The organism is Maritimibacter sp. (genome assembly GCF_016774595.1).
GTDB lineage: Bacteria > Pseudomonadota > Alphaproteobacteria > Rhodobacterales > Rhodobacteraceae > Maritimibacter > Maritimibacter alkaliphilus.
The window spans coordinates 771,883-887,225 of record NZ_JACBWT010000002.1; the positions used below are offsets into that span (position 1 = coordinate 771,883).

The following is a 115,343-nucleotide window of genomic DNA, read 5'->3' on the forward strand; positions in this document are numbered from 1 at the left end:
GAGAATAGCGGCGATGGACACCCGTATCCGGGCGCTCGAGGCGTATCTCGTCGCCTCGGCCCGTGCCGGGGACACCCGCGCGCTGTCGCGGCTGGTCGAGCTGCGCGGTGGGCGGCTCATGGCCCATGCCGTGCGGCTTCTGGGCGACCGGGAAGTTGCGCGCGACGTGGTGCAGGAGGCGTGGGTGGAAATCCTGCGAGGGCTTCGCAGCCTGCGCGACGACCACGCGTTCCTGCCTTGGGCGCTCAGGATCGTGACCCGCCGTGTCGCGCGTGAGATCCGGCGGCGCCAGCGGGGCCGGGCGCTGGAGGCGGCGGTGGCGTCGGAAACCGATCTGTCGGTGGACGAGGCCGGACCCGTCGCGTCGGACGCGGCCAAGGTGCGGGCGGCGATTGCCGCGCTCACCCGCGATCAGGCGGCGACCGTCGCGCTATTCTACCTTGAAGACCTGTCGGTGGGCGAGGTCGCCACGGCACTCGACGTGCCCGTGGGGACCGTGAAGACCCGCCTCATGCATGCGCGGCGCAAGCTGCGCGATCTCTTGGAAGGAGACGATGATGAACAAGATTGATCGGATGATCGAAGAGGCGCTTTCCGAAGAGGATCGCGCGATTGCCGAGGCGACGGCGGAACGCGGCTGGTTCGCGCTCGCCCTCGGCACGTTCCGGGGCAAGCTGGGCTGGATCACATGGGTCGTGATGATCGTTCAGACCACGATGTTCGGCTTCGCGGTCTGGTGCGGCTTTCGCTTCTACGGCGCGACCGATGTGCTGACGGCGGTGAAATGGGGCATCACGGCCGCGGTGCTGGCCCTCATGGCGACCGTTCTGAAACTCAGCCTGATGCCGCAGATTCAGGCGGATCGCATCCTGCGCGAACTGCGCCGGGTCGAGCTGATGATCGCCAAACGGGATACGGGCCAGTGACCCAGACCATCGCCTTGATCGCCGGGCCGTATCTGATCGTCACCGCGATCGGCTTCCTCGTGTCGCGAGGGTTTTATGAACGCATGGTGCTCGGCAATGCCAAGGCCGACCCGGTGCTTCTGAACCTCTCCGGTGCCGTGCATTTCGTCGTCGGGATGGTGATCCTGGTCAATCACTGGCAGTGGAACGGCCTTGGCGCGATCCTCGTGTCGCTGCTCGGTGTTGCCGCCGTGGCCAAGGGGGCATCGCTGATCGCCGTTCCGGAGCTGACGCTCAAGACCCCAAAAACGGTGGGGCCGACCCTGACGATGAGCGCGATCGGCTTCGCCCTGTGGGGTGCCGCGCTGTTATGGGTCGCCGTCGCGACATGAAAACCCCCGATCCGTCAGACGGGTCGGGGGCGTGCACTCTAAAGCAAAAGGGTCCTGAAATGAGTGTCGAAACACTTAAGTGATCCGACACCTCTCAGTATTACACGATTCTTACCATTCGGTCAAGAAATGAGCAACCTTACGTCCGGTTGGCCCGGGGTCGCGAAATAAAATGACCGGCGCATGAGGCCATGCGCCGGTCGGTGGCGTCGGAATGACGCCCGTGAGTGGTCTTGGTCTTACGAACCCGAAGCGGCGCGCAGGCTCGACGTGGAGTCGATGACCGTGGCGGTTTCGCTGTCGAATTCTTCCATCGCTTCAAGATCGGCTTCGGTGTAGCCGGTGATCATGAATTCGGTCACTTCACCTTCGTCCGAGGTTTCGTTCACCGCGAGGTGCTCGAGGTCGATGGCGACGTCATGTTCGCCGATGCCCAGGAACCCACCGATACCGATGACAGCCCAGACCTTGTTGTCGAGCATGTAGAAGTTGTCGACTTCGCCGACGTCGTTGCCGTCCTGCGACACGACGTTCACGCCGATGAGCGAGGAAATCTCGACATCAGCAGCGGCTTCGAGGTCGGAGTCCATGGCGCTGGCATCGGCCGACATTTCGCCGTCGATTTCGCCATCGACTTCGGCTTCGGCGTCAGCCGCCATTTCTTCCATCTCGTCGCCGGCTTCTTCGGCGGCGTTCTCGGCGTCGGCGGCCAGCTCTTCGGCGCCTTGCTCGATGTCCTCAGCGGTGTTCTCGGCCGCATCGGCCACGTCTTCCGCCGTGTTTTCGATCGCTTCGCCGGTCTCTTCAGCGGCGGTCTCGATGTCCGATTCCAGCTCGGTCTCGGTGTCCATCTCGGCGTCGGCGGTCATGTCGTCACCGGTCGCCTCCATGTCAGTGGAGGTCGAGGTGTCGGAGTTCATGGTCGTGCCTTCGGTCGCCACGTCACCGGTCACTTCGGTGTCGGTCGAAACGTCCTGCGCAAAGGCCGAGCCGGCCACGAGGACGAGCGCGGCAGCAGACGTCATCAGGGTCTTGTTCAGCGGTTTCATATTCAAATCTCCTAGTTGTCGTGGCGCGCTCACGCGCCTTGTCACTCCAATGCGATGGTTACGAGATTTGTTCCGGCCTGAAAAAGATTTGCGATTAGTCACTTAGAAATCGAATTTTTTCAAATGGTTGTGAGTTTGTCGCGAGCAACGGCGGGGTGCCGCGGGAGAGGGCACAGACGAAAAAAGGCCGACGCGCGAAGCGTCGGCCTGAAGGTGAGACCCCGCAGAACGCGGGGCGCTCGGGGAGAGGGTCAGTCCGGCTTGCGGTTCGCGATCAGCTCGTCCACCACCGAAGGATCGGCCAGCGTCGAGGTGTCGCCAAGCGCGCCGTAATCGTTCTCGGCGATCTTGCGCAGGATGCGGCGCATGATCTTGCCGGAGCGGGTTTTCGGCAGGCCCGGCGCCCACTGGATGTAATCCGGCGAGGCGATGGGGCCGATCTCGGTCCGGACCCAGTTGCGCAGCTCGGTCTTGAGATCGTCGGTGTATTCCTCGCCTTCCATCAGGGTGACATAGCAGTAGATGCCTTGCCCCTTGATCTCGTGCGGGAAGCCGACGACGGCGGCCTCGGCCACCTTGGCATGGGCGACGAGGGCGCTTTCGACCTCGGCGGTGCCCATCCGGTGACCGGAGACGTTGATGACGTCATCCACCCGGCCCGTGATCCAATAGTCGCCATCGGCGTCGCGGCGGCAGCCGTCACCGGCGAAGTAATATCCCTTGTAGTCCGAGAAATAGGTTTTCACGAACCGCTCGTGGTCGCCGTAGACCGTGCGCATCTGGCCCGGCCAGCTATCGGCGATGCACAGCACGCCCTCGCAGGGGGACTCGGCGATCTCGGTCCCGGCCTGCGGGTCGAGCACCACGGGCTGCACCCCGAAGAACGGCTTCATCGCCGCACCCGGTTTGGTCGCATGGGCGCCGGGCAGGGGGGTCATCATGTGGCCCCCGGTTTCGGTCTGCCACCACGTATCGACGATGGGGCAGTTCCCTTTGCCGACAACGTCGTTGTACCAGTTCCAGGCTTCCGGGTTGATCGGCTCGCCTACGGTGCCCAGCACCTTGAGGTCGGACAGGTCGTATTTCGTCACCCACTCGGTCCCCTGACCCATGAGCGCACGGATCGCGGTCGGGGCGGTGTAGAACTGGTTCACCTTGTGCTTTTCGCAGACGGCCCAGAACCGGCCCGCATCCGGGTAGGTCGGCACGCCTTCGAACATCAGCGTCGTCGCGCCGTTGGCGAGCGGGCCATAGACGATGTAGCTGTGGCCCGTGACCCAGCCTACGTCCGCCGTGCACCAGTAGATGTCGCCGTCGTGGTAGTCGAACGTCACCTCGTGCGTGAGCGCGGCATAAAGCAGGTAGCCACCGGTCGTGTGGACGACGCCCTTGGGCGCGCCGGTCGAGCCGGAGGTGTAAAGGATGAACAGCGGATCTTCGGCGTTCATCGGCTCCGGCGGGCAATCGGCCGAGGCGTTCGCCATCAGCGCGTTGTAGGAGTGATCCAGTCCGTCCTTGAGGCCGACGTCGGCGCCCGTGCGCTCGACCACGAGGGTCTGGACCTCGCCGCAATGTTCGCGCGCCTTGTCGACATTCGCCTTGAGCGGCGTGGCGCGGCCCCCGCGCGGGGCCTGATCGGCGGTCACGATGAGCTTGGCGTCGCAGCCGGACACGCGGGCGGCCAGCGCCTCGGGCGAGAAGCCCGCGAAGACGATGGAATGGATCGCACCGATGCGCGCGCAGGCCAGCATGGCATAGGCGGCTTCGGGGATCATCGGCATGTAAAGCACGACCCGGTCGCCCTTGCCGACGCCCAGCGACTTGTAGACGTTGGCGAGCTTGTTCACCTGCTCGGACAACTCGTTGTAGGTGATGTGCTTGTCGACGTTCGGATCGTCGCTTTCCCAGATGATCGCGGTCTGGTCGCCGCGGGTGGCGAGGTGCCGGTCGACGCAGTTCGCCGCCACGTTGATCTCGCCGTCCTCGAACCACTTGATCGAGACATTGTGGTAATCGAACGAGGTGTTCTTGATCTTGGTCGGCGTCTTGATCCAGTCGAGCCGCTTCATGTGCTCGCCCCAGAAAGCGTCGGGGTCGTTCACCGATGCGGCATACATTTCGTCATACTTCGCCGCATCGACATTGGCGTTCTTTACGAAGTCATCGGATGGGGCGTAGGTCTTGTCGGACATGGTCGGTCCTCCTCCTGCCGGTCGTGTTCTTGGAACGGGCGCCCGTAACAGGCGCCCGTGATCTGGCGGGTGCGAAGCGCCCCTCCCGGCGCGTCGCGGGTCCGGCTCAGATGGCCAGGTATTCGTGACGCAGAGCTTCGTTGTCGAGCACCTCTTTCGCGGTGCCGTCGAAGACCACGGTGCCGGTGTCGAGGATCACGGCACGGTCGGCGAGTTCCAGCGCCCGGACCGCGTTCTGTTCCACCAGCACGGTCGTGATGCCCTGCGCCTTGATGACATTCAAGGTCTTCTCGATCTCGTCGACGATGACGGGGGCGAGACCTTCGTAGGGCTCGTCAAGCAGCAGAAGTTTGATATCGCGCACCAGCGCCCGGGCGATGGCGAGCATCTGCTGTTCGCCCCCCGAAAGCGTTGTGCCTTCCTGCTTGCGGCGTTCGCCGAGGCGCGGGAACAGTTCGTAGACGCGTTCCAGCGACCAGCCGATCGGCGGTGCGATCTGGGCCAGTTGCAGGTTCTCTTCCACCGTCAGACCCTGAATGATGCGACGATCTTCAGGGACGAGGGCAAGGCCGTTCTGCGCCGCCTCATGGCTTTTCATCTGGTGCAGCGGCTTGTGGTCGAGCCAGATTTCACCTTGCGTGACCATCGGGCTGCCCGTGCGCGCCAGCGCCCGCAGCGTCGAGGTCTTGCCGGCGCCGTTGCGGCCCAGAAGGGCGAGGATTTCGCCCTCGTGGACGTTGAAGGTCACGCCTTGGACGATGTAGCTCTCGCCATAATAGGCGTGGATGTCCCAGCAGGAAAAGAAGGCCGGGGCCGTGCTGGCGTGGTTGGCGTTGTTCGAATGATCCACGGGTTCGCGGCGCTTGGCCTCTCCGACGACTTGTTCGTTCATGTCCTTCATCCCCCTTACGCGGCCTCACCGAGATAGGCTTCTTTCACCTTCGGATGGCCCTTGATGTTCTCGGGCGTATCCTCGACCAGCGGCGTGCCTTGGGCCAGCACCGTGATCCGTTCGGCGAGCGAGAAGACGACGTGCATGTCGTGCTCGATGATCGCCATGGTGATGTCCCGTTTTTCCTTGATCTCCTTGAGGAGGTCGATGGTGTTGTTGGTGTCGGCGCGCGCCATGCCCGCTGTCGGTTCGTCGAGCAGCAGAAGCCGGGGTTCCTGCGCCAGACACATCGCCATCTCGAGCCGCCGCTTGTCGCCGCGCGACATCGAGGCCGCGTGCATGTGCCGCTTGTCGATCATGTTCACGTCGGTGAGCATCTGCTCGGCCTGTTCGACGATATCGCGCTCATGCGCCACGGTTTCGAACGGGTGCATGCGGAATGCGCCGTCACGCTTGGCGAAGCACGAGATCATGACGTTCTCCATCACGGTCAGGTCGCCGAAGATCTCGGGCGTCTGGAACACGCGGGAAATGCCCATCTGGTTGATCTGGTGCGGCTTGAGTCCCAGCACCGACTGGCCGTTGAACATGACCGATCCGGTGTCGGGGATCAGCTTGCCCACGAAGCAGTTGAGCAGGGTGGACTTGCCCGCGCCGTTCGGCCCGATGATGGCGTGCACCGTGTTTTCCTGAACCGACAGGTTCACGTCCGAGAGGGCTTGCAGACCGCCGAAGCGTTTGCCCACGTTCTTGACTTCAAGGATACCCATGGGAGTTTCTCCTTATTCCGCGGGCTGCGTCTGGGCTTCCGCACCGTCGCCCTTGGAGCGACGGTTGCGGACGGCCTTGGCGATGCGCTGGCCACCTTCGACAAGGCCACCGGGCAGGAAGATGACGACGAGCATGAAGAGCAGGCCGAGCGTCAGGTGCCAGGATTTGCCGACGAAGAAGTGGCTGAGGCCGATGAGGAAATCTTCGATCCCGTCCGGCATCCACGCGAACCACTGGTGCAGCATGTTGTCGTTGATTTTCGAGAAGATGTTCTCGAAGTATTTGATGAAGCCTGCGCCGAGGATCGGACCCATCAGGGTGCCGGCCCCGCCGAGGATGGTCATCAGCACGACTTCGCCGCTGGCGGTCCACTGCATCCGCTCGGCGCCCGCAAGCGGGTCCATCGAGGCCATGAGCGCACCGGCGAGCCCGGCATACATGCCCGAGATCACGAAAGCGGCAAGGGTGTAGGGGCGCGAGTTGAGGCCGGTGTAGTTCAGGCGCGTCTGGTTCGTCTTGATCGCGCGCAGCATCAGGCCGAAGGGCGACCGGAAGATGCGGAGCGACAGGTAGAAGACCAGGATCGCGACGATGGCGCAGAAGTAGTAGCCGTTGTTGAAGGTGAACTCCCACCCGCCGACATTGAGCTTCGCGCTTTCGTTCATGACGATGCCGAAGAAGTGCGGCGAGGTCGGGCTGTTCTCGCCCATCAGGACCTGCGGATCGTTGGTATAGACCTGAAGGCCGGTTTCACCGTTGGTCAGCGGCGTCAGCACCGAGTAGGCGAGGTTGTAGCTCATCTGCGCGAAAGCGAGCGTGAGGATCGAGAAGTAGATCCCCGAGCGGCGCAGCGACACGTAGCCGATGAGCAGGGCGAAGAGGGCCGAGACGATGACCGCCAGCAGGATGCCGGGGACCACGTTGTAGCCCAGAAGCTTGTACATCCACACGACCGAGTAGGAGCCGACACCCAGAAAGGCCGCGTGGCCGAACGAAAGGTAGCCGGTGAGGCCGAAGAGGATGTTGAAGCCGATGGCGAAGATGCCGAAGATCGCGAACCGCTGCATCAGGTCTGGATAGCCCGCGTTGAACGTGGCCATGCCGGAGCCTTCGGGAAACGGCTGGAGCAGGATCGGCGTGACCAGCGTCAGGAAGACGACGATCAGCAGGAAGGTGGTGTCTCGTTGTGACAGACCGAGCATTTTCATGGTCTTATTCCTCCATCACGCCGGCACGGCCCATGAGGCCCCGCGGACGGGTGAGCAGAATGATGATTGCGACGAGGTAGATGATGACCTGGTCGATGCCGGGAATGAGCGACTTGATCTCGTTCATCGAAGCGAAGCTTTGCAGGACACCCAGCAGGAACCCCGCGGCGACGGCGCCGGGCAAGCTGCCCATGCCGCCGACGACGACCACGACGAAGGAGAGCACGAGGAAGTCCATCCCCATGTGATAGTTCGGTGCCAGAATGGGCGTGTACATCACGCCCGCCATGCCCGCGACCGCGGCGGCGAGGCCGAACATCAGCGTGAAGCGTTTGTCGATGTTGATGCCCAGAAGCCCCACCGTCTCGCGGTCGGCCATACCGGCCCGAACGACCATCCCGAAGGTGGTGAACTGGAGGAACGAGAACACCGCGCCGATCACGATGGCGGCGAAGAGGAAGTAGACCAGACGCCAGTAGGGATAGATGATGACGTTGGGGTCGAAGCCGAGCAACACGCCGAAATCCATCGACCCGGAGAAGGCATCCGGTGCCCCGGTCTGGATCGGGTTGGCGCCGAAGAAGTACTTGATGAGCTCCTGTAGCACGATGGCAAGGCCGAAGGTCACGAGGATCTGGTCGGCATGTGGGCGCTTGTAGAAGTGCTTGATGAGGCCGCGTTCCATGACGAAGCCGACGAGCAGCATGACGGGAATGGCGAAGATGATGGCCAGCGGCACGGACCAGTCGATCAGCCAGTCACCGACATCGGCGCCGAACCAAGCCTCGACGTAGGGAACCTCGACCTTGAGCGGGTTGCCCAGGAAGTCCTTTTTCGTCGGGTCGATCTGTTCGAACGACAGGTTGAAGATCCGCTGAAGCGTGACGGCGACGAAGGCGCCGATCATGAATAGGGCACCGTGGGCGAAGTTCACGACGCCGAGCGTGCCGAAGATGAGCGTGAGCCCGAGGGCGATCAGCGCATAGGCCGAGCCCTTGTCGAGCCCGTTCAGAATTTGAAGAATGATGGCGTCCATTGTCCCCACCGGTGCTGCATAAGGGTGTGTGAAACGAACGCGGCGCGGGTCTTGCCGCCCACTGCCTGCGCATGAGTGTAGGGCGGGGATGTCCCCGCCCTACGAAGGGTCTGACGATTACGCGCCGTCGTTGCACTCGCCGAGCGAGGCTTCGTCGCCACCGAACATCGGGTGGTTCGGCTCGTACATGACCTGATCGACCGGCGTGACTTCCACGATTTCGAGGGTGTCGTACTCGGTGGTCGGGTTCTCGGCGCCTTTCATGACCAGCACGTCCTTGAAGCACTGGTGATCTTCGGCGCGGTAGAGCGTCGGGCCGTTGCCCATGCCGTCGAATTCGAAACCTTCGAGGGCTTCGGCCACGGCGCAGGGGTTGAACGAACCGGCACGGGTCACGGCGTCGGCATAGAGCAGCGTCTGCACGTAGCAGGTGTGCGCCGAACCCGACGGCGGACGGCCGTACTTTTCGCCGAACGACTTGACGAAGGCCTGCGTGCCCGCGTCGGTCAGCTGCCAGTTCCAGTTCATCGAACCGTACACGCCCTTGATGTTCTCGCCGGCACCGGCGGCCATCAGTTCGGAGTAGAGCGGAACGACGATCTCGAAGTTCTTGCCGTTGGCTTGCGCGTCGCGCAGGCCGAACTGGATCGACTGGGTGAGCGAGTTCACCATGTCTCCGCCGTAGTGGTTCAGGATGAGCACGTCTGCGCCCGAATTCAGAACCGGCGTGATGTAGGACGAGAAGTCGCCCGCGCCGACCGGCGTCATCACGTTGTTGACGGTTTCCCAACCCAGCGCCTCGGTGGCGTTCTGGATCGACTCCTGCTGGGTCCAGCCCCAGGTGTAGTCGGCGGTCAGGTGATAGGCGCGACGGTCGGTACCGTAGGCGTTCTTCAGCACCGGGGCCAGAGCGGCGCCCGACATGTAGGCGTTGAAGAAATGACGGAAACCGTTGGCCTTGCGGTCCTTGCCGGTGGTGTCGTTGGAGTGGGTCAGACCCGCCATGAAGATGATGCCGGCTTCCTGGCAGAGGCCCTGAACGGCCACGGCCACGCCCGAGGACGAACCGCCGTTGATCATCACGACGCCGTCTTTTTCGATCATCGACTTGGCCGAGGCGCGCGCGGCGTCCGACTTGGTCTGGGTGTCGCCGGTCACGAAGGCCGCTTTCTTGCCCAAGATGCCGGTCCCGTCGAGCGCCTTCGACGAGAAGGTGTTCAGCATCCCGCCGTCGCCTTCGCCGTTGATGTGCTGGATGGCGAGTTCCTGCGCGCGCAGCTCGTCGAGGCCTTCTTCTGCGTAGGGGCCGGTCTGCGGCACGTTGAAGCCGAAGGTCACGGTGTCACCGGTCGGCTCGTTGGTGAACGCCATCGCGCCGGAGGTGAAGATCGTCGGCATCGCAAGGCCGGCGCCGGTCACGGCACCCGTCTTGAGAAGCCCACGACGGGTGAAGTTCGATTTGGACATGAATATCCTCCCGTTTGGAAATGACGACATGGCCTCCCCGCACATGCCGTGTGCCTTTTTACAGGCTGTGGGCATTATGACGTTGGGTCAGAAAATTCCGCAACAAATGCTTCAGATGTAACAATTTTTTTGTAAACAAATGAACTGATACAATGGTATACCTGTAAACAAATTTTCGCGCAGGTGCAGAAAGCATCGGAAAACCAAGGAAAATTTCATGCCTCAGTCCCGCCTGACCGGAAGCCGGATCCGCGAGCGTCGGCTGGCGCTGGGCACGCGTCAGGCCGACTTGGCCCGCGCCGTGGGGGTGTCGCCCGCATACCTCAATCTGATCGAACACAATCGCCGCAGAATCGGCGGCAAGTTATTGGTCGATCTCGCGCGCGAGCTGAACACCGAGCCCGCGCAACTGTCCGAAGGCGCGGGGCAGGCGCTGGTCAACGCCCTGCGCGATGCCGCCGCCCGGTTCGAGAACGTCACCCCCGAACTCGACCGGGTCGAGGAGTTCGCGGGCCGGTTCTCGGGCTGGTCGGCGCTCGTCGCGACGCAGGCGCGCCGGATCGAGGATCTCGAACGGGTGGTCGAGACGCTGTCGGACCGGCTGACCCACGATCCGCACCTTGCGGCCTCGCTCCACGAAGTGCTGTCCACGGTGACCGCGATCCGGTCGACCGCCGCGATCCTCGCCGAGACCGAGGACATCGACCCGGACTGGCAGTCGCGGTTCCTGCGCAATATGCGCGAAGAGGCGCAGCGCCTGTCATCGTCGGCCGAAGGGCTGGTGACCTATCTTGAGGCGGGTGCGGATACCCGCGAGATGCAGGTCTCGGCGGTCGACGACCTTGCCGCCTATGTGGGCGAGGCGGGCTATCATTTCCCCGAGCTTGAAAAGCCCGCCGTGGGCGAGGGCGAGATCGGGCTCATGCTCGAAAAGGCCGGGCCGCTCAGGGACAAGGGCGCGCGCGACCTCGCCCACCGGATGCTGGTGCGCTATCTGGCCGATGCCCGCGCCATGCCGTTGAGCGCGTTTCGAACTTCGCTCGCCAATACGGGCGAAGACCCGGCGCGGGTCGCGGACGGCTTCGGGGTGGGGCTGGACGCGGTGCTGCGGCGCATGGCCAGCCTGCCGACGGCCGATGACGAACCGGGGCGGGGCCTCGTGGTCTGCGATGGATCGGGAACGGTCACGCTGCGCAAGCCGCTGGAGGGTTTTCCGCTGCCGCGTTTCGGTGCGGCCTGTCCCCTGTGGCCGCTCTATCAGGCGCTGGCCCGCCCGGCGCAGCCCATCGCGCGGGTGGTCGAGATGCCGGGCACCGACCCGAAGCTGTTTCTGTGTCGCGCCCTCTCGGTTCCCCGCCCGGCGGCGACCTTCGACGCGCCGCCCATTCACGAGGCGACGATGCTCATCGAACCCGTCGAGCATACCTCCGGCCCGGTGCTCAGGGTCGGCGCGTCCTGCCGGATCTGCCCGCGCGAGACCTGTTCGGCGCGGCGCGAACCGTCGATCCTGGGCAAGCAGAGCTAGCCGGTCTCGGCTGTCCCCGCCGCTCGTGCGCACGGGTTCGGGCGGCACCATGCGGTCGCCACCGGCCCAAGCCCCTGTTCTGCTTTGACTTTGCACCACCCTGAGGCGATAAACGAGAAACGCGGGCTCAGGGGGAGGGCCCATCGGGGGAGTTTATGGCGAAACAAGTTCTGCTGATCGAGGACGAGCCGAACATCATCGAAGCGATCTCATTCATCCTCAGCCGTGATGGCTGGTCCGTCTCGACCCATGCCAACGGCGAGACGGCGATGGATGCGGTGCGACGGCACACGCCGGATGCGCTGGTGCTCGACGTGATGCTGCCGGGCCGCTCCGGATACGAGATTTTGCAGGATCTGCGGGCCGACCCCGAGATGGGCACGCTGCCCGTGCTGATGCTGACCGCTCGCGGCCAGAAGAAGGACCGGGAATTGGCCGACAAACTCGGCGCGACGCGGTTCATGACCAAGCCGTTCTCCAACGCCGAGGTCCTGACCGTCCTGCGCGAGATGACCGGCGGGGCGTGAGGCGCGGATGACGCGACGCCCCACAACCTTCCTTGCCCGTGACACCTACCGCCGTCGCCGCCTGATCGACGCGCTTCGCGTGCTTCCGGTGCTCGGGCTGCTTCTGTTCCTCGTGCCGCTTCTTGGCTCCGGCACGTCCGAGCGGTCGACGGCCTATGCCGGGATGTATCTGTTCGCCGCGTGGCTGGTGCTTATCATCGGGGCGTCCTTGCTGGTGCGTGCGGTGGCGCGCTCGCCCGGTGGCGTCGCCTCGGACCCGCTCGAGCCGGGATCGGTCGAGGACGAGGACTGAGCATGGTCGGCTTCAACCTGCTGATCGCCGTCAGTCTGGCCTATGTCGGTTTCCTGTTCCTCGTCGCGTTCTGGGGCGACCGGCAGGCCCGGACCGGGCGCGGCGGCTGGCTGCGCGCGCCGATCATCTACACCCTGTCGCTGTCGATCTATTGCACGGCCTGGACGTTCTATGGTGCGGTCGGCTACGCCGCACGGTCGGGGCTGGAGTTCGTGACCATCTATCTCGGCCCCACCATCGTCATGGTCGGCTGGTGGTGGGTGCTGCGCAAGCTGGTCCGCATCGGGCGCGCGCAACGCATCACCTCGGTCGCGGACCTCATATCCTCGCGCTACGGCAAGTCGAACCTTCTGGGCGTGATCGTCACGCTGCTCGCCGTGATCGGCACGACGCCCTATATCGCGCTTCAGCTTCAGTCGGTGGTCCTGTCCTATTCGGTCTTCGCCCAGCAAGGCGGGGATGCGGCGGCGGATCCCGAGGCCACCGCGCTTTGGGTCGCCGTCGGCCTTGCCGCCTTTACCGTGCTTTTCGGCACCCGGAACCTCGACGCGAACGAGCGGCATCACGGCGTGGTCACCGCCATCGCGGTCGAGGCGGTCGTGAAGCTAGTGGCCCTGCTGGCGGTCGGCATCTTCGTGGTCTGGGGCGTGACCGGCGGCCCCGGCGCGATCGCCGAGACGATCCACGCCTCACCCATCGCCACGTGGGAACTGGACGGGCCGCGCTGGGCCACGATGATCTTCCTGTCCGCCGCCGCGTTCTTGACCCTGCCGCGCATGTTTCAGGTTCTGGTCGTCGAGAACGTGGACGAAAAGCAGCTCGCCACCGCAAGCTGGGCGTTTCCGCTGTATATGTTCCTGATGAGCCTGTTCGTGGTTCCGATCGCGGTCGTGGGTCTGAGCGTCCTGCCGGCCGGCGCGAACCCGGACCTTTTCGTTCTGACGGTGCCCCTGCATTTCGATCAGGGCGGGCTGGCGATGCTCACCTTCCTCGGCGGGTTTTCGTCCGCGACCTCCATGGTCATCGTGGCGGCCATCGCGCTGTCCACCATGGTGTCGAACCACATCGTCATGCCGATCTGGCTGTCGGCCCGCATGGGCGGGGCGGCGATGTCGGGGGATGTGCGCCATGTCGTGCTGGTGTCGCGCCGTCTGTCCATCGCCGCCGTTCTCGGCCTTGGCTGGTTCTATTACCATCTGTCGGGCGGGGGCGAGGCGCTTGCGGCCATCGGCCTGATCTCGTTCGCGGGCGTGGCGCAGGTGCTTCCGTCGCTGATCGGCGGGCTGTTCTGGCGCGGGGCGACCCGTGTGGGCGCCGCCGTCGGCCTGATCCTCGGCTTCACGATCTGGGCCTACGCGCTTTTCCTGCCGTCCTTCGGCGAGGGCGTGATGACCGCGCGCTTCATGGCCGAGGGGCCTTGGGGCATCGACTGGCTGCGCCCGCAGGCGTTCTTCGGCATCGAGGGGATGGACCCGGTCGTCCATGCGATCTTCTGGTCGATGGCGCTCAACACCGGCGCGTTCATCGCCGGGTCGCTGGTGTCGTTTCCGCGCCCGATGGAGCGGCTTCAAGGCGCCCAGTTCGTCAATGTGTTCGAACACAGCCGCACGGCTCAGGGCTGGTCGCGCGGCAATGCCGAGGCCGAGGATCTTCTGGTCATGGCGCAACGGATCATGGGCGCGAGCGAGGCGCAGAACCTGTTCCATGCCGAAAGCGCGCGGCAGGGCAAGGAAGGCTATCTGCCCGATACCACACCCGATTTCCTGCGCATCCTCGAACGGGAACTGTCTGGCTCGGTCGGGGCCGCCACGGCACATGCGATGGTCGGGCAGATCGTCGGCGGTGCCTCGGTCTCGGTCGACGACCTGATGGCCGTGGCCGATGAGACGCAGCAGATTCTGGAATATTCCTCGCAGCTCGAAGCCAAGTCGGAAGAACTGGTCCGCACCGCTCGCCAGTTGCAAGAAGCGAACGAGAAGCTGACGGCCCTGTCGATCCAGAAGGACGCGTTTCTGAGCCAGATCAGCCACGAACTGCGCACGCCCATGACCTCGATCCGGGCTTTTTCTGAGATACTGAAGGAAGGCGGGATGGAGGATGCGGATACCCGAAAATATTCCGGCATCATTCAGGACGAGGCGATCCGCCTGACACGGCTGTTGGACGATCTTCTGGACCTGTCGGTGCTTGAGGCCGGGCAAGTGACGCTGAACATGCAACCGGGCAACCTGCAGGCCGTGCTGGACCGGGCGGTTTCCGCGGGCGCGACCGGGCGGGATGGCCGCACGCTCGACATCCGGCGGACCCCGGCGCGCGAGGATGTGACGATCGAGACGGACACGGACCGGCTGAGTCAGGTCTTCATCAATCTGATCGCGAATGCGCGCAAATACTGCGATGCGGCCAACCCGCGCCTGACCATATCGGTCGCGCAGAACGCCAAGCGGGTCGAGGTGGATTTCATCGACAATGGAACCGGTATTCCCGCCGAGAGCCAATCCATGATCTTCGAGAAATTCTCGCGCCTGTCGGATCAGCAAAAGGCAGGCGGGGCCGGTCTGGGCCTTGCGATCTGTCGTGAGATCATGTCGAAGCTCGGCGGATCGGTCACATACCTGCCGGGGCAGGGCGGTGCTGCCTTTCGCGTGACCCTGCCGCGTTAACCTTCACCCTTTGTCAACCTTGTGCTGCGAGTGTCGGGGACGGACACCTTTGCCCGTGGCACAGGATATGAACACAGACGAACGCCCCAGCGCGATGCAGCGCAAGGCGGGGGCGGGACGACCGCCGCCCGAGATCGGCGCGCCCACGGCGGCGCGTATTCTGCGCACGGCCATCATGCAGGCGGGCGAGGATGTGGCGGGCCTGTCCATCGTCGCGGGCCAGCCCGAGGAGACGCGCACGACCCTTGCCCCGATCGTCGAGGGGATCGGGGAACACGCGCTCATGACGCTGATCGAAGGGCCCGAGGGCCGCTATGGCCTGATCCTCGTCGATCCGGACACGCTTGCGGCATTGATCGAGATACAGACCACGGGCCGGGTCGTTCCGCGTCCCGCGACCGCACGACCGCCGACCCGGACGGACGCCATCATGTGCGCGGATTTCATCGACCGCGTGCTGGAACTGCTCGAAGACCGGACGGCAGAGGCGGATATCGACATCGCGCCGGCGCTGGGCGGGTTTCGCTACGCGCTCGCCCTGTCCGAAGCGCGGTCCATACCGATGACGCTGGACGACGTGCCCTACCGGCGGTTCCACGTCTCGCTCGATCTCGGGCGCGGGGCGAAGCAGGGCACGCTCGATGTGATCCTGCCGTTCAATGCGGCCCCGTCCGGTGCAACTGCGGCGACGAACGCCGACCCGGCGGGGTTCACGCAGGCTCTGGCCGAAGTGGTCGGTGAGGCGGAAGTGCTGCTGCGCGGCACGCTTCACCGTTTGCAGATGCCGCTGGCCGAGGTGGCGGGGCTTTCCGTGGGCAGCGTCATCCCCATCCCGCGCGAGGCGCTGGGGCAAGTCGCGATCGAGGATATCGACGGTCGCACCGTGAAACACGGGCGGCTGGGCATGTCGGGCGGCCATCGCGCGATCCGCATCGGCGCAGTCGCCGAGACGGAACCGCAGATGGACGCGCCCGCGCGCCCTGCAAAACCCGCCGCCCTGCCGCCCGTCGACCCCATGCCGGACCTGCCGGATAGTGGCGATGTGCCGGATCTGGGGGATGTCGCGGATCTTAGCGCGCTCGGTGACACTGGCGATCTGCTGGATCTGCCTGATCTGCCGGACTTGCCCGATTTGCCGGACCTTGCGGTCCTGCCCGATCTGCCCGACTTGTCCAATTCCGACAACCCGCTCGACCTTTCCTGACCGTCTGGCAATCCCGTCTTGACCAAGATCAAGGCGGCGGGACAAACTTGGGCTATTGATGCTCCTGTTTATAGGGGAGACACCATGCCCGACGTCGCGAAATACCGCCCAATACTCGAAGCCCGCCTCGCGGAACTCGACACGCGCCTGCACGAGATCGATGATGAACTCGACAGCCACCAGTCGAAGGACTGGGAAGACCTGGCGACGGAACGGGAAGAGGACGAGGTGCTCGAGCAGATGGGGCAATCCGGTCAGGCCGAGATTGCCCAGATCAAGGCCGCACTGACCCGTATGGACGAAGGCGAATACGGTTATTGCGTGCAATGCGGGGCCGAAATCGCCGAAGCGCGTCTCGACCTCGTGCCACAGGCGCCGCTCTGCGCGACCTGCGCGTCCAAGACAGGCTGACGCAACTATTTTGCTGCTTGGTTCAGAGGAAGGAACCGGGAGGATACTATGAAGGACGAATTGATGAACACGGCCCGCACGCTGATGGACGACATCGCGGCGGACCCGGTGAACTGGCGTATGTGGGAGGACCGCCTGCGCCAGACCATCGCGATGCATGCCGAATACGGGCTTGAGCTTCCGGCACAGCTTCGGGTCTATGCCGATTGGCTGCGGCAGGACGATGACGAGGACCTGTTCGAGAACATGCCGGTCTGACGGCGGGCTTCGGATTACGAAAAATTTGCATTGGAACCGCCTGCGGCCTAGTTTGCTGTAACAATTAGGCAAATCGGAGCGGTAGCGCCGCATGGACGCGGGACCGTCAGGGGCAGAGAAGGTCAGGTGGGAACGACGCGAAGGCGTCGCGGTTCTCACTGTCGCCAATCCCCCGGTCAACGCGCTCGTCCAGCCGGTGCGCGCGGCCCTGTTCGAAAGCCTCGAACGCGCCGAAGCTGACCCCGACGTTTCCGCCATTCTGATCCAGGCCGAAGGGCGCACCTTCCCCGCTGGCGCCGATGTGCGCGAGTTCTCGGTCGCGGCCGGGGAGCCGACGCTGGCCGACCTGTGTCGCAGGATCGAGGACTGCACGAAGCCCGTGGTCGCGGCGATCCACGGCACGGCACTTGGCGGTGGGCTGGAACTGGCGCTGGCCTGTCATTACCGCATGGCGCTCCACGACGCGCGGTTCGGATTTCCCGAGGTGTCGCTGGGGCTCGTCCCCAATGCCGGTGGCACCCAGCGTTTACCCCGGCTGGTCGGGGCGCGGGTGGCGCTCGACCTTCTGACCACCGGCAAGCCCATCGACGCGAACCGTGCTCTTGCCGCCGGGCTCGTCGACAAGATCGTCCAGAAAAACCTCGACAAGGCCGCCTTCGGGTCGGCCCGCAACTTCGCCGAAAGCGGCGTCCCACCGCGCCCGACCCGCGACCGCACCGAAGGGTTCGGGCAGGCCAGACCCTATCTCGAAGCCGTCGCCTCCCGGCGGTCCGCGATGCAGGGCGGTGCGGGCGAGGCCGGGATCAGGGCCGTTGAACTGGTCGAGGCCGCGCTTCTTGTCCCGTTCGACGCCGGGCTGGAGATGGAACACGCGGCCTATGACGACCTCGTGAATTCCGATGCGGCACGGGGTCTGCGCCACGCTTTCCTCGCCGAACGCCGGGCCGGGCGGTTTCCGTCACTGGCCGGGGTGGCGGCGCAACGGGTGTCGTCCGTGGGGGTGGTGGGCGCAGGAGCGCTGGCCCGCGACGTGGCGATGGCCGCCCTCAAGGCCGGGGTGCCGGTGACCGTCGCGCTGGAGGACGACACCGCGATCACGCGGGTCCGGGGCCGGATCGAACGCGCCTTCGGCGATGCGGTCGAGGCGGGAACGCTCAGTGGCCGGGACCGCGACGACCGGCTCAGGCGGTTGAACACGGCGGACGACTACGGCGCCCTCGACGACATGGACGTGATTATCGAGGCATTGGCCGAGGACAGCGTGCGAAAGACGCAGGCGCTGGGCCAACTGTCGCAGATCGCCGCGAGCCATACGATCTTCGCCAGTTCGACCGCGGAATGCGATATCGAAACCCTCGCAGGCGCGTCAGGGCGCCCGGATCGGTTCGCCGCGATGCATTTCATCGCGCCCGCCGATGCCAACCGGCTTGTCGAAATCGCACCGGCGCGGGGCACCCGGCCCGAGGCGCTGATGACCCTGATCCGGCTGGCCCGCGCGATGGGCAAGGGGCCGGTGCTGACGGGCGCGCGGCAGGGGCTGGTCTACAACCGGATGCGTCAGGCCTATTATGCGGCGGCGGCTATGGTGGTCGAACAGGGCGCCTTGCCCGCCGAGGTCGATCTTGCCATGCGCGGCTACGGGATGCCGCTTGGCCCGTTTCAGGCACAGGACGTCGCCGGGATCGAAGCGGTCTGGGGCCTGAACCTCGATGCCTGCCCGTCGGAACTTCCCGCGCGGATGATCGAACAGGCCTGGTATGGCCAGCGCACCGGACAGGGGTTTTACGACTACCGGGGCGAGGACGGGGTGGGGCGACCCTCGACTGACGTGACCAACATGATCCGGGCATTGCGCGATTATCGCGGGATCAGGCCACAGGTGTTCGAGAAAGAGGACATTCGACGCCGCTGCCTTTTCGCGATGGCGAACGAAGGGGCGCGGCTCGTCGCGGCGCGGGTCGTGGACCGGCCCTCGGATATCGACGCGGTGATGCTGCTGGGGCTGGGGTTTCCCCGCGAAAAGGGTGGCCCGATGCTGGCCGCCGACCTCGCCACGCCGCTCGAGGTGCGCAAGGACTTGTCGGACTGGGCGTCCGAGAACCCGTTCTGGGCGCCGGTCCCGCTGTGGGACGAGCTTGTGAAGCACGGGCGCCGGTTCGAGACGATCGGAAAGGCCTGAGGCCGGTTCAGGCGAGGATGACGCCGACCACGACGAGGATCAGCCCGAAGGCCGACAGCATCAGCGAGCCGAAGTTCAGGATCATCGCGCGGCGCACGGTTTCGCGCAGCGCCTCGTCTTCCTGCCCGGAGCGTTTCGCCTTGAGCACGCGCAGGGCGCTGAGGATCAGGCCGACAAGGCCCACGGCGGAGATGACCGCCCCGATGATAATGAGAAGTTCCATGTGCTGCCTCTAGCGTGGGCAAGGCGCTGCCGCAAGCGAGAAGGGGTCTTGATGGGCGGTGGCGTTGCGACTAGCAAGAGGGTCCACCAGACCGAGCGAGGACAGCATGATGGACGTGATGGACGAGACCGAAGGCACCCCGAGCAGCTACCGCGTGACGGCGGACGAGTTGCGTCAGTTCATCGAGCGGTTCGAGCGTCTGGAAATGGAGAAAAAGGACATCGCCGACCAGCAGAAAGAGGTGATGGCTGAGGCCAAGGCCCGTGGCTACGACACCAAGGTCATGCGCAAGGTGATCGCGCTGCGCAAGCGCGAGCCCGACGACATCGCCGAGGAAGAGGCGGTTCTCGACATGTACAAGCAGGCGCTGGGCATGAGCTGATCCGCGATCCGGTCGGTCGGCGCGATGCGCCGGGCGACCGATCAGGCGGTGATGAAATTCACGCCGGGAATCCGCGCGATTTCCAGCATGTCGTCTTCGTAGGAAGCCGAAAGCTCCTCCACCAGTTCCGCGGTCCAACCCGGCAGATTGATCTCTTGCTCGACCGCGTCTTCGATCGCGTATTTGTCGAGAAAGGCGGCGAGCACCCGGCGGCGCTGAATCTCGTTGGTCGGCTGGTTCTCGGCCATGTAGGCGCGCAGGCGCTTGACCCCTTCGCGCTCCATGATCTGCGCGATGATGTCCAATCCCCCCTTGAACAGCACGCGCATGTCGATGGCGGTGATTTCGTGCATGACCTCGGGCCAGATCAGGGGCGTATCCTCGTTGCACCAGACGGTGATCTGACAATCCGGGTTCTCTTCGCGGATGTCCTTGATGATGTCGGACCAGACCATGCCCATCGGGTTCAGCTTCGACATGACCTCGCCCCGGTCGATGTCGGTGTATTTCGTCAGAAAGGCCGGAACGAAGGTCGCGGGGTCGCGCACGGCAAGGAAGAACTCGACCCTGTGGTCGGGAAAAAGGTTGTGGAGCACCCGCGCCTTTTCGGCCGCCGCCGGATAGAGCATTCCGTCCTCGAGCGCGCGGCGCGGGCCGCTGATGAAATTGTCGAAGGAAAACACCAGCCGATCCGGGTCCGTGCCGTCGAGGATCTGCTCGAGCACCATGTCCTGCGTTTCGAGCGACGCGGGCTTGCCGGCGAGCTTGACCGCCACATCGGCCAAAAGCTTGCGGTAGCGTGACGGACCGGGAACGGCCACGCCCTGTTCGGTGAAGATCTGGTTGTTCTTGACCAGCGATTTGACGAGTTGATCTTCGTCAGTGCAATGGGCACCGATGTGGAATGCAATCTGCATGAGTGGTTCGGGCCGTCCTTTCGGTAGTGGGCCAATTTATAGCGGGAATTCTGGACAGTTAAACCGGAAATGGGATATGCGGACCGGGCGATGGTTGAGCGAAATGGTCAAGTTCTGACGCGCCCGAAAGGCCTGCGAATGCCCAGCCGGTGGTCGGTGGGGGCCGTGCTGATCGGGCTGCTTGTCGTCGGCCCGATCCTTGCGGTGGTCTGGATGGCGTTCAACCCGGCCGAGAACGTCTGGCCGCATCTCATCTCGACGACGCTTCCACGCTACTTCACCAACACCGTGATCCTCGCCCTGTCGGTCGCGTTCCTGTCCGCCGCGGTGGGCACCGGGGCCGCGTGGCTGATCGTCATGTACCGGTTTCCGGGGAGCCGTTGGCTGGAGTGGCTGCTGCTCTTCCCTCTGGCGATCCCCGCCTATGTCGGGGCCTATGCGCTTGTCGATTTCCTCGAATACTCCGGCCCGGTGCAGACCGCGTTGCGCGGACTGTTCGGGTGGGAGAACGCGCAGGCCTATTGGTTCCCCGAAATCCGCTCGATCGGCGCGGCGATCATCGTGCTGACCGCCGCCCTGTCGCCCTATGTCTACCTTCTGACCCGAACCGGGCTGCGCGAGCAATCGGGCGGGGTGTACGAGGTGGCGCGGGCGCTGGGGTCTGGCCCCTTCGGGCGCTTCTGGCGCGTCGGGCTTCCGCTGGTGCGCCCCGCGATTGCCGCCGGGTCCGCCATCGTGATGATGGAGACGGTCTCGGATTTCGGCACCGTCGATTTCTTTGCGGTGCAGACCCTGACCACGGGCATCTTCACCACCTGGCTGGAGATGGGGAACGCGGGCGGGGCCGCCCAGATCGCCATGGTCATTCTGGGTCTCGTCCTCGTGCTGGTCGCCATCGAAAAGGTCAGCCGGTCGAAAAGCCGGTTCTACCGTCTCGAACGCCAGCAACGCCCCGTCGATCCGGTCGCCTTGACCGGCTGGCAGGGGTGGCTTGCCACCCTGTTCTGCCTCGTCCCCTTCGCGGTCGGCTTCATCCTGCCTGTCGGCGTGCTCTTGTGGCACGCGGCGCACAATGCCGAGGAATGGCTGTCCGCCGGGCTGTTCCGCGCCCTTGGGCATACGGTGGCGGTCGGCGGCAGCGCGGCTGTGGTGACGGTCACGCTTGCGCTGTTTCTGGTCTATGGCGTTCGCCTGACCGGGTCGAAGCTGCCGCGCATGGTCATGCCAGTCTCGACAATCGGCTACGCCGCGCCGGGCGCGGTTCTGGCGGTCGGTATCCTCATCCCTCTGGCCGCGCTCGACAACACGGTCGCCGACGCGGTCTATGGCCTGACCGGGTTCGATCCGGGCCTGCTTTTGACCGGCACGGCCTTTGCCATGGTCTTCGCCTACTGTGTCCGGTTCTTCGCCATCGCCCAGAATGCGGCGGATGCCGCGATGGGGCGGGTGTCGCCATCGCTGCCGATGGCCGCACGCTCGCTGGGCCGGTCGGCGGGCGGGGCACTGCGCGAGGTCTATGTGCCCCTGATGCGCGGCTCGGTTGGGACCGCGCTTCTGCTCGTCTTCGTGGACTGCGTGAAGGAGTTGCCGGCGACGCTTCTTCTGCGTCCGTTCAACTACAACACGCTCGCTACGCGGGTCTATGAAAAGGCCTCGCTGGAACAGATCGGGCAGGCGGCGCCCGCGGCGATCCTCGTCATTCTCGTGGGGCTCGTGGCAGTCGGTTTCATGGCACGCGCGAACCGCTGATCGCGGATTGACAGCACGGCGGGGCGGCCCTATCTGCGCGTCCGATGCGCCAGCGAGCGCAGCGTGACGCCCGCCGCGTGGCCGACCGGCAGATGAGCGGGCCCCTTGGACGAAAACCGATGGCAGGAATGCTGTTTCCCTCGGGCGACCCCGCCGCCGACCGGCGCGCGAGCTATGCCGAGACGATGGCCCATCTGGGCGATATGGACGCGGCGATCGACGTGCTGTCCGGCGCCCTTGAGATCGCGCCGGGATGGGCGGCGGGCTGGTTCCGGCTGGGCGAATTTCACGACCTTGTCGGAGACGGCGACGCCGCCGTGACGGCATGGGGCCGGGCCATGACGCTCGATCCGACCGACCCGTTCGGGGCGGGCCTGAAACGCGATCTGGCGCGCGCGGTTCCGCTGGTCGACACCATGCCGCCAGCCTTCGTGGAACTGCTGTTCGACCAATATGCGCCGCGTTTCGAGACGTCGCTGGTCGAAAAGCTGGACTATCGCGGGCCGGACGAGATCATGTCGGCGCTTTCCGTCGCGGGTCCGGACCGGGTCGAACGGGCGCTCGACTTGGGCTGCGGGACCGGGCTTATGGGCGAGCGACTTCGGGGGATCAGCGGTTGGCTCGAGGGCTGCGACCTGTCGGCCCGGATGCTGGCCGAGGCGGAGGCCAAGGGCATTTACGACCGGCTCGAAAAGCGCGACATCGGCGCCTTGGACCTTGGCGGTGCGCCGTTCGAGCTGATCGTGGCCGCCGATGTCTTTGCCTATCTCGGCGCGCTCGAACGGGTGGTCGGCTGGTGTGCGGGGATGCTGGCACCGGGCGGGCGGCTGGCGTTCACCGTCGAGAAGGCCGACAAGGGCGTCGTCCTGCGCGAAAGCCGCCGCTTCGCCCATGGTCCCGACTACATCGCCCGCCTGCTTGCCGATGCCGGTTTCGCCCATGTGACCGTCAAGGATTGCGTCGTCCGTCTGGACCGGGGCGCGCCCATCGCCTCGCTCTGCGTCGTCGCCACGGGGTTGGAGGCGAGCCGCAACGCGGGCGAAGAGGATCGCGCGTCGCTCCCGGCCTGAGCGACCGGGCGGTGCGGGCTTGCGCCCGCGCAGCTTTTGCGCCGCCCCGGCAAGGCCGGGTCGACGCGGTGGGGGAGGCCAGCCTCCCCCAGCCGGCCTTGCCGGGGCAAGTCCGGCCCCCCTCCGAGGTTTCTTGAAACGAAGAAGGACGCGGGTCAGGCGTGGAGCGCGCGGATCGCCGTCGACAGATCGACGGTGCCGATCAGCTTGCCGGTCTCGTCGGTGACGCCGACGGTGCGGTCCGGGGCTTCGTTGATGACCGGCATCGCTTCGTCCAGCACCATGTCGCCGTCGACGGTCGGCCCGTCGAACCCGTTCGGGGCGGCCGTGGCGAGACCGTAGAGGCGGATCACCTTGGCGCGGTTGATGTCCTTGGTGAAGTCCGCGATGTAGTCGTCCGCCGGCTTCAGCACGATCTCCTGCGCGTCGCCCTCCTGAATGAGCGCGCCGTCGCGCAGGATGGCGATGTTTTCGCCGAGGCGCAGCGCCTCGTCGAGATCGTGGGTGATGAAGATGATGGTCTTGTGAAGCTCGTCCTGAAGCTCGAGCAGGATCGACTGCATGTCGAAGCGGATGAGCGGGTCGAGGGCCGAGAAGGCTTCGTCCATCAGGAGGATTTCCGCATCGGTGGCCAGCGCGCGGGCGAGACCCACGCGCTGCTGCATCCCGCCCGACAGCTGGCCCGGATAGTGGCGTTCGTAACCCGACAGGCCCACGCGGTCGATCCAGTGCTGGGCGCGTTTCTTCGCCTCGCTCTCGTCCACGCCCTGAATGGTCAGGCCGTATTGCACGTTCTCTTCGACCAGCCGGTGGGGTAGGAGGCCGAATTTCTGGAACACCATCGACATCTTGAACCGTCTGAGGTCGCGAAGCTGGTCGTCGGACATCTTCATCACGTCCTCGCCGTCGACGAGGATTTCGCCCGCCGTCGGTTCGATCAGGCGGTTGACGTGACGGATCAGGGTCGACTTGCCGGACCCCGACAGGCCCATGATGACCTGAATGCGCTTCTCCGGGATGTCGAGCGACACGTCCTGAATGCCCAGCACGTGATTGTGCTTGTCCAGAAGCTCGGGCTTGCCCATGCCGTCCTTGACCAGCGGCAGCACCTTTTTCGGGTTGTTGCCGAAGATCTTGTAGAGGTTCCGGATCTGAACCTTGATGTTTTCCTCAGTCATTGCCGCGTCCCGTCCGATAGGCCTGAAGCCGTTTGCCGTAGGTCTGCGAGACCCGGTCGAAGATGATCGCCAGCGCCACGATGGCGAGACCGTTCATGAGGCCGAGCGCGAGATACTGGTTCGAAATGGCGCGCAGCACCGGGACGCCGAGCCCCTGCACCCCGATCATCGAGGCGATGACGACCATCGACAGCGCCATCATGATGGTCTGGTTCACGCCGGCGAAGATGTTGGGCAGCGCCAGCGGCACCTGAACGCCGAACAGTTTCTGCCGGGGCGAGGCGCCGAAAGCATCGGCGGCTTCCATCACGTCGGCATCGACCAGGCGGATGCCGAGGTTCGTCAGGCGCACGATCGGCGGGATCGCGTAGATGCACACGGCGATGAGGCCCGGCACCTTGCCGATGCCCAGAAGCATGACGACCGGGATGAGATAGACGAAGGAGGGGATGGTCTGCATCACGTCGAGGATCGGTGTGATGATCGACTGCATCCGGTCCGAGCGCGACATCAGGATACCGATGGGAATACCGATGGCGATGCACAGGATCGTGGCGACCGAGATGATCGCGAGGGTGGACATCGTATCCTCCCACATCCCGAAGACACCGATCAGAACGAAGGCGACGACCGAGCCGATCGTGATCTTCCAGTCCCGTGCGCCAAGCCAGGCCAGCCCGCCGATGACGAGCAGGATGATGGGCCATGGCGTCGCCTGAAGCAGATCCTCGAACCAGACGAGGAATTTCAGAAGCGGATTGAAGAACGCTTCGAGTGCCTCACCCGTGGCGCGCGTGAATTCGCGGAAGTTGCCGTCGATCCACCGGCGCATGGCCGACAGGTCGGCCCGCCCGAGCGACGGGAATTCTGTCAGAAATTCCATCCCTGTTCCCCTTCTGAGGTCATTGTTCTTGAATTGAAAAAGGGCCCGCGTCCGGCGCGGGCCCTTTTCCTGTCACGTCGCGATCAAAGCGCGTCCTTGACCTTGGCGGCCACGTCTTCGCCGACCCACTGGGTCCAGATGTCTTCGTGGGTCATCAGGAATTCGAACGCGGCGTCTTCGCCGGTCGCCTGATTTTCGTTCATGAACACGAGCATGGCGTTCATCACGTCACCCGGGAACACGCGGGCTTTGAAGTAGTCGGCCGCGACGCCGCCCTTTTCCATGAAGTCGTCGGTCACGACCGTCTCGACCTCGGACACCGTCCATGCGGTCGGCTGCGGGTCCTGACAATCCTGCTCGGCCAGCGCGATGCAGCCGTCCCAGTTTTCGCGACCGGCGAACTCGGCCTCGAACGGCAGCATGACCATGTTGTACTTGCCGATCATCGAGGTGGGCGACCAGTAGTATCCGAACCACGGCTCGCCCCGGTCGGCGGCTTTCGCCATCGACCCGTCGAGGCCCGCAGCCGAACCCGGATCGACCAGCACCCAGCCTTTTTCTTCCATGTCGAAGGCGCGGAAGAGGTTCGCGTTCACGAGCTGACAGCCCCAGCCCGCCGGGCAACCCACGAAGGCGCCTTTGCTTTCGTCTTCCGCGTAGGGGAAGAGGTCGGGGCGTTCGAGCAGTTTCTCGACCGTGTCGAGTTCCGGGTGCTCTTCGGCGAATGCGGGCGTCACCCACCAGCCTTCGCCAAGGCCGGTGATCGGGCCGTCGTTCAGCGCGACGAGCGAGCCTTCTTCCTTGGCGGCCGACAGCGGATCGCGCACGGCGTTGATCCAGAGTTCCGGTGCCACGTCGGGCTCGGCCTTTTCGCTCATCGAGGCGAAGGTCGTGGTGGTCGCGCCCGGGATGAGCGAGACGTCGCAGCCATATTGAACCGCCCCGGGTTTCCCGGAGGCTGATTACTCCGTCTCACGCGACGTTATCGAACTCGTTTTGCTGTTCATAGAACTTCTCCTCGGCCTCTGCTGGCGGGATGTTTCCGATGGGTTGCAGCAGGCGTCGGTTGTTGAACCAATCGACCCATTTCAGGGTTTCCCATTCGACGGCATCAGCGCTTTTCCACGGTCCCAACCGGTGAATGACTTCCGCCTTGAACAGCCCAATGATCGTCTCGGCCAGGGCGTTGTCATAGCTGTCACCCACACTGCCGACCGAGGGTTCGATCCCGGCTTCAGCCAAGCGCTCGGTATAGCGGATCGACACATACTGGCTACCGCGGTCACTGTGATGGATCAGATCGCCGCTTGGACGCCGCTCGTAAAGCGCCTGCTCCAGTGCATCCAGCACGAACTGGGTTTGCGGGGACCTTGACGCCCGCCAGCCGACGATCCGATTGGCGAAGGTGTCGATCACGAAGGCCACATAGACGAAGCCTTGCCAGGTCGAGACGTAAGTGAAGTCACTGACCCAGAGTGTGTTCGGCGCCGGTGCCCGGAACTGTCGGTTCACCTTGTCGCGCGGGCATGGCAACGCCTTGTCCGGTCGCGTCGTTTTCTGGGCCTTGCCGCGAACAACGCCCTGTATGCCAAGCTGCCGCATCAGCCGTTCTACCGTGCAGCGGGCCACGTCGAAGCCTTCTCGGCGCATCTGAAGCCAGACCTTGCGCACCCCGTAGACCTTGAAGTTCTGATCCCAGACGCGTTGCACCTCTTGCCGTAAGGCGGCATCCCGCTTGGCGCGATCCGACGCCCGATCCGGGTTTCGGGCAATGGCCAGATGCTCGTAGAAGGTCGAGGGGGCGATCGGCAGAACACGGCAGATCGGCTCGACCCCATACTCGGCCCGATGATCTTCGATGAAACCGATCATCGTTTCAGTGGGCGGTCGAGCTCCGCCTGGGCAAAATACGCGCTGGCCTTCTTAAGGATTTCGTTGGCCTGCCGAAGCTCCCGAACCTCGCGTTCCAGATCCTTGATCCGGGCCCGCTCCTCAGATGTCACGCCATCCCGGTGACCAGCGTCGGTTTCTTCCTGCTGAACCCAACGCTTCAACGTATCCCGGCCGCAACCGATTTTCGGTGCAATGGCCTTGATCGCCGCCGACTGGCTGTCGTAGCTGCCTTGATTGTCGAATACCATCCGCACGGCCCTTGCTCGTGTCTCAGGTGAATAGCGGTTCGCTCTGTTGTCTTTTTCCATGGCTCCAATCCTTCCTTGATCTGGAGCCTCCGGAAAACCCGGAGCGGTTCATATCCTTCTTCGAGGATGATCGCGTCGACATTGGCCATGAGTTCGGCCGAGGCCCAGTCCATTTCCGCAATCGACACGTCTCCGCATTCCTGCGCGAAGGCGGCCGAGCCGAAGCAGACCGAAAGGCCGAGCGCGCCCAGCACGCCGAGTGTTTTCTTAGTCATGAGGGTCTCCCTGTGAAATCGTTCGTTTGGGTGTCTCTTCCCGTCCCAAAAGCGACATCATCTTCTCTTCATGTCGCAAACAGAGCATAGGCCTTTAGTATTGTAAACAGCCCGTACACTGGCCTGTTTGCGCTATCCGGTCATTTGGGCACAGGCTGGGCAAATTTTCAAAGGAAACGTGAGGTATCGGCAAGAGCACGGACTTGATTGCGCGCCGCACTCGGTCTAAATCGCGCAAGGCGCCCCTATAGCTCAGCTGGTAGAGCAACTGATTTGTAATCAGTGGGTCGGGAGTTCGAGTCTCTCTGGGGGCACCAATTTTTTCTCATAAGTTTTTGAAAAAAGCGGGTTATTGACTTTGGCGCTCCTGGAATCCCCCTGTCAGTCCCCCTACAAGTCCGCGCTGTCGCCTGGTTTTGGGTCCATCTTGAGTAACGCGAAGGCGAATTGATCGGCGAAACCCAGCACCGCTTCATCGGTCAATTCCCAGACCCACGCCGACAATCGTTCGTAGGTTTTGCGGTGAATCCCTTTCGGGCGTCCGCGCGGCACTCCCTCCAGGCCCAAGTCCCAGCCCAGCCGCGCTCTGATTTTGTCGAACTTCCGCGCGGCTCGGTCGTAGCTCTTCGCTGAAAAGGGTAGCTCATCACGCGTCCAGCGCCGACCGTCCAGCGCCCGGTCGTCTGTCACAGTGTTCTATGTGTTCCAGTGCCAGTGTCGTCCGCTACCGAACCCGCCCATCGCTCACCTCCGGTTTTGCCGAAATCATAAGCCAGTTTTGACTACGATCCATCGTGGAAAGTCAGCTTTCGACCCGAAGAAATCTTTCGGGACGCGTTTACGGCAAATGGAAGCCTTTGCTCTGAAGTCGTTCGACCACCAACCTTGCGCCGGATGCGTTGAAATGGCCGTAGTCCCACGTAAGCGGGTAACCGGACGGAGAGAACAAAGTGCAATTGTCGTCAGGGCATACAGCTTCGATCACCGAGTAATACTCCACAGGAATATCGGACAGACTCCGGGCCATGTGCTCGTCAATTTTCTTGATTTCCGACCACCGTGACATGAAGTCCTGAATGTCGGAACTCCGCCGTGGCAGATAACTGGCCAAAAGCAGCTCAGGAAGCGGATGGTCATATTCAACGGTTTGCCCCAAAACGACCAATCGATCCGCGTAAGCTCCTAGTGCGGCAACCGTCGGCTCAAGGTTCTCATATTGACCATTGCGCCATCTGGCGGACAGCACGATTGCATCGAACCGATGGTCGGGAAGCACGTCGCGAAAGAATGCGTCATACATTTCAACGCAGTTCTTGCGCCCGACGGACGCAACAATCGGACGACAACCCGACCTTATGAGGGTGCTTACTTTGACTGCCGGGAACGCATCCTTGATCGCCCAAACCAGATGATCTGCATGGCTATCGCCCATGACCAAGACGTGTTCTTCGTTTTTGGAAAACCGGGCGCACTCCGCATCGCTCTCGATCACCTCCTTAAAGTCACAAAAGACCGATTGGTCGTCTGCTTCTTCTCGATCCAGTTTCTTGGACAGCTCTCTTCCGGCCTCTGAAATCCGGGCTGGCGCTCCATCGGACAGGACGAAGCCGAGCGGGATTAAGGCCACCACACACACCACCCCTGCCGATGTGACCAGAACCTTCGAATTTCCGGTGCTTTTCCGTCGGAAAGGCTGTTCGACAAATCGCCAGCTCAATTGAGCCATTGCCCACGCGAACAGAAACAGAAAAATGCTTTGAACCAACGATAAGCTGGCGCTTTGGCTCCATGTCAGGAGCAACACCAAAGGCGGCCAGTGCCAAAGGTAAAGGGAGTAGGAGATTTTACCAAAGTAACGTAGCGGGCGAATGCTCAGGAGGTCCGCGACATACGTTCTCCGGTCCGAAGGCCAGATCAGAAGGGCCGCTCCGACGGTCGGCAGTAGCGCCGAAAAGCCCGGATAAGAGGCGTCCGGTTCTATGAGGAGGATGGCGGCAAGAATGAAGAGAAGCCCGGCAGCCTTCAATACGCCAGGCCATCTATGACCGTGAAGGCTGGGCAAGAACACGAGAAGCCCGCCCGTCGCCAATTGCCAAGCCCGTGTGGGAAGCATGAAAAACGCGAAGGTTTCGTAATCTCCGGTAAGAATGCGGATGCTGCCAAAGCTCAGAGCAATGAACAATCCAATGACCAAGAGCGCGGGCTTTCCCCACAGGCCCCAGATGCGATGAAGCAAAAGCAGCGCCATCGGCCATAGAAGATAAAACTGCTCCTCGACGCCGAGTGACCAAGTGTGAAGTAGTGGCTCACTATGGGCTTCGCGCGAAAAGTATCCTGACGTTAGCCAAAAGTAGACGTTCGACACGCCGAAAAGGGCAGAGATGGCTTGCTTGCCAAGTAAGACAAGAGCCGGGGGCGATAGAAGGACAAGGCCGCCTGCCACGGTGAAAAGCACGACCGCGACCAGAGCGGGTATGATGCGACGCGCCCTTCGGGCGTAGAAGGCTGAGAAATGGAACTGACCGGCAACGATCTCGCGTGCGATTATGCGGGTTATCAGGAAACCACTGATTACGAAGAAGATATCGACGCCAACAAATCCCGCAGTTCGACCGTTGCTGTAGTGAAAAAGGATTACGGCAAATACCGCCAGAGCGCGAAGGCCTTCGACGTCAGGCCGGAAACTGGTATCGAGCTTTGGAGGCGCCATTGCACGGTTTCCTTTCATTACCAATCATCGCGCCGGGAGCCTTTTGGCTGGCCTGATCGAGTATCAATACGCGATAGTGGGTCACTGGCCGAATACAACGCCCTATGCAAGTTCCTGCGCTGGCCGATGGTCTCGGATTTCGGCGCATGTCTGCATGGACCGAGTGGGGTCTGAGCACCCGCCTGAGGAGCGTATAGATATGCCCAAGAGCGCCTTTGCCTTCTAGGTCGCTCTTAAATCGACCTCTAGCCCCAGCGCCGCCGCGTGACGCATGACGATGGAAAGACGATTCATCGCCTTCCGCGTGGTGTCGGCCTTGTCGTGCCGGGTGGGCGAAACGATGTCGCGAAGGTCACGTTGGTCGATATTGGAAACCGGCATTTTGCCCAGCTTGGACAGAACGTGGAGTTCGAGCGGGCTGAAACACCGGCCCGCTTCCCCGTCGCGTTTCAATTCGGCCTTGCGGCTTTCGAATGCGTCGCGGGCAACGTCCGACTGTTGCCGCTTATGTTCCTTGTTAGCGTCCTTGCCGCTTCGACCATCGCACCGATGCCGACACAGGCCCCGCGCCAAAACACTAGGGCCAATCCGCGAAGCCAGACGCGCGGCTTTCGGCGTTGCCGGCCTGTGCGAGCGCCTGTTTGCGGAAGGCGCCCGGCGTTTCTCCGGTCATCGACTTGAAGACGTGGTTGAACTGGCTGGACGACGAAAAGCCGAGCATGACGGCGATGCGTTCGGCGGACAGCGCGGTGCGTTGGAGCAGGACGCGCGCTTCGTGGATGGAGCGTTCGCGGATCAGGCGGGCAGGGGGTTTGCCGACGGTCCGGACGCACAGGTCGTGAAGCCTGTCGTAGGTGATCCCCATCGCCTCGGCATAGTGCTGTGCGCTCCACCGGGCGCGGAAATGCGCCTCGACCAGATTTCGGAAGCGGTTGATGTCGCCGATGCCTTGGCGACGCGCGCTCTGGGGTGTCACGTCGCGGTCGACGCTGCGCCAGAACAGAACGAGCAGAAGCCGGATATAGGCCGAGACGGCGATTTCGCTGCCGAACTGGGGCGTCGTCGCCTCGGCGGTGATGCGCCCGAACAGCGCGTCGAGCCGTTGGCCGAGGGAATCCGATCGCTCGAACGTGGCGACGAGGTGCTGGGCCGCGAACATGCGCAGGTCCGGCCCCTCGGCGGCGAGGCCGATGGCGTCCTCGAAGATCGGGGTGCCGAAGAACAGGTAATACCCGGCCCCGCCCGCGCCGATCCTGAGACGGGTGTGTTCGTCCAGCGGCCCCCACCGCATCGCCGGGCCGGACATCTCGAATTCGCCGTCCTGCGTTTCGGCGACGGCCTGCCCGCTGTCGAGGTAGAAGACGAACCAGTCGTGCTGCGCGGCGGTCGACCGGGCGGCGACGACCCGTTCCTGAAGCCCGCATTCGATATGCCCCGCGCGGAACCGTGAGAGCGGCGAATCGAACATGGGCGTCTCCAAAATCTGCGTTTCGGACCCATCTTACCCATTTTTTGATAATTCATGCCCATTTTTCAGCATTATTTTTCTCCGAAAGCTCGGTCATGCTGTCCGTCACGGTCACGGCGGGGAACGCTGCCGGACCCAGGGAGGAATATGTTCGAAGCCAAGCTTCATATCCGCAGCGCGGGTGTCGACGCACGTGACGGCGCCGTTTTCGAGCGGCTGTCGCCGGTCAGCGGCAACCCGGTCACGCGCGCCGTGGCCGCCGGGCCGCGCGATGCGCAGGACGCCGCGAACGCCGCCGCCGCCGCCTTTCCGATCTGGCACGCGATGCCGAACGACGAAAAGCGCGCGCTCATGGGCCGCGCGAGGGATGCGCTGATCGCCCATACCGAGGAATTCGTCGAAATCGCGCGGGAAGAGCTGGGTTCCACCCCCGACTGGATCCGCTTCAACGTCGCGATCGCGGCGGATGTGTTCAACGAGGCGATGGCGATCCCCGACCTCGTGACCGGGTTCGAAGAGGTGTCGGAGCGGGATGGCGTGCGGTCCACCACGATCCGCGAGCCGGTGGGCGTCGTGCTGGCCATCGCCCCGTGGAACGCGCCGGTGACGCTGGCGGTGCGGGCGATCGTCTGGCCGCTCGCCTGCGGCAATACGGTGGTGTTCAAGGGCAGCGAGCTTTGCCCCATGCTGCATTCGCGGATCGTCGATGTGCTGTGCGAGGCCGGGTTGCCCGAAGGGGCGCTGACCTCGGTGATCCACGCGCCGGAAATGGCGGAAACCGTGGTCGATGCGCTTGCCGCGCATCCGGCGGTGCGGCGCATCAACTTCACCGGCTCCTCACGGGTCGGTCGCCGGGTGGCCGAGATCGGGGCGCGCTACCTCAAGCCCTGCCTGCTCGAACTGTCCGGCAAAGCCTCACTCATCGTGCTGGAAGATGCCGATATCGAGGCGGCGGCGCTGGCGGCGACCTACGGCGCCTATTTCAACCAGGGCCAGATCTGCATGACGACCGAGCGGGTCGTGGTGGTGGACGAGGTGGCCGACCGCTTCCTTGCTGCGATGGAGGCGCAATGTGCCGACCTGCTCGCGCGGCGCAACGGGGCCAAGGTGGGCGATCTCATCAGCGCGGATGCGGCGCGTCGGGTTGGTCGGCTGATCGACGATGCGCTGGCGCGTGGTGCCACGCTTGTCGTCGGGGGCGAGGTGTCGGGTGCCTATGTGCAGCCCACCCTGCTCGACCGGGTGACGCCCGAGATGCAGATCTATTCCGAAGAAAGCTTCGGACCCATCGCCGCGATCGTCCGGGTCGAGGACGAAGCCGAAGCGGTCTCGGTCGCGAACGACACGCAATATGGCCTCGTCGCTTCGGTCTTCACCGCCGACGAGGCGCGCGGACGCGCCATCGCGCGGCGGCTTGAAACCGGGGTCTGCCATATCAACGGGCCCACGGTCTACGACGACCCGTCCAAACCATACGGCGGCGTCAAGACATCCGGCTATGGCCGCTTCGGCGGGACCACGGCCATTCAGGAATTCACCGAGCTCCGGTGGATCACCGTCCAGGAGCCAAGATCCGATTACCCGTTCTGGACGTAATCAAAACGCGCGGGATGCGCGAACTCAGGGAGGAGACACATGAAACGGAGAACTTTCTTCAAGGTGACGACGACGCTGGCCGCGACGCTGATGGCCGGTGCCGCATTCGCACAGGACAACATCATCGTGGGCGCGGTCGCGCCCAAAACCGGTCCGCTGGCCGGGGGTGCCGCCGTGACCCATTGGCCGAACATCAAGCTCTGGGTCGACGAGGTGAACGCGCGCGGCGGCCTGAACGTGGGTGGCGAACAGCGCATGCTGGAAGTCATCGAATATGACGACCAGACCAACCCGGCCGAAACGATCAAGGCGGTGCAGCGTCTCGCGACGCAGGACAATGCCGACATCATCCTCGCGCCCTATTCCACCGGCCTGAACATCGCCGCTGCGCCGATCTTCGACCGTCTGGGCTTCCCGCAGATCACCTCGTCGGCGGCGACCGACCAGATCGGTGAGCTGTCGGGCCAGTTCAACGACATGTTCTTCCTGCTCGGTCGCTCCACCGACCTCGCCGAGGACGCGGTCGAAGTGCTGTCCGATCTGCGCGAAGCCGGCGAGATCGGCAACCGCGTGGCGATGGTCAACGTGGCCGACGCCTTCGGGATCGAGCTGATGGCGGTCGCCAAGCCGGCGGTCGAGGCTGCGGGGTTCGAACTGGTCTATGAGACCTCGTATCCGCTGGGCACGCAGGATCTGTCGCCGATCATGAAGGCGGTCAAGGGCGCGGACCCGGATGCCTTCGTCGCATGGTCCTATCCGCCCGACACCTTCGGGCTGACGGAACAGGCGATGATCGAAGAGCTTGACGTCAAGGCGTTCTACACCGCCGTCGCAACCGCTTTCCCCGCATTCGCCGGACGCTTCGGCGCCGCGGCCGAGGGGGTCATGGGGATCGGTGGCGTCAACACCGCTTCGCCGGAGTTCATGGACTATGCCGCGCGTCACGAGGCCGCGACCGGGGCCAAGCCGGACTACTGGGCGTCGGGCATGATGTATGCCTCGCTCCAGATTCTCGAAGAAGCGATCGAAACCACCGGCACGCTCGACATGGCCGAGGTGACACAGTTCATCAAGGACAACGCGTTCGAGACCGTGATGGGCACCATCGACTTCGACGATCAGAACTCCAACACCGCCTACTGGACCGTCGGTCAGTGGCAGGGCGGCGAGTTCAAGGGGATCAAGGAAACGGGCCGCGATGGCGCCGTCGAGCCGATCCTCAAGACCGGCTGGGAATAACCACTCACGACATTGGCGGGTCCGGCGCGTGCCGGTCCCGCCACTCTATTCGGAGACGTCATGGACATCCTCATCACGGGTCTCATCCTCGGCGGCACCTATGCGCTCATCGCGCTGGGGCTGAACCTGCAATACGGTGTGTCGCGCATCATGAACCTCGCCAATGGCGAGATGCTCGTGATCGGCGCCTTCGCCGCCTTCACTCTGTTCACCGTGGGTCAGGTCAGCCCGCTCTTGACCATCTTTCTGGTCGCGCCGCTGGCATATGTGCTGAATTGGCTGATCTATCGCATCATGCTGCGCCCATTGGTGAAACGCGCCAAGAACCGCGGGATGCTGGAGGTCGATGCGATCCTCACCACCTTCGGTCTGTCCTTCGTGATGGTCGGCATCATGATCTGGGCCTTCGGGGGCGACTATTTCAGCTATTCCTATCTGGCGCGGCCCATCACCGTGTTCGGTGACAACTACGGCTTGAACCGCGTGGTGGCCTTCGTCTGTGCCGCGATCCTGTGTGCGGCCCTGTTTCTCTGGCTCAACGTCTCGCGCGCCGGGATGGCCATTCGCGCCGTCGCTGTGTCGCCCGAGAACGCGCGGCTAGTGGGCATCGACGTGCCCAAGCTGTCGGCCCGCGCCTTTGCGCTGGGCGGCGCGGTGACCGCCGTGGGGGGAGCCGTGATCTCGACCTTCCTGACGCTCGATGCCTCGACCGGCGTGATGTTCACCATGAAGGCGCTCATCATCGTCATCATGGGCGGGGTGGGCGACGTGCGCGGCACGATCCTTGCCGCGCTCGTGCTGGGCGTGGGCGAAACCTTCGTCGCCTCCGTCATCGACCCCGGCCTGACGCTCGTCGCGGCCTATGCGCTCTTCATCCTGATCCTGCTGTTCCGCCCGCAGGGCTTCTTCGGAAGGAAACCGACATGAAGACGCAGGATTGGAAAAACCTCGGCTGGGGTGCCGCGCTTCTGATCGTCGCCGCGCTCCTGCCGCTCACGAACGACGGCTACCTCATCTCGCTCGGCGTCTCGATCGCGATGTATACGGTGCTGGCGACAAGCTGGGCGCTGTTCTCGGGCCCGACCCACTACATCTCGCTCGCCACCGCCGCGTTCTTCGGGATCGGCACCTATGTCATGGGCTCGGGGATCGAATACATTAACTATTGGCTGCTCCTGCCCATCGCCGGGCTGATCGGCGGCGTGATCGCCGCGCTCGTCGGCCTCGCCACCCTACGCCTGTCCGGTGTCTACTTCGTGATCTTCACGCTGGGGCTGGCCGAAATGACGCGCCAGGCGGTGACGTGGTATCAGAACCAGACCGGACACAAGGGCACATATGTCCTGACCGAACTCACCGATCCCGACATCTACTGGCAGCTTCTGGGCCTCGCCGCGCTCGTGTTCCTGCTCGGCTGGGCCATCGGCCGCTCAAAGCTCGGCTTCGCGCTGCGCATTATCGGGGATGACGAAGATGTGGCGCGGCATGTGGGGATCAACACGGCGCTCTCGAAAATCGCGCTCTTCGTCGTCTCCGGGGCCACGGCGGCCATCGTCGGCGCCATGATCGCGCCGCGCTATATCTACATCGAACCCGCCACCGCCTTTACGCCTATGCTCTCGTTCCAAGTCGTCATCATGGCGCTTCTGGGCGGCACCGGGCGGCTCTGGGGTCCGCTCGTCGGCGTCATCCCCTTCACGCTGTTGTGGGAGGCGATCTCGTCCTCTTTCCCGAACCAGACGACGCTGCTTCTGGGCCTCAGCTTCCTCGCCATCGTCTATCTGCTGCCTGGCGGTTTCGTCGGCCTCTACGACCGGCTCAGGGGCCGCGCGAAAAAGCGGAGTGCGATGGCATGATGGCGAATACGGTCATATCGCTCAGAGGCGCGACCAAGCAATTCGGCGGGCTGGTCGCGGTCGACAACGTCAGCTTCGACGTGCGCGAGCATGAGGTGCTGGGGCTGATCGGCCCGAACGGGTCGGGCAAGTCCACCACGCTCAACCTCATCTCCGGCGCGCTGCCCGCGACGGATGGCGAGATCAGCTTGCGTGGCGGCACCATCACCGGGCTGCCCGCCCGTCAGATCGCGCGCAAGGGCGTGTCGCGGACGTTCCAACTCGTGCGGCTCCTGCCGTCGATGAACGTGCTCGAAAACGTCATGGCGGGCGGCGTCTTCGGCCACCGCCGCCGCTGGGGCCAATCGGCGGAGCGTCACGCGATGCAGGTGCTCGAAAAGATCGGCATGGCGGACAAGGCCAAAGCCCACGTGGGTCAGCTCACCTATATCGACACCAAACGGGTCGAACTGGCCCGCGCGCTGTCGGGCGAGCCCGAGGTGCTGCTCCTCGACGAATGGCTCGCGGGGCTGAACCCGACCGAACTCACCGAAGGCATCGACCTGATCCACCGGCTGCGCGACGAGGGGCGCACGATCATCCTTGTCGAACACGTCATGGATGCGATCCGCTCGCTCTGCGACAACTGCGTGGTCATGTCCTCGGGCAAGAAAATCGCGGAAGGGACGACGGACGACGTGCTGTCGGACCCCGAAGTCATCCGCGCCTATCTGGGGGACGACGATGCTTGAGGTGAAGGGACTTTCCGCCGCCTACGGCCAGCACCCGGCGCTGAACAAGGCATCCGTGCGCGTCGGCAAGGGCGAGATCGTCGTGATCCTCGGCGCGAACGGCGCGGGGAAATCGACGCTTTTGAAGGCGATCAGCGGTATCTGCGAGGGCAAGGTCACGGGATCGGTCCGCATGAACGGCCACGAACTCGTCGGTATGAAGCCCGACCGGATCGTCGAAGAGGGTATCGCACTGGTGCCGGAAGGGCGCGGCATTTTCGGCGATCTGACGGTCGAAGAAAACCTCACGCTCGGAGCCTATTCCGAACGGGCCAAGGATGCCGAGCGCACGAACCTCGACCGGGTCTATGCGCTGTTTCCCAAGCTTCTGGAGCGGCGCAGACAGGTCGCGCGCACCATGTCGGGCGGCGAGCAGCAAATGGTCGCCATCGGCCGCGCGATGATGTCGAACCCGGCTATTCTGACACTGGACGAACCCTCGCTCGGCCTGTCGCCGCTCTTGTCGAAGGAACTGTTCCAGAGCCTTCGGGCAGTGCGTGACACGGGGATCGGGATTTTGCTCGTCGAGCAGAACGCCAAGGCATCCCTCGCCATCGCGGATCGGGGATACCTGCTCGAAAACACCGAGATTATTCATGAGGACGCGGCGGCGAGCCTTGCCAAAGATCCGGCGGTGCAAAAGGCCTATCTGGGCGGTGCGGCGGCCAAGGGCGGGGCGGGCAAGGCCAAGCCCCAGGCCAACGCCATGCCTGCGCCAAGCGCACCGCGCCCCGCGAAAGGCCCGTCGCCCTCGGACATCGCGGCTCAGGCGATGAGTGGTCTGGCCCCGGCGCGGCCCGCCAAGCCCGCGCCCGCGCCGGAACCCGCCCCGCGCCCGGCACCGCCACCGGCCCCGCCGGTCGCCAGACCCGCGCCACGGCCCGCGCCCGCCGCGACGCCCACGCCCACAGGCATCGACACGGCCAGCATCGTCGCCAAGGCGGCGCGCCAGTCGTCGCGAAAGGGCGGCGCGACCGCGCTTCCGCCGCGCCCCGCACCGATGCCGGAGCCTCCGAAACCCGCCAGCGCAAGCCAACCGACCCGGCCCATGCCGGACCTCGGCCATCACAGCGACCGGCTTCGCGAAGTGCTCACCGAAATCGAAACCGCCGCCCAACGGGCCCGCGACCGTTCGCGCACCCGCACCCGCGGCAAACCCTAAGGGAGAGGAGGCATCATGCTCGACAGTCCCAACACCGCGCCCAACATCAAGGGCATGTATATCGACGGCCAGTGGACGCCCGCGTCCCGCACCTTCGACGACCTGAACCCGTCCGACAATTCGCTTTACGCCCGCATCCCCGACGGCTCGCCCGAGGATACGCGGCGCGCCATCGCGGCGGCCAAGGCGGCGTTCCCGGCGTGGTCCGGCCTCGCCTTCCACGAACGCGCGCACTACCTGCTCAAGATCGCCGAGGTCTGGGACAAGCGTCAGGGCGACTTCATCAACGCCGCGGTGCAAGAGGGCGGCGGCTGGTTCGGCAAGGGCGTGTTCGAAGCGGGATACGTGGCCGAAGTTTTCCGCTCGGCATCGGCACTGTGCTACCAGAATATTGGCGAGGTGCTCCCGTCCGAGCATCACAAGTTCATGATGGCCACCCGCTTCCCGCTCGGCGTCGTCAGCGTCATTTCCCCGTGGAACATGCCCGGCATCCTGACCGCCCGTGGCTTCGCCGCCGCGCTGGCGGTGGGCAACACCGTGGTCCTGAAACCGTCCGAGGATACGCCATACGCCGGTGGATTGTATTTCGCTGAGATCCTTGACGAAGCGGGCATCCCGCCGGGGGTGTTCAACGTCGTCACCTGTAGCCGCGACAGCGTGGGCGCCGTGGGCGACGAGATGATCGAGAACCCGATCGTGAAAGCCGTGTCCTTCACCGGCTCGACCGCGGTGGGCCGCCACATCGCGGCCAAATGCGGGGCGCATCTGAAAAAGGCCTGCGTCGAACTGGGCGGCAAGGATTCCATGATTATCATGGACGACGCCGACCTCGACCACGCCGCCAAGGCCGCCAATTTCGGCTCGTTCATGCATCAGGGTCAGGTCTGCATGTCGACCGAGAAAATTCTGGTGCAGGAGGGGGTCTACGACGACTTCATGCGCCAATTCCTCGCCCGTGCCGCCAAGCTGAAGACGGGACACACCAAGGACAAAGACAACGTGATCGGCCCGCTGGTGAACACGCGGCAGGCGCTGCGGGTGAAAGCCCTGATCGACGATGCCGTGGCCAAGGGCGCGACCGTCGAACTGGGCGGCAATGCGTGGGACAACTTCGTCGAACCCACGGTGCTGACCAACGTCAACACCGACATGGACATCTGGCATGACGAAACCTTCGGCCCCGTCGTCATCGTCGCCCCCTTCCGTACGGAAGCCGAGGCGATCGCGCTGAACAACGACACCGAATACGGGCTGACGGCGGCGATCATGACGCGGGACGAGGCCAAGGCCCTGCGCATGGCCGAGCATATCGAAACCGGCATCTGTCACGTGAACTGCCAGAACATCAACGACGAGCCGCATGTGCCCTTCGGCGGCACCAAGGCTTCGGGCGTTGGTCGCTACGGCGGGCGCTGGTCGCTCGACGCGTTCACCGAGTTGCGCTGGATCACCCTCGACCGCGGCGGGCGTCATTTCCCGCCGGTCTTCTGAGAAAGGATACGCCATGACTGCGATTGGATGGATCATCCTCCTCGTCATCGTCGCCGCCATTCTGATCGCGCTGGCCGCGTGGTTCTATGAACGGGCGACGAACGAGATCAGCCTTGTGAAAACCGGGGTCGGGGGGCGCAAGGTCGTCATCGACGGCGGCACGCTGGCGATCCCGTATTTTCACGAAATCAACCGCGTGAACATGCAGACGATCCGCATGGATGTGGTGCGGCGCGGCAACTCCGCGCTTATCACCAAGGATCGGATGCGGGTCGATGTGGGGGCCGAGTTCTATGCCTCGGTCGTGCCCGAACCCGAAGCCATCGCGCGCGCGGCGCAGACCCTTGGGCGGCGCACGTTCCAGCCCGACGAGTTGAAGGCGCTGATCGACGGCATGATGATCGACGCGCTGCGCACGGTCGCGGCGCAGATGACGATGGACGAGCTGCATGAAAACCGCGCCGAGTTCGTGCGCGAGGTGCGCGATATTCTGGGCGAAACGCTCGGGCGCTACGGGTTGCAACTCGACAGCGTGTCGCTGACGGATTTCGACCAGACGCCGTTCAACACGCTGGACGAAACCAACGCCTTCAACGCGGTCGGGATGCGCAAGCTGGCAGAGGTGATCGCCAAGTCGAAACGCGAACGCGCCCAGATCGAGGGCGACAGCGAGGTCGAAGTGCGGCGCACCGCGATGGAAGCTTCGCGCCGGAAGCTCGAGATCGACCTGGAAGAACGCCGGGCTGAAATCGCGCAGGCGCAGGAGGTCGAAACCCTGATGGCCGCGCAACTGGCCGAGGTGGCGAGCCGCAAGGCCGATGCCGAACGCTCGGCCGCCCACGCGCGCATTCGGATGGAGCAGGAAATCCAGTCCGCGGACATCGCGCGGGAACTGGCGATCCGCGAGGCCGAGATCGCCCAGGAGCGTGCGCTTCAGATCGCCGAACAAGAGCGGCAGATCCAGATCTCCGCCAAGTCGCAGGAGGAAAGCCGCGCCCGTGCCGAGGCCGATACGGCCCGCGCCGAGGCGGTGAAGGCCGAAGAAGCGATTCAGACCGCGCGACAGATGGCCGAGGCCGAGCGGCGCAAGGCCGTCGCGCTTCTGGCGGCCCAGCAGGACGCCGAGACGGCTGCGACCCGCGCCCGCATCGCGGCGGAAAGCGACAAGGCCACCGCCAAGGACCGGACCGAGGCCAAGCGCGAGGAAGCCGAAGCGATGAAGCTTCTGAAACTCGCCGAAGTCGAAGCCGAAGCCGCGCGGATCAAAGCCCAGAACGCCCGCTCCGACGCGCTCGCCGCGCTGGAGATGGAGAAGATGCGCCTCGACGCCATGCCGGGCATCGTGAGCCAGATGGTGAAGCCCGCCGAAAAGATCGACAGCATCACCATCCACAACGTCAACGGCCTTGGCGCGCGCGGGCAGGGTGGCGGCGAGCGCACCGAACCCGGCTCGCCCGTCTCGCAGATCGTGGATTCCATCCTCGACCTCGCGGTGTCGGCCCCGGCGATGAACCGGCTGGGCGAGGTGATCGGCGGCCATGTCGCCAGCAAGGACGACACCGGCAAGGGGAACTAGGAAAGGGTCGGGGGAGTGGGCTGCGAAAGCCTGCTCCCCCGCTTCATAGCTACATCCATGTCTTGAGGGCGCAGTGCAACTGGCGGACGAGCAAAGCCGCCTTGTCCACGCCGAGACGTCGCCCTAACGCCCCTGATAGACGGGCTTGCGCCGTTCCATGAAAGCACGCGGCCCTTCGCGGGCGTCTTCGGTGGCCATCACGCGATCCATCGCGCGGGTTTCCAACGTGTAGCCCTCCGCCAAGGGCCTTCCGATGGCTTCCGTCACCACCTGCTTGATCGCTTCGACCGCGACCGGGCCGTTCGCGGCGATCCGGTGCGCGATGTCCAACGCGGCGGGCAGCACCTCGGCGACGGTAACGACCCGGTTCACCAGCCCGAACGCCGCCATTTTCGCGACCGGCACCGTGTCGCCGGTCAGGAGCATCTCCATCGCCAGCGGTTGCGGCAATTGCCGCGTGAACCGGGCGAGCGCCCCGGCAAAGGGAATAAGCGCGTGCTTGGCTTCGGGCAGACCGAACACCGCGTGGTCGGCGGCGATGCGAATGTCGGTGCCGAGCATCAATTCGAAGCCGCCCGCCAGACAATGCCCGTTGATCGCCGCGATGACGGGTTTGGGAAACGTCTCGCCCTTCAGACTCGCCCGGAACACGAGCGAACGGTCGGCGATGATCCGGTCGTCCCATTCGGTTTCGGGCGCACGCGCCCCCGACAGCAAGGGCAACGACAGCTCGAGGTCGCCACCGGAGCAGAAAGTCTTGTCGCCCGCTCCGGTCAGAACGACCACGCGAACGGCATCGTCTTTCGCCAGTGCATCGAACAGGTCGGCCAGCCGGCAGATCAACTCGGGCGACAGGGCGTTGTGCCGCTCAGGCCGGTTCAGCGTGGCGACGGCGACCCCGTTTTCGATCTCACAGGTCAGAACGCTCATGCGCCGGTGACCGTGAAACTGATCGGCATCCCTTCAAGCGCGGCGCGCATATCGTCCAGCCGCGCGGCGGGGACGGTGACGCGGGTGTCCAGCTTGTCGCCCACCTCGATCTCAGGGGTCAGGCCCAGCTTCTCGCCCGCGCTGGCGATGGCCCAGCGGATCGCCTCGGCGCGGAGCGTGGGCTTGAAGATCTTGCCGACCGGGGTCAGCGGCATGGCATCCACCGTGCCGATCCGTTTGGGCAGCGCCACCGGGTCTTCGATCCGATCTTTCAGGAAGGCAATCAACTCGCCCTCGCCGGGGGTCCAGCCGCCACGGGTCATGACGAAGGCGACGGGCAACTCGCCCGCGTAGGAATCCGGCATCCCGACGGCGGCGGCGGCTTCGACCTTCGGGTGGGCCAGAAGCGCGTCTTCGATCATCTGCGGGTCGATGTTGTGCGCGCCCCGGATGATAACGTCCTTCTTGCGGCCCGTGATGAAAAGCCGCCCTTCGGCGTCGAGTGTCCCGAGGTCGCCGGACACCAGCCAGCCGCCGTCCAGAAACGTGCCGGCGTTCCGGCTTTTCTCGGAATACCCATCCGCCACGTTCGGGCCGCGCACGGCGATGATCCCGGTCTCGCCGGGTGGGAGGATCTTGTCCGGGTCCGCCTCGCCATCGGTTTCACCAAAGATCGCAACCTCGGAGAAGGGCAGGCGCAGACCGCAGGATTGCGGTGTGCGGGGGCCGTGCACGGGCTCGACCGCGATGGCGCCCGCGCTTTCGGTCATGCCAAGGATATTGCGCACCGGCACGCCCAGCGTCGCCTCGGCCGCATCCGCGAGTTCCGTGGGCAGGGGCGATCCACCTGCAAGGAACCAGCGCAGGGACGAAATGTCAGCGTCCACCGGCTGCCCTTTGACCGCGCCCAGCAGCGTCGGAACCAGCCCCAGAACGGTGATGCGGTAGCGTTCGACCTGCTGCCAGATCCGGCCCATGAACGCGGTGTTGCGCATCCCCAGGCGGCCCGGAACGATCAACGTTCCGCCCGCCGACAGCGTGGACAGGCCGTAGACGAACGCTCCGGCGACGTGGAACAGCGGATAGCCGTTCACCACCACGTCATCGGGGCCCAGATCGTGCATCAGCACGCAGGAGCGGGCGACATGCGCCTCGTTCAACCTGAGGTGCTGCACCATCTTCGGCGCGCCAGTCGTGCCGCCGGTGTGGTAATAGGCGGCAAGGCTACGCTCGTCCCCGTGAACCTCGATCGGCTCGCCGGGTTCCGCGATCAGGTTTTCGAACACCCCGTCCGCGCCGGGCGAGGGGGCGTCCGCATCGCAGGCGAGGATCGGCAGGTCGATCCCTTCGGCACGCAGAGCGGGGACGAGCGTGGACCAGTATTCAAGCTCGTCGTTCACGCCCATGACCACCACGCAGGCGGCGTTTGCAGCGCGGATCAGGGCGGCGACGTGATCCGGTTTCAGCATCGGATTGATCGGGCCGGCGCGCCCCGCGATCTGCGCGCCCCAGAGCGCGATCTGACCGCTGATGCTGTGCTGCGTCAGGATCGCGACCGACCGATCCGGCGTGACGCCCAGCCCGCGAAACACCCGCGCCGCCGCCATGATCCGATCCGCGAATTCGCGGTAGGTCAGGGCGGTATCGCGCGCCGGGTCCGAGGCGTCGTTCACATAGCGGATCGCGACGGCGTCGGGCCGTTCCTCGGCCTGCGCGCGGATCATGTCCCACGGCGTGCGCAGGGGATAGACCGCGTCGAACCCGCGCGCCTCGAGCGCCTTGATGTCGTCCAGCGTCGCGATCATGACGCACCTCCGAAATTTGCCCTCAGGGTCTTGTCGACGCGCGCAAGCAGGTCGAGGAGAGTCGCCTTTTCCGCGGGCGTCAGATCTGCGGTGACCATCGTCTCGTGCGCCGTCACCTCGTCCTCCAGCCGGGCGAGGTTCTCGGCCCCGGCCTTCGTCAGGAACACCCGGCGCACGCGTTTGTCGGTCGTCGCCTTCTTGCGCTCCACCCAGCCTTCGCGGGTCAGCGTTTCAAGGATCGGGACCAGCGACGAGCGGTCCAGATAAATCGCCTCGGCCAGCCGCGTCTGGGGGATGCCGGGGTTCGCCTCGACGATCTTGAGCAGCCCGAAGTAGCGCGGGGCCGACCCGTGGCTCGACATCTGCTGTTCGAAGCTTTTGTAGGATGCGATCTGGAGCAGACGGATCTGGTAGGACACCGAGTTTTGCAGCATCCCCGGCACGGTCAGCTCGGCCACGTCTCGCATCAGCGTCTCGGGCATCAGTTCATGCTCCCCGGCAGGAACAGCACCAGCGCCGGAAAGGCGATGAGCAACAAAAGGCGCAGGACGTCGACTGTGACGAAGGGCAGGACGCCCTTGAAGATCGTTGGCAGGCTCACCCGGCTGGCGATGGAATTGATGACGTAGACGTTCATTCCCACGGGCGGCGTAATCAGCCCCAGTTCCACCGTCATCACCACGATCACGCCGAACCAGACCGGATCGAAGCCAAGCTGGGTGATGACAGGGAAGACGATGGGGACCATCAGGATAATCATCGCCATCGCGTCCAGAAAACAGCCCATCACGAGGAACAGGAGCAGGATCAGGAACAGGGTGCCGTAGCGCCCGCCGCCGATGTCGACGAGGAACTGGGTGAACTCCTGCGGGACGCGGGTGATGGCAAGGAAGTAGCCGAAAAGCGTCGCCCCGATCAGGACCACGTAGATCGCGACCGAGGTGCGCAGCGCCTCGACCAGACTGTCGAGAAGAGTGGCCCAGGTCAGCCGGCGGCGCACGAAACCGATGATCGCGGTCAGGAGTGCCCCCGCAGCGGCGGCCTCGGTCGCGGTGACGATGCCGAAATAGATCGACAGGATCACGGCAATGAACAAAAGGCCCACGGCCCAGACACCGCGGAGTGACGCCATCGCCTCGGCAATCGTGAACGGTTCGGCGGCGGGCAGGGTGCGACCATACCAGAACCGCACGGTGAGCATGTACATGAGAACGGCCAAGAGGCCCGGCACAATCCCGGCGATGAACAACGTGCCGATGTCGGTCTCGGTGATGAAGCCGTAGATCGCCAGCACCACGGACGGCGGGATCAGGATGCCCAGCGTGCCGCCCGCGGCGATGATGCCCGTCGCCGCCTCGTCGCCATAGCCTGCGCGTTTCATCTCGGGATAGGCGATCTTGGTCATGGTGGCGGCGGTGGCGACGGACGAGCCGCAGATCGCGGCGAAACCGCCGCAGGCCCCGACCGAGGCGAGGCCGAGCCCGCCGCGAAACCCGCCCAGCCATGCGCGGCCCGCACGGAAGAGCTCCGACGACATACCGGAATTGGTGGCGAGCACGCCCATCAGAACGAAGAACGGGATGAGCGTCAGGTTGAAATCGGTGATGGTCGAAATCGGGGATTGCGCCAGCAGGTTCAGCGCGGGCTTCATGTCGATCACGACGGCGAAGCCGCCGATGCCGACGATCCCCATCGCGATCCCGATGGGAACACGCAGCGCCATGAGGGCGAAGAGGACGACGAAACCGCCGCCTGCGATCAATTCGTTGCTCATGGTTTCTGATCCTCGAGAAGCTGCTCGTCGATCCCGTCGAATTCCCCAAGGTCCGTGCCTTGGCGACCGATCAGCCAGAGCCGGACTAGCGTGGTGAACAATGCGGCCATGAGGCCGACCCAGATGGCGAGGAAGAAGGGCCAGTGCGGCAGGCGCAGGTCCATCGTCGCGTCGCCGCCATTCATGGCCGACATCACGCGGCCCCAGATCTTCCAGCACAGAAGCGCGGTAAAGGCGGCCAGCACGGCCCATGCGAAGCCGTTGATCCAGCGGCGCGTGCTGCGCCCGACCGCCTGGGCAAGCAGATCGACCTTGATATGCGTGCCGTGAAAGCCAAGGCTCGCCATCCCCCAGCCGATCGCGACACCCAGAAGCAGACGCGACACGTCGAAGGCGTCGGGCAGGGGGCGCGCGAAGCCGTAGCGACCGATGGCCGAGGCGACGATCAGGATCGTGACGAGGCCGAGCAGGGCCCCCGCGATCCGCTCTATGAACAGGATGGCCCGACTGAGGCCGCGGGCGGCGCTGGTGGAATCTGTCTGCATGATGACCTGCAAGGTTCGGGCGCGCGAGGATACCCCGCGCGCCCGGTTTCGCCTTAGTAGTCGGCGCCCATTTCGACCAGCTTGGCCTTGTAGGCTTCGAGGATCGCGTCGGCGTCATGGCCACGGTCGGCCACGGCGGCCTTCCACTCGTCGATGAGCGGCGCGGCGGCTTCACGCCATGCGGCCACCTCTTCCTCGGTCGGCGTGTTGAAGGTCTGGTTTTCGTCCGCCATCAGCTTTTCCTTGGCGGCCATGTCGTCGTCGTACCAGCCCTGCGCGACCTTGCCCGACCATTCCGGGGTGCAATGGTCGTCGATCACGGCCTTGTTCTCGTCCGACAGCGAATTGTAGCTGTCGAGGTTCATGATCAGAACCTGCGCCGACAGGTAGAACGGCATGTCGAGGTGCACGGGCACTTCTTCGGTCAAGTTGAAGTCGTACATCGACCCCCACGGGAAGGTCACGGCCTCGGCCGCGCCTTTCGACAGGGCTTCACGCACTTCCGGGGCGGGCACCTGCACGGGGCCACCGCCAAGCAGCGACACGAAGCGCGCCATCGTGGCATGGGCCGGGCGTACGTTCTTGCCCGAAACGCCCTCGGGGCTGGTCACGTCGACCTGCGTGTGGAGCGCTCCGGGGGCGTGCGGGTGAACGAAGCAGACTTTGACGTCGCCCATTTCCTGCTCGGCCCCGTTGGCGGCATACCATTCGTGGATCGCCATCGCGCCCTTGACGCTGTCGTCGGCCATGAACGGCACTTCGGTCAGCGCGTAGATCGGGAAACGGCCCGCGGTGTAGCCGGGGTTGACGTAGGACAGATCGACGATGCCGTCCTTGGCCATGTCATAGTGATCGGGGGCGCGGCCAAGCTGCTGGGCCGGGTAGATGTCGATCTGGATGCGACCGTCCGAGGCCTCCATCACGGATTCGGCCCAAGGGTTGATCCCCTTTGTCGCCGGCGAGATGGTGGGTGGCACCCAGTGCGACAGGCGCAGCGTAACCTCCTGCGCGGTCAGGGTGGCCGGGGCCATAACGGTCAGGATCGCGCCAAGCGCGACGTAAGTCTTTTTCATGATATCCTCCCTACGAGTCCGGATTCTCGGATCTCAAGAATGATGGATATCAAACAAACTCCAAAAATCAACAGGAATTGCGCGGGCTACCCGTCGAGGCGCGTTCAGAAATGCGCCTTGGGTTCGTCCGGTTTTCCGGCGGCGAGGGCCAGCAGCCCGCCCACCAGCGCAAAGCCGATCGGGAACATGGTGAAGACGCCGAAGCCGAAGGCGTAATACATGAGCCCGCCCGCGACGATCAGCAGGATGCCGCCCCACAGCGCGCGCACCTTGGCCATCGCACCGCCCGCGATGGCAAGCAGCGGGGCCACGAAGCTGGACATACGCAGGAATTCCTCGTTCTGAACGAAACCGAAGGCCTCGCCGATCTCGACATTGGCGCGCACGACCTCGGTGTAGCCGTAGTTGAAAAACCCCACCACCATGGCGATCAAACCGCCGATAATCCCCAGCATCAGGGCTGCGTTGCGCATCGTGCCTGCCTCTTTCGTTCTGTTCGATGGGCTATGAGATAGGGATTGCCTGCGGGCGGTATCAAGGTTTGGCGCGCGCGGTCACTCGGCGGCCAGCGGGTCGGCGCGGCTGTCCTTGACGGTCAGCGCCCGCGTCCCGGCTTTGCCCGCCCGCCGTTTCCAGTCGGCCGCCCAGGCGAGAAGGACCAGCGCCACGGTGCCCGCGGGGATGTAGAGCCACGGGATCAGCGCGTTGTCCGGCTGCCACGCGATCAGGGTCTGGCCGACATAGGACAGAAGCGCGCCGGCGGAAAAGATCAGTAGGCCCTGACGGCCCATGACCCGTAGCGGTTCCCCCCAGCGTTGCGCGGTGAGTGTCGTGACCACGGGCAGGCAGGACACCACGTAGACCAGCGCGAGCGCATGGGTCATGCGCAGGAACGGCAGATATGTCTTGTCGTGGGACGTGATGTGGAACGGAAATCCCTGACCGGCGAGCCATGCCATCCCCCGGTTCATCGCAGGCCCGAACTCCGGCACGTAGCGCCAGGCGAGCACGAGGGCGAGCCAGCCCGCCGCGACCCAGAACAGCGCGCGGTTCACCGGCACGAACCGTTCGCCCCGGCGGAACGCGATGCCGGTCAGCAACCCGACGACGAAGATGAGCTGCCACGCGAAAGGGTTGAAGAACCAGCCGCCTGCGTTCGGATAGGCCGGAAGGTTCCAGCGCCACAGCCCCGTGGCGAACCACAGTAGAACCGAGCCGATCAACAGCAGGCGCGGCGCACGCTGGCCGATCAGGATCGCGAAGGGCGCGGCCAGCAGCAGCACCGAATAGGCCGGCAGAATGTTCATATAGCCGATCTGATGTCCCAGCGTGACTATGCCGATGATCGCCTGCGCCGTGTTCTGGAACACCTGCTTGAGGTTGTTCTTGGTCAGAAGCTCGACCAGCCCCAGCGCCTCGGCCCCCAACGCGAAGATCGCGATCCCGGCCACGGTGAGGAAGATATGCGACAGGTAGAGCACCCAGGACCGCTTCCACATCGGCGCGATCGCGGGCCACAGCCCGGTGTCGCGCCACGTGGCGAAGCGTCCCGAATAGGCGATCCCGGCGGCGATGCCGGAGATGATGAAAAAGCTTTCGGCGGCGTCCGAGAACCCCCAATTGCGGATCGTCGCCCAGTGCTCATAGGGATTGCCGGGCACGTGATCGACGAAGATCATCCACAGCAGAAGGCCACGGAAGAAGTCGATCCGGCTGTCGCGCGGGCGGCGCATCTGGGTCTCAGGCCGGGACATGCCGCCCCTCCGGTTCTGCCTGTGTCACCGGGGCTTTCCGATCTTCGATGCCGGCCCGCCAGCGCGCGTGGATGGCGCGGTAGTCGGCGACGACACGCGGCACCTTCCGTTCTTCCGGCACGCCGAAATGCAGCCCGCCCACGGGTTGCGACGACCACGAGATCAGGACCGGGGCCGCGATCATCGGCAGCGTGACGGGGAGGAGCCAGAGCATGAGCGTCGGCGCGAAGGATGCCGTGGCGAGAAGGGCGGCAAGCCCCGTGACCTCGATCCACGCGGACGACCGCAGCGCCTGTCCGAGCGTCAGTGCGCCCTCGCCGCGCGCATGCGACGGCCAGCCGCCATCCTGCCCGGTCGCGACCTGAAGCACCGCGCGGGTCTGGAACATGAGCATGATCGGGGCGAGGAGGGAGGTCAGAAGGATCTCGAACAGAACCGACCCCGTCGCCCGCGCCGCACCGCCGAACCCACGTGCGCGGCCCGTCGCGATGGATTTCACAAGGATCGCCACCTTCGGCATGATGAGCAGCCCGACGATACCAAGCACCAGCGCGGTGATTTCGCGTGTGCGGTCGGACGGGAACACCGGGAACAGCTGATAGGGGTCTGGGAAATAGTCCGGCTCGGGCGCGAACACGGTTCCCGCGACGGTCGAGATCAGAAACAGCGCCCAGAGCACCGAGACGAGATAGGCGAAGATGCCTTGCAGGAACACGTAGCGGCTCCACCCCGCCAGACCGGGGGCGGCGAGCAGGCGGATGTGTTGCAGGTTGCCCTGACACCAGCGCCGGTCGCGCTTGGCATAGGCCAGCACGTTTTCAGGGCCTTCCTCGTATGACCCTTCGATCCGGCTGTCGGCCTTCACCTTCCATCCGCCACGGGCCAGCAGCGCGGCTTCGACGTAATCATGGGACAGAATGTGACCGCCGAAGGGGGGCTTTCCCGTCAGTTCGGGCAGACCGCAGGAGGCCGCGAAAGCCGAGACGCGGACAATCGCGTTATGGCCCCAGTACGGCCCGGTCGCGCCCTGCATCCGTTCCAGCCCGCGCGTGAAGACCGGGCCGTGGAAGGCGGACGCGAATTGCATGGCGCGGCCGAAGAAACTTTGCGCCCCCACGATGCGCGGCAGGGTCTGGAGCAGGCCAAGACCCGGGTCCGCTTCCATCCGTGCGATCATCTCGCGCAGCGCCGCGCCCGACATCAGGCTGTCGGCATCCAGCGTCACGGCATAGTCATAAGCCCCGCCGGAACGCCGGATGAAATCTTCGACGTTGCCCGCCTTGCGGCCCCGGTTGTCGCTTCGGTTGCGGTAGAAGATGCGGCCCGCCCCCTGCGTTTCCGCGATCAACATGCGAAACGCCGCCTGCTCGGCGGCCTGTCCGTCCTGCGAGCGGGTATCGGACAGGATCACGATATCCAGATCGAGCGCCGCATCGCGGATCGACCCGTCCATGGCGGCGATCCGTGCGAAGGTGGAGACCGGGTCTTCGTTGCAGATCGGGACGAGCACGGCGGTGCGCGGCGTCGTGGTGAGCGCGGGCGCCGCCTGCGCCTTGCGCGGCCATAAGCCCATCAGCGCCAGCGCCGCGCCCCAGGCCAGCCATCCGGTCGTGACGAGGATCAAACCGCTGCGGATCGCGTCCCAAATCTGGAACCCGTCCTGCAACGCCGCATCCGTCACCAGCACCGTCGCGGACACGGCCGCGAGCACCGTAAAGCCAAGGGCCATGGCGCGCAGCCGGACCGTTGTCGGGTCCGGCGGGAGATGGGTTCGGGGTGTCATGGGAAAACGTCGTTCAGATGCGCTGGCGCGGAAGGATCATCCTGAAGATCTGACCTATATCCAGTCGCACCGCGGGGGTTTCAAGAACCTGCGGGGGCATGTCGAGCGGGGCTTCGGGCGGCGCCCAGCCCTCTGGCTCGTCCGAAATCATCGCCCGGACCGGCCCGTCGTTTTCCCACACGTCTTTCATTCGCTCACCCATTGGTACAGCCATGTCTCGCTCAAGATCCGCCCGTAGCCCGTGAGGACCGCCTGCAACTCCATCGAGCCGTCGCCCGGCACCGCCTCGATCACCAGACGCCACAGGTCGGTGCCCTCGACCGGAGACAGGATCGCCTGCGAAAGCTCGCCGCGCAGAACCGTCACTTTCGGCTCAATGTCCGCATCGCGGGGAAGTTCCGCCAAAAGCCCGCCGTCGAAGTCGATGACGAACTTTTTGCGGTCCGTGGTGCCTTTGACGCCCGCAACGCCGCCTTTTCCGACACGGGTGCGCAAAACGCGGGCACGCTCGGAAGCGCGGTCGCCCCGGGGCGCCAGACCCCAGTGCAGGCGATAGCTGAACTCGAATGCGTCGCCCTGACGTGCCGGACCATCCGGCACCCAATAGGCGACGATGTTGTCGTTCCCTTCGAGATCCGAGGGAATCTCGAGCAGCCGGACCGACCCGCGGCCCCAGTCGCCGAGCGGCTCGACGATCAGCGAAGGGCGGCGCTCGTAATGCGCCTGTGCGTCCAGATATTGATCGAAATCCCGCTCGCGTTGGATCAGTCCGAACGAAGCCGGGTCTTGTGCGGCCAGATAGGAGTTGCCAAGGCGCGACGGGTTCACCAGCGGGCGCAGGTAAGTGTCGCCCGCGCGGGTGTTCAGGATCAGGTGGTCACTGTCGTGAACGGCGGGCCGGAAGTCGTCGAAGGCACCGGGATCGGCCCCGCCGAACAGGAACATCGAGGTCAGCGGCGCGACGCCAAGCTGCTGCACGTTCTCACGCATGAAAAGCCGCGCGGTCACGTCCACCGTCGTCGTCTCGCCCGGCGTCAGGACGAAGCGATAGGCCCCCGTGACGGATTTCGACCGAAGCGCCGCGTAGAGCGTGACCGACGCGTCACCTTCTGCGGCTTTTTCCAGCCAGAACTCGGTGAAACGCGGAAACTCCTCGCCGTCCGGCATTCCGGTGTTCACGGCCAGACCACGCGCGGACAGGCCATAGACGTTGCCCCGCCCCAGCGCACGGAAATAGCTCGCGCCCAGAAAGGCCGCGAGTTCGTCGTAGTGATCCGCGCGGTTGAGCGGCGTCATCAGCCGGAACCCCGCGACGCCCGCCATCTCGAAATTGTTGGGGATCTCGGTCTTCACGTCCGAATAGTCGAAATCGGCGGTCGTGAAGCGCATCGGCACGGCCTGACCGTCCGTGACCTCGTACAGGTGGACGGGTTCGTTGAAGAGCCAGCCGAGATGGAAGGCATTCAGGTGGAAGGGCGCGTTCTCGGTCTCGGTCCACCGCGTCCGGTCACGCCGGAAGCGCACCCGCTGGTAGTCGTCGTAGTCGAACTCGGTCAGGAACCCGGTGATCTGTTCCGGGGCCTGCGGCGCGCCGGTCGCGGCCGTCTGCATCCGTTCCGACAGCCAGTCGAAGCTGAAGGGCGTGGTGGGTGATGCCTCTGGCGCCGCTTCGGCGGCATCCTGAGCAAGGCTCCGCAAGGGCCATGCCATCGGTGCGAGGGCGGCGGTCGACAGCAGTCCGGTCAAGACCTGGCGGCGTGTGCTGCGGGCGCGAAGGCCGCGAATCGCCTGGGTCAATTCTCACTCCACAACTTCCTGAGTTAGCGTAGGAAATTCTAATGCCGCAGTGCGGAACGCAAGGGGCATTTTGTGGAGGGTGGCGAGAGTTGGCGAGTTTTTGATCGCAATTCGGCGGAGGTCTGCCTGTTTGCTGGGCAAAGGGTGCGGCGCGTGACAGCAAGGGCCCGCGCCGCCACCGTGGTCAGTTGAGCCGGTGGCCTGTTTCCGGTTCGAAATACGACACTTTGGCGAGGTCGAAGGCGAAGGTGTGCACGTTGCCCGCCGCCGCCTCGGTCTCGGAATGCATCCGCGCCGTCACGGGTTTGCCGCCCAGATGCGTCATCACATAGGTGTCGGCCCCGGCAGGTTCGACGATATCGACGCGGCAGTCGGCCTGTTGCACCGTCTCGCCATGGCGGAACCCCGGCTCGGCGATGTCCTCGGGCCTCAGCCCCACGATCACGTCTGCAGGCAGGTCTTTTGCGCGCGGGTCGTTCAGCACGATCGGTTCGCCTTCGCGCCGCGCGATCTCGATGGTGGTGCCGCCCCCGTTGGTGCGCGCCTTGGCCGGGATCAGGTTCATGGCGGGCGAACCCATGAAATCCGCGACGAAGAGGTTGGCGGGCCGGTTGTAGATCTCGGACGGCGAGCCGATCTGCTGGATCACCCCGGCTTTCATCACGACGATCTTGGTGGCGAGCGTCATCGCCTCGATCTGGTCGTGGGTCACATAGACCATCGACGCGCCGAGGTTCTGGTGCAGCGACTTGATCTCGGTCCGCATCTCGACCCGCAGCTTTGCGTCGAGGTTCGACAGCGGCTCGTCGAAGAGGAACAGCTTCGGGTCGCGCACCAGTGCACGGCCCATGGCGACACGCTGACGCTGCCCGCCCGACAACTGGCCGGGGCGGCGGTTCAGAAGCGGTTCGATCTGCAACTGACGGGCCACATCGGCGAGCTTGCGGTCCTGCGTCGCCTGATCCACGCCGCGCACCTTCATCCCGAAGGTGATGTTCTTGGCGACGCTCATCGTCGGGTAGAGCGCGTAGGACTGGAACACCATGGCGATGTCGCGGTCCTTGGGGCTGACATTGGTCATGTCGTCCCCGCCGATGGCGATGGACCCGCCGGAAATCGGCTCCAGCCCCGCGATGCAGTTCAGAAGCGTGGACTTGCCGCAGCCGGAGGGGCCGACGAGAACAAGGAAATCGCCCGGCTCGATCGCCACGTTGATGTCCTTGAGGATCTCTACCGAGCCGTAGTTCTTGTAGAGATTGCGGATGTCGAGAATGGGTGCCATTGGGTCAGCCTTTCACGGAACCGGCGGTCAGACCGCGGATGAAGTATTTGCCTGCGACGACATAGACGAGAAGGGTGGGGAGCGCGGCGATGATCGCAGCGGCCATGTCCACGTTGTATTCCTTCACGCCCGTCGTCGAATTGACGATGTTGTTGAGCGCCACGGTCACGGGCTGGGTGCCCGCCTGACTGAACGAGACCCCGAAGAGGAAGTCGTTCCAGATCTGGGTGAACTGCCAGATGATGCTGACCACGATGATGGGCAGGCTGAGGGGCAGGAAGATCGACCAGAAAATGCGCAGGAACGTGGCCCCGTCCACCTTGGCGGCCTTCACCAGCTCCTGCGGGATCGTGACGTAGTAGTTGCGGAAAAACAGCGTCGTGAAGCCGATGCCATAGATCACGTGGACGAAGATCAGCCCCGGGATCGTTCCGGCGATGCCCATCATGCCGAGCAGGCGCGCCATGGGCAGCAGAACCACCTGGAACGGGATGAAGCAGCCGAACAGCATCAGGGCGAAGATGATGTTGGCCCCCTTGAACCGCCATTGCGCGATGACATAGCCGTTCACGGCCCCGAGCAGGGTCGAGATGACGACACCGGGCACCGCGATCAGCACCGAGTTCCAGAAGTAGGGGCGCACGCCCTCGCACTGGATGCCGGTGCAGGCCTCGGACCAGGCCGTGCGCCACGCGTCGAAAGTGATTTCGCGGGGCAGGGCGACGAGGTCGCCGGTGCGGATCTCTTCGAGGCTCTTCAAGGACGTGGTGACCATCACGAAGAGCGGCAGCAGGTAGTAGACCGCGAACAGCGCGAGGATGATGTAGAGCCCCCAGCGCAGGGCGGTCTTGCCAAGCGCACTTTGCCTGCGGGCGGGAGAGAAAGTCGCATCAGTCATGCTTCGTCACCCTCAGTTCCGAGTAGAGGTAGGGCACGATGATCGCGAAGACGACGAGCATCATGATCATGGCCGAACTTGCCGCCTGACCGATGTCTCCGCGTGAGAACGCCATGGCATACATATACGTCGCGGGCAGGTCGGTGGCATAACCCGGTCCGCCGCCCGTAAGCGCGATGACGAGGTCGAAGCTCTTGATCGCCAAGTGGGCGAGCACGATGAAGGCCGACAGGAAGATCGGAGCCATCGAGGGAATGATGATCGCGGTATAGACGCGCCATGTCGGAATGCCGTCGACCTGCGCGGCCCGGATGATCTCGGTATCGACCGATCTGAGACCGGCGAGGAACAGCGCCATGACGAAGCCGGAGGATTGCCATATGGCCGCGAGTATGATCGCGTAGATCGCCCTGTCCGGGTTCACCAGCCAGTCGAAGGTGAAATTCTCGAACCCCCAGCCCTGCACCATGTTCTGCACGCCCAGACCGGGGTTCAGGATCCATTTCCACGCGGTCCCGGTCACGATCATCGAAAGCGCCATCGGGTAGAGATAGATCGTGCGGATCGCGCCTTCGGTGCGGATGTTCTGGTCCAGAAGGATCGCGAGGATCAGGCCCAGAACCATCGAGATGCCGATGTAGAGGCCCCCGAAGATGTAAAGATTGGTGATCGCCGTGTCCCAGCGCGGCGAGTCGAACAGGCGCTCATACTGGATGAAGCCTTCGATCTCGTATTTCGGCAGGAGACGCGAGCGGGTGAGCGACACCCAGGCGGTCCAGCCGATGAAGCCATAGACGAAGATCAGGACGGCGATGAAACTGGGCGCCAGCACGATCTTGGGCAAATGGGATTCGAACCACTTGGCCATGTATTCCTCCCCCTGAATGAACCCGCCCCCGAAGGGGACGGGTCCGGTGTTCGGGTGATGTCAGATCACATCGAGTTCGCGACGGCGTCGGCGAGCATCTGCACCGCTTCATCCGACGACATGTCGGAGTTGAAGTGGGCCGTCACCACGTCGGTGATCGCACCTGCCTGCGCGCCGCGCAGCGCCATGCCATGCGCGTAGCTGGGCAGGAGCGAACCGCTTTCGGACGAAGCCGCCATATCCTCGGACGAGGTCACGGCGCAGCTGTCGAACTCGTCCAGCGACACGTCGGTGCGGGCCGGGATCGAACCTTTGTTGAGGTTGAACACCTTCTGGAAGTTCTGACCGACGATCAGCTCGGCCAGAAGCTCCTGACCTGCGCGCTTGTCGTCGCCGTCCACTTCGAACATCGCGAAGCTGTCGACGTTGTAGAGGAAGCCGTCACCGGGGGTGGAGGCGCAGAGGAAGTCTTCGCCCGGCACTTTACCGGCGGCGAGGAATTCGCCCTTGGCCCAGTCACCCATGATCTGGAACGCGGCTTCGCCGTTCATGACCATCGCCGTGGCGAGGTTCCAGTCGCGGCCCGAGAAGTTGTCGTCGACATAGCCGCGCAGGGTGCGCATCTGGTCGAAGACCGCCTTCATCGTGTCCGAGGTCAGCGCCTCGGTGTCGAGGTCGACCAGCGCGGACTGGAAGAACTCCGGCCCGCCAAGGCCGAGCACGACGGTTTCGAACACGGTCGCGTCCTGCCATGCCTGACCGCCATGGGCGAGCGGGGTGATGCCCGCGGCCTGAAGCGTCTCGGCGGCGGCGTTGAATTCTTCCCAGGTCGTCGGCATTTCGATGCCGTTGGCTTCGAGCACTTCGGCGTTGGCCCAGATCCAGTCCACGCGGTGAACGTTCACGGGGGCCGCGCACCAGGTGCCTTCGCATTTCATGTGGTTGGCGATCGAGGCGGGCAGCACGTCGGCCCAACCCTGTGCCTCGGCGACGCTCGAAATATCGGCCAGCACGCCTTCTTCGTACCACTCCTGAATCGCCGGGCCCTTGAGCTGGACGGCGGTCGGCGCGTTGCCGGCGAGCACGCGGGCGCGCAGAGCGGTCATGGCGGCGTCGCCACCGCCGCCCGCGACGGGCATGTCGGTCCACGTCCCGCCGTTCTCGGCGAATTCTTCCTGAAGAACGGCGACCGATTTGGCCTCGCCGCCCGAGGTCCACCAATGCAGGACTTCGGCCTGCGGTTCGGCTTGGGCCATGCCCGCGACGGACAGGGCGACGGCAGAGACGGCCGCGAATGCGGTGTATTTCATCTTGAGTTCCTCCCAGATATCGCTGCCCTCCATGACAGCGCTATCATGTATCCTGCGCTCGGCGCCGTGCCCCGATCAAGGGGCCGTTCCGACACCCGATGTTGATTTCGGCGCGGTTTGTTACAGGCTGTTACGCGGGCGTTGCATTTGGTGCAGGCTGGCCGGAAAGATCGCCGGGGAGGAGGACGCACGGTGACGATACCCAGACTTCTCGTCGTGGACGACGACGCCGACATGCGCGGGATGATGACCGAGTTTCTGCACAAACACGGTTTCATCGCCCACGGCGCGAATTCGCGCGAGGACATCAAGGCCGCGCTCGCAGCGGGGCGGGTCGACATGATCCTGCTCGACGTGATGCTGGGCGACGAGAACGGGGTCGAGATCTGCCGCGATCTCAGGCGGGACGAAGACGTGCCGATCATCCTCGTCTCGGCGCTCTCGGCGGACCATCAGCGCATGGCAGGGTATGAGGTCGGGGCCGACGACTATATCGCCAAACCTTTCAACCCGGATCTTCTGATCGCACGGGTCAAGGCGGTGCTGGCCCGCACCCGTCGCGCGGCCTCGCTGTCGCATCGGCGGCGGACCAAGGTGTTTCGTTTCGCGGGCTGGACCTATGACGCCAAGCGCGACGAGGTCATCTCACCCGATGGGTATCAGGTGTCGCTGTCGCGGCGCGAACATGCGCTGCTTCAGGCTCTGCTCGCCAATCCGTTCATCCCGCTGACCCGGGCCGAGATCGCGGCGACACTGGACGTGACCGGCGAGGGCGGGCACGAGGACGAGGCATCGGGGCGGGCCATCGACATGCTCGTGGGTCGCCTCAGGTCCAAGATCGAGGATGATCCCAAGGCCCCCGTCATGTTGCGCACGGAACGGGGGGTGGGCTATGTGCTGGCCGTGGACGTGACGGCGGAAGACGCGTGAGCCTGATCCGGCCCAGCCTGCGCAACGGGGCGGTCGCGATGGTCTTTGCCGCCTTCGCGATCGGGCTGGTCGCCGCCTGGATGTGGTCCACATCGAACCGGAACTGGACCGGATACCTCGACCGGGCGCGCGTGACCGGCGTGCTGCTTTACGACACGCTGACCGACGGGCTGCCGCCACCGAACGGTCTGAGCCTCGAACGCCTCGCGCCGGACGATGCCGCCCGCGCCGACGCGGGTGACTTTTCCGCCCTCAGTTTCGCCCCCCGCCCGACACGGGTGTCGCTCGCCTCGATCCTGCCGGACACCACCGAGGATGCCGGGAGGGCCGGACTGAGCCTTGCGGTCCTGTCGCGCGACGTGCGCTATCAGGTCAGCGACATCACCAAGTCCGAGGGCCAGAGGTCCGCCGAAACACTCGGGCTGCTGGTCCGCCTAGTCGCACGCTATTGCAGTGACGCGGTGATCCTCGCGCGCGCCGGGGCAGGGCCTTGGGTCGCCGTATCCGGCGACGGGCTTTGGACCTGCGACGCCGCCCCGACCGACCTGCGCCTTCCGTCCGTGTTACTGTCGGCCGTGACGCTGGCGATCCTGTTCACGGTTTCGGTCAACACGGCGGGGCAGTTCACCGCCTTCGCGGACCTGCTGAAAGGACGCCGAAGGATCGGCGAGCGTGACCTTTACGAGATCGAGGGGCCGCAGGAACTGCGCGAGATCGTGACCTCGGTGAACGCCTATCTCGACGCCGAGCGAAAGCAGTTGGAGAACCGGGCGGTTGTTCTGTCGGGCGTCAGCCATGACCTTGGCTCGCCCGCCACGCGCCTGAGACTGCGTGCGGCGCTGATCGAGGACGAGGCGTTGCGCGGGAAATTCGAAACCGACATCGACCGCATGACCGGGATGATCGAAAGCGTGCTCACCTACACCCGCGCCGAAATGGATGCCGAGGATGCGCGCCAGTTGTCGCTTCTGTCGCTGGTCGAGGCGACCGTGGCGGATTTTCAGGATGTCGGCCATCCCGTGACCTTCGAGATGGAGGAACCGACGGCCGCCGCAGCCCGGTCCCTGTTCACCGGCAAGCAGGGGCGGGGGGCGCTGACCGAACGCCAGCGCGTTCTCGTTACAGGGCGTCCCATCGCGCTTGCCCGTGCGCTGTCCAACTTGATCGACAATGCGCTGAAATACGGGCGCCGGGCCCATGTCTCGCTCGCCGTCGCGTCGGATCGCGTCGTTCTGACGGTCGAGGACGAGGGCAGCGATATGTCGGTCCCGGATGTCGAGGCGGCCGTGGCCCCGTTCAAGCGCGGCACGAACACCGAGACGATTTCGGGCTTCGGCATGGGGCTGACCATCGTCGCGACCGTCGCGGAACAGCACGGCGGTCGGCTGTTCTTCGAGCGCGGAGACCGCGGTCTGCGCGCACGGTTCGAGATTCTGCGCGCTTAGGTGGCTTGGCGATACCGAACCAGTTCTTGCAAACGGGTGGGACCGTCCTGCCTTTCGCTTGTAATAATCGAACATTCTCGGGAACAGGAACGACTTCGCAGGCTCATTCCGAAATCCCAGTCCCACGCGACGGCTCTCGCCGCAAAAACCGCCGAAGCTGGGGATTCCACATCACGTTCTGCTGAATCCCGTTCGGCAGGCTTGGCGCATGGCGCAAGTCCCGTAAAATGGCTGCGATAACAACGATTCACCCAAAGAGGGGATCGGGGAGGTCGGAGCATGGGACAGTCGCATTCGATCTGCGCGCACGAGGGGTCGGCGCTTGCCTCGCATTTCCCGAAGAAGCAATTTTCGCGACCGCGATATGAATGGAGTTTTTATGTTTGACCAGATCACCCGGCGCGCATGTGGGGCTGCGGCGGGTTGCTTGATCGCTTTGGTGGCGCACGCTGCCGTCGCCGAAGGGATGACCGAAGCCGATGCCGCGACGCTTGCCGCCCAATGGGAGACCTACAATCAGGACTCGGTTGGGTCGGTCATCGAAATGGCACCGATGCGGACTGCACAGGAAACTGTCGCGGCGGATGGGACCACCTATCGCCTGACCTCGCTGCATCCCGGTGTGAACCGTTGGTATCTTCTGGAAATTCAGGCCGAAGGTGCGGGCGCGCAACGGTTTCATTTCGAGAACGCGGATGCGCAGACCTGGACCCTGACGCTGACCGACGGCGATCAACCCGAACTCAGCATCGCCGGCCTTGGCAGTCAGGACAGTTGCACGCCGTGGACGGGCGAGCCTTCGGCGCTGGCGACAGCGGCGGGGAGCGGGCTGCCCTATGCGCCGCTCTGCGGGCAGAAAATCTACCTGCGCAACAAGGTGTCGGGCAGCCGCACCAACCGCGAGGCCGTGTCGGATTTCCTGCGCGAAAACGTGGTGTTCGGCGACAAGCTGGTGAACCTCATCAAGGGCACCTTCTTCGAGGACGCGTTTCTCGAGAACGCCGAGACGGTCGAGGATGGCGATGCGGGCGATGCCGTCGCCGCGCTGGGCACGGCGGCGCTGGACCGTCAGCCGGTCATGCGCCCCAACATGTCGATCGAGGTCGAGGGTGCCGAGGGCGGAATGGAGGCCGGGGCATGGTACGCGGTCGAGGGCAACGAGGGCGTCTATTCCAGCGTGATGAAGCCCGCCTATATCGCCAACAGCATTCTGTCCGAACGCAACGGCGCCAACTGGCTCGACGGGGTCGAACAGAACGCCGACGTCTACCTCGTCGCCTTCGATCTTGGGAAATTCGAGGTCGGGTATGAATTGGGCACCGATCACCCGGGCCTTGGCTGGTCCTCCCGCCCGTCGCGGTCGGGCAGCGACTGGCAACTGGCGGGCCCCGACGGATTCAACCGCCCCGACCCGCTGGTGCGCAACGGGATGCTGTCGCCGTCGCTGACCAGCCGCGCGGTCGCGGCCTTCGCCGGGGGTTTCAAACGCGATCACGGCGCCTACCGCTTTTCCGACTACGCGACCTTCAACCGGGGGCACCATTACGGCTTTCTGTCGAACGGCGTGACCTTCAGCCGGCTGATCCCGAACCTCGCCACGCTCTATGTGACGCTCGACGGCGAAGTGGGCATGAAGACATGGACCGAGGCCGACAACGAAATGGTCCCGAACCTGATCTATGCCCGCCAGAACGGCGTGGCCGTCGTGGACCGCGACCCCGAAACGGGGCAGGCGGTGCCGGGCGATCGGGTGAGTTCCTGGGGCGGCGGCAACTGGTCCGGCTCGGCGGATGCGCAACTGCGCACCCTGCGGTCGGGCACCTGCCTCAAGACCGCAGGCGGGCGTCAGTTTCTGCTCTACGCTTATTTCTCGTCGGTGACGCCCTCGGCGATGGCGCGGGTGTTTCAGGCCTATGACTGCGACTATGCGATGCTTCTCGACATGAACTCGCCGGAGCTCACCTACCTCGCGGTCTACAAGCAGAATGCCAATGGTGACGGGCTCGAACCGATGCACCTGAACCGTTACATGGCCGAAAGCGATCCCTGGGGCGACAACGGTCGCATTCCGCGGTTCGTCGGCTTCGCGGACAACCGGGATTTCTTCTACATACTGCGAAAGGAATAGGAAGATGCGGAAAGCGATTGCGGCGCTGGGACTGGCTCTGACGGTATTTGCGGGCGGTGCCGGGAGCGCCGCGACGTTGGCCGAGAACAACGAGGCGATGTATCGCCTCATGATGGAAAAGCGCGGTGTGACGGCCGCGCAGATCTCGCGCATCCGCCAGATTTTCAATTCCACGGGCCGGACCGGGCAGGGCAATCCGGCGGTCACGCGCCACCCGATGACGCCACAACAGGCCGCCGCCAAGGTGCCGGGCGACCCGTATCAGTATTACCGCAACGCGCAATTCGAACGGATCTGCGGGCGCAAATACATGGCACCGCTTTACGATCCCGCCACGCAACGCCCGGAAGATGCGACGGTCTGCGTCGATATGTTCGAATACCCGAACGTCCCGATGGCCTACCCGGTGACATGGATTTCGGCCCGCAACGCCGCGCTGACCTGCGCTGCGGAGGGCAAACGCATGGGTGACGCCCATGAGTGGGAGGGGGCCGCGGCCGGTGCGCTCCTGGAGCCCGATTACCGCTTCGACCTCGGGTCACACGGTGCGATGCGGTCCTGGCACAACGCGAAATGGGGTCAGTCGAAGAACTGGACCTATGGGCCGCAATGGCGGCGGGGAATCTGCGCGCAGGCCTCGTCCAAGACGCCCGGATGCAACGGCGGCAGTTGGTCGGGCTGCGGGTCGAACACCTATCCGGTCGGCAGCTTTCCGAACTGCAAATCAGCGCTGGGCGTCTATGACCTCGAAGGAAACGCGGCCGAGCACATGAACCTGCCGCTCAACCCGAGCCAGATGGCGAGTCGTGGATCGCAGACGCTGGGCGTGACCGAGATGAAGGGAAGCTGGTTCATCTGGGACAGCGTGCGCGCGCATGAGGAATGGGCGCGTTGGCGCGCGCCGTTCTGGCACGGCACGCAGGTCATGTCGAACGGCAGCCACTCCAACTACCACCTCGGGTTCCGGTGCTTCCGCGATATTCGCTGATCGGGCGTCATCAAACGGAGCGAGCTTCGCTCGCGCAAGGGGAGCCCGTCGCCTGCGGCGCCGGGCGATAGGGGGCGCTGCCCCCCGCCGCTGCGCGGCGTCCCCCGAGGTTTTTTGAAACAGAGAAGAGGGACGGGGCTGGCGGCCCCGAACGAAGAAGGCCGCGCTGGTGTGGCGCGGCCTTCGTACGTTTTGGTGTCTCGCGTCAGCGCGAGGCGACGCGGATCACCGGGCCCGGCATCGGGCCGTCGCTGTTCAGCAGATAGGCATAGCGGCCCGAAGACAGCAGGTCTTCGAGGTCGACCGCGCGCCCGTTCAGATAAGCGGTGCGGCTGACCAGACGAATGCCGTGGCTGTAGTCGGCATAGCTCGCCCCGTGGACCGTCGACACCGGCTGGATCGGGTTCCCGTTCGAGCGGTGCCAGCCGTAGATGGCGACGCGCCCCGGGTTCGAGGCCATGCGGTTGGCCATGACCACGTCTTTCTTGTGGCCCGAGATCAGGCCCATCCGGCCGCCGCGCTGGGCCTCGATGGTCTGATTGTGCTGCACGAAATAGGACGTCGACGACATCTGCGGCCCGGCTTGCATCGGCTTGGGGCTGAGTTTGACCGACGCCTGTGCGTAGATCGCATCGACCATGCGCGAGGTGGGCAGCATCATGCCGAAGCGTCCGGCGATCGAAGCGGCCGCGGGCAGGCCCAGCGGCACGCGGACGAAATCGCGGTCGGAACCGAGCGCGAGGTAGTCGGGCGTCACGCAGACCACGATCTCGGCCGAGGCCCCGCGCGAGTCCTTGCCGCGAATGACGACCGGACGCAGGTCTTGCAGGAAGCTCGGCATGTTGCCGCGCGCAAGCTCGTTGATGATGGCGTTGTCGCGGTTGCCGCCGCTGCCGTTGCCGACGGCGGCCATGAAGGCACTTCCGGTCGGTGCGCCCGCACGGCGGTTCGGCATGTTGCGGGCGTGGTTGCGGCCGCAGCCGTTGCCGGAGACGCGCGACGAGGCGACGAAGGACGGATCGGGTTCCGGCGTCGGTTCCTGCGCCTGCTGGCGGGTCGGCGCAAAGGCCGTGCGCAGCGCATCGGGCAGCGCCCGGGGGCGCGGCGACGACGGCACGGCGAGGACCGAGGTCGAGTTCATCGTGGAGGTGGTGAAACCGTCGAGGTCGTTGTCGGCACCGGCCACCTGAATGACCTCGGCCACGGGCGCCTCCGGTGCCGCCACCGGCGCGAAGCCTTCGGGGCGCAGGCGCGGGCGGATCGAAGCGGTCACGGCAAGGTCGGACGGGTCGACCAGCATCGCGGCATCGGCAAGATCGGTCGCCGGGGCAGCCGGAACCGGATCGGGCACTTCGGCCGAGGCGACTATGCGGTCGGCCGGCACGGGCTGTTCGGTGGCGTCCTCGGTCATCGCGACTTCCCGCTCAGGCTGGACGAGCGACGACCCGGCGCGGGTGTCCGCATCGGTTTCGCTCAACCGGGCGAGGTCTTGCGGCGACGGCGCGGCGGCCTCGGCTTCCGGTGCGGGAAGTTTGGGCGCTTCGGTCGCTTCGGTAAAGCCCGCAAGTTCGACCTGCGGTTTTTCCGGTGCGGTCCCCTCGTCGAGGCGAAGCCCGCTCAGAACCCGCTGGGTCTGGGAGGCGAGGTCGCTGTCGGCGACCTGCGGCGCGGAGGCGGCCGGCTCGGTCACGACGAAAGCCGAGACATAGGACGGATAAAGGGTATGGACAGCGAACAGGCTGCCCCAGGCGGAGACGACCAGGCCAGCAAGAACCCCCAAGGCGGCGAGCGCGTGGACGGGTTGAGGACGCATGCGTACAGGCGCGGTGTCTTTAACATCGTGTGTGTGTCGGATCATGGTCCGCGCTCGTACTGTCCCATCGTTAAGATGACAATAAAGCGGGTTCCGCCGATGTGGGAGATTTTTGCCGACTGGGCGGAATCTTGCCTCGATGAGTGGCTGATAAGCAAATCACGGCACCGAACTGCGACAGGCCGTCGCAGCTTGGGCCGCATTTCCGGTCGATCGCGCCTAGGCCAGCACGCCGACGGCGAACAGAACGGCGCAAATCGCCACGAGATAGCGACTCGCCCGGTCTGTCAGGGCGAACACCACGGGATCTTCATTCACGAGGCCCCGGTGGGCGAGAAGAACGATTCGGCTGATCCAGAACAGGAGCACCAGACCGACACCCCAGAGGGCCATCGGCTCAGCATACTGCGCGCGCACTTCGGCGGTGTCGAGATAGAGCGCCAGCACCAGCACGGCGATGAAACCCGATGCGGTGGCGATCATCGCGATGATCGGGCGATCCTCGACCGTATAGGCGCGACCTGCGGCGGCCTTGGCGGCCCCGCGTGCGTCAAGCTCGACGAGTTCCGCCAGACGTTTCACGGCGGCGAGCGAGAGGAACAGGAAGATCGAGAAAGACAGGAGCCAGACCGACGGATTGATATCGGTCGCGGCGGCGCCCGCCACGATCCGCACGGTATAAAGCATCGCGAGCACGACGATATCGAGCGCGAGCATCCCCTTCAGCTTCATCGAATAGGCCGTGGTCAGCACGAAATAGCCCGCAAGAACGATGGTCAGCGCCGGGGTCACGAGAACCGCGATGCCGAAGCCCGTGACGAGAAGCGCGATCAGCATCGGCGCGCCGAACCTGACGGGAAGCCGCCCCGAGGCGAAAGGCCGATTGCATTTGGTCCGGTGCTTCCGGTCCGCCTCGAGGTCGGCAAGGTCGTTCAGCACATAGACCGCCGACGCGACGAAACCGAAAGCGAGGAAGGCGAGCAGGGCGCTCAGAAGCGTGTCCGGCGCAAAGGCATGGGCGGCCATGAGCGGCAGAAAAACGAGGATGTTCTTGACCCACTGATGCATCCGCATTTGGCGAAGGATTTCGCGCAAGAGCGTGCTGGCGCGCTCTCGCGGCACGTCGCTTGCGGGCGCGTGGCCGGTCTGGGTCCGGTCGAAGGCCTCCAGATGCGACGCAACGGGGCCCGCGAGTTCCGGCATTCCGGCGTCGGCCAGAACGACCTCGCGCCCCTCCGCGCGCGCCGCCTTGCAGCCCGCGATCACGTCGGGGTCGTAGGGCAGGCGCTTGGGGTTTGGGTAACGGCGGTGCTTGCGCAGATGCAGGCTGCGGATGTCGCGCGACACATTCCACCAGAACACCTCGGCCCCCAGATTGCCCCGCAACAGGTCGCGGTCGAGGTCCACGATGAACGGTTCGGTCGACGGGCGGAGTTCTTTCTGCATGGTGCCGTGGCTTGTCTTGAATCGCTCATTCGACTGTGGCCAAGCCGTTTTAAGGTGACAATCTCATAACGAGCGGACACCCTGACCGGGGGCGTGGTGTAGACTTGGTGTCACGGTCCGGTTAGCAATTTAGTGTCATTTCATAGGGGATTGTCGTCTTGAAAGGTTTCGCAGTCATCGTCGCCGCAACGCTGACCATTCCGGGAGTCGGTTATTCGCAGGACACGCCGAACGGGTCGGACGAAAAGACCCCGTCGGTTAAGGTCGGCGACACGACGGCGGAGATGACAGGCGGTGTGGCCGCCGAGGGGGATGACGCGCCCTCTGCGAGCGGGGCGAACACGGCCAAGGATCGCGATGGCGAAGGTCCGGCGGCGCCGACGCTCGGCGGACCGCAGGTTCAGAAAACGGACGCGGCACCGGACCGTCCGTCGGGCATCTTGAACGGGGTCGAGCCGCGTCGGGCCGACAAGGATGGTGCCGACGTCGTGGCCTCACCCGATGTGGACGGCGAGACGGAAGCGGGCGATGCCGATATCACGGTGACGGGTGGCGAGGAGGCGGTCACGCAATCCGCTGACGATGCAGAAACCGACGTGGAGGCCGCCACGGACATGACGCCCGACGCCGCGCCGCAGGCCGAGGCCCCGGAGCAACCGGACACCGAGGCCGAGGCGAGCGTGGAGGACGAGGCTCCCGAAAACCCGGCGACCGAGAGCGCGGAAGAAGTCGCGGAGGCCCCCGAAGATCCGGCGACAGAGAGCGCCGAAGAGGTCGCGGAGGAACCCGAAGCGGTGCCCGAACCGGACCCCTACGACATCGCCGCGCAGGAGTGCATCGACATCGCGGGCCCCGCGAATGCAGGTGTTCCTGCCGCTGCGGTCGATGCCGCATCGCAAAAGGAGACGTTGGCACGGGCGGCAGAGGCCTGCCTGATGGCGGCCGAAGCGGAAGACGCCGATCCAGAAGTTCTGTTCCACGCCGCATCCATCGCACAGGCGCGCGGGCAGGCGGGGGCGACCTTCGACCTGCTCACCCGGTCCGCCGAGGCCGGGCTGGGCGCCGCCGAAACCCGGCTGGGGGACTATTTCCTGTTCGGCGTCGGCCCCGAAGGTCAGGACATCGCCAAGGCGGTCGGACATTATCAGGCCGCCACCGAGCGGGGCGACGCCGCTGGCATGACGACGCTGGCCCTTCTGTATCAGGTGGCGCGCGGGGTTCCGCGCGACCCGGCGCGCATGGTCGAACTGATGACCATGGCCGCCGACAAAGGCTATCATTTCGCGCAATACCGGCTCGCCCAGACATACCTGAACGGTGACGGCATTCCGGGACGGGCCGACGCGGCGCTGGGCATTCCGGACACGACGCGGTCGGTCAGGTATTACACGATGGCGGCGGATGCCGGGAACCTTTCGGCGGCGCTCGAACTCTCGTCGCTCTATGCCGATCCCAACTCCGGGTTGCCCGACGACCCGGAGGAGCAGGTGCGCCTGACCCGAATGGTGTCCCAGACCGGCCATCCGCCCGCAATCGCGATGATGGGCGTGTTCTATGAAACCGGGCGCGGCGTCGCCTATGACCCGGCGATTGCCGCCGGGCTTTATGTGCGGGCGATGGAAAGCGGCAAGCTGGACTTCGGTGACCTGCGCAAGGGCGCACCCGGCACTTGGGACCGCGACACCGCACTGGAATTCCAGAAAATCCTTCAGGCGCGCGGCCTTTACGATGGCGCACTCGACGCGATCGTGGGGGGCGGAACGGCGGCGGCGGCACGCAAACTGGCAGGGAACTGAGCGGCAGACGCCCGGACCGGGCCATATGTGGTAGCCGCCTTTGCGCGGCCCGCTACATTATGCCCTGGGCGCTACATCCTGCTATCCCTTTCTAAACAATCGCATATCTCGAGTAAATTTTGAGGGAATCACTTTTTGGGGTTACCCTTGGGTCAGGTCCCGGACCTTTTAGAACGCTACTTTATTTCAGCATGCCGTTTCAGGGGGGAAATCGCATGGGCAAGTCCAATAGTAATTCCAAGAAAAACGACAAATCCAACCGGCGCGACGACGACCACCATCAGTCCCGAAACGGCCGCGACGACCACGACGCACGGGGGCGCGGGTCCGACCACGACAGGCGCGGACCGGAGATCGAGATCGGCACGCGGCACGATGACGTCATCGACAAATCGGACGCCTCGCGCGGGCAGGTCATCGTGGGCCGTCAAGGTGACGACGACCTGACCGGATCGGACTTCCGGGACATAATCAACGGAAACCGCGGCGACGACCGGGTCGAAGGCGGCGGCGGCAACGACTTCATGAACGGCGGCTCGGGCACCGATACCGCCGTCTTCTCAGGCTCGATCCTCGACTACACGATCAGCTCGAACTGGTGGTGCAATGTCATCACCGTGCGCGGGCCGGACGGCTGCGACACGCTCGTCGGGTTCGAGATTCTGGAATTCGACGATTACACCTTCGAGATCGGGGGGGAGAACCCGCCGCTCGTGGTGTTCGATGACGCGAGCGCGCCCGAAAACGGGACGACCACGCTTTCGGTCTCGGTCTACGACATCGGCGGAACCGGCGCGACGATCCTGTCGGCGAGCCTGTCCGACACGGACGGCCAGCCGGGAACCGGCACCGTCACGGTCGGGGCCGGAACCCCCATCACGACCTCGGGCGGCATGGACGCCCAAAGCTATGACCTGACCTTCGATCCGGGCACGGCCTTCGACTACCTGTCCGCCGGGGAAAGCGTCGTGGAGCAGATCACGCTGGTCATCGACGATGGAAGCGGGGGGACGACGACGATCACCTCGGACCTCACCATTGAAGGGCTGAACGACGGAATTTCGATCACCTCCGGTCCGCAAGCCGCCACCGTGACGGAGATCGCCGACGGTGCGCCGGGCGAGGGGACCGCGACGCTGAACGCCGCCGGGTCCATCGACTTTACCGATGTCGATCTCAACGACACCCACGCTGTTTCGGTCGTGCCGGGCGCGTCGGGCTATCTGGGGGCCTTCGCGATCCTCCTTGCGGATTCCACGGGGTCCGGGGCCGGTTCGGTCGGGTGGAGCTTCGATGTCGCCGATGCCGCGCTCGACGGGCTCGCCATGGGCGAGACGCTGGTGCAGACCTACGCGGTGACGCTGGACGACGGGCAGGGCGCGATCGCGACCGATACCGTGACGATCACGCTCGTCGGTGAAAACGACGCGCCCACGCTGGATGCGGGCACTGCCGAAGCCTTCGAAGGGGGCGGGCCGGTCGATGTGGACCTTGCCGCGCTGGCGGATGACGTGGACAGCGACGACGACGCGACGACGCTGACCTACCTGCTGGGGGCCTTCGCCGGGCCGGGCAGCGTTTCGCTGGTCGGTTCGACGCTGACCTTCGATCCGGGCAGCGACTTCAACGCGCTCGCCAACGGGGAAGAGGCCGAGGTCGATGTCGAGGTGATCGTGGTGGATACCCACGGCACCAGTACCAGCGCGACCGTCACCGTCACCGTGATCGGCACGAACGAGGCGCCGACGGCATTTGCCGACACGGCCAGCACCGATGAAGACGACGCCGTGCTGGTGTCGGTGCTCGACAACGACAGCGACCCGGATTCGGGCGACACCCTGAGCGTGATCGCCGTGTCGGTCACCTCGGGCGGGGGAACGGCCGGCATCGTCGGCGATCAGGTCGAATGGACGCCGGGGGGTGACTACAATGACCTTACGGTCGGTGAAACGGCCACGGTGGAGCTGTCCTACACCATCGCGGATCAGGCGGGTGAAACCTCGACCGCGACCGTCACGATCACCGTCTTGGGCACCAACGACGGCCCCGTCGCGGTGGACGACGCGGCCTCGCCAACGCCGATCCTCGAAGACACCGTGGATGTGTCGTTCAGCCTGATCGCCAATGACAGCGACCCGGATGGCGACCCGCTGTCGATCCTCGGCATCGACGACACGGGAACGCTGGGCGACGTGAGCGTGGATGCCAACGGGACGGATGTCACCGTCGGGATCGCGGGCAACTTCGACTTCCTCGCGGTGGGCGCGACCTACATCGACAGTTTCGACTACACGGTGACGGATGGAAACGGGGGGACCGATACGGCCACCGCGACCGTCACGGTCGAAGGCGAGAACGATGGGCCGGTCGCCAATGACGACAACCGCACGTTGGGAGAATCCGGCTCGATCTCGGTTGCGGTGCTCGACAACGATACCGACGTCGATCTGGGCGATACCCTGTCGGTCATCGGCGGCGTCAAATACACGCCGGGCGGCACCGGCGATATCGTGGGCGATCAGATCACCTTCGATACCTTGGGCGACTTCGAATACCTCGGCGCGGGCGAAAGCGTCGACGTGCTGATCGGCTACGTGATGGAGGACAACCACGGTGCCAGCGACAACGCGCTGGTCACGATCACGGTCCTTGGCGAGAATGACGGTCCGACGGCGAATGACGACACCGCGACCGTCAACGAAGACGACCTTGTCGCCACCGCGATCAACCTGACCGGAAACGATACCGACGTCGATCTCAGCGACGATATCGAGGTTCTGTCCATCGACACCACCGGCACGTCGGGCATCGTCATTTCGACCGGCGATGGCGATACCTTCACCTATGACCCCTCGGGAAAGTTCGAGGCCTTGGGTGCGGGCGAAAGCGCGGTAGACACCTTCACCTACACGGTGACCGACGGAAATGGCGGGCAGGATAGCGCCACAGTCTCGGTCACGGTGATGGGTCAGAACGACGGACCCTCGGCCGTGAGCGACAACTACGCCGGCGCTGCGGTGGTCGAGGCCGGCTACGCCGATCCGGTCGGACAGGACAGTGCCGCGGGCAATGTCCTTGCCAACGACAGCGACGTGGATGCGAATGACTTGCTCGCCGTTGTGCAGGTGTCGTCCGGAACCGGAGAACCGGGGTCGGACATGCCGGTCACGACCTTCGTGCAACTCGTTCTGGGCCGCTACGGCCTTCTCGCCATCGGGCCGGACGGTGATTGGACCTATACGCTCGACAATACGGATTCCGATACCGAAGCCTTGGTTTCCGGCGAAATTGCGCAGGAAACCTTCACTTATACGATATCGGATGGGAACGGCGGCACGGATACCGCCACGCTGACCATCGACATCAACGGGGCCGATGATAATCAGGCGCCCGTCGCGAATGACGACGTCTATTCGACGGACGAGGATTCCCCGGTCGGTATCCCCCTCAGCCTCCTGTCGAACGACAGCGACGCGGACGGGGATGTGCCGTTCGTCTATTCGATCAACGGAACGGTGCTGACGGGCCCGACGACGATCAACACGACACATGGCGTCGTATCCTTCAACGGGACGTTCTTCAGTTACACCTCGGACCTGAATTACTCGGGGCCCGACAGTTTCACCTATGAAATCTCCGACGGAATTGCGGTGTCCAACACGGCCACGGTCGATATCGACATCGTTCCTGTCGCGGATGACCCGGTGGTGGTGCCTCAACCGCTCGCCATCGGGACCGAGGATACCGCGGGGCTCCTCGGCCTCGTTGCGGATCTGTTCGACACCGACGGGTCCGAGACGCTTCAGCTGCGCTTCAGCGGTATGCCGGCGGGCTCGGTGTTCAACATCGGATATGCGGATGGCCCGGAATGGGTGATCGAGGGCGCGGACCTAGCTTCCTTGCCCGGCCTCACCTTCACGCCGCCGCCGGATGCCTTCGGCCTTATCCAGTTCCAGGTGGATGCGATTGCGACCGAAACGGCGAACGGCGATCAGGCGACGACCACCCGGCTCATCTCGGTCGATGTGGCGCCGGTGAACGACGCTCCGGTGGCCTTCGACGACGCCTTCACGGTCGCCGAGGGCGCGGCGCTGGTCGGTGCGACGCTGTTCACTCCGTTCTCGTCCGCCCCGCCGCAGGATTACGACATCGATAGTGCGGGCATTTCCGTGATTTCAGTCGCCGGTGGCGCATTCTCCGGTGAAACGACGCTGCTCTCGGGCTTTGGCAACCTGACCATCCGGGCCGACGGCACGCTCGACCTCGACACCGCAGGGTTCATCGGGGCCGAACAACTGGGTGTGGGCGAGACCGGGACGATCACCTTCGACTACACGATCACCGATGGCGACGGCGGAACCGATATCGCGACCGCGACAGTGACCATCGTGGGGGCGAATGACGGCCCGGTGGCCGAGGACGACCTGTTCAACGGCGATCAGATCGGTGCGACGGGCAACGTGTTCGATGACAACGGGTCCGGGGCCGACAGCGATGTCGACGCCAACGACGTGCTGACGGTCGTCGCCGTGAACGGGGTCGACACGCAGGTGGGGCAGGAGCTTATCCTGCTGTCCGGCCAAACGGTGCAGGTGAATGCGGACGGCACGTTCGCGTTCAGCTCCAACGGGTTCTTCGACGGGCTGGGCGTCGGGGAAAGCTACACCGCGCCGATCCTGACCTACACCGTGTCGGACGGACAGGGCGCGACCGATACCGCGACGATCTCGATCTCGATCGCGGGGCAGAACGACGGGCCTGTCGCCGTGGACGACGCGTTCGTCAGGCCGGAGAACGGCGCCTACACCGCGGACCTGTTCCGGCTCGGCCAGATCAGCCCGGTGCAGGACTACGACCCCGACATCACTGACAGCTTCACGTTGACGGAACTGAACGGCTCGGCGGCACCGTCGATCACGCTCGCCTCGGGGGCAGAGGTCACGGTCGTCGACGCGACCACGGGCGACGTGTTCTACAACCCGCTGGCGGCCTTCGATTACCTCGGGGTGGGCGAGACCGCGACCGACAGCTTCACCTACACGATCGAGGATGAGAACGGGGCAACCGACACCGCCACCGTATCCGTGCAGATCGTGGGGGCGAACGACGACCCGGATGCGGTGAACGACAGCTTCACGGCGCTGGACACCGGCGCGGACGAAGACACGCCGATCACTTTCGCGGCGGCGGACCTTCTGGGCAACGACAGCGACATCGACGGCGATACGCTTGAGATCGTCGCGGTGTCGCCGACCGGAACCGCAGGCGGCACGCTCGCGCTGAACCCGGACGGGTCGGTGGATTACAGCCCCGCCGCCGCGATGCAGGGTCTTGCCGCGGGCGATATCCTTGTCGAAACCTTCACCTACACTGTGAGCGACGGAAACGGGGGAAGCGACAGCGCGACCGTTTCGTTCGAGATCGCGGGCGTCAACGATGCGCCGGAGATGGCCGATCAGTCGGAGACGACCGATTACGAAGTCGCGCTGAACGCCACCCTCAGCGGCTTTGACATCGACGGTGACAGCCTGACCTATGCGCTCGTGCCGGGTGAAGGGCCGGACAACGGCACCATCGTGGTCAATCCCGACGGCAGCTACGTCTACACCCCGAACAGCGGTTTCTCGGGGTCGGATTCATTCCAGGCGCTCGTGTCTGACGGAACGGCCTCCGACACCGCGACGATAACGGTGGACGTTGGGCCATATACCACGACGGGCGGGCAGACCGCCGAGGTCGAAGTGTTCGACACCGGGCAGATTTCCGTCGACCTGTCGTCGCTTTCCGGGTCGCCCAACGTGAACGTCATGTTCGTGATGGACAGTTCCGGCAGCGTCGGCAGCAGCGGATGGGAACTGACGAAAGACGCCGTCTCGGGTCTGATGACCGAGTTGGACACGCAATTCACCGGTACGGGCGTGAATTTGGATTTCGCGGTCATCAACTTCTCGAATACCGTCCGGCGCGAGATCGAGTTCACCGACACCTTCCCGGTTTCGACCATGACGGCGCTTGTGGATACGCTGTCGTGGATCAGCAGCACCACCGCCACGGGCGATGCCATGCTGGCTGCGGCAAGCATGTTCTACGACCAGACGGCCAGCTCGGATAACAACTTCATCTACCTCATCACCGACGGTGTGCCGTATCCACTGGCCGCGCAGGAGACGCGGATCGATCAGGCGGACACGGCCTTGCGGGCCTACGGCGTCACGACCGAGGTCGTGGCGGTCGGCAACTTCCAGACGGGCAACGTGGAGCAGTTGGACACGGACGGGACCATCCTTGCCGTCTCGTCCTTCTCCGATTTGCTCGACAGCGTCGGCAATTCCGCTCTGTTCCAGCTCGAGGTTTCGGACGCGACGGTGTCGTTGGTCGCGGATGCGACGGATCACGGGCAACTGGCCGGACTGCCGGACTTCTCGACGACCGCCGAAGGGCTGGCGATCAGTCTTGCCGAGATTTCCGGCATCGCCGAGCTACTGGGCAGGTCGAACACGTTCACCACGTCGGTAACCGTGGACCTCGACCCGACGACGACGGGCGACGAGATCGTGCTCACCACGATCAAGACGCTCGGCGTCAAGGCCGAGAGCGTCAATCAGGCCGGAACCTCCGAAGCCGACCTGATCTTCGGGTCCGACGAGGGCGACACCCTTGGTGGTGCGGCTGGCGACGACATCCTGATGGGCTTCGACGGGGACGACATCATCTTTGGTGGTGCCGGCAACGACATCGCCACCGGGGGCCTGGGTGCCGACCAGTTCGTCTTCGATGCGGAGCCGGGGACCGAGACCGACGTGGACACCATCCGCGACTTCGAGCTTGGGGTCGACGGTCTCGACCTGCTTGGCGGATTGACCATCGCGAGCGTGGCCGACGTCGATGCCGACGGCGACAGCACGGTGGACGATACGCTGGTGACGCTGTCGAACGGCGCGCAGGTGCAACTGATCGACGTCAGCGGCATCGTGTCGTCGGGCGATCTGCTCTGGTGACCTTTGGCGTCAGGCCAAAAAAAAGGGCCCCGCGGGGCCCTTTTTCTTTCGGTCGGTGCGAATGCGCTCAGACGATCGTCGCTTCGGTCTTGGAGCGCAGTTCGTCCTCGGTCACGTCCGGGGCGAGTTCCACGATCTTCAGACCGCCCTCGACCACGTCCAGCACGCCCAGATCGGTGATGATCCGGTCGACGACGCCCGTGCCGGTGAGCGGCAGGGTGCATGACTTGAGCAGCTTCGTCTCGCCCGCCTTGTTGGTGTGATCCATCACGACGACGACCTTTTCGACACCGGCGACAAGGTCCATCGCGCCGCCCATGCCCTTGACCAGCTTGCCGGGGATCATCCAGTTCGCGAGGTCGCCGTTCTCGGCCACTTCCATCGCGCCGAGGATCGCGGCGGCGATCTTGCCGCCCCGGATCATGCCGAAAGACATGGCGCTGTCGAAATAGGACGTGCGGTTGAGTTCGGTGATCGTCTGCTTGCCCGCGTTGATGAGGTCCGGGTCTTCCTCGCCCTCGTAAGGGAAGGGGCCCATGCCGAGCATCCCGTTTTCCGACTGAAGCGTGATGTCCTTGTCGCCCACGTAGTTGGCCACGAGGGTCGGAATGCCGATCCCGAGGTTCACGTACATCCCGTCTTCGAGTTCCTGCGCGGCCCGTTCGGCCATCTGGTTACGATCCCAAGGCATTATGCGTCCTCCCGGCTGCGCGTGGTGACTTTTTCGATCCGTTTCTCGTGCTCGCCCTGAATGATGCGGTGCACATAGATGCCGGGCAGGTGGATGTGGTCGGGGTCGAGCGCGCCGCGCTCCACGATCTCTTCCACCTCGACCACGCAGACCTTGCCGCACATGGCCGCCGGCGGGTTGAAGTTGCGGGCGGTTTTGCGGAAGACGAGGTTTCCGGTGTCGTCGGCCTTCCACGCTTTCACGATGGACAAATCCGCGAAGATGCCTTCTTCGAGGATGTAGTGCTCGCCGTTAAACACCTTGACCTCTTTGCCCTCACCGATCTGGGTGCCGTAGCCGGTCTTGGTGTAGAACCCCGGAATGCCGGAACCGCCGGCGCGCATCCGTTCGGCCAGCGTGCCCTGCGGGTTGAATTCGAGCTCCAGCTCCCCCGCCAGATACTGCCGCATGAATTCCGCGTTCTCGCCGACATAGGACGACATCATCTTCTTGATCTGGCGGGTGTCGAGCAGCTTGCCCAGCCCGAACCCGTCGACGCCCGCGTTGTTCGAGGCGACCGTCAGGTTCTTCACGCCACTTTCGACCACGGCGTCGATCAGAAGCTCGGGGATGCCGCAAAGGCCGAAGCCCCCGGCGGCGATCAGCATGTCGTCACGCAACAGGCCATCGAGCGCGGCCTTTGCGTTGGGGTACACTTTTTGCATATCCGTTCTTTCTCTTTCGTGAAAACGATGGACCCTGCGGCTGGCCCGATGGTCTCTCCTCCCCCGGCGACCGTCCGCCAAACTCGGCGGGACACTACCGGGGGGGCACATCGGGTTCAAGTTCCTGACCCTACGTAAAAATACGAATGCTGCGGGTGCAAGAGCGAGTTTCGACAAACCAGACGGGTGAACCGCGCCGGTTTGCAACCCGCAACTCGACCCGGCTGGCGAAAATGTCATGGAAATCCGTTTGGTTTCCGGGCCATGACCCCCTATTTCTTGAGGAAACGAAAAAAGAATACATACCGCCAACGGGGACGACGGATGGGAGACGGGAGCAATCTGCTTGTAATCATTGCGCTATTGCCATTTATCGGCGCGCTGGTTCCAGGCTGGATGATCCGGGCAGGCAGAAACGCCTGCGCAACATTTACAGCAGTGCCGACGGTGCTCGCGCTGGTCATGCTGGGCATTCTGGCGCCGGACGTGATGCGGGGCGAGGTCATACAGGCGCGGTTCGAATGGCTGCCGCAGCTTGGCTTGTCGGCGTCCTTCTTCCTCGACGGGCTGGGTCTGCTCTTTGCGGGCATGATCCTTGGTGTCGGGCTGCTCATCATCCTGTATGCGCGGTTTTACCTGTCCGGCGACGACCCGATGGGGCAGTTCTACACCTATCTGCTGCTCTTTCAGGGCGCGATGCTGGGCATCGTCTTGTCGGACAACATCCTGCTATTGCTGGTGTTCTGGGAGCTGACGTCGCTGTCGTCCTTCCTACTCATCGGCTATTGGAAGCACCTGCCCGAAGGGCGTCAGGGCGCGCGGATGGCGCTGGCGGTCACCGGATCGGGCGGGCTGGCCATGATCGGCGGCATGCTGATCCTCGGCAATATCGTGGGCAGCTACGACCTGACCGACATCCTTGCCTCCGGTGACCTCATCAAGTCGTCGGAGTGGTATCTGCCCGCGCTGATCCTCATCCTGCTGGGCGCCTTCACCAAGTCGGCGCAGTTCCCGTTCCATTTCTGGCTTCCGCACGCGATGGCGGCACCGACGCCGGTGTCGGCCTATCTCCACTCGGCCACGATGGTGAAGGCGGGCGTGTTTCTCATGGCGCGGATGTGGCCCGCGCTCGCGGGCACCGAGGCGTGGTTCTACATCGTCGCGACCGTGGGTCTGATCACCATGGTTCTGGGCGCGGTCATCGCGCTGTTCAAGGACGATCTGAAGGCGCTTCTGGCGTTCTCGACGGTCTCGCACCTTGGCCTGTTGACCATGCTTCTGGGCTTCGGCACGACCGCCGCCGCCGTCGCCGCGGTCTTTCACATTATCAACCACCTGACCTTCAAGGCCGCGCTCTTCATGACCGCCGGGATCGTGGATCACGAGGCGCATACGCGGGACATCAAGCGGCTCGGTGGGTTGGCGAAGCTCATGCCCATTACCGCGACGATTGGAACAATCGCGGCACTGTCGATGGCGGGGATTCCGCTCTTCAACGGGTTCCTGTCGAAAGAGATGATGCTGGAAGAAGCGTCGCATACGTACTGGTTTGAAAATCCGTGGGTCGTGCCCGCGCTCGCCACGCTCGGCGCGCTGTTCTCGGTCGCCTATTCGCTGCGCTTCATCTTCCACACCTTCGGCGGGCCGGTGCGCGACGACTATCCGCACACACCGCATGATCCGCCCTTCGGCATGTATGCGGCCCCTGCGCTGCTTGTCGTGCTGGTGGTCGCCATCGGCGTGATGCCGTTCCTCGCCGACAACCTCGTCGCGGTCGCGGCCTCGGCGGTGGCGGGAGAGGCGCTGCATCCGCATCTGAAAATCTGGCATGGCGTGACCCCGGCACTGTTCATGTCGCTCGCCGCCATCGCCGGCGGGATCGTTCTGCTGCTCATCCACCGTCCGCTCGACCGGGTGTGGATCGCGGCACCGCGCCCCGAGGCCAAGGCGATCTTCGACAAGCTGCTGGCGCTTCTGGTCGGCGCGACGCGCTGGATCGCCGAGGTGACGCACAATCGGTCGATCACCCGTTACCTCGCCATTTTCACCGTCGCCTCGGTCGCACTGGGCTACGCCGCGTGGACCGGGGGCGGCATGTCCGCGCCCAGCCGCGAGATGTTGCCGGTTCCGCCGCTCGTGGGTCTTGGGTTCGTCCTGCTGATCGTCGGCGCCGCCTCGGTCGTGCTGTTCCATCGCAACCGCTTCCGCGCCCTCGTGGTTCTGTCGATCATCGGGCTGATGGTGTCGGCAGGCTTCGTCTATCTCTCGGCCCCCGACCTCGCGCTCACGCAGATCTCGGTCGAGACCGTGACCATCATGCTGCTGTTGCTGGCGCTGCATTTCATTCCGAAAGAGACGCCAATGGAAACGCGCGTCGGCAAGAAGATCGCCGACGGGGTCGTCGCGCTTGTCGCGGGCACGGGTGTCGGTGCGCTGGCCTATGCCTTCATGCGCCGCGACGTCGATACGATCTCGGGCTTCCACCTCGACAATTCCTATGCGGGCGGTGGCGGCAACAACGTGGTCAACGTGATCCTCGTAGATTTCCGTGGTTACGATACCTACGGCGAGATCATCGTGCTGGGGATCGCCGGTCTCATCATCTACGCGCTGATGCAGGCGCTCTTGGGTGGCCCCGCCGGGCGCAAGCTGCGCAACACGGACTTCACGCGCGATCTGTCGCGGGACCGCCACCCGCTGATGATGGTGGTCGCGACCCGTGTCATGATGCCCATCGCCGTCATGGTCGGCATCTACATCTTCCTGCGCGGCCACAACTATCCGGGGGGCGGGTTCGTCGCCGGTCTGGTCATCGCGATTGCGCTGCTCATGCAATACATGGCCTCGGGCTTTGCCTGGACGCAGTCGCGCCAGCGTATTCAATATCACGCGATGATCGGCTTCGGCGTGGTCATCGCGGGGCTGACGGGGGCCGGGTCGTGGTTGGCCGGAAAACCGTTCCTGACCTCGGCTTTCGGATATTTCGAGTTCCCGCCCATCGAGGAATTCGAGCTCGCGACCGCCGCGCTCTTCGACCTCGGCGTGTTCCTGACCGTGCTGGGTGCGGTGATGCTGATGCTGTTCAGCCTTAGCCGGATCGCGCGCTATGCCGGGCAGTCCGTGAACCTCGAACCGATGGACTACGATCCTGCCGACAGGGTGAAACCGCTCGAAGGGGGGAAAGAGTGACATGGAACTGATCGTCGCGACCTCTGTGGGTGCCATGACCGCTGCCGGGGTCTACCTGATCCTGCGCCTGCGCGCTTTTCCCGTGATCCTCGGGCTGGCGCTGCTGTCCTACGCCGTGAATGTGTTCATCTTCGCCTCGGGGCGGCTTTCGGTGAACCTGCCGCCGATCCTGAAATACGGCGACGCCTCCTATACCGATCCGCTGCCGCAGGCGCTGGTGCTGACCGCCATCGTGATTTCCTTCGGCATGACCGCCGTTCTCGTGATGATCGCCATTGGCGCATTTCTCGAGACCGGGACGGACAAGGTCGATATCGAGCGCGGAGACGAGGATGAGGAGGAGCCGGTGAAATGACCCACTGGATCATCGCCCCCGTCATCCTGCCTGCGCTGCTGGCGCCGATCATCGGCTATGTCATGCGTTACGACATCCTGATCGCGCGGATCGCGTCGATCGTGGGGACCATCGGCCTTGTCGCCATTGCCGCCGGACTGTTCGCAAGCGCCGCGCCGGGCGAAACCTTCGTCTACCGGCTGGGCAATTGGCCCGCGCCCTTCGGGATCGTGCTCGTGCTCGACCGGCTGTCGGCCCTTATGGTGCTGCTCACCTCGGTCCTCGCGCTCATCGTGCTCGTCCACGCGGTCGCGACGAACTGGGATCAGAAGGGGCTGCATTTCCATGCGTTGTTCCAGTTTCAGCTCATGGGTATCTCGGGCGCCTTCCTGACCGGGGACGTCTTCAACCTGTTCGTGTTCTTCGAGGTGCTTCTCATCGCCTCCTACGGTCTGATGATCCATTCGGGCGGGCGTGAGAGGATGCGGGCCGGCCTGCAATACGTCATCATGAACCTTGCCGGGTCCACGCTGTTCCTGTTCGCGCTGGGCACGCTTTACGCGTCCACCGGTACGCTGAACATTGCCGATCTCGCCGTGCGCCTGCGCGAAATTCCGGTCGAGGATGCGGCCATCGTGCGCGTCGCCGCGATGCTCCTGATGATCGTGTTCGCGGTCAAGGCGGCGCTGTTTCCGGTGCAGTTCTGGTTGCCGGGAACCTATGCCAACGCGCCTGCGCCGGTGGCGGCGCTGTTCGCGATCATGACTAAGGTGGGGGCCTATGCCATCATCCGCGTCCACACGATCGTCTTCGGGCCCGACATTCCGGCGACGGGCGATATGGCCGGGTTGTGGCTGTTCGCGGCCGCCATCGTGACCGTGGGGATCGGGGCCTTCGGCGTGCTCGGTGCGCGCCGGTTGATGCCGCTGATCGCGTTTTCGGTTCTGGGGTCGATGGGCACCCTGATGCTCGCCATTTCCGCCTTCACCCCCGGCGCGACGACGGCGGCGCTTTATTACCTCGTACATTCGACATTCGCCGCCGCCGCGCTGTTCCTCATCGCCGATCTCGTGGTGACGCGCCGCCCCGGCGACACGCTGACAACGCTTCCCGCCACGGTTCAGAACGGCCTGTTCGCCGCGCTCTTCTTCGGAGCGGCCATCGGCATGGCGGGGATGCCGCCGTTGTCGGGGTTCCTCGGCAAGCTCTTCGTCCTCGACAACCTGCGCGACCCTGCCGAAATCGGCTGGGCCTGGACCGCGATCCTCGTCGGCTCGCTCTTCACGATCGTCGGCTTCGCGCGAGCCGGATCGGCGCTGTTCTGGAAATCGACCGCCTTCGTCCTGCCGGAGAACGTGATTTCCGACGACGAGGAAAAGGAAGAGGTTCCGATCACCCGCGACCCGGCCAAGGCTTGGGAAGTCGCCCCGACCATGGCGGCCATCGGCATGTTGGCGGCGCTGTCGATTTTCGCCGGCCCCGCCGCGCGGTATTTCGAACTGACGGCGGATCAGCTGTTCGACCGCAACGCCTATGTGTCGGCGGTCCTTGAAAACCCCGATGGGCTGAAGCCCTATCCCGACGATCATCACGGCGAGGAAGATGCGGCCTACGACGAAGACGCCGCGGAGCACGATGACGACGGGTCTGCGAAAGACGGGGGGCACTGATCCATGCTGAGACGCCTGATCCCCCACCCGATTGTCAGTATCCTGCTTCTGATCGTCTGGATCCTGCTCGTGAACAAGGTCACGGTCGGCAACATCGTGCTGGGCGCGTTCCTCGGCCTCGCCGTGCCGGTGTTCACCGCGCCCTATTGGCCGGACCGGCCCAAGGTGCAAAAGCCGTTCAAGGTTCTGGAATACGTGCTGGTCGTGCTTTGGGACATCATCGTCGCGAATGTCGAGGTCGCGCTCATCATCCTGTTCAAGCCGAACAAGAAGATCGAAAGCCACTGGGTCAACGTGCCGCTCGAACTGACTTCGGCCGAGGCGATCACAGTGCTGGCCGGGACGATCACCATGACCCCCGGCACCGTTTCGGCCATGCTGTCGGCGGATGGCGGCAACATTCTGGTCCATTGCCTGCACACGAACGACCCGGACGCGGTGCGCCACGACATCAAGCACCGCTATGAGCGGCGATTGAAGGAGATTTTCCCATGATCGAAATGGCGCTGTATTTCGCGATGGGCTGCTTCGGGGTCGGCCTGTTGTTCAACCTCTACCGCATCGCCGTCGGCCCGCAGGCCGCCGATCGCATCCTCGCGCTCGACACCATGGTCATCAACGTGATCGCCCTGATCGTGCTCTACGGCATTCAGGGCGGCACTGCGACCTACTATGAGGCGTCGATGCTGGTCGCGATGGTCGGGTTCGTGTCGACGGTCGCCTATTGCCGCTTCCTGCTGCGCGGCGACATCATCGAGTGAGGGGCTGAGATGGAGATGTTCTACGAAATCCTGATCACGGTCTTTCTGGTCCTCGCTGGCATCTTCGGCCTCGCCGGGTCGTTCGGCCTGGTCAAACTGCGCGACACGATGCAGCGGCTTCATGCTCCGACCAAGGCGACGACGCTGGGGGTGGGCAGCGTGCTGATCGCGTCGATGCTGTATTTCGGTCTCATCAAGGGGCAACTCAGCTTTCACGAGTTGCTCATCACCATCTTCCTGTTCCTGACGGCACCGATCACCGCGAATTTCATCGCCAAGACCTATATGGCGATGAACATGAAGCCCGAGGACATTCCCGAAACCGAGCGCGCCTATGGCTGGGCGATCTTCGAAGACCCGCCGCAGCCGGTCGTGATCGACGATGAGGGGCAGGAGGGGGCCTGAGCGCCCTCAGACCTCGCTGAGTTCCTTGGCGTGCATCCAGTCGGCGTGACGCGGCGCTTTCTTGGTGCGCGACCATTCTTCGAGCATTTCCCATTTCACGTCGTTCAGACGGGCGAGCATCTCATCTTCCGCCGGGTCGGGGCAGGCGAGTTCGATGCGGTGACCGTTCGGGTCGAAGAAATAGATCGAGTGGAAGATCGAGTGATCGGTGACCCCGAGCACCTCGACCCCATTGGCCTCCAGATGCGTCTTGGCGTCGATCAGGGCCGGGCGGTCGGCCAGTTTGAACGCGATGTGCTGAACCCATTCCGGCGTGTTCGGGTCGCGGCCCATGTCGGGTTTCGTCGGCAGTTCGAAGAACGCCAGCACGTTGCCGTCGCCCGCATCGAGGAAGACATGCATATAGGGGTCCGGTTCATGGGTCGAGGGCACGTGATCCTCGGCGATGGCGAGGATGAAATCCATGTTCAGCATCTTGCCATACCACTCGACAGTCTCTTTCGCATCGCGGCAGCGATAGGCGACGTGATGGATTTTCTCGATCTTCATGGCGTGTCCTCCGTCCGTGTTCCACGCTTATCGTTGCAAATGCAACGATTGTCAATCCGCAAACGTGAAGGGGTAGGGGAGAGGAAACGCCGTGCGCCTATCGGAACGGAATTCCCGATCCGCGCATCTTTGCATTCTCCCGTGTCGCTCCGGTGCGCAGAATGTCCCTTTTCGCACGTGGAAGGGCGTTGACCTGCGGTAACGGGAATTGTCTCTACGGCGAGACGCGAAAAACAGAAGAGAGACCAAAATGACCGCCTTTGTCCTGACCGTTCGTTGTGCCTCCCGCCGCGGGCTCGTCGCGGCGATTTCGGGTTATCTCTTTGAAAAAGGCTGCAACATCACGGATTCCGCGCAGTTCGACGATGCCGAAACGGGCCGCTTCTTCGCCCGCATCACCTGCGCCCCCGAAACGGGGACCGAGCTGGAAGACCTGAAAGAAGGCTTCGCCCCGATCGCCGAGGAATTCGGCATGGAGTGGGGGATGCACGACACCTCCGAGCGGATGAAAGTCATCATCATGGTGTCGAACTTCGGCCATTGCCTGAACGATCTGCTCTACCGCTGGCGCATCGGCGCGCTGCCGGTCGACATCGTGGGCGTGGTGTCGAACCACATGACCTATCAGAAACTCGTGGTGAACCACGATCTGCCGTTTCACCACATCAAGGTGACGAAGGAGAACAAGCCCGAAGCCGAAGCCCGGCTGATGGACGTGGTGACCGAGTCCGGTGCCGACCTCGTCGTGCTGGCGCGCTACATGCAGATCCTGTCGGACCGTCTGTGCAAGGAAATGTCGGGGCGGATCATCAACATCCACCACTCGTTCCTGCCGTCGTTCAAGGGGGCCAACCCCTATAAGCAGGCGTTCCAGCGGGGCGTGAAGCTGATCGGGGCCACCGCCCACTACGTGACAGCCGACCTCGACGAAGGCCCGATCATCGAGCAGGACACCGTTCGCGTGACCCATGCGCAAAGCCCCGGCGATTACGTGTCGCTCGGGCGCGACGTGGAAAGTCAGGTTCTGGCCCGCGCGGTTCATGCGCATATCAACCGCCGCTCGTTCCTGAACGACGACAAGACGGTGGTCTTCCCGGCCAGCCCCGACAGCTACAAATCCGAGCGGATGGGCTGACACGGGGACCGGCCCTCGCGCTTGACGGGGCAGGGACGGCGGGCGATGCAGGGGCATGACGTTGCCTTTCATCACCGCCGAAACCGCTGACGACCTCCTCACATGGCCCGCCGTGGTCGACGCGCTGGCACATGGGCACACGCTGCCGCGCGCCGACGTGGGCGACCTGTTTCTTGGGCCGCCTACGGGCACGCTGATGAGCCGCGGCGCCTATATCGAGGGGCTGGGCTACGGCGTCAAAACCTTCACCGTGACCGATGGGAACGCGGCGCGGGGATTGCCCACCGTGCAGGGTGCGATGCTGGTGTTCGACCCCGATACCGGCACGCCGACCGCGATCATCGACAGCGCGTTGGTGACGAAATGGAAGACGGCGGCCGATTCCGCGCTTGGGGCGCGGTTGCTTGCGCGGCCCGACAGCCGACACCTCGTCATCGTCGGCGCGGGCACCGTGGCGGCGAACCTCGCCGAGGCCTATGCCGCGATTTTCCCGGCTCTCGAAACCATCACGATCTGGGCCCGGCGCAGGGAACAGGGCGAGGCGTTTGCCGCAGAGCTTGCGCATCTCGGTCCCACCGTTCAGGCGGCAGACGATCTGGCGCAGGCCGTTGCGCAGGCCGATATCGTGTCGTCGGCCACGATGGCGCGGTCGCCGGTGATCTGCGGTGAATGGCTTGTCCCGGGCACGCATGTCGATCTGATCGGTGCCTTCAAGGCGGACATGCGCGAAGCCGACGATGTGGTGCTGACACGCGGCACGCTGTTCGCCGATGCCCGCGCCACGACGCTGCACCATATCGGCGAGTACAAGATTCCCTTGGAGGCCGGGATCATCACCGAAGACGATCTGCGGGCGGACCTTTACGACCTGATCTCGGGCGGCGCTTCGGGCCGGGCTTCTGAGGACGAGATCACGGTCTACAAGAACGGAGGCGGCGCACACCTCGACCTGATGACGGCAAGCGCGATTTCCGCTGTCGTTTCCGGCGGATAGACCGCGCGAGGCAGGTCAGTTCGCGTGTTCGCGCACCACGTAGATAATCATCAGCGAGATGCCCCAGATCATCACGGCGAAGCAGAAGAAGACCAGCGTCGTCTGAAGCCGTTTGGGATAGAGCGACTGCTCGGGCAGCGACGGTTTCACGAAAGAAGCGAGATACCGCTGCTGCTTGTCGGCTTCGAGCCGCGCACCCTCGCGGGCGGCGAGTGCGGTCACATAGGCCTGCCGCAGGAATTCCATATCGACGGCCAGACCTTCGTAGATCCCGAGCCGTTCGGACATGCTCAACTCGGCGTTGCCTTCTGCAAGATCGCCACCTTGTGAGGTGTTGGCGTTGCCGGTGCCAAGCCGCTGGCGCTGTTCTTCCAGTTGCCGCTCCATCGACTCGATCTCGGTTTTCAGAACCCGGACGGTCGGCGCATCTTCGCTCAGATAGGTGAGGAGCGAGTTCAGCCGGGCGCGGGACGAGGAAAGCTGGCCCTCAAGCTGTGTCAGGAGTTCGATCTGCGCCCCGGCCGAGGCTTCGGGGTCGACATCCTGCCGTTCGTCGCGGAAGGCGACCATCGCCTGACGATGTTCGTCGAGCTGCTGTTCGATCCGGGCGACTTCGCGTTCGGCGCTGGCCATGGAGTCGAACCGGGCCTGTTCGGACACTTCGTTCACGAGGTCCGAAGCGACCTCGAGGATCGCCGCCGACAGCGCCTGCGCGCTTTCCGGATCGAAGGTCTGCACCCGAAGCGTCAGGATCTGCGAGGCGGTGTCGAAATAGATATCCACCCACCGATTCAGATACTTGCGCAGTTCTTCGGCGGTCGGATCGGCCTTGAGCTTGGTAAGGAAGTCCGCCTGTTCGGTGTGGTAGATCTCGACCAGATCGACCTTGTCTTCCAACTGGTCGACCAGATCGCGACTCTCGATGAAATCGACCAGCATGTAGCTGTCGCTCATCGTGGACCCGGCGCTGGTCATCGTCGTCATCATGCTCAGAAGGTCGCCCGAAGGCACCGTGCTGGACGGCGAGCGCACCGCGAACTTGGCTTCGACGGCATAGCGGTCCGCCGCGAAGTGGAAGAAGTAGAGGGCCGTCAGCGCCGTCGGGATGACGACGAGGAACAGAAAGCTGAGGCGCGTCAGCCACCGGCGGCGGGCCTGCGCCCGCATCGACCGCTTCTGGGCCTCGTTCGCGTTCAGGACATGCACTTTCTGCGGCGCGGGCTTTTTGTCCGGCGCAGGCTTGGTGTCTTCGTTGCGCTTTTGGGTCTGCGCGTCAGGCGACATTGGCATTGTCCATGTGTAAACCTTTTCTATCTAGGCATAATCCCGTGGCCTCGCAAGCCTCACGAGATATGGCGTCTCACGCTTCGTTGAGCTGCTCATACCTTTTGATCGCGTCTTCGATGTCCTCGTAATACGTCATCTTGCCACTGTCGAGAACGAGGCCGGTCTGGCAATACTCGCGCAGGTTGTTCATCGAATGGGACACCATGACGAGGCGAGAGTAGGGGAGGCGGTCCTGAAAAGCCTTCTTCGACTTGGCTTTGAACCGGGCGTCGCCGACCGCCATGATCTCGTCCACGAGGTAGACCTCGAAATTGACGGCCATCGACACACCGAAGGCCAAACGCGCGCCCATGCCGGAGGAATAGGTCTTCACCGGCTCGTGGTAGAACTGACCGAGTTCGGCGAAATCCCTGACCTTCTCGACCATCTCCTCGGTGTCCTGACCGTAGATCCGCGCGACGAAGCGCACGTTCTCGACCCCCGAAAGCTCGCGGTGGAAGCTCCCACGAAAGCCGAGCGGCCACGAGATCGTCTTGTTGCGCCGGATGTCGCCCCCGTCCGGCTCTTCGATCCCGGCGATCATGCGCAGGAAGGTCGACTTGCCGGCCCCGTTGCGCCCGAGGATCGCGATATTGTCCCACGGCAGCGCCATCGAGACACCGTTCAGAATGTTCCGACGTCCCCCCTTGATCGTGTAGGACTTCGAGACGTTCTGAAGCTCGATCATGTTGTCTTGAATCTTGTCAGCCATTCGCCCACGAACCCGAAAAAGTTGAGACAACACACCCAGGTGAAGAGATAGAGCAGGTTGATGTCTGGCGCTGAATAGTCCGCAAAGTACCCGACACGAAACCCCTCAACACCGTGAACCAGCGGATTCCACCACAGAATCATCCGGTATTGCGTGGGGATGCTCGACAGCGAAAAGAAGATGCACGAGACGAAGAACGCCGGGCCCATGATGATGTGATACAGGTTCTGCGCTGACGGCAGGAACCGCTTGATGACGGCCAGCGAAAGTCCCGCGCCAAGCGCCATGAGCGCGAGCAGCGCGAGGGGCAGGGCCATGAGCGGCACATGCTCGGGCGGCGGCACGTCCATGAAGGTGATCTGGAAGCCCAGCACGATCGCCATGACCAGAATGTTGGTCGCGAGGTCCAGAACGAGCCGGGCCAGAACGGCGTCGATCGGTTTGACCATCGGGTAGTTGAACAGCGCCCGGTTCGCCTCGAACGCGTTCATGATATAGGCGGCGGTGTTCCTGAACATATTGAAGGACAGGACGCCGGTGGCGAAGAACAGCGCAAACTCGGCCCCGCTTCCGTCGCTTCCGCCCCTGAACTCGCGAAACAGGATCGTCAGGATCGTGATCTGGAGCACCGGCTCGACGATGGCCCATGTGTAGCCCGCCTTGGACCGGCCGTGGCGCACGCGGGACTCGCGTAATACGAGTGCCAGGATCACTCGGATATGGGTCGTTAGTGTTTTCATGCTCTTCCCAATGACATGGCGGGTTTGCCGCCGAGTGATGCGCCCGTGCACCATATGCGGTTGACATAGCTGGGCGAAACACGGTGAGTTTGATAGACAGCCGGAAAGAGTTCGTCAAAACACGATGTTGGACTTGGAAGATTGGGTAGATATCTCCATTAAGGCACGATAACAGATGCCGTTCAAAATCGTAGCAGACGAATCCGAACACGAATCGGACTAAGATAGGGGCCTGGGAATTCGGCCGATGGATGCCACTTACATAATTGGACAGGCCTGTCGACTGCCGGGAAGCCCGAACGTCGCAGCCTTTCGGACCCTCTTGCAGGAGGGTCGGTGCGCTGTCAGCGAAGTGCCGCAGGACCGCTTTGCGCACAGTCTTTTCATGAACCCCAAGCAGGGCGTGGCGGGCAAGTCCTACACGTTCCGCGCAGGTGTCCTTGACGACATCTGGGGATTTGACCTTTCCGTTTTCAAATTTTCGCCGCGCGAAGCGGTTCAGATGGACCCGCAGCAACGCCTTCTTTTGCAGGTGGTTTGGGAAGCGATGGAGGACGCGCGCCTCGATGCCTCCAAGCTCGCTGGCAAGCGCGTGGGCGTCTATGTCGGCGCCTCCAGCATGGATCACGGCTCGGTCCTCGGGCGCGACCCGTCGCTGGTCGACAGCTACCTGATGACGGGCAACACCCTGTCGCTGGTCGCCAACCGGATTTCGCATGGCTTCGATCTGCGCGGCCCGTCCTTCGTGGTGGATACCGCCTGTTCCTCGTCGCTGGTCGCGATGGATCAGGCGCGGCAGGCGCTTTCACGGGGCGATATCGACACCGCGATCGTCGCCGGTGTGAACCTTCTGCTGTCTCCGTCGAGCTTCGCGGGCTTCTCGGCTGCACGCATGTTGTCGCCCACCGGGCTGTGCCAATCTTTCTCGGACAAGGCCGATGGCTATGTTCGGGCCGAGGGTTGTGTTGCCATGGTGCTACAGAATTCGTCGGACGTTCCGGTGACCGCCAAGGCGCGCGTCGTGGATTCCGAGACGAATGCCGACGGCTATACCATGAACGTGGCGCTTCCGGCGGAAGAGGGGCAGTACGAACTGCTGGCCCGGCTTTACGACCGTCAGACGATCACGCCCGACGATCTGTCCTTCGTCGAGGCGCACGGCACCGGAACGCTCGTCGGTGACCCGATCGAGGCCCACGCCCTCGGCCGCGCCGTGTCCAAGCACCGCAAATCGCCGCTGCCCATCGGGTCGGCCAAATCCAACGTCGGCCACCTCGAACCCGCGTCCGGCATGGTCGGGATGCTCAAGGCGCTCATCGCGATGGAGGATCGGCGCCTGCCGCGCTCGCTCCACGCCGAGAACCTGAACCCGCATATCGACTTCGACGAACAGAAACTCGTGCTCGCGCGCGACAGTGTCGATCTTGGCGACGGTCCGCTGTTCTGCGGCGTCAGCTCCTTCGGTTTCGGGGGCGTGAACGGTCACGTGATCCTCGAAGGCGTGACTCCGCCCAAAGCCACGGCCCCGGCGGCCCCCACCAGCCCGGACCGCATCTTCGTCACGTCGGCCTTCAGCGACGGGGCGCTCAAGGATCTCGCGACCGCCTATGCCGACCGGATGGAGGCGCCTGCGGCGCTGAACCCCGGCGCGCTTCCCGAACAGGCGTGGCACCAGCGCGGCCTGCATCCCAAACGCCTTGGCGTTCTGGCCGAGGACGGCGCGCAAGCCGCCGAGGCGCTTCGCGCCTATGCGGCGGGACAGAAAGACCCGCGGTTCGTCGCCTACGAAGGCCGCCAGCGGGACGAAGCGCCGGTCTTGGTCTATTCCGGCAATGGCTCGCAATACCTCGGCATGGGCCGCCTGCCGTTCCGCAAGGATGCGGACTACCGCGCAGCTTATGAGGAATTCGACGCGCTCTTCACCGAGATGATGGGCTGGTCTGTCATCGACAAGATGAACTCCGAGACGCTGTCGCAGGAATGGGGCGACTGCCGCGTCATTCAGGGCCTCGTCATCGCCGACCAGATCGCCCAGACCGTCGCACTCGCCAAGCGCGGCATCGTTCCGGCGGCGGTCATCGGTCATTCCGGCGGCGAAGTCGCTGCTGCCTGGGCCGCGGGCGCTCTGTCGCTCGAACAGGCCGCGCATCTGGCGGTGAGCCGCAGTCGCACGCAGTTGCAGTTCGCTGGCACCGGCACGATGGCGGCGCTGCAAACCAGCGCCGAACAGACCCGTGCGCTGCTCGACGAATTCGGCGATGCCGATATCGAGCTCGCGGCGATCAACTCGCCGCGCAGCGTCACGCTCGCAGGCCCCACCGAACCGCTCAAGGCGTTCGCCAAATGGGCCAAGCGCACGCATCGCCAAGCCTGCGTGATGCTCGACATCAACTACCCGTTCCACAGCGCCATCCTTCAGTCCTCGGAAGCCGAGCTTAAGGAAGGCCTGTCCGATATCGTGCCGTCGGAAAGCCGCGTGCCGATGTTCTCGACCACGACCGGCGCGCTGGTGGATGGCACCGACCTGACCACCGACTACTGGTGGGCCAACGTCCGCCAGCCGGTGCAGTTCAAGGCGGCGGTGGAAGCCGCGCGCGATGCCGGATACTCGGCCTTCCTCGAAGTGGGCGCACAGCCGGTTCTGCCGAACTACATCACCGACTCGCTCGACGACGACGCACGCCACTGCGCTGTCGTGCATACGCTGGCCAAGAACGACCCGGAAACGGCGAACCCCGTGGCCCGCGCCGCCTTGCGCGCCGTTCTTGCTGGCATTCGCACGGAACAGAACGCGACGTTCGCGGCGACGACCGGGCCGCTGGTCAGCCTGCCGCGCTATGCCTTCCAGAACGAGGAGCTGCGCGCCACCAACAGTCAGGAACTGAGCAAGCTTCTTGGCACCGATGGCGAACATCACCCTCTTCTGGGTGCGCCGCTCGCCGGTGAATCCGGTGTCTGGCGCCGCGATCTGGACGACAACCTGTTCCCCGCACTGGCCGATCACAAGGTGGGCGACAGCGTGCTTCTGCCGGGCACCGCCTTTGCCGAAATGGCCTATGCCGCCGCCAGCGTCGAGGCCAAGGGTCAAACCGTCGAAATCTACGACATGGACCTGTTCGCGCCGATCGTTCTGTCGACCTCAACCGGAGTCGAAATCCAGACCGAGGCCGATGCCAACGCCGGCACGATCCGCATCATGTCGCGCGCCCGGCTGTCGAAAGACGCGTTCCGCGAGAACATGCGCGCGCGCTTCGTCATGCACAGCAAGCCCCCGGTCGCACCCGCGCTGGACGCGCCGGGCGAGATTGCGCCGAACGAGGATATCTCGAACTGGGTCTATGAGGATGCCGAACGCATCGGGCTTTATTACGGACCGAATTTCAAAGGCTTGAAGCATGCCCGCCGGAATGGCGACGACATCGACGTGATCCTGCGCGAGGGGCTGACCATCGCGTCGGACCCGGCCATCCACGGTTTCGATCCGGCCCAGCTCGATTGTCTTCTGCATGGCCTCATCGCAATCTCGGCGAACACCGACTTCGCGGATGCCCGTCAGGCGCTTCTGCCGGTGCGCATGGGACGCATTCAGGTTCATGCGCCGGGCGTCGAACTCGTGTCGGGGCGCATCCACCTGCGCCGTTGGGGCGATCAGTCGATCCATGCCGACGTGGTCGGCTTCGGTCCGGCAGGTGAGGTCGTCGTCGAGGTCGAAGGCCTGCGCCTGCGCGCGACGCAGATCATCCCGCAGATCAATTTCGCGCGGCAGGCGTTCCATGTCGAAGCGCGCCCGATCCTGTCGGAGCCGGGTGTCATCGCGACCGACATCGTCGAAACGGCCCTGAACACGGCGCTCACGCCCGAGGAGGCGGACGACGACGCCCTTCTTCTGCTGGATGCCGCGGCGCAACAGGCCGTGTGGAGTGCGTTCCGCAAAGTCGTGGGCAAGGACGGTCTTTACAAGATGCGCCGCCCCGAGGAAGGCGTCGAAGGCAGCCTGATCGACGTTCTCGCCCGTCTCGACCTTGCATGGCAGGGCGCGACGCATGGCGAGTGGCATATCGCCGAGGACTGCGACCTGCCGGATGCCGACCTGATCGGTCAGGCGCTGCTCGAAGAACGCCCCGACCTTATCGGTCTGATCGCGCTGATCCTGCGTCTGCCTGCGGCCTTGGACGACGTCCTGTCGCAGATCGCGAACGACAAGCCCGCCCCGGAACCCGAAGTGCTGTTCGGCCGTGAAGCCGTGCAGGCGCTCGACGCCGGGCCGCATGTCGCGCGCCGCGATCGCCTGATCGCCGCCGCACTCGACAGTATCGTGGCACGGGTGCCGCGCACCGAGTCGATACAGATCGGCGCGATGTCCGGTTTCGACCTGCTCCAGCATTCGATCAAGGGCGATCATCCCGGTCTCGAACGGGTTCAGATCATGTCCGCCGATGGCGAAGAGGGCATGGTGTCGGTCCAGATGCGGGCCGTCAAATGGGGTGAAACCGCAGAACTCGATGTCGTGCTGGTGGACGATCCGCTCCAGCTTTTCGAAGACGGGATGGACGAACGTCTGAAAGGCGTGCTTGCGCCGACCGGCGTCGTCATGGTGGTGGTTCCGGCGATGTCGGCGTTCCGCCGTGCCGTCATGCCGTCGAAATCGAACCTTGTCCGGCGCGGCGACGTGGACCGGCTCGTGGCGCAATTGACCGAGCTTGGCCTCGAAACCGTTCTGCAACAGGATCTTCCGGATGGCGCCGCTGGCGGCACGCTGGTCATGGCCAAGCTGGCCTCCGCAGCGACGGAAGCGGCGCATGTCGCCCCCGACGAGGTCGCCAAGAGCGATCTGGACCTGTGGACGAAGGCAATCACGCATCTGCACGGCCCCGTCACCAAACGGGACGGTGTGATGACGGTTCTCGAACCCGAAGCCGCCGCCGCTCCGCTCGTTCTGTTCGGGGCCACGGGCGCGGACGAGGGCGAACTGGCGGACCGTGTCCTGTTCGCACGCGATATCGTGGCCGAAGCGGTCGCCGAAAATCGTGGCGTGCTCGCCGTGCTGCCGAAAGGCGCGCAATATGCGGGGGGCCCGGTGTCGGACCCGGTTCAGCACGCCATCTGGGCGATGTTGCGGACAGCTGCGAACGAAAACCCCGGCGTCGCGATCCATGCGATCGACGCGTCCGGCAGCGATATCTCGGTCCCGGCGTCGCTGGCCGCGCTGCTGTCGCGGATCGAAGCCCACGCGCCGCGTGAAAGCGAGATCGTGCTCGCCGAAACCGGCGTTCTGGGGCTGCGCGTCGAAACCGGCCTGCCGCTCGCGGATGGTGCCGTGACGCAATTGTCCGGCGACGGAAAACTCAGCACGCGTCTGCGCAAGTCCGTGACGGGCCGTCTGGACGCCCTGTCTTGGGAAAGTTTCGAGCGCATGGATCTGGCCGACGACGAGGTCGAGGTCGAGATCGCGGCCACCGGCCTGAACTATCGCGACGTGATGTGGTCGATGGGCCTTCTGCCCGAAGAGGCGCTGGAAACCGGGTTTGCCGGGCCGACGCTCGGTCTGGAATGCGCCGGGCGCGTGTCGCGGGTCGGGCCGGGTGTGACCGAATTCAAGGTCGGCGACCCCGTCGTCGCCTTCGGCCCGTCCTGTTTCGCATCGCATATCGTCAGCCAGTCCAAGTGGCTTTCGAAACTGCCCGAGGGCGTGTCGTTCACGCAGGCCGCCACCCTTCCGGTCGCCTATTTCACCGCCTATTACGCGATGGTGACGCTCGGCAATCTACAGCCGGACGAAACCGTCCTGATCCATGGCGGGGCCGGCGGTGTGGGCCTTGCGGCCATCGCCATCGCCAAAGACATCGGTGCGACCGTCATCGCGACCGCCGGCAGCCCGGTGAAGCAGCAGCTTCTGCGCTCGATGGGTGTCGAGCACGTCGTCTCGTCGCGTGAGTCCGGCTTTGCCGCCGCCGTGCGCGAGATCACGGGCGGGCAGGGGGTCGACGTCGTTCTGAACTCGCTCGCGGGTCAGGCGATGGAGCAGAGCCTTGCACTTTTGCGACCCTATGGCCGGTTCCTGGAGCTTGGGAAGCAGGATTACTATACGAATACCGGCATTGGCCTGCGTCCGCTGAAGAACAACGTGGCTTACCATGGGATCGATGTGGACAGCCTGCTGGCCGACCGTCCGGATATCGCGAGCCGTGAATTCCGCCGTGTCATGGCCGGGATCAGCGAAGGCCGCTATGCGCCGCTGCCGTTCACCGAATTCTCGGGCGGCGACGTGATCGAAGCCTTCCGGTTCATGCAGCGGTCGGGCCATATCGGCAAGGTCGTGGTGCGCCCGAACGACGTCGCGACGGATTGGGAGCCGCTGTTCCGCCCGCGTCCGGGTGGCTGGTTCGTTCTGGCCGGTGGGCTTGGCGGTATGGGGCTCGAAACGGCCAAATGGCTGGCGAGCGGGGATCTGACCCACGTCGCGCTTCTCGGGCGTCGGACCGAGATGGACGTCGAGACCAAGGCGCTGGTCGAAAAGATCGAGCGCAGCGTCGATGAATTGCGTGTCGTGTCCTGCGACATCACCGATCTGGACAGCCTGAACGCGGTTCTGGACGACCTGCGCAAAGTCGCGCCGATCCACGGGGTGTTCCACACGGCTATGGTGCTGGAAGACCGCGCGATGGGCGACATCGACCGGGCGCAGCTCGACAAGGTTCTGCCGGTCAAGACCAAGGGCCTCGCCAATCTCGACGCGGCGACGCGGGACGACGATCTTCAGGTCTTCGTGGCCTACACGTCGCTTGCCAACCTGATCGGCAACCACGGTCAGGCAGCCTATGTCGCCGCGAACGCCTATCAGGAATCGCTGATCGAGGCGCGGGCCGCAACCGGGCGCCATGCCCGCGCGATGGGCTGGGGCGCGATCACCGATGTGGGCTACCTGCGTCGCGATACGGCCAAGCGCAACATGCTGCTCCAGATGTCGGGCAACGTGAAATTCTCGGCCGATCAGGCGCTTCGGGCACAGGAATTCGCGCTGACGCAGAAGGTGCGGGGCAATGTCCTGACCGTGACGCCGATGGGCTGGGGCCCGTCGATCGGAACGCTCGGCAACCTGCGCCGCCCCACCTTCGGCCTCTTGCGCCGGATGGGCGAGGCGGGCGGATCGTCGCAAAGCCTCGGCACGCTGCGCGCCGACCTCGAGGCGCTGCCGTTCGACAAGGCCGTGAAACGCGCGACCGCTTACCTCAAGACCGAGATCGCTTCGATCCTGCGGGTGCCGGAAAACACGCTGTCGCCGACCCGTCCGCTGGCGGAATACGGTATGGACAGCCTGATGGGCGTGGAACTGACGCTGGCGGCGCAAAAGGTGCTGGGTGACGATCTTCCGGTGCCGTCGCTGGGCGACGATCTGTCGATCACCAAGATCGCGGGCATTTTCGTGACGCATATCCAATCCGGCGCTTCGGCGGACGGGGGCGGGAACGAAGCCGCATCGGCGGTCAAGACCCTCGCCACGCAGCATATGGGTTCCACGCGGAGCGAGGCGGCGGAATGACCTCTGGCTCGAATGCCCTGTCGGGTGACGCGCGCGCGCGGGCGCTGAGTGCCGCGCGCGCAGCACAGAAAAAGCCGTCGAACAAGAGCGGCCCGATCATCGACCACAAGCCGAACCCGTCGTTCGATCAGCTTGCGGGCTACAAGGAGCGGCTGGCGCTGCGCCAGATATCCAAACTGCACGATCTGGGCGACCCGAGCTTCCGTCAGCATGACGGGCATCCGGGCGCGATTTCGAGCATCGAGGGCCGCGACGTCATTAACTTCGGATCTTATGACTACATCGGCCTCAACGCCGATCCGCGGCCTGCGGAAGTCGCGAAAGCAGCCATCGATACTTATGGCGTTTCGGCTTCGGCCAGCCGTCTGACGGCGGGCGAGCGCCCGATCCACCGCGAACTCGAAGGCAGGCTTGCGGCGCATTACGGCGTCGAGGATGCGCTGACCTTCGTGTCGGGTCACGCGACCAATGTGTCCGCCGTGGCGACGGTCGTCGGCAAGGACGATCTCGTCATTTACGACAGCTACATTCACAACTCCGCCTCGGTCGGGGCCACGCTGTCGGGCGCGACCCGCCGCAGTTTCCCGCATAACGACATGGACGCGCTGGAAACCATCCTCGCCGAAACGGCTGGGCGGTATCGCTATACGCTCGTGCTGGTCGAGGGGCATTATTCGATGGACGGGGATATCCCCGACCTTCCGCGCGTGCTCGACCTGAAGAAACGCTTCGGGTTCTGGCTGCTGGTCGACGAGGCGCATGGCCTTGGCTGCATCGGCAAGACCGGCGGCGGAATGCGCGAATACTATGGGCTGTCCGGCGACGAGGTCGACATCTGGATGGGAACCCTGTCCAAGTCGCTGGGGTCGACCGGCGGATATCTGGCCGGCAGCGCGGCGATGATCGACGCGATGAAATACGAGGCGCCGGGATCGGTCTATTCGGTCGCGCTCGCGCCTGTGCTGGCCGCCGCCGCGAACGAAGCGATCCAGATCATGCATGCCGAGCCTGAACGGGTGGCGCGGCTTCATGCGCGGGGGTCGTTCTTCCTCGACGTCGCCAAATCGCTTGGGCTGGACACGGGTGCATCGGTCGGGTCTTCGATCACGCCGATCATGGTGGGGTCTTCGCCGCTGGCCGCCGCCGCATCCAAGGTGCTGTTGGAGGAGGGGATCAATGCCCTTCCTATCGCCTTTCCGGGCGTGCCGATGAATCAGGCGCGGCTCAGGTTCTTCATCACCTCGGAGCATACCGAGGACCAGATCCGTCACTCGCTGACCACGACGGCTGAAATCCTCTCGCGGCTCCGGGAAGGGCCCTTGCAGGATCTGATGAAATCCCTATCCAACACGTTCTGAGGACAGGCGGCCCTGCGGTCGCGAACGAGACCGGGGGCAGGGGATGACCGCTTACAGACTGCAAAACGTGATCGGCCCCGATTTCGGCCGCCCCGCCGTGCTTTACCGCGCGACGGGCGAGGCGGTCGATGGCCCGATGCCCTGGGTTATGGCGGCGGGCGATACCTTCGACTTCGACAGCTATTTCAACGCCTTCTTCCCGGATGTCTGGCACCGTCACACCAAGATCGGGCGCGTCGGGCTTGAGGTTGCGGCGACCGGACCGATCCGGGTCGTCGTCACGGCCCACGGCACGCAATTCGCAACGCTTGCCGACACCGCGCTCGACGGGTCGGGGGTCGTCTGGCTGGACGATCTGCCCAAGACCGGGCGGATGAGTTTCCGGGTGGAGGCCGACGCGGACACCCGACTGACCGATCTGGGATGGGTTACGGACGTGCCGCCCCTGCACGCGCCCACGCTTTCGGTGGGTCTGTGCACCTTCAACCGCGAAAAGCAATTCGCGGTCACGCTGGCGGCACTTGCACAATTGCAAGAACAAAATCCGGCGATCCTGCATATCTGGGTGGCAAACCAGGGCAAGACTTTCACGAATCCGACAATCGCCGAAATCGACAAGCGGGACACCGTTTCGATCCTCGAACAGACGAACCTTGGCGGCTGCGGCGGCTTCACCCGCACGATGGTCGAAGCGACCTCGGTCGCCACGCCCGCGACACACCACTTGCTTATGGACGACGACATCATCCTCGACCCGCGCGTGGTCAACCGGGCGCTCGGGTTTCTCGCCTATGTCGAGGGCGAGCTGGCGGTCGGCGGGCAGATGATCGACCTCGACGACCCGACGATCCTACGTGAGCTGGGCGCGAAGCTCGACCCGGAGCGGTTCGTTCAATCGATCGGGGAGAACTCCGATCTGACCACGCCCGAAGGGCTGGCGCAGTTCCACGACACGCCGCGCATCGACTACAACGCGTGGTGGTTCTGCGTGATCCCGACCGCGACCATCAAGCGGCTGGGTCTGCCCACCCCGATCTTCATTCGTGGCGACGACATCGAATACGGCTGCCGGATGGCCGCGAACGGGGTCGAGACGATCTGCCTGCCCGGTGTCGCGGTCTGGCACGAAAGCTTCCACCACAAGACGAGCGACTGGCTGACTTACTACGACATGCGCAACCGCCTGTTCGTGGCGAGCCTTTATCCGCAGCTTGTCTGGCGCCCGGCGTCTTACTATTTGCTCGGCTTCGTCGTCGTGTTCATGTTCCAGAACCGCTACCGCGCGGCGGACATGAACATCTTGGCCATTCAGGATGTGCTGGCGGGGCTGGACACGGCGCTGGGCGCGGACAGCGAAAGCCGCCACATGGCGCTGATGGCCCAGTTGAACCAGCTTGCGCCTTACCCTGAGCTTGCGCCCGACGCGCTGCCAGACACCGAGGAAGGCACGCTGGAACCGCTCGATACTTCGATTCCGTCGATGGTCTGGATGTCGGTGCGGGATTTCGTGCTGTGCACCGTGAACCCGCTTCTGCGCCCGTTCCGCAAGCCGCGCCGCTTCCCCTATGTGCCGATGCCCAACAACGTCGGCGCGCGGGATTACATCGCGCCCAAGACGCCCGAAGCCGAGGCTTACGTGCTCTACAAGGCGCGGCCCGCGCGGCTCTGGTCGGTCATGACCCGCACGATCTGGGTGAGCCTGCGCTACGGGCTAAAGCCACAGGCGCATTTCGACGACCTCGCAAGGGCGTTGGAGGCGAACCGGACGCGCGAGCACTGGCAGGCGTTGTTCGACCTGCCGCGCGACAGGTTCTGAGATCAGGCGGGGAGGCGGTCGCGGGCGACGTCGGCCACGCGGGCGGCCACGGCCTCGGGCGTCCCGTCGCCATTGATGACCACGCAGCGCCCCGGTTCGGCCTTGGCGAGTGCAAGGAAGCCCTCACGCATCTGAACCTGTAGGTCGGCCCCGAAATCCTCGAACCGTTCTTCGGTTCCGTTGCGGCCCTTGGCGCGGGCATGTCCCGTCGTCGGGTCCATGTCGATGATGAATGTGAGGTCGGGCTCGCGCCCGATCATCAGCCTGTGCAGGTCATCGACGACCTTACGCAGACCCGGGCCGCGCAGGCCCTGATACATGCGGGTGGAATCCGCGAACCGGTCGCATATCACGATCTTGCCCGCCGCGAGGGACGGGTCGATCAGCCGTTCCAGATGGTCGCGCCGTGCGGCGGTAAACAGCAGGATCTCGGTTTCGGCGGACCAACGGTCCGGGTCGCCTTCGAGCACGAGACGCCGGATTTCCTCGGCCCCCGGGGAGCCGCCGGGTTCGCGCGTGGCGACGACATCACGGCCCTCGGCCTTCAACGCTTCGGCCAACAGCCGCGCCTGGGTCGACTTTCCGGACCCGTCGATCCCCTCGAACGTAATGAAATGGCCCGTCATCGGGGTCAGTTCACCGCTGGTTCTTCGGTGGCGGCGTCTTCGGCCTCGGCCCCGGCGCCGATACCCGCCAGATCGCGGGCCATCGAAAACACCTGTCCTGCCGCCGTGGTGAAGCGCGGCAGGAAGCCGGCGGCGGCGACGTCATCGGCGGCGACGAGCGGGATGACCGTATCGCTCATCCCCTCACGCACGATGGTGAAGGTCGCGATCTCGTCACCCTTGGAGATCGGAGCCTCGACAGGCCCGCTCCATGTCACTTCGCCCTTGATGCCTTCATGCGCGGTCACCGGGATCAGCAGTTCGACGTCTTCGGGCGCGGCCAGTGCGACGGTCTGGGCCTCGCCGAGCCACACGGGGATTTCCGCGATCACCTGACCGCTTTCCACCGCCGTGCGCATCACGAACTGACGGAAGGCGAAGTTGATGATCGCCGCGGATTCCGACCGGCGCGCGGCTTCGCTGTCGAGACCTGAGACCACCAGCACCACCCGCCGGTTGCCCTGCATGGCCGAACCGACGAGGCCATACCCGGCTTCCTGCGTATGCCCGGTCTTGAGCCCATCGGCCCCGAGGCCGAGGTCGAACAACGGATTGCGGTTGAACCTATTGTCCGGTGCGCGCCCGTCATAGGGGAATTCTTCGATCCCGAAGTAGTGGTAATACTGGGGGAATTCCTCGATCAGGCGTTCGGCCAGAATGGCAAGGTCTTCGGTGCTCATGCGTTGCGCGGGATGCGGCCAGCCGGAGGCGTTTCCGAAGGTCGAATTCTCCATCCCCAACGCGCGCGCCCGCTGGGTCATCATCGAGGCGAAGGCATCCTCGGTCCCGCCCAGCCCTTCGGCGACCACCACACAGGCGTCGTTGCCGGACAGAACGATGATCCCCTTGATAAGCTCTTCGACCGTGGGGCGATCCTGCGTCGTCAGGAACATGGTCGAGCCGCCCATGTCCATCGCGCGCTGGCTGACGTTGAACTGGGTGTCGAGCGACACGCGACCGTCCTCGAGCGCCTCGAACAGCATGTTCAGCGTCATCAGCTTCGACATCGACGCGGGCGGCAGCGGCACTTGGGCGTTTTTTTCCAAAAGCACCGTGTTCGTCGTCAGATCGACCACATAGGCCGAACGCGCGCTGGTCTCGAATGCGAATGCGGGAAGGGCGATGACGCCCGCCAAAAGCGTGGTGAGCAGGCGGGCCGTGACGTGGCAGCGTCGCATCTGTTTGTCCTCGGCTGGCCCGGCGATCCGGGCGATGGTCAGTTGGTGACGTAGTAGGCGTCGGTGAAGCCCAGATCCTTGATCTTCTTCAGAAGCTGGGCGCGTTCGGCGCTGGTGCCGGCCGGACCGACGATGACTCGCCAGAAATCCTTGCCGCTCATCTTACCCGGCTTGATCGTCGGCACCATCCCCGCGCGGCGCAGGCTCTCGGAGGTGTTATTGGCGTTCTGCTCGACCGAGAAGATGCCGATCTGGATATAGGGTTTCGACAGGTTCGAGGCAGGCGCGGTGCGTTGCGGGGCCGTGGTTGCGGCCGCGACGGTCGAGGATGTGGTCGTGGGCTGCGCGACGGGCTTTCCTTCGGCCTCGTCCAGCGCGCGGGCGGCTGCGGCGAGCGGGTCGAGCGGCTTGGTCTCGACGGTCGGCGCTTCGGCGACCTCGGTTTCGATCGTGTCGGTATCGCCCGCGTCTTCGGGTTGGTTTTCGGGCACTTCTTCGCGCCGCAGCGCCGTCACGTTCAGGTCGGTGGGTTGTCCCGCGAGCATACCCAAGGCATCCGCCGCATCGGACGAGACCTGAATCTTCGGCCCCGGTTGCTGACGCTCGGGCCTGTAGAGCACGCCGACCACGAATTTCGAGTTGGCGGTGTTGCGGATGATGACGCGCTCCGGGTCTTTGGCATCTTCATGCGCCACCCAGACACCGCCCAGGCTCGGGCGTCCGTCCCACAGGCCCTTGTCGGCGACCTGAAAGACCTCGGGGGCTTCGACATCGCGCTCGACCGTCCGGGTCGACCGGCTGGTGGTCGTCGTTTCACCGTCGGGTTTGGATTGCAGGAAGCCGGGGAGGTCGGCCCCGTCTTCACATCCTGCCAGCACGAGCGCGGCGCACAGTCCGATGACCAGCCGCCCTGTCGTCCGCATATGCATCACGTGTCTTGCCCCTTGTTGCGGGGTCATGCTTCCAGACCGCCGCGCTGCCCGCCTCGCGCCTATGGTGCGCGTTTTGCGGGAGTGTAACCTTTCGACGGGGCCAAGAAAAGCCCGACGGACACGATGCGCGAGTTCCGGCGCGTCAGAGCGTTCGGTCCAGAAATTCGTCGGTCGCGTCCATGATCGCGTCCCACTCGGGACGGCCGGGCAGGGGAACATGATTGCGCCCTTCGAAGATCCGAAGCTCGGCCCCCGAAATGCCCGAGGCGATCTGACGGGCCTGTTCGCAGGGCTGGACCGCATCGTCTTGCATGTGAAGCACGAGCGTCGGGGCCTGCACCTGTGAGAGCAACTCACGCACATTGAAGCCGTCGATCGCCATCCGAAGCGCCGCCGCCATGTCGGGGTTCGCCGAGGCGAGCTGCATCTCGGTCATACTGGCGATCTTCTCCTGATCCGCATCCGGCATGTAGAGGGTCGCGAAAGCCGTCGCGAAGGCCGAGCCGTGCTGCCCCCAGCCCTCGCGCAAAAGTGTCAGAACGGCATCCGCACGCGCCCGCTCCGCCTCCGTCGCGCCGACACGCCGCCCGGTGCAGAAGCCGCCGTATAGCACGAGCCGCGAAACGCGGTCGGGACAGGCCGCGGCAAACGCGATGGCGACGGGAACGCCCTGCGAGGCCGCGAAGATCGGGGCGCAATCCGCCCCCGCCGCATCCGCCACGGCGGTTAGGTCCGCGACCATCGCGTCGAGCGTGAGGGAGGGCGGATGCGGGTCCGACAGGCCGGTGCCCCGCTGGTCGTAGCGAACCAGCCGCCGCCCGGTCGCCAGCCGATCCAGCATCGGGCGCCAGACCGGACTGCTCCAGTCCCGTTCGAGATGCGTCAGGAAATGCCCCGCGCGCAAGAGGACCGGACCCGCGCCGCTGGTCGCGAAAGCGATCCGAGTTCCGTCCTGCGATGTCGCGATGCGGATCGCCTGCCGTTCGCCCGGTTTGGTGTCCCGCGCCTTGAGCTGCGCGTTTTCGACCTGCGCGACGAACCGGAACCCGCGCCTCGGCACCGTCTGAAGCACCATCTGGCGCGCTCCGTCATCGCCGACCGCGCGGCGCACCGCGTTGATCCGAGATGAAATCGCCGCATCCGACACGATCCTGCCGTTCCAGATCTCGTCGATGATCCGGTCACGACCGATCAGGAGACCCGGGTTCGAGGCGAACAGAACCAGTAGGTCGAACACCTGAGGTTCGAGCGCGATCACCGACCCGTCGCAACGGAATTCGTGTGCGTCGGTGTCGATTTCGCAAGTGCCGAAACGCAGGGCCATGACACACCAAACCACCAGACAAGGTGCTCGGGCAACGCTCTTGGCGTGTCTCAAGCGGATCTCAAGGGTTTCTCAAGGTCATCTTCAAGCGCCGGTCGCGGCCCTTTGCGATCCTCGTGACGGACATCACGAAAGGAAACGCCATGCACATCGACCCCCAGCACATCGTCCGCCACTCCGCCGACGGTTCCATCGACACCGCGCATTACCTTCGCCGAGGGGCGGAGGCCCGATCCGCCGTCGCATGGGCCACGATCGACGCCCTGCGCCAGCTCCTCGCCCGTGGCTTTGCGCCGGTCAGGAAGCGCGTGCAAACGAAGCGCACAACCGCGCTACCGGCAGAATGACACGGCACACCTTCCCGAATCGCCCCGCCCGGTCTATCCGATGCCCCTGTCGGAGGAGTGGCAGAGTGGTCGAATGCACCGGTCTTGAAAACCGGCGTGCGTGAAAGCGTACCGTGGGTTCGAATCCCACCTCCTCCGCCACCCACCCCCGTCTCATTCCCCCAGTGACGCCTTGCGCCGATTTCCCGCGATATTTCGGGCGTTTGGCTGCGCGCTGCCCTATCTGAGACGCACCTTTCCAGCCATTCCCGTCCCAATTCCCGCAGGTGTCTCTGTTCGCCCTTTTCGCGGGTTCGGTTTTGGCTGGGTTTGGCTGTTAACAGGGAATTAACAGGGAATTCTCCGTTTCTGGCCCTGATTTCGGGCGATTCCGCGGATTCTCGGCTTGGATTGGCGCGTGTTTTCAGGGTCTTGCGGGGCAGTTCCCTGTTCTTTCACGAACAGGGAATTCCAATCCGGCGATCAGGGAATGCGCTTGGTGGAAACAGGGAACGATGCTGGGTAAACAGGGAACCGGGTGCTCGTCCACCGGTTCAGCGGAAGCCGGGCGCACCCAGCTCGGGCAAACCGCCATCGTCCTCTTCGTCGGCATCGGGGGGGAGGTCCGCCCAAAGCAGGGTCACCGCATGACCGTCCCGACCGACGCGGGTCTGTTCGAACATCTCGATCTCCGGGCGACGCGTCCAGGCTGCCGCGTGGGTCTCCCGGAACGTCGTAATGCCCCGGTCCCCTTTCGAGACCACTTTGAACGCCTGGCTGATCTTTGGCAGGGGATCGTTCTTATTGAGCGCGAGGTACGGGAACGCGTCTCCTCGAATGGAATAGCGCACCCGGCCCTCGTGGGACCAGATCGCGGCAAGGGGTTCGTCCCGGCGCTCGACCATGCGACGGATGCAGGCCTCGCGGCTGAGGTCGAGGGCGCGGCGCAAGTGCTGAGCGTCTTGCAGGTCCGGGTCGCGAGAGAGGTGCCGGTCGAACATGGCGGGCGGGGCCAGGAGCTCGATCGCGAACCGGTTGGCCTCGGCCTCCTGACGCAGCTCCCTGCGACCTTCGCGGGTCTCGCGCATGTCACGGGGCGTGCAGCGAAAGCCGGTCTCGCTTGAGACCTCGTGGCGCTCGAGCAAGAAATGCCCGAGTTCATGAGCGATCGTGAAACGGGCGCGTTGGTGTCCATAGCGGCAGTTTGCAAGGATCACGCCGTCGCTGCGGACCCGGTCCGTCGGGAGCATGCCCTCGAACCCGTCGAAACTGTCGATCCGGACATCGGAGATGTCGAGACCGAGCGCGATCTCGACGATCGGAACTGCCGTGGTCACCGGGCCCAGCTGCGCGTGCAGACGTGCCGCCAATCGCTCAGGCGCGTGGATTTCCGCGAGGTCGATCCGGTCGAGCGCCAAGGCTCAGGAGCCTTCCGAGGACCTGGCCTTCATCGACGCGATCAGTTCTTCGACGATCGCCCGGTCCCGCTTGGAGAGGCTCTCCAGGTCGCGGTGCATCCGGCCGACCTTGATGTCTTCGGGCGCGGGCTCCGGCGCCGTGCCGGTCAGGACGTCGATGCTCACGCCATAATGGCTAGCCAGTTTGCGCACGAGCTCGAAGGACGGATTGCGGCTGCGGCCTTTCTCCAGCTCCCAGACATGGGCTTTGGAGACGCCGACGGCGTCCGCGACCTGCTGCAATGACTGGTTCGAGGACTGACGCAGTCTCATGAGACGTTCCCCGATCTCCATGGCTCCCTCCGTTCACCGTGTCTGACGGTGGTATACGCCCAGATTGACCGTAGTGCAAATGTAAGATATATCGAACGATACGGGCAGGCAGAGCCGATTCTGTCGAATGAGCAGTCAACGGAGGTCAAGAATGACCCGAGACAAGATCGAATACGTCGCCCTGGGCGATCTCACGCCATGGGCGCGCAATGCGCGCACCCATTCAAGGAAGCAGGTGCGCCAGATCGCGGCCTCCATCGAGACCTTCGGGTTCACCAACCCGGTTCTGATCGACGAGCGACGCACGATCCTTGCAGGCCATGGCCGGGTCGCGGCCGCACAGCTTCTCGGGCTGGGCGAAGTGCCGTGCCTACGGCTGGATCACATGAGTGAGGCGGAAAAGCGCGCCTATGTACTGGCGGATAACAAGCTGGCGCTGAATGCGGGCTGGGACGAGGATCTTCTGGCGGCGGAGCTGGGGGCCCTGATGGAGGTGGAGCTCGACTTCGACATGGATGTGACGGGGTTCTCGATCCCGGAGATCGATGGGATCCTGGAGGCCGTGGCACCACAGGAGCCGGACGATCCGGTGGACGAGGTGATCCCGGAGGAAGCGTCGCGGCGGGTGCATCCCGGCGATGTCTGGCAGCTTGGGCGCCATCGCCTGATGTGCGGCGATGCGCTGGACCCGGTGGTGGTCGGGGACCTGATGGCGGGTGAGGTCGCGCGGATGGTGTTCTCGGACCCGCCCTACAACGTGCCGATCGACGGGCACGTGGGCAACTCCGGCAAGGTGCAGCATCGGGAGTTCGCGATGGCGTCGGGCGAGATGAGTTCAGAGGCCTTCACCGGATTCCTGACGACCGCGCTTGGCAACATGGCGGACCACGCGGTGGAGGGGTCGATCCACTTCCTGTGCATGGACTGGCGCCACATGGGCGAGATGCTGGCCGCGGGAGAGGCGATCTATGACGAGCTGAAGAACCTTATCGTCTGGGCCAAGGACAACGGGGGCATGGGGACGTTCTACCGCTCACGTCACGAGCTGATCTTCGCGTTCAAGAAAGGCACGGCGCCCCACGTGAACACGTTCGAGCTGGGACAGCACGGGCGGTACCGTACAAATGTCTGGCAATACCGCGGCGTGAACACTTTGCGCGCCGGCCGGATGGAAGAGCTGGCCCTGCATCCGACCGTGAAGCCCGTCCAGATGATCGCGGACGCGATCCGCGATGTCTCCGGGCGGGGCGAGATCGTGCTCGACCTGTTCGGCGGATCGGGCTCCACCCTGATCGCGGCGCAAAAGACCGGGCGGCGGGGCTACCTGTGCGAGCTCGACCCGATCTATTGCGACCGGATCGTGGCCCGTTGGGAAGCCTATGCCAAGGATGAAGCAGAGCAGGTGGTCTGCGGTTGGTCTGCGCCTGCGGCACGGCTGGAGGCCGCGGAATGATCAGGGGCAAGCAGAAACTTCCGGCGGTTCGGCCGGGCGCGTCATACGAGGTGGGTTATGGCAAGCCGCCGGTGGCCTCGCGTTTTGCGAAGGGACAGTCCGGCAACCCGAAGGGCCGACCCCGCGGGGCGAAGTCGAAGCGGCCGGCCCTGAACGAGGAGCGTCTCAAGGACATCATTCTGGATGAGGCTTACCGCGACATCACCGTCCGCGACGGGGGCCGCAGTGTAACAGTTCCGATGGCGCAGGCGATCGTGCGTGCGATGGCGGTCAACGCGGCAAAGGGGCAGCACCGGGCCCAACGCCTGTTCGCCGAGATGCTTGCGGCAACAGAACGGCAGAACAAAGCCCTGGCGGATGAATGGCTCGAGACGGCCATCACCTACAAGGTCGAATGGGACCAGGAACTGGCCCGCCGTGAGCGGCTCGGGATCACGGATTTACCCGCGCCCTTGCCGCATCCGGATCAGGTGAAGATCGACATGGAGACGGGGCGCGCCTGGATCGACGGGCCCGCCACGAAGGAACAGGTGGCGCAACTGGAGGTCTTGTGGGCGCGACGTGAGGATTGGCTGCGGGAGGTGGAGGGTCTCGAGCGGTTGCTTGAAACAGAGGGTGACGAAGCCGTGCGAGCTGCCATCGAGAAGGACCTCAGACGAACGCAGAAGACTCTTGCGATCATGGATCGGTTGCTGGGCTGAGACGCGCGCGCAATCGCATCAGACCCCAAGGGCGCGTTCCTGCGCCTGCCAGTCGAGCGGGAGCGGCAGGCGCACCAGTTTGGTGAGGGTACAGTCCGGGGGCTGTGTGCCGTCGAGAATGGCGGTCTGGATCTTCGGAGAGAGGAAGGCAAGCTTGGCACGTGTGCGCAGGAAGGCCTCCGAGCATCCCTCGGCCCTCGCGATCTCCGCGAGGGACGTGCCAGCGGCAAGCGCGCGCGTCCATCCGTGGGCGCGGATCAACATGGCCTGCAAATGCCGATCTGGGTCCGATTGCGCCTCGCCCACCACGATCTTCGTCTCAACACCGCGCCGTCGGATCTGAAGCGGCGCGAAAAGAGTTGCGAGTTGATGCCGGTCCCATCCCGTACCACCTCTTCAAACTTTCGAGCCATACCTCGGGCTCTCACCCCAATGGCCGATGAACAGAAGTGCCGTGCGCGGCATCCTTCGTTCAGCATCAAAGGGATGCGGTAGCAACCAAACACTGGATCCGACGTGGCAATAGTCAGGGCAACTGCTCGGTAGACGACCGGGGGCCTGGACATGACCGGGCTGTTTCGGGCTGGCGGCGATGTTTGTGGGGATAGCGCTATGGAGCTGGCGACCTTTCGTCCGTTCGGCAGTCACACATCATGGGTCCGGTTTGATTTCGGAAGGAACGGAATATGCGGATCGAAACGAGAACGGCCCTGAGCAGGCTAAATGCGAGCTCTTTGCCCTTCGTGGGCATGGTGGCGACCTGCCTTGTCTTGACGTCGGGCGGTGCGATTGCGGAAGGCGGCTTGGGTGGCTTGGTCGGACACATAGGCAGTACACTTGGCGACAATGCTGTCGGTAACACCGTCGGGTCCGTCGGTAGCGCTGTAACGGGAGTTGGAGACGTTCTCGACGGCGGCACGTCGGACGGTAGCGGCGGTTTGGGCAACGGCCTCGGCGACGCGATCGGCGGTGGACTGGGCGCGGTCACAGGTGGCGCTGTCAATACCGTGGGCGCCGTCCTCAGCGGCTCAACCTCTGGAAACGGCGGCTCGAACGGAGGGTCCAATGGCGGCTCGAACGGCGGCTCGAACGGCGGGTCCAACGGCGGCTCGAACGGCGGGTCCAACGGCGGCTCGAACGGCGGGTCAACGGCGGCTCGAACGGCGGGTCCAACGGTGGCGCGAACGGCGGCTCGAACGGCGCTCGAACGGCGGGTCCAACGGTGGCGCGAACGGCGGCTCGAACGGCGGATCCAACGGAGGCTCGAACGGCGGGACGGGCGGCTTCACCAACAACGGCACGACCGGCACGAATTCAGGTGCGGTCCTCGGGGCGAATGCCCGGAACGGGACCGGAAACTTCGGCTCAAATTGCCAGCCCATGGGGGAAGGAACCTTCAACAGTTTCGCGGCCGTGGATGCTTCCCGGACTCGAATTGGCCAAATTCAGGGTGTTGTTTTACAAGGTGACACCATTGTCAGTGCTCGGTTCGTGACCGACCGTGGCGTGTTCGGAGTATCGCGCTGTATCACGATTTCTGGCGGGTCCATCACCCCTGTCGGTAGCAGCGTGGTCTTGCCGGTGTCGCGCACTCAGTTGTCTCAGAAACTCGGCGGCTAACCCGGTTAAGATGCCGCACTGGCCACTCGGACAACAAGCGATGGCGCGCCTAAGTGGGCGCGCCGTTTTCCGTTCTAAGGTTTCGGCTAAAATGAAGGGCCTGCTCGTTCCCGAAAGCTCAACTCGATGAAAGTTGTAGTGCTTTGGTTGGAAGGGTTTCAGCCGCCATACGAATGGCCCTGAATGGCACGAGTCGCCGATTGATTAGTTACGGCCCGCACTGTCTGCTGAACGCGTGACGACCGGTTCGATCAGGGCAAGAGGAGCGGGCGAGACGTCGGCGCATCCCTCCGCGCCGGACAGGACTGAACGGAATGGTCAAAGCCAGCGAAAGCGGCATATGCTACCACTCAACCCGGGCCATTCCTGACGGGCACCGTAGTTCCGATCCCGAGCCCTAAGGCTTGACCAATCAGCTGGGCCGGTCGTCACTCCTTCCTCCCGCAACCTCATGATCTTTCGGATAATGCGAAGGATTGGTCGAACGTGCCAAAGCCCCGAAATTGAACGTTTTCCACTTTGACTGCGTCCAATCGGTCAGGATTCCATGACCATCAGCGGGGTTTACAAGCTGTCCTCGATACGGTTTTTCTAAACCTCAATCAAGAATAGAAGAATTGCTAGGCCCCTCCAGAAGGGCGTCAATTATCGAGTTTTTCGTTGCCCAAGAAAGCCATACTGCGTGAATTTGTCGAGGAGCCAGGCCATGCGATCGACCCGTGATCAAGATAGAAGTCTTCGCGTTCGGTTCGTGGGAATCTCTGCGTTGACGCTACTTTTCGAAGTGGTCTCCGTCGTCTGGATTTACCGAAACGGAGGCTTCCTGACACCCGGTCAGGCCGCAACCGTAATGCTCGTTGGGTCCACCGCGACCACCTTATTGATCTATTTGCTCGTGCTTTCCCCCGAAAGAATCGATCGTCGCATCTCGGCCCCGGATATGCAGCGGGTTGCGCGCCCGGTCGATCAAGAGGAGGAGAAGGGCCAGATACTTTCATATCTGCAAGAGGATTGGGGACTGTCAAACGCGGAAACCGAAGTGACCTTGTTCGCAGTTAAAGGGTTCTCCAACAAAGAAATTTCCGAGCTTCGCGGGTCGAGCATCGCAACGGTTAAAAAGCAGCTTAGTAGCGTCTACCGTAAATCGGGGATGGAGAACCGGTTTCAGCTTATTGCCTATGTGAACGATGAAGCGATAACTGCTGGCTTGTCCGCTTCCCGCTCGGCCGGCGAATAGGACGCCTAGTATCGAAGGTTCAGACCTGTTCGGCGGAGTCGGGCTCCGTCGTAGGTGTGAGCGCTTCGATAAGATCTTCGACCGCCCATGTTGCCAGTTGCTGTCGGCTGTTCACTCCGGATTTTCGGAAGATAGCTGAAACCTGGGATTTCACCGTGGATTCCGTGGTGCCACGCAGAGATGCGATCTCCAGATTCGAAAATCCTTTGACGACGTAGAGCGCGATATCCTTCTCGGTCGGCGTAAGCTCCCATTCGTCGAATTGGCTCAATAGATGCTCGTGGAACTCGCCAGCGGCTGCATTCATTCGGCGCTCAGCCTCCATCATCCGTTTATGGCCTTCGCGAAACAACAGCATGCCGCTGATGACACCGAGGAGCATGCCGAGAGCGGCGAGCAGTTCGATCGTTTCGAGCACTGACCATGGCAGGAAATAGAGCGGGATACCCAAAAGGTCCGACAGGGTCTTGCCCAGGAACAGGACAGTGCAGAACACCTGAAAGATGACGATGGATTGAAGCGCGGCGACATGGTTTCTCCACGCCGACTTGGAGCCGGACTTCGGCTTGGGAACTGCCTTGACCTCTGCGGGCGCTGCGATCCGCCTGTATTCCATAAAATCATTCCCCGAATATGACGTCTCTCAAGACCATTCCAGTCGCCTGCGAAATGACGATCTCACGCCTGATATGCCCCTTGGTCGCCTGCACCATGATCCGATTGAGAAAGGTCCGGTCGACCCGCGTGACTCGGTAACCATCCGCGTCGAGCATGTTGATTGTCTGGATATAGGCGTTCCTCTGGTCGCCCTGTGCGGTCGACCAGGTTGTTTTGCCCGATTGTGCCTGCAGCGCAGACGGAGTCGAACATGCCATCAGACATGCAACAGCTAGGGCCCACGCCCACTTGCGTCTTGTTGGCTTCACTTTCACCACTCAACCCTCAAATGGGACACGGCCCCCACGGATCGGGGGGCGGATGGTCGCCATGTGTTTAGTCACCCTAGCAGGGTCGGTCGTACGACCCGGATACTCCTTTGGGTCCATAGGCGGCCTTTTCCGACGGAAGTCCGATGTGCCTTCAGGCAACAACGCCCGAAGCTTGAACTGCCACCCGAGAAGGGTGTGGTAGCAATCAGCGATGGAACACTGGGTGGGGGCGCTCGGAACCGTTCGCGAAAAAAACGAGCGGTCAATTCCGCCGGCACAGGCATGAAAGAGATTTGTATTGGATCATAAGTTCAAGGTGCGGAGAATGGTTTTTCCCAATGTCCGCCGCTCGCGGACACCGTCGATTGCCAGCCGGACCCCAACAGCCGTCGCTACCTTCGAGAAGGGATCCCTAAAATGACGAAACATAATAACTCGAACGAAAGACACCGGGGTGTCGGCTTGGGCAAGCGACTTGCGCTGACCACCATTTTGACGATGAGTCCGGTCTTGGTATGGGCCGAGGGTGGTTTGGGCGGACTTGTCGGTGATGTCGGCAGTGCCCTTGGCGACAATGTCGTCGGCAATACCGTAGGAGCCGTCGGCAGCGCCGTCACGGGTGTTGGCGATGTCCTCGATGGCGGTTCGACCGATGGCGGGCTCGGAAATGACATTGGCGCTGCCCTAGGAGGAAATGCGGTTGGCAATGTCGTCGGCGGGACCGTAAGCGGCGTTGGGACTGCACTTAGCGGCTCAAATGGATCTAATGGCGGATCTAATGGCGGCAACAATGGCGGTTCGAATGGTGGCAGCAATGGTGGATCAAATGGCGGATCGACCGGGGGCAGCAATGGTGGCGGCAGCACCGGCGGTTCGACGTCGGGTGGTGTGGCCAATTCCGGGCCCGGCGGTGTCCCGCTGAGAGACCCGGAAACCGGCCGGCTTTATGCGACCACCTGTCAACCGATGGGCACGACCACATTCAACAGCTTTGCCGCGGTTGACAGCTCGCGCACACCGGTGGGACAGATCCAAGGCGTCGAACTGCAGGGTGACCGGATCGTCAAAGCCCGCTTCTTGACGAGTAGTGCGATTTTCGGCGCCCGTCGCTGCATCACGATCTCGAGCGGCGAGATCGCAGCGCGGGGCAGCAGCATCGTCCTCCCGATATCGCAGGCCCAGCTGTTTGCGCAAATCGGCGGCTGACAATGATATCCATCGCCGGGCAACCGCCTTGCCCGGCCCCACCTGGGAGCACAGTTATTGGACTGCGCTCCACTTTTTTGCCAGGGGTACGGCCCATACACTCTCCCGATGACAAGATAGTACTTAGGATGGATACGTCTTTGGCCGACCAGCATGGTCCGTAGGGCTTCGGTTCTACACGCGGCGTATCCAACCCAATGCTGATTGTTTCGCTAACGTGAACAGCGAAGATGCGTTCAGGTGATGGCTGGATTGGTGGACCCCAATTCGGCCCGGGGGCCTCGAAACGCGATGTTCCCCAATCAATGAACGGCAAGGCTGCGCCGCATCCGAACCCCAGCACGCCTCAGGGCTCTGGCGATAGGTCGGAACAGCCAAAAGACATCGCCCCCCGGCGCCCCCGCGCCGAGACCTTCGGGCGGAGTTCGCTGCCAGCCATCACTCAGACGCTGCCGGGCACCACGCTCTGCGGAACGAGGCACAAGGAAGGGCCAAGAAGGATGAAGGATTTCAACGTTTCCCACTTCGAAGAACGTGGTCGCAGTCCCATTGCGCCAACTACCGACGTTCCGGGCGGCTGGATCGCCACGCTGTTGCGAGCAATCACAACCACATCGGCTGATGACGTCAATGGTGTGCGTCATGCTGGGGTCCCATCGCATATCGTCGAAGAACGCTGGGGCAAGCATCTCTCGCTTCACACGATCGAACGGCTTGAGAAGTCAGACGTCGTCGCCTGTGGCGCGTTCGACGACACTGAGCGCAGCCACATCGCCGATATCGGTGCCTATGGCCGCACGTTCCGCACGTTCGACACGCAACGTGACGTGGCGGCATACCTGAACCGGTCTTTTGCCTCCCGCCAACTCGTCATTTTTCAGGTCCGAGACTTGATGGGGGCGATCGACCGACTTGAGGAATTCCGGTGCCGGTTTCCTCAGGCTGCGGTTGTGCTCATCTGCCCCGAACTGGCGCGCAACGATTTCACCGGCGAAAGGCGCACGATCTGTGACGCCTCGCTGCGCAGAGCCGATGGACGTGCGAGCATCGCGATGGCCGTCACTGTGGCGCTCCAGAACCACAGCGAATACCTTGCGCGGGGCATTTATTGAATGCGTGGCCAGCCTTGCGCATGCGCCCTCTCTTCCGCGTGCCGGGCTAACAGGGGGGGCTGCCTTAACTGGCGGCTCCCCTAGCCTGAAAGACCTATCGTGGCCGGCGTATTGTGTGCAAAATGATATCTTGACCAGGACCCTTCGTTTGAGACATCACCTCCGCCTTTTGAAGGCGCGGGTGTGCATCTGCCTCTCGGCCATTGCCACCGCAACAACCATGCCGGTGCCGCTTACGGCGGGGGAAATGGTACTCTCGCAGTTCGTGTTTCGGGATATTGATCGTGATGGTGTTTACGAGTTGGGCGAGCCGCCGATCTCTGGCGTGCCCGTTCGTCTGACGCGGCCTGGCGCTGAGCCGGTGATCGTCGAGACAAATCTCGCTGGTTTCGCAAATTTCCTCATGTCCCCGGGTAGGGGCCATATTTCCGGCCCCGGCGAAATCAGCATAGAGGTGTTGTTGCCCACCGAATTGATGTATCCGGTTGACCCGATCCCATACTCGACGCAAATCCTAGCGCTACCAGCCGCCCCAGGCGGACTAGTAGCAGAGGAAACACCGCCCTTCGTCGGGCTGGCCCCACGCCTTGGTCTGTCGATTGCAGCCGATGCGAATGACGAGGTGACTTGCACTTCTCAAGAGGGCATCGAATGGCAGGCCATCGAGGCCAGTGATGGTCGACACTGCCCCGTTTCGCCTGGGAGGTGGACGGTCCGCTGGCGTAACCGGGCAGAAATCAAAAAAGTGCAAGTCGAGGTCGACCATTGGCCCCTACGAGTGCCAAAGCCCATCGAAGATGCTATCCCCTCTGGGGAGCCCCTCACGATCATCGATTTCGACGACCTGATTACGTCAAACACGCTCGTCGAAGTGCCGACTGGTGTCGCTGACATGCACTGGCAAAACTTCGTGGCGACTCACCGCATGTATTACGAGGGCGCAGGATACATCAACGGCACCACATCGGGAGAATTTGCCGCCTACACGTCGTCGGGACATACGGCCCGCATGTGGTCCGACAGTCCGTTTGATCTTGTGTCGGTAAACCTGACGATCGCCTGGCCTGCAGGTCTTGACGCACAAATCGTCGTCGAGGCATTTCGCAATGGCGTGCTCGTAAGTGAAGACCGCTTTCGTGGGTCACACATCTCACCGAAACGTTTCGCTCCCAATTGGTCGGGTATTACAGAACTCCGTATCTGGCATGAAAGCTACTGGCAGGTCGTGATCGATGATCTAACCTTAAAGTAATCCGCCGGCCGCACGGGCATGGAAGCATTGCTCTGAGTCACGGCAGCTTCCATTCTCGCGGCAAGAGCGTCAGTACGCCGCGCATCAGACCCCAAGGGCGCGTTCCTGCTCCTGCCAGTCGAGTGGGAGCGGCAGGCGCACCAGTTTGGTCAGGGTAAAGTCCGGTGGCTGCGTGCCGTCGAGAATGGCGGCCTGTATCTTCGGAGAGAGGAAGGCGAGCTTTGAGCGCGTGCGCAGGAAGGCCTCCGAACAACCCTCGGCCCGCGCGACCTCCGCGAGGGACGTGCCAGCGGCAAGCGCGCGCGTCCATCCGTGGGCGCGGATCAACATGGCCTGCAAATGCCGATCTGGGTCCGATTGCGCCTCGCCCACCACGATCTTCGTCTCAACACCGCGCCGTCGGATCTGAAGCGGCGCGGACAGAGTACCCAACGCCGGATCGAGATCATCGGCGGTAATGCCCAGCCTCGCTGACAGCGCCGTGAGGTCGAGGGTGATCCGGATCTCGCTGCGCGTCAGATAGCCGTGGTCGTCCAGGGCCGCCGCAACCTGACCACGGGTGCCTTCGAGACCCTGCTGCAAGCTGGCGATGGCTCTCCCGATCTCGTCGGCCATGGCGGAATCAGGCCGGGCAAGCAGCCGATGCTCCCTGCGTGCCCGTTCCAGGTGCGCGATCAGCAGGGCCAGGACGCGCGCCTCGAGCGCGGCGGCCGGCAGGCGCCAGCCGGTCGGGT

Annotated in this window: 95 protein-coding genes, 2 tRNA genes, 2 pseudogenes and 1 other annotated feature (1 of these 100 running past the window's edge); of the genes and pseudogenes, 48 read left to right on the forward strand and 51 right to left on the reverse strand. The window is 64.2% G+C overall.

What is annotated here, in order from left to right; translation table 11 throughout:
• Positions 1–13 precede the first annotated feature (13 nt).
• From HOY44_RS15100 to HOY44_RS15110, 3 genes are read left to right on the forward strand one after another with little or no spacing between them, the layout of a single operon-like run.
• A complete protein-coding gene (locus HOY44_RS15100) occupies positions 14–571 on the forward strand; it encodes an RNA polymerase sigma factor (RefSeq protein ID WP_287435753.1) in 558 nt (185 codons plus the stop codon).
• On the forward strand, positions 558–926 hold the full coding sequence (locus HOY44_RS15105) for a DUF6768 family protein (protein ID WP_287435755.1): 369 nt from the start codon (positions 558–560) through the stop codon (positions 924–926). Before HOY44_RS15100 ends, HOY44_RS15105 begins: the two co-directional genes overlap by 14 nt.
• Positions 923–1,297: a hypothetical protein gene (locus tag HOY44_RS15110; protein ID WP_287435757.1), complete on the forward strand. Its 375-nt coding sequence runs from the start codon at positions 923–925 to the stop codon at positions 1,295–1,297. Before HOY44_RS15105 ends, HOY44_RS15110 begins: the two co-directional genes overlap by 4 nt.
• Before the next feature lie 239 nt (positions 1,298–1,536).
• On the opposite strand, the gene HOY44_RS15115 is transcribed toward HOY44_RS15110, so the two are convergent.
• From HOY44_RS15115 to HOY44_RS15145, 7 genes are all read right to left on the reverse strand, one after another.
• On the reverse strand, positions 1,537–2,346 hold the full coding sequence (locus HOY44_RS15115; RefSeq protein WP_138423469.1) for a PRC-barrel domain-containing protein: 810 nt from the start codon (positions 2,344–2,346) through the stop codon (positions 1,537–1,539).
• A gap of 251 nt (positions 2,347–2,597) precedes the next feature.
• Complete coding sequence (gene acs / locus HOY44_RS15120) at positions 2,598–4,538, reverse strand: acetate--CoA ligase (protein ID WP_008330301.1); 1,941 nt, start codon at positions 4,536–4,538, stop codon at positions 2,598–2,600.
• Between the two features lie 106 nt (positions 4,539–4,644).
• Entirely contained in the window at positions 4,645–5,430 is a 786-nt protein-coding gene (locus HOY44_RS15125; protein WP_050772029.1) for an ABC transporter ATP-binding protein, read from the reverse strand.
• 14 nt (positions 5,431–5,444) lie between these two features.
• On the reverse strand, positions 5,445–6,200 hold the full coding sequence (locus tag HOY44_RS15130; protein ID WP_008330299.1) for an ABC transporter ATP-binding protein: 756 nt from the start codon (positions 6,198–6,200) through the stop codon (positions 5,445–5,447).
• A 12-nt stretch (positions 6,201–6,212) separates the two neighbouring features.
• Positions 6,213–7,403 carry a branched-chain amino acid ABC transporter permease gene (locus HOY44_RS15135; RefSeq protein ID WP_040885552.1) on the reverse strand — a complete coding sequence of 397 codons (1,191 nt, stop codon included), beginning with the start codon at positions 7,401–7,403 and terminating at the stop codon, positions 6,213–6,215.
• Between the two features lie 10 nt (positions 7,404–7,413).
• Complete coding sequence (locus HOY44_RS15140; protein ID WP_008330297.1) at positions 7,414–8,445, reverse strand: branched-chain amino acid ABC transporter permease; 1,032 nt, start codon at positions 8,443–8,445, stop codon at positions 7,414–7,416.
• Between the two features lie 117 nt (positions 8,446–8,562).
• Entirely contained in the window at positions 8,563–9,912 is a 1,350-nt protein-coding gene (locus HOY44_RS15145; protein ID WP_008330296.1) for a substrate-binding protein, read from the reverse strand.
• Between the two features lie 217 nt (positions 9,913–10,129).
• Between HOY44_RS15145 and HOY44_RS15150 the strand changes: the two genes are divergently transcribed.
• The 8 genes from HOY44_RS15150 to HOY44_RS15185 all read left to right on the forward strand — a co-directional run bounded on the left by HOY44_RS15150 (position 10,130) and on the right by HOY44_RS15185 (position 18,971).
• Complete coding sequence (locus HOY44_RS15150; protein WP_138423468.1) at positions 10,130–11,437, forward strand: XRE family transcriptional regulator; 1,308 nt, start codon at positions 10,130–10,132, stop codon at positions 11,435–11,437.
• A gap of 155 nt (positions 11,438–11,592) precedes the next feature.
• A complete protein-coding gene (locus HOY44_RS15155; RefSeq protein WP_008330293.1) occupies positions 11,593–11,964 on the forward strand; it encodes a response regulator transcription factor in 372 nt (123 codons plus the stop codon).
• Between the two features lie 7 nt (positions 11,965–11,971).
• Complete coding sequence (locus HOY44_RS15160; protein ID WP_008330291.1) at positions 11,972–12,256, forward strand: hypothetical protein; 285 nt, start codon at positions 11,972–11,974, stop codon at positions 12,254–12,256.
• Positions 12,257–12,258: 2 nt separating this feature from the next.
• Positions 12,259–14,919, forward strand: coding sequence for an ATP-binding protein (locus HOY44_RS15165; protein ID WP_287435763.1), 2,661 nt, complete (start codon positions 12,259–12,261; stop codon positions 14,917–14,919).
• A gap of 67 nt (positions 14,920–14,986) precedes the next feature.
• Positions 14,987–16,123 (forward strand): FliM/FliN family flagellar motor switch protein, encoded by a 1,137-nt coding sequence (locus HOY44_RS15170; RefSeq protein ID WP_287435765.1) that lies wholly within the window; start codon positions 14,987–14,989, stop codon positions 16,121–16,123.
• Positions 16,124–16,207: 84 nt separating this feature from the next.
• On the forward strand, positions 16,208–16,534 hold the full coding sequence (locus tag HOY44_RS15175; RefSeq protein ID WP_138423466.1) for a TraR/DksA family transcriptional regulator: 327 nt from the start codon (positions 16,208–16,210) through the stop codon (positions 16,532–16,534).
• Between the two features lie 48 nt (positions 16,535–16,582).
• On the forward strand, positions 16,583–16,792 hold the full coding sequence (locus HOY44_RS15180) for a hypothetical protein (protein ID WP_008330278.1): 210 nt from the start codon (positions 16,583–16,585) through the stop codon (positions 16,790–16,792).
• 91 nt (positions 16,793–16,883) lie between these two features.
• Positions 16,884–18,971, forward strand: coding sequence for an enoyl-CoA hydratase-related protein (locus HOY44_RS15185; protein WP_287435767.1), 2,088 nt, complete (start codon positions 16,884–16,886; stop codon positions 18,969–18,971).
• 7 nt (positions 18,972–18,978) lie between these two features.
• Here the strand turns inward: HOY44_RS15185 and HOY44_RS15190 are convergent, their stop codons facing one another.
• Positions 18,979–19,194 carry a hypothetical protein gene (locus tag HOY44_RS15190; RefSeq protein ID WP_287435769.1) on the reverse strand — a complete coding sequence of 72 codons (216 nt, stop codon included), beginning with the start codon at positions 19,192–19,194 and terminating at the stop codon, positions 18,979–18,981.
• A gap of 106 nt (positions 19,195–19,300) precedes the next feature.
• Here HOY44_RS15190 and HOY44_RS15195 point away from each other — a divergent pair, with 106 nt between their 5' ends.
• A complete protein-coding gene (locus HOY44_RS15195; protein ID WP_008330269.1) occupies positions 19,301–19,576 on the forward strand; it encodes a DUF2312 domain-containing protein in 276 nt (91 codons plus the stop codon).
• Positions 19,577–19,617: 41 nt separating this feature from the next.
• Here the strand turns inward: HOY44_RS15195 and HOY44_RS15200 are convergent, their stop codons facing one another.
• Positions 19,618–20,493: a hypothetical protein gene (locus HOY44_RS15200; RefSeq protein WP_287435771.1), complete on the reverse strand. Its 876-nt coding sequence runs from the start codon at positions 20,491–20,493 to the stop codon at positions 19,618–19,620.
• 90 nt (positions 20,494–20,583) lie between these two features.
• Here HOY44_RS15200 and HOY44_RS15205 point away from each other — a divergent pair, with 90 nt between their 5' ends.
• Both HOY44_RS15205 and HOY44_RS15210 read left to right on the forward strand, forming a co-directional pair.
• Positions 20,584–22,242, forward strand: coding sequence for an ABC transporter permease (locus tag HOY44_RS15205; protein WP_050772028.1), 1,659 nt, complete (start codon positions 20,584–20,586; stop codon positions 22,240–22,242).
• A gap of 119 nt (positions 22,243–22,361) precedes the next feature.
• On the forward strand, positions 22,362–23,312 hold the full coding sequence (locus HOY44_RS15210; RefSeq protein WP_287435775.1) for a class I SAM-dependent methyltransferase: 951 nt from the start codon (positions 22,362–22,364) through the stop codon (positions 23,310–23,312).
• 155 nt (positions 23,313–23,467) lie between these two features.
• On the opposite strand, the gene HOY44_RS15215 is transcribed toward HOY44_RS15210, so the two are convergent.
• From HOY44_RS15215 to HOY44_RS15235, 5 genes and pseudogenes are all read right to left on the reverse strand, one after another.
• Entirely contained in the window at positions 23,468–24,490 is a 1,023-nt protein-coding gene (locus HOY44_RS15215) for a quaternary amine ABC transporter ATP-binding protein (protein WP_138423464.1), read from the reverse strand.
• Entirely contained in the window at positions 24,483–25,373 is an 891-nt protein-coding gene (locus tag HOY44_RS15220) for an ABC transporter permease (protein WP_008330261.1), read from the reverse strand. The genes HOY44_RS15215 and HOY44_RS15220 overlap by 8 nt, the downstream gene beginning before the upstream one ends.
• A gap of 83 nt (positions 25,374–25,456) precedes the next feature.
• Positions 25,457–26,293: pseudogene (locus tag HOY44_RS15225) on the reverse strand (glycine betaine ABC transporter substrate-binding protein); the annotation flags it as partial.
• A gap of 52 nt (positions 26,294–26,345) precedes the next feature.
• Positions 26,346–27,574 (reverse strand): IS3 family transposase gene (locus HOY44_RS15230; RefSeq protein WP_287435777.1). Its coding sequence is split into 2 segments (ribosomal slippage): positions 26,346–27,280 and positions 27,280–27,574, totalling 1,230 coding nucleotides; the frame shifts between segments, so codons are not numbered across the junction.
• Positions 27,171–27,287 (reverse strand) — a sequence feature (AL1L pseudoknot). It overlaps the preceding gene by 117 nt.
• Positions 27,575–27,624: 50 nt before the next feature.
• Positions 27,625–27,789, reverse strand: a pseudogene (locus HOY44_RS15235) (ABC transporter substrate-binding protein); the annotation flags it as partial.
• A gap of 241 nt (positions 27,790–28,030) precedes the next feature.
• Between HOY44_RS15235 and HOY44_RS15240 the strand changes: the two are divergent.
• Positions 28,031–28,106: transfer RNA gene (locus HOY44_RS15240), tRNA-Thr, on the forward strand.
• A gap of 73 nt (positions 28,107–28,179) precedes the next feature.
• Here the strand turns inward: HOY44_RS15240 and HOY44_RS15245 are convergent.
• The 4 genes from HOY44_RS15245 to HOY44_RS15260 form a co-directional block, all read right to left on the reverse strand.
• Entirely contained in the window at positions 28,180–28,479 is a 300-nt protein-coding gene (locus tag HOY44_RS15245; RefSeq protein ID WP_287435779.1) for a hypothetical protein, read from the reverse strand.
• Between the two features lie 148 nt (positions 28,480–28,627).
• Positions 28,628–30,424 carry an acyltransferase family protein gene (locus tag HOY44_RS15250; protein WP_287437246.1) on the reverse strand — a complete coding sequence of 599 codons (1,797 nt, stop codon included), beginning with the start codon at positions 30,422–30,424 and terminating at the stop codon, positions 28,628–28,630.
• A gap of 297 nt (positions 30,425–30,721) precedes the next feature.
• Positions 30,722–31,072: a phage integrase central domain-containing protein gene (locus HOY44_RS22665; RefSeq protein WP_502710700.1), complete on the reverse strand. Its 351-nt coding sequence runs from the start codon at positions 31,070–31,072 to the stop codon at positions 30,722–30,724.
• Between the two features lie 4 nt (positions 31,073–31,076).
• Positions 31,077–31,967 carry an AraC family transcriptional regulator gene (locus HOY44_RS15260; RefSeq protein ID WP_287435781.1) on the reverse strand — a complete coding sequence of 297 codons (891 nt, stop codon included), beginning with the start codon at positions 31,965–31,967 and terminating at the stop codon, positions 31,077–31,079.
• Positions 31,968–32,114: 147 nt separating this feature from the next.
• On the opposite strand from HOY44_RS15260, the gene HOY44_RS15265 reads away from it, so the two are divergent.
• From HOY44_RS15265 to HOY44_RS15300, 8 genes are read left to right on the forward strand one after another with little or no spacing between them, the layout of a single operon-like run.
• Entirely contained in the window at positions 32,115–33,563 is a 1,449-nt protein-coding gene (locus HOY44_RS15265) for an aldehyde dehydrogenase (protein ID WP_138423461.1), read from the forward strand.
• A 39-nt stretch (positions 33,564–33,602) separates the two neighbouring features.
• Complete coding sequence (locus tag HOY44_RS15270) at positions 33,603–34,802, forward strand: amino acid ABC transporter substrate-binding protein (RefSeq protein WP_008330255.1); 1,200 nt, start codon at positions 33,603–33,605, stop codon at positions 34,800–34,802.
• A 60-nt stretch (positions 34,803–34,862) separates the two neighbouring features.
• A complete protein-coding gene (locus HOY44_RS15275) occupies positions 34,863–35,729 on the forward strand; it encodes a branched-chain amino acid ABC transporter permease (protein ID WP_138423460.1) in 867 nt (288 codons plus the stop codon).
• Positions 35,726–36,658: a branched-chain amino acid ABC transporter permease gene (locus HOY44_RS15280; protein WP_287435785.1), complete on the forward strand. Its 933-nt coding sequence runs from the start codon at positions 35,726–35,728 to the stop codon at positions 36,656–36,658. Before HOY44_RS15275 ends, HOY44_RS15280 begins: the two co-directional genes overlap by 4 nt.
• Complete coding sequence (locus HOY44_RS15285) at positions 36,658–37,389, forward strand: ABC transporter ATP-binding protein (RefSeq protein WP_008330252.1); 732 nt, start codon at positions 36,658–36,660, stop codon at positions 37,387–37,389. The genes HOY44_RS15280 and HOY44_RS15285 overlap by 1 nt, the downstream gene beginning before the upstream one ends.
• Positions 37,382–38,590: an ABC transporter ATP-binding protein gene (locus tag HOY44_RS15290; protein ID WP_287435787.1), complete on the forward strand. Its 1,209-nt coding sequence runs from the start codon at positions 37,382–37,384 to the stop codon at positions 38,588–38,590. The genes HOY44_RS15285 and HOY44_RS15290 overlap by 8 nt, the downstream gene beginning before the upstream one ends.
• Positions 38,591–38,605: 15 nt before the next feature.
• Positions 38,606–40,081: an aldehyde dehydrogenase family protein gene (locus HOY44_RS15295; RefSeq protein WP_287435789.1), complete on the forward strand. Its 1,476-nt coding sequence runs from the start codon at positions 38,606–38,608 to the stop codon at positions 40,079–40,081.
• 13 nt (positions 40,082–40,094) lie between these two features.
• Positions 40,095–41,657 (forward strand): flotillin family protein, encoded by a 1,563-nt coding sequence (locus HOY44_RS15300; RefSeq protein WP_138423457.1) that lies wholly within the window; start codon positions 40,095–40,097, stop codon positions 41,655–41,657.
• 123 nt (positions 41,658–41,780) lie between these two features.
• On the opposite strand, the gene HOY44_RS15305 is transcribed toward HOY44_RS15300, so the two are convergent.
• From HOY44_RS15305 to HOY44_RS15375, 15 genes are all read right to left on the reverse strand, one after another.
• Positions 41,781–42,587, reverse strand: coding sequence for an enoyl-CoA hydratase/isomerase family protein (locus tag HOY44_RS15305; protein ID WP_138423456.1), 807 nt, complete (start codon positions 42,585–42,587; stop codon positions 41,781–41,783).
• Positions 42,584–44,392, reverse strand: a complete 1,809-nt coding sequence (locus HOY44_RS15310; RefSeq protein WP_287435792.1) for an AMP-binding protein — start codon at positions 44,390–44,392, stop codon at positions 42,584–42,586. The genes HOY44_RS15305 and HOY44_RS15310 overlap by 4 nt, the downstream gene beginning before the upstream one ends.
• The gene (locus HOY44_RS15315; RefSeq protein WP_287435794.1) at positions 44,389–44,874 is read right to left on the reverse strand and encodes a MarR family winged helix-turn-helix transcriptional regulator; all 486 of its coding nucleotides are present in this window, start codon (positions 44,872–44,874) and stop codon (positions 44,389–44,391) included. Before HOY44_RS15315 ends, HOY44_RS15310 begins: the two co-directional genes overlap by 4 nt.
• Complete coding sequence (locus HOY44_RS15320; RefSeq protein WP_287435796.1) at positions 44,874–46,166, reverse strand: TRAP transporter large permease; 1,293 nt, start codon at positions 46,164–46,166, stop codon at positions 44,874–44,876. The genes HOY44_RS15315 and HOY44_RS15320 overlap by 1 nt, the downstream gene beginning before the upstream one ends.
• Positions 46,163–46,711, reverse strand: a complete 549-nt coding sequence (locus HOY44_RS15325; RefSeq protein WP_287435798.1) for a TRAP transporter small permease — start codon at positions 46,709–46,711, stop codon at positions 46,163–46,165. The genes HOY44_RS15320 and HOY44_RS15325 overlap by 4 nt, the downstream gene beginning before the upstream one ends.
• A 53-nt stretch (positions 46,712–46,764) precedes the next feature.
• Positions 46,765–47,784 (reverse strand): TRAP transporter substrate-binding protein, encoded by a 1,020-nt coding sequence (locus HOY44_RS15330; RefSeq protein ID WP_287435800.1) that lies wholly within the window; start codon positions 47,782–47,784, stop codon positions 46,765–46,767.
• Between the two features lie 104 nt (positions 47,785–47,888).
• Entirely contained in the window at positions 47,889–48,257 is a 369-nt protein-coding gene (locus HOY44_RS15335; protein WP_008330229.1) for a hypothetical protein, read from the reverse strand.
• An 81-nt stretch (positions 48,258–48,338) separates the two neighbouring features.
• On the reverse strand, positions 48,339–49,538 hold the full coding sequence (locus tag HOY44_RS15340) for an OpgC family protein (RefSeq protein WP_287435803.1): 1,200 nt from the start codon (positions 49,536–49,538) through the stop codon (positions 48,339–48,341).
• On the reverse strand, positions 49,525–51,321 hold the full coding sequence (mdoH, locus tag HOY44_RS15345; RefSeq protein ID WP_287435805.1) for a glucans biosynthesis glucosyltransferase MdoH: 1,797 nt from the start codon (positions 51,319–51,321) through the stop codon (positions 49,525–49,527). The genes HOY44_RS15340 and mdoH overlap by 14 nt, the downstream gene beginning before the upstream one ends.
• A 13-nt stretch (positions 51,322–51,334) precedes the next feature.
• Positions 51,335–51,511 carry a hypothetical protein gene (locus HOY44_RS15350; protein ID WP_287435807.1) on the reverse strand — a complete coding sequence of 59 codons (177 nt, stop codon included), beginning with the start codon at positions 51,509–51,511 and terminating at the stop codon, positions 51,335–51,337.
• Positions 51,508–53,031, reverse strand: a complete 1,524-nt coding sequence (locus tag HOY44_RS15355; protein ID WP_287437248.1) for an OpgD/OpgG family glucan biosynthesis protein — start codon at positions 53,029–53,031, stop codon at positions 51,508–51,510. The genes HOY44_RS15350 and HOY44_RS15355 overlap by 4 nt, the downstream gene beginning before the upstream one ends.
• Positions 53,032–53,302: 271 nt before the next feature.
• Entirely contained in the window at positions 53,303–54,400 is a 1,098-nt protein-coding gene (locus HOY44_RS15360; RefSeq protein ID WP_008330214.1) for an ABC transporter ATP-binding protein, read from the reverse strand.
• A gap of 4 nt (positions 54,401–54,404) precedes the next feature.
• Positions 54,405–55,298, reverse strand: a complete 894-nt coding sequence (locus tag HOY44_RS15365; protein ID WP_008330212.1) for a carbohydrate ABC transporter permease — start codon at positions 55,296–55,298, stop codon at positions 54,405–54,407.
• Positions 55,291–56,166 (reverse strand): carbohydrate ABC transporter permease, encoded by an 876-nt coding sequence (locus HOY44_RS15370; protein WP_008330210.1) that lies wholly within the window; start codon positions 56,164–56,166, stop codon positions 55,291–55,293. Before HOY44_RS15370 ends, HOY44_RS15365 begins: the two co-directional genes overlap by 8 nt.
• Positions 56,167–56,231: 65 nt before the next feature.
• On the reverse strand, positions 56,232–57,476 hold the full coding sequence (locus HOY44_RS15375; RefSeq protein WP_040885543.1) for an ABC transporter substrate-binding protein: 1,245 nt from the start codon (positions 57,474–57,476) through the stop codon (positions 56,232–56,234).
• A gap of 192 nt (positions 57,477–57,668) precedes the next feature.
• On the opposite strand from HOY44_RS15375, the gene HOY44_RS15380 reads away from it, so the two are divergent.
• The 4 genes from HOY44_RS15380 to HOY44_RS15395 all read left to right on the forward strand — a co-directional run bounded on the left by HOY44_RS15380 (position 57,669) and on the right by HOY44_RS15395 (position 62,967).
• On the forward strand, positions 57,669–58,406 hold the full coding sequence (locus HOY44_RS15380) for a response regulator transcription factor (protein WP_040884572.1): 738 nt from the start codon (positions 57,669–57,671) through the stop codon (positions 58,404–58,406).
• Complete coding sequence (locus HOY44_RS15385) at positions 58,403–59,851, forward strand: sensor histidine kinase (RefSeq protein ID WP_287435813.1); 1,449 nt, start codon at positions 58,403–58,405, stop codon at positions 59,849–59,851. The genes HOY44_RS15380 and HOY44_RS15385 overlap by 4 nt, the downstream gene beginning before the upstream one ends.
• 439 nt (positions 59,852–60,290) lie before the next feature.
• Positions 60,291–61,979 carry a hypothetical protein gene (locus HOY44_RS15390; RefSeq protein ID WP_287435815.1) on the forward strand — a complete coding sequence of 563 codons (1,689 nt, stop codon included), beginning with the start codon at positions 60,291–60,293 and terminating at the stop codon, positions 61,977–61,979.
• 4 nt (positions 61,980–61,983) lie between these two features.
• Positions 61,984–62,967: an SUMF1/EgtB/PvdO family nonheme iron enzyme gene (locus HOY44_RS15395; protein ID WP_008330199.1), complete on the forward strand. Its 984-nt coding sequence runs from the start codon at positions 61,984–61,986 to the stop codon at positions 62,965–62,967.
• Positions 62,968–63,172: 205 nt separating this feature from the next.
• Here the strand turns inward: HOY44_RS15395 and HOY44_RS15400 are convergent, their stop codons facing one another.
• Positions 63,173–64,780 (reverse strand): hypothetical protein, encoded by a 1,608-nt coding sequence (locus HOY44_RS15400; RefSeq protein ID WP_287435817.1) that lies wholly within the window; start codon positions 64,778–64,780, stop codon positions 63,173–63,175.
• A gap of 219 nt (positions 64,781–64,999) precedes the next feature.
• Positions 65,000–66,226, reverse strand: coding sequence for a UbiA family prenyltransferase (locus tag HOY44_RS15405; protein ID WP_287435819.1), 1,227 nt, complete (start codon positions 66,224–66,226; stop codon positions 65,000–65,002).
• A 158-nt stretch (positions 66,227–66,384) separates the two neighbouring features.
• On the opposite strand from HOY44_RS15405, the gene HOY44_RS15410 reads away from it, so the two are divergent.
• Together HOY44_RS15410 and HOY44_RS15415 are read left to right on the forward strand one after the other, a co-directional pair.
• Positions 66,385–68,022 (forward strand): hypothetical protein, encoded by a 1,638-nt coding sequence (locus tag HOY44_RS15410; protein ID WP_287435821.1) that lies wholly within the window; start codon positions 66,385–66,387, stop codon positions 68,020–68,022.
• Between the two features lie 215 nt (positions 68,023–68,237).
• Positions 68,238–75,020, forward strand: coding sequence for a cadherin-like domain-containing protein (locus HOY44_RS15415; RefSeq protein ID WP_287435822.1), 6,783 nt, complete (start codon positions 68,238–68,240; stop codon positions 75,018–75,020).
• Positions 75,021–75,087: 67 nt separating this feature from the next.
• Here HOY44_RS15415 and HOY44_RS15420 read toward each other — a convergent pair whose 3' ends face one another.
• Both HOY44_RS15420 and HOY44_RS15425 read right to left on the reverse strand, forming a co-directional pair.
• Positions 75,088–75,711, reverse strand: a complete 624-nt coding sequence (locus HOY44_RS15420; RefSeq protein WP_040884570.1) for a 3-oxoacid CoA-transferase subunit B — start codon at positions 75,709–75,711, stop codon at positions 75,088–75,090.
• Positions 75,711–76,415: a CoA transferase subunit A gene (locus tag HOY44_RS15425; RefSeq protein WP_008330182.1), complete on the reverse strand. Its 705-nt coding sequence runs from the start codon at positions 76,413–76,415 to the stop codon at positions 75,711–75,713. Before HOY44_RS15425 ends, HOY44_RS15420 begins: the two co-directional genes overlap by 1 nt.
• 324 nt (positions 76,416–76,739) lie before the next feature.
• Between HOY44_RS15425 and HOY44_RS15430 the strand changes: the two genes are divergently transcribed.
• Genes HOY44_RS15430 through HOY44_RS15455 form a run of 6 tightly spaced genes read left to right on the forward strand, consistent with a single transcriptional unit; the run spans position 76,740 to position 82,774 of the window.
• Positions 76,740–79,604 carry a monovalent cation/H+ antiporter subunit A gene (locus tag HOY44_RS15430; protein ID WP_287435826.1) on the forward strand — a complete coding sequence of 955 codons (2,865 nt, stop codon included), beginning with the start codon at positions 76,740–76,742 and terminating at the stop codon, positions 79,602–79,604.
• Between the two features lies 1 nt (position 79,605).
• Complete coding sequence (locus HOY44_RS15435) at positions 79,606–79,959, forward strand: Na+/H+ antiporter subunit C (RefSeq protein ID WP_008330177.1); 354 nt, start codon at positions 79,606–79,608, stop codon at positions 79,957–79,959.
• A complete protein-coding gene (locus tag HOY44_RS15440) occupies positions 79,956–81,608 on the forward strand; it encodes a monovalent cation/H+ antiporter subunit D (RefSeq protein ID WP_287435828.1) in 1,653 nt (550 codons plus the stop codon). Before HOY44_RS15435 ends, HOY44_RS15440 begins: the two co-directional genes overlap by 4 nt.
• 3 nt (positions 81,609–81,611) lie before the next feature.
• Positions 81,612–82,103 (forward strand): Na+/H+ antiporter subunit E, encoded by a 492-nt coding sequence (locus HOY44_RS15445; protein WP_008330174.1) that lies wholly within the window; start codon positions 81,612–81,614, stop codon positions 82,101–82,103.
• Positions 82,100–82,369 (forward strand): K+/H+ antiporter subunit F, encoded by a 270-nt coding sequence (locus HOY44_RS15450; protein ID WP_287435831.1) that lies wholly within the window; start codon positions 82,100–82,102, stop codon positions 82,367–82,369. The genes HOY44_RS15445 and HOY44_RS15450 overlap by 4 nt, the downstream gene beginning before the upstream one ends.
• A gap of 9 nt (positions 82,370–82,378) precedes the next feature.
• Positions 82,379–82,774 (forward strand): Na+/H+ antiporter subunit G, encoded by a 396-nt coding sequence (locus tag HOY44_RS15455; RefSeq protein ID WP_008330170.1) that lies wholly within the window; start codon positions 82,379–82,381, stop codon positions 82,772–82,774.
• A 6-nt stretch (positions 82,775–82,780) separates the two neighbouring features.
• Here the strand turns inward: HOY44_RS15455 and HOY44_RS15460 are convergent, their stop codons facing one another.
• Positions 82,781–83,323 carry a VOC family protein gene (locus tag HOY44_RS15460; RefSeq protein ID WP_287435834.1) on the reverse strand — a complete coding sequence of 181 codons (543 nt, stop codon included), beginning with the start codon at positions 83,321–83,323 and terminating at the stop codon, positions 82,781–82,783.
• Between the two features lie 250 nt (positions 83,324–83,573).
• Between HOY44_RS15460 and purU the strand changes: the two genes are divergently transcribed.
• Positions 83,574–84,458 carry a formyltetrahydrofolate deformylase gene (gene purU, locus HOY44_RS15465; RefSeq protein WP_287435836.1) on the forward strand — a complete coding sequence of 295 codons (885 nt, stop codon included), beginning with the start codon at positions 83,574–83,576 and terminating at the stop codon, positions 84,456–84,458.
• Positions 84,459–84,513: 55 nt separating this feature from the next.
• Positions 84,514–85,452: an ornithine cyclodeaminase family protein gene (locus HOY44_RS15470; protein WP_287435838.1), complete on the forward strand. Its 939-nt coding sequence runs from the start codon at positions 84,514–84,516 to the stop codon at positions 85,450–85,452.
• 15 nt (positions 85,453–85,467) lie between these two features.
• Here HOY44_RS15470 and HOY44_RS15475 read toward each other — a convergent pair whose 3' ends face one another.
• From HOY44_RS15475 to HOY44_RS15485, 3 genes are all read right to left on the reverse strand, one after another.
• Positions 85,468–86,736 carry a KpsE/RkpR family capsule polysaccharide export protein gene (locus HOY44_RS15475; protein WP_287435840.1) on the reverse strand — a complete coding sequence of 423 codons (1,269 nt, stop codon included), beginning with the start codon at positions 86,734–86,736 and terminating at the stop codon, positions 85,468–85,470.
• A 76-nt stretch (positions 86,737–86,812) separates the two neighbouring features.
• Positions 86,813–87,490 (reverse strand): ABC transporter ATP-binding protein, encoded by a 678-nt coding sequence (locus HOY44_RS15480; RefSeq protein WP_235889080.1) that lies wholly within the window; start codon positions 87,488–87,490, stop codon positions 86,813–86,815.
• The gene (locus HOY44_RS15485) at positions 87,463–88,230 is read right to left on the reverse strand and encodes an ABC transporter permease (RefSeq protein WP_161600684.1); all 768 of its coding nucleotides are present in this window, start codon (positions 88,228–88,230) and stop codon (positions 87,463–87,465) included. Before HOY44_RS15485 ends, HOY44_RS15480 begins: the two co-directional genes overlap by 28 nt.
• A gap of 247 nt (positions 88,231–88,477) precedes the next feature.
• Between HOY44_RS15485 and HOY44_RS15490 the strand changes: the two genes are divergently transcribed.
• The 3 genes from HOY44_RS15490 to HOY44_RS15500 are packed head-to-tail and all read left to right on the forward strand — an operon-like array spanning position 88,478 to position 98,944.
• The gene (locus tag HOY44_RS15490) at positions 88,478–95,770 is read left to right on the forward strand and encodes a type I polyketide synthase (RefSeq protein ID WP_287435845.1); all 7,293 of its coding nucleotides are present in this window, start codon (positions 88,478–88,480) and stop codon (positions 95,768–95,770) included.
• Positions 95,767–97,128, forward strand: a complete 1,362-nt coding sequence (locus HOY44_RS15495) for an aminotransferase class I/II-fold pyridoxal phosphate-dependent enzyme (protein ID WP_287435847.1) — start codon at positions 95,767–95,769, stop codon at positions 97,126–97,128. The genes HOY44_RS15490 and HOY44_RS15495 overlap by 4 nt, the downstream gene beginning before the upstream one ends.
• Before the next feature lie 43 nt (positions 97,129–97,171).
• Positions 97,172–98,944, forward strand: a complete 1,773-nt coding sequence (locus tag HOY44_RS15500) for a glycosyltransferase (RefSeq protein ID WP_287435849.1) — start codon at positions 97,172–97,174, stop codon at positions 98,942–98,944.
• Positions 98,945–98,946: 2 nt separating this feature from the next.
• Here HOY44_RS15500 and tmk read toward each other — a convergent pair whose 3' ends face one another.
• The 4 genes from tmk to HOY44_RS15520 form a co-directional block, all read right to left on the reverse strand.
• A complete protein-coding gene (gene tmk / locus HOY44_RS15505; RefSeq protein WP_287435851.1) occupies positions 98,947–99,570 on the reverse strand; it encodes a dTMP kinase in 624 nt (207 codons plus the stop codon).
• A gap of 5 nt (positions 99,571–99,575) precedes the next feature.
• Entirely contained in the window at positions 99,576–100,787 is a 1,212-nt protein-coding gene (locus tag HOY44_RS15510; RefSeq protein WP_138423431.1) for a D-alanyl-D-alanine carboxypeptidase family protein, read from the reverse strand.
• Between the two features lie 38 nt (positions 100,788–100,825).
• A complete protein-coding gene (locus HOY44_RS15515) occupies positions 100,826–101,716 on the reverse strand; it encodes an SPOR domain-containing protein (RefSeq protein ID WP_287435854.1) in 891 nt (296 codons plus the stop codon).
• Between the two features lie 145 nt (positions 101,717–101,861).
• On the reverse strand, positions 101,862–103,043 hold the full coding sequence (locus HOY44_RS15520; protein WP_287435856.1) for an alpha/beta hydrolase: 1,182 nt from the start codon (positions 103,041–103,043) through the stop codon (positions 101,862–101,864).
• 143 nt (positions 103,044–103,186) lie between these two features.
• Between HOY44_RS15520 and HOY44_RS15525 the strand changes: the two genes are divergently transcribed.
• Both HOY44_RS15525 and HOY44_RS15530 read left to right on the forward strand, forming a co-directional pair.
• Positions 103,187–103,390, forward strand: a complete 204-nt coding sequence (locus HOY44_RS15525) for a hypothetical protein (protein ID WP_287435857.1) — start codon at positions 103,187–103,189, stop codon at positions 103,388–103,390.
• Between the two features lie 51 nt (positions 103,391–103,441).
• Positions 103,442–103,531 (forward strand) — tRNA-Ser (locus HOY44_RS15530).
• 392 nt (positions 103,532–103,923) lie between these two features.
• Here the strand turns inward: HOY44_RS15530 and HOY44_RS15535 are convergent.
• Both HOY44_RS15535 and HOY44_RS15540 read right to left on the reverse strand, forming a co-directional pair.
• Positions 103,924–104,787 carry an ImmA/IrrE family metallo-endopeptidase gene (locus tag HOY44_RS15535; RefSeq protein ID WP_287435859.1) on the reverse strand — a complete coding sequence of 288 codons (864 nt, stop codon included), beginning with the start codon at positions 104,785–104,787 and terminating at the stop codon, positions 103,924–103,926.
• Positions 104,788–104,790: 3 nt separating this feature from the next.
• Positions 104,791–105,120 (reverse strand): helix-turn-helix domain-containing protein, encoded by a 330-nt coding sequence (locus HOY44_RS15540; protein WP_008328454.1) that lies wholly within the window; start codon positions 105,118–105,120, stop codon positions 104,791–104,793.
• A 130-nt stretch (positions 105,121–105,250) separates the two neighbouring features.
• On the opposite strand from HOY44_RS15540, the gene HOY44_RS15545 reads away from it, so the two are divergent.
• Positions 105,251–106,552 carry a site-specific DNA-methyltransferase gene (locus HOY44_RS15545; RefSeq protein WP_138423426.1) on the forward strand — a complete coding sequence of 434 codons (1,302 nt, stop codon included), beginning with the start codon at positions 105,251–105,253 and terminating at the stop codon, positions 106,550–106,552.
• On the forward strand, positions 106,549–107,253 hold the full coding sequence (locus HOY44_RS15550; RefSeq protein ID WP_287435861.1) for a DUF5681 domain-containing protein: 705 nt from the start codon (positions 106,549–106,551) through the stop codon (positions 107,251–107,253). Before HOY44_RS15545 ends, HOY44_RS15550 begins: the two co-directional genes overlap by 4 nt.
• 18 nt (positions 107,254–107,271) lie before the next feature.
• Here the strand turns inward: HOY44_RS15550 and HOY44_RS15555 are convergent, their stop codons facing one another.
• Complete coding sequence (locus HOY44_RS15555) at positions 107,272–107,517, reverse strand: hypothetical protein (RefSeq protein WP_287435863.1); 246 nt, start codon at positions 107,515–107,517, stop codon at positions 107,272–107,274.
• Between the two features lie 2,122 nt (positions 107,518–109,639).
• Here HOY44_RS15555 and HOY44_RS15560 point away from each other — a divergent pair.
• Positions 109,640–110,110, forward strand: a complete 471-nt coding sequence (locus HOY44_RS15560) for a helix-turn-helix transcriptional regulator (RefSeq protein WP_171042989.1) — start codon at positions 109,640–109,642, stop codon at positions 110,108–110,110.
• Positions 110,111–110,129: 19 nt separating this feature from the next.
• On the opposite strand, the gene HOY44_RS15565 is transcribed toward HOY44_RS15560, so the two are convergent.
• Positions 110,130–110,726, reverse strand: a complete 597-nt coding sequence (locus tag HOY44_RS15565) for a response regulator transcription factor (protein ID WP_138423423.1) — start codon at positions 110,724–110,726, stop codon at positions 110,130–110,132.
• A gap of 4 nt (positions 110,727–110,730) precedes the next feature.
• Positions 110,731–111,045 (reverse strand): hypothetical protein, encoded by a 315-nt coding sequence (locus HOY44_RS15570; RefSeq protein ID WP_138423422.1) that lies wholly within the window; start codon positions 111,043–111,045, stop codon positions 110,731–110,733.
• A 411-nt stretch (positions 111,046–111,456) separates the two neighbouring features.
• Between HOY44_RS15570 and HOY44_RS15575 the strand changes: the two genes are divergently transcribed.
• The 3 genes from HOY44_RS15575 (at position 111,457) to HOY44_RS15585 (ending at position 114,609) form a co-directional block, all read left to right on the forward strand.
• Positions 111,457–112,245 (forward strand): hypothetical protein, encoded by a 789-nt coding sequence (locus tag HOY44_RS15575; RefSeq protein WP_138423421.1) that lies wholly within the window; start codon positions 111,457–111,459, stop codon positions 112,243–112,245.
• Positions 112,246–112,745: 500 nt separating this feature from the next.
• Positions 112,746–113,357, forward strand: a complete 612-nt coding sequence (locus tag HOY44_RS15580; RefSeq protein ID WP_287435867.1) for a hypothetical protein — start codon at positions 112,746–112,748, stop codon at positions 113,355–113,357.
• A gap of 148 nt (positions 113,358–113,505) precedes the next feature.
• Complete coding sequence (locus HOY44_RS15585) at positions 113,506–114,609, forward strand: hypothetical protein (protein WP_154653305.1); 1,104 nt, start codon at positions 113,506–113,508, stop codon at positions 114,607–114,609.
• An 84-nt stretch (positions 114,610–114,693) separates the two neighbouring features.
• Here HOY44_RS15585 and HOY44_RS15590 read toward each other — a convergent pair whose 3' ends face one another.
• Positions 114,694–115,343 carry the end of a recombinase family protein gene (locus HOY44_RS15590; protein ID WP_287435870.1) on the reverse strand. 1,030 nt of this gene lie beyond the right edge of the window, so 650 of the gene's 1,680 nt are visible here — the last part of the coding sequence; the start codon falls outside the window, past its right edge — the gene reads right to left on this strand; it ends in the stop codon at positions 114,694–114,696.

Excerpts from the sequence above, each read along its gene's own strand:
- HOY44_RS15145 (WP_008330296.1), bottom strand. The coding sequence starts at position 9,912 with ATGTCCAAATCGAACTTCACCCGTCGTGGGCTTCTCAAGACGGGTGCC.
- HOY44_RS15545 (WP_138423426.1), top strand. The coding sequence starts at position 105,251 with ATGACCCGAGACAAGATCGAATACGTCGCCCTGGGCGATCTCACGCCA.
- HOY44_RS15500 (WP_287435849.1), top strand. The coding sequence starts at position 97,172 with ATGACCGCTTACAGACTGCAAAACGTGATCGGCCCCGATTTCGGCCGC.
- HOY44_RS15115 (WP_138423469.1), bottom strand. The coding sequence starts at position 2,346 with ATGAAACCGCTGAACAAGACCCTGATGACGTCTGCTGCCGCGCTCGTC.
- HOY44_RS15260 (WP_287435781.1), bottom strand. The coding sequence starts at position 31,967 with ATGTTCGATTCGCCGCTCTCACGGTTCCGCGCGGGGCATATCGAATGC.
- HOY44_RS15405 (WP_287435819.1), bottom strand. The coding sequence starts at position 66,226 with ATGCAGAAAGAACTCCGCCCGTCGACCGAACCGTTCATCGTGGACCTC.
- HOY44_RS15555 (WP_287435863.1), bottom strand. The coding sequence starts at position 107,517 with ATGTTGATCCGCGCCCACGGATGGACGCGCGCGCTTGCCGCTGGCACG.
- HOY44_RS15435 (WP_008330177.1), top strand. The coding sequence starts at position 79,606 with ATGGAACTGATCGTCGCGACCTCTGTGGGTGCCATGACCGCTGCCGGG.
- HOY44_RS15125 (WP_050772029.1), bottom strand. The coding sequence starts at position 5,430 with ATGAACGAACAAGTCGTCGGAGAGGCCAAGCGCCGCGAACCCGTGGAT.
- HOY44_RS15170 (WP_287435765.1), top strand. The coding sequence starts at position 14,987 with ATGAACACAGACGAACGCCCCAGCGCGATGCAGCGCAAGGCGGGGGCG.
- HOY44_RS15520 (WP_287435856.1), bottom strand. The coding sequence starts at position 103,043 with ATGGCCCTGCGTTTCGGCACTTGCGAAATCGACACCGACGCACACGAA.
- HOY44_RS15100 (WP_287435753.1), top strand. The coding sequence starts at position 14 with ATGGACACCCGTATCCGGGCGCTCGAGGCGTATCTCGTCGCCTCGGCC.
- HOY44_RS15215 (WP_138423464.1), bottom strand. The coding sequence starts at position 24,490 with ATGACTGAGGAAAACATCAAGGTTCAGATCCGGAACCTCTACAAGATC.
- HOY44_RS15350 (WP_287435807.1), bottom strand. The coding sequence starts at position 51,511 with ATGAAAGACGTGTGGGAAAACGACGGGCCGGTCCGGGCGATGATTTCG.
- HOY44_RS15515 (WP_287435854.1), bottom strand. The coding sequence starts at position 101,716 with ATGCATATGCGGACGACAGGGCGGCTGGTCATCGGACTGTGCGCCGCG.
- HOY44_RS15440 (WP_287435828.1), top strand. The coding sequence starts at position 79,956 with ATGACCCACTGGATCATCGCCCCCGTCATCCTGCCTGCGCTGCTGGCG.
- HOY44_RS15325 (WP_287435798.1), bottom strand. The coding sequence starts at position 46,711 with ATGCAGACAGATTCCACCAGCGCCGCCCGCGGCCTCAGTCGGGCCATC.
- HOY44_RS15105 (WP_287435755.1), top strand. The coding sequence starts at position 558 with ATGAACAAGATTGATCGGATGATCGAAGAGGCGCTTTCCGAAGAGGAT.
- HOY44_RS15265 (WP_138423461.1), top strand. The coding sequence starts at position 32,115 with ATGTTCGAAGCCAAGCTTCATATCCGCAGCGCGGGTGTCGACGCACGT.
- mdoH (WP_287435805.1), bottom strand. The coding sequence starts at position 51,321 with ATGACACCCCGAACCCATCTCCCGCCGGACCCGACAACGGTCCGGCTG.
- acs (WP_008330301.1), bottom strand. The coding sequence starts at position 4,538 with ATGTCCGACAAGACCTACGCCCCATCCGATGACTTCGTAAAGAACGCC.
- HOY44_RS15330 (WP_287435800.1), bottom strand. The coding sequence starts at position 47,784 with ATGAAAAAGACTTACGTCGCGCTTGGCGCGATCCTGACCGTTATGGCC.
- HOY44_RS15510 (WP_138423431.1), bottom strand. The coding sequence starts at position 100,787 with ATGCGACGCTGCCACGTCACGGCCCGCCTGCTCACCACGCTTTTGGCG.
- HOY44_RS15425 (WP_008330182.1), bottom strand. The coding sequence starts at position 76,415 with ATGCAAAAAGTGTACCCCAACGCAAAGGCCGCGCTCGATGGCCTGTTG.
- HOY44_RS15280 (WP_287435785.1), top strand. The coding sequence starts at position 35,726 with ATGAAGACGCAGGATTGGAAAAACCTCGGCTGGGGTGCCGCGCTTCTG.
- HOY44_RS15310 (WP_287435792.1), bottom strand. The coding sequence starts at position 44,392 with ATGATCGCGACGCTGGACGACATCAAGGCGCTCGAGGCGCGCGGGTTC.
- HOY44_RS15575 (WP_138423421.1), top strand. The coding sequence starts at position 111,457 with ATGACGAAACATAATAACTCGAACGAAAGACACCGGGGTGTCGGCTTG.
- HOY44_RS15460 (WP_287435834.1), bottom strand. The coding sequence starts at position 83,323 with ATGAAGATCGAGAAAATCCATCACGTCGCCTATCGCTGCCGCGATGCG.
- HOY44_RS15340 (WP_287435803.1), bottom strand. The coding sequence starts at position 49,538 with ATGTCCCGGCCTGAGACCCAGATGCGCCGCCCGCGCGACAGCCGGATC.
- HOY44_RS15200 (WP_287435771.1), bottom strand. The coding sequence starts at position 20,493 with ATGCAGATTGCATTCCACATCGGTGCCCATTGCACTGACGAAGATCAA.
- HOY44_RS15485 (WP_161600684.1), bottom strand. The coding sequence starts at position 88,230 with ATGAAAACACTAACGACCCATATCCGAGTGATCCTGGCACTCGTATTA.
- HOY44_RS15195 (WP_008330269.1), top strand. The coding sequence starts at position 19,301 with ATGATGGACGTGATGGACGAGACCGAAGGCACCCCGAGCAGCTACCGC.
- HOY44_RS15210 (WP_287435775.1), top strand. The coding sequence starts at position 22,362 with ATGGCAGGAATGCTGTTTCCCTCGGGCGACCCCGCCGCCGACCGGCGC.
- HOY44_RS15220 (WP_008330261.1), bottom strand. The coding sequence starts at position 25,373 with ATGGAATTTCTGACAGAATTCCCGTCGCTCGGGCGGGCCGACCTGTCG.
- HOY44_RS15185 (WP_287435767.1), top strand. The coding sequence starts at position 16,884 with ATGGACGCGGGACCGTCAGGGGCAGAGAAGGTCAGGTGGGAACGACGC.
- HOY44_RS15475 (WP_287435840.1), bottom strand. The coding sequence starts at position 86,736 with ATGTCGCCTGACGCGCAGACCCAAAAGCGCAACGAAGACACCAAGCCT.
- HOY44_RS15175 (WP_138423466.1), top strand. The coding sequence starts at position 16,208 with ATGCCCGACGTCGCGAAATACCGCCCAATACTCGAAGCCCGCCTCGCG.
- HOY44_RS15445 (WP_008330174.1), top strand. The coding sequence starts at position 81,612 with ATGCTGAGACGCCTGATCCCCCACCCGATTGTCAGTATCCTGCTTCTG.
- HOY44_RS15300 (WP_138423457.1), top strand. The coding sequence starts at position 40,095 with ATGACTGCGATTGGATGGATCATCCTCCTCGTCATCGTCGCCGCCATT.
- HOY44_RS15205 (WP_050772028.1), top strand. The coding sequence starts at position 20,584 with ATGGTTGAGCGAAATGGTCAAGTTCTGACGCGCCCGAAAGGCCTGCGA.
- HOY44_RS15395 (WP_008330199.1), top strand. The coding sequence starts at position 61,984 with ATGCGGAAAGCGATTGCGGCGCTGGGACTGGCTCTGACGGTATTTGCG.
- HOY44_RS15565 (WP_138423423.1), bottom strand. The coding sequence starts at position 110,726 with ATGGAATACAGGCGGATCGCAGCGCCCGCAGAGGTCAAGGCAGTTCCC.
- purU (WP_287435836.1), top strand. The coding sequence starts at position 83,574 with ATGACCGCCTTTGTCCTGACCGTTCGTTGTGCCTCCCGCCGCGGGCTC.
- HOY44_RS15315 (WP_287435794.1), bottom strand. The coding sequence starts at position 44,874 with ATGCCCGAGACGCTGATGCGAGACGTGGCCGAGCTGACCGTGCCGGGG.
- HOY44_RS15165 (WP_287435763.1), top strand. The coding sequence starts at position 12,259 with ATGGTCGGCTTCAACCTGCTGATCGCCGTCAGTCTGGCCTATGTCGGT.
- HOY44_RS15375 (WP_040885543.1), bottom strand. The coding sequence starts at position 57,476 with ATGAAATACACCGCATTCGCGGCCGTCTCTGCCGTCGCCCTGTCCGTC.
- HOY44_RS15270 (WP_008330255.1), top strand. The coding sequence starts at position 33,603 with ATGAAACGGAGAACTTTCTTCAAGGTGACGACGACGCTGGCCGCGACG.
- HOY44_RS15180 (WP_008330278.1), top strand. The coding sequence starts at position 16,583 with ATGAAGGACGAATTGATGAACACGGCCCGCACGCTGATGGACGACATC.
- HOY44_RS15430 (WP_287435826.1), top strand. The coding sequence starts at position 76,740 with ATGGGAGACGGGAGCAATCTGCTTGTAATCATTGCGCTATTGCCATTT.
- HOY44_RS15365 (WP_008330212.1), bottom strand. The coding sequence starts at position 55,298 with ATGACTGATGCGACTTTCTCTCCCGCCCGCAGGCAAAGTGCGCTTGGC.
- HOY44_RS15490 (WP_287435845.1), top strand. The coding sequence starts at position 88,478 with ATGGATGCCACTTACATAATTGGACAGGCCTGTCGACTGCCGGGAAGC.
- HOY44_RS15320 (WP_287435796.1), bottom strand. The coding sequence starts at position 46,166 with ATGAGCAACGAATTGATCGCAGGCGGCGGTTTCGTCGTCCTCTTCGCC.
- HOY44_RS15415 (WP_287435822.1), top strand. The coding sequence starts at position 68,238 with ATGGGCAAGTCCAATAGTAATTCCAAGAAAAACGACAAATCCAACCGG.
- HOY44_RS15480 (WP_235889080.1), bottom strand. The coding sequence starts at position 87,490 with ATGGCTGACAAGATTCAAGACAACATGATCGAGCTTCAGAACGTCTCG.
- HOY44_RS15140 (WP_008330297.1), bottom strand. The coding sequence starts at position 8,445 with ATGGACGCCATCATTCTTCAAATTCTGAACGGGCTCGACAAGGGCTCG.
- HOY44_RS15455 (WP_008330170.1), top strand. The coding sequence starts at position 82,379 with ATGGAGATGTTCTACGAAATCCTGATCACGGTCTTTCTGGTCCTCGCT.
- HOY44_RS15190 (WP_287435769.1), bottom strand. The coding sequence starts at position 19,194 with ATGGAACTTCTCATTATCATCGGGGCGGTCATCTCCGCCGTGGGCCTT.
- HOY44_RS15470 (WP_287435838.1), top strand. The coding sequence starts at position 84,514 with ATGACGTTGCCTTTCATCACCGCCGAAACCGCTGACGACCTCCTCACA.
- HOY44_RS15355 (WP_287437248.1), bottom strand. The coding sequence starts at position 53,031 with ATGGCATGGCCCTTGCGGAGCCTTGCTCAGGATGCCGCCGAAGCGGCG.
- HOY44_RS15155 (WP_008330293.1), top strand. The coding sequence starts at position 11,593 with ATGGCGAAACAAGTTCTGCTGATCGAGGACGAGCCGAACATCATCGAA.
- HOY44_RS15130 (WP_008330299.1), bottom strand. The coding sequence starts at position 6,200 with ATGGGTATCCTTGAAGTCAAGAACGTGGGCAAACGCTTCGGCGGTCTG.
- HOY44_RS15540 (WP_008328454.1), bottom strand. The coding sequence starts at position 105,120 with ATGGAGATCGGGGAACGTCTCATGAGACTGCGTCAGTCCTCGAACCAG.
- HOY44_RS15360 (WP_008330214.1), bottom strand. The coding sequence starts at position 54,400 with ATGGCACCCATTCTCGACATCCGCAATCTCTACAAGAACTACGGCTCG.
- HOY44_RS15305 (WP_138423456.1), bottom strand. The coding sequence starts at position 42,587 with ATGAGCGTTCTGACCTGTGAGATCGAAAACGGGGTCGCCGTCGCCACG.
- tmk (WP_287435851.1), bottom strand. The coding sequence starts at position 99,570 with ATGACGGGCCATTTCATTACGTTCGAGGGGATCGACGGGTCCGGAAAG.
- HOY44_RS15450 (WP_287435831.1), top strand. The coding sequence starts at position 82,100 with ATGATCGAAATGGCGCTGTATTTCGCGATGGGCTGCTTCGGGGTCGGC.
- HOY44_RS15135 (WP_040885552.1), bottom strand. The coding sequence starts at position 7,403 with ATGCTCGGTCTGTCACAACGAGACACCACCTTCCTGCTGATCGTCGTC.
- HOY44_RS15290 (WP_287435787.1), top strand. The coding sequence starts at position 37,382 with ATGCTTGAGGTGAAGGGACTTTCCGCCGCCTACGGCCAGCACCCGGCG.
- HOY44_RS15580 (WP_287435867.1), top strand. The coding sequence starts at position 112,746 with ATGAAGGATTTCAACGTTTCCCACTTCGAAGAACGTGGTCGCAGTCCC.
- HOY44_RS15550 (WP_287435861.1), top strand. The coding sequence starts at position 106,549 with ATGATCAGGGGCAAGCAGAAACTTCCGGCGGTTCGGCCGGGCGCGTCA.
- HOY44_RS15420 (WP_040884570.1), bottom strand. The coding sequence starts at position 75,711 with ATGCCTTGGGATCGTAACCAGATGGCCGAACGGGCCGCGCAGGAACTC.
- HOY44_RS15495 (WP_287435847.1), top strand. The coding sequence starts at position 95,767 with ATGACCTCTGGCTCGAATGCCCTGTCGGGTGACGCGCGCGCGCGGGCG.
- HOY44_RS15370 (WP_008330210.1), bottom strand. The coding sequence starts at position 56,166 with ATGGCCAAGTGGTTCGAATCCCATTTGCCCAAGATCGTGCTGGCGCCC.
- HOY44_RS15160 (WP_008330291.1), top strand. The coding sequence starts at position 11,972 with ATGACGCGACGCCCCACAACCTTCCTTGCCCGTGACACCTACCGCCGT.
- HOY44_RS15150 (WP_138423468.1), top strand. The coding sequence starts at position 10,130 with ATGCCTCAGTCCCGCCTGACCGGAAGCCGGATCCGCGAGCGTCGGCTG.
- HOY44_RS15525 (WP_287435857.1), top strand. The coding sequence starts at position 103,187 with ATGCACATCGACCCCCAGCACATCGTCCGCCACTCCGCCGACGGTTCC.
- HOY44_RS15335 (WP_008330229.1), bottom strand. The coding sequence starts at position 48,257 with ATGCGCAACGCAGCCCTGATGCTGGGGATTATCGGCGGTTTGATCGCC.
- HOY44_RS15295 (WP_287435789.1), top strand. The coding sequence starts at position 38,606 with ATGCTCGACAGTCCCAACACCGCGCCCAACATCAAGGGCATGTATATC.
- HOY44_RS15275 (WP_138423460.1), top strand. The coding sequence starts at position 34,863 with ATGGACATCCTCATCACGGGTCTCATCCTCGGCGGCACCTATGCGCTC.
- HOY44_RS15400 (WP_287435817.1), bottom strand. The coding sequence starts at position 64,780 with ATGCGTCCTCAACCCGTCCACGCGCTCGCCGCCTTGGGGGTTCTTGCT.
- HOY44_RS15285 (WP_008330252.1), top strand. The coding sequence starts at position 36,658 with ATGGCGAATACGGTCATATCGCTCAGAGGCGCGACCAAGCAATTCGGC.